This window comes from Kitasatospora sp. NPDC096204 (assembly GCF_044763205.1).
Lineage (GTDB): Bacteria > Actinomycetota > Actinomycetes > Streptomycetales > Streptomycetaceae > Kitasatospora.
Window position 1 is genome coordinate 1 of the sequence record NZ_JBIWFT010000042.1, and the last position, 83277, is coordinate 83277.

The 83277-nt window shown below is 74.1% G+C and carries 64 protein-coding genes and 2 pseudogenes; 35 read left to right on the top strand and 31 right to left on the bottom strand.

Annotated elements, in window-relative coordinates; all coding sequences use genetic code 11:
* The first annotated feature begins 1217 nt into the window (after positions 1-1217).
* On the top strand, positions 1218-3035 hold the full coding sequence (locus ACIQ87_RS33495; protein WP_402414441.1) for a glycoside hydrolase family 15 protein: 1818 nt from the start codon (positions 1218-1220) through the stop codon (positions 3033-3035).
* A 43-nt stretch (positions 3036-3078) separates the two neighbouring features.
* Here ACIQ87_RS33495 and ACIQ87_RS33500 read toward each other — a convergent pair whose 3' ends face one another.
* The gene (locus ACIQ87_RS33500) at positions 3079-3918 is read right to left on the bottom strand and encodes an SDR family oxidoreductase (RefSeq protein WP_402414285.1); all 840 of its coding nucleotides are present in this window, start codon (positions 3916-3918) and stop codon (positions 3079-3081) included.
* 432 nt (positions 3919-4350) lie between these two features.
* On the opposite strand from ACIQ87_RS33500, the gene ACIQ87_RS33505 reads away from it, so the two are divergent.
* The 3 genes from ACIQ87_RS33505 to ACIQ87_RS33515 are packed head-to-tail and all read left to right on the top strand — an operon-like array spanning position 4351 to position 7203.
* The gene (locus tag ACIQ87_RS33505; protein WP_402414288.1) at positions 4351-4578 is read left to right on the top strand and encodes a ferredoxin; all 228 of its coding nucleotides are present in this window, start codon (positions 4351-4353) and stop codon (positions 4576-4578) included.
* The gene (locus tag ACIQ87_RS33510; protein ID WP_402414291.1) at positions 4575-5966 is read left to right on the top strand and encodes an NAD(P)/FAD-dependent oxidoreductase; all 1392 of its coding nucleotides are present in this window, start codon (positions 4575-4577) and stop codon (positions 5964-5966) included. The genes ACIQ87_RS33505 and ACIQ87_RS33510 overlap by 4 nt, the downstream gene beginning before the upstream one ends.
* Before the next feature lie 13 nt (positions 5967-5979).
* Positions 5980-7203 (top strand): cytochrome P450, encoded by a 1224-nt coding sequence (locus ACIQ87_RS33515; RefSeq protein WP_402414294.1) that lies wholly within the window; start codon positions 5980-5982, stop codon positions 7201-7203.
* A gap of 10 nt (positions 7204-7213) precedes the next feature.
* On the opposite strand, the gene ACIQ87_RS33520 is transcribed toward ACIQ87_RS33515, so the two are convergent.
* Positions 7214-7879 carry a GAP family protein gene (locus ACIQ87_RS33520; RefSeq protein ID WP_402414297.1) on the bottom strand — a complete coding sequence of 222 codons (666 nt, stop codon included), beginning with the start codon at positions 7877-7879 and terminating at the stop codon, positions 7214-7216.
* 352 nt (positions 7880-8231) lie between these two features.
* Between ACIQ87_RS33520 and ACIQ87_RS33525 the strand changes: the two genes are divergently transcribed.
* The 7 genes from ACIQ87_RS33525 (at position 8232) to ACIQ87_RS33555 (ending at position 21041) form a co-directional block, all read left to right on the top strand.
* Entirely contained in the window at positions 8232-8444 is a 213-nt protein-coding gene (locus ACIQ87_RS33525; RefSeq protein WP_402414300.1) for a thiazolylpeptide-type bacteriocin, read from the top strand.
* Between the two features lie 105 nt (positions 8445-8549).
* Positions 8550-11198, top strand: coding sequence for a lantibiotic dehydratase (locus tag ACIQ87_RS33530; protein ID WP_402414302.1), 2649 nt, complete (start codon positions 8550-8552; stop codon positions 11196-11198).
* Positions 11191-12369 carry a lantibiotic dehydratase C-terminal domain-containing protein gene (locus tag ACIQ87_RS33535; RefSeq protein ID WP_402414304.1) on the top strand — a complete coding sequence of 393 codons (1179 nt, stop codon included), beginning with the start codon at positions 11191-11193 and terminating at the stop codon, positions 12367-12369. Before ACIQ87_RS33530 ends, ACIQ87_RS33535 begins: the two co-directional genes overlap by 8 nt.
* Complete coding sequence (locus tag ACIQ87_RS33540) at positions 12366-14051, top strand: hypothetical protein (protein WP_402414307.1); 1686 nt, start codon at positions 12366-12368, stop codon at positions 14049-14051. Before ACIQ87_RS33535 ends, ACIQ87_RS33540 begins: the two co-directional genes overlap by 4 nt.
* The gene (locus ACIQ87_RS33545) at positions 14048-15958 is read left to right on the top strand and encodes a TOMM precursor leader peptide-binding protein (RefSeq protein ID WP_402414309.1); all 1911 of its coding nucleotides are present in this window, start codon (positions 14048-14050) and stop codon (positions 15956-15958) included. The genes ACIQ87_RS33540 and ACIQ87_RS33545 overlap by 4 nt, the downstream gene beginning before the upstream one ends.
* A 63-nt stretch (positions 15959-16021) precedes the next feature.
* Positions 16022-17650 (top strand): thiopeptide-type bacteriocin biosynthesis protein, encoded by a 1629-nt coding sequence (locus ACIQ87_RS33550; protein ID WP_402414312.1) that lies wholly within the window; start codon positions 16022-16024, stop codon positions 17648-17650.
* A 94-nt stretch (positions 17651-17744) separates the two neighbouring features.
* The gene (locus ACIQ87_RS33555) at positions 17745-21041 is read left to right on the top strand and encodes an AfsR/SARP family transcriptional regulator (RefSeq protein ID WP_402414315.1); all 3297 of its coding nucleotides are present in this window, start codon (positions 17745-17747) and stop codon (positions 21039-21041) included.
* A 64-nt stretch (positions 21042-21105) separates the two neighbouring features.
* Here ACIQ87_RS33555 and ACIQ87_RS33560 read toward each other — a convergent pair whose 3' ends face one another.
* The 11 genes from ACIQ87_RS33560 to ACIQ87_RS33610 form a co-directional block, all read right to left on the bottom strand.
* Positions 21106-22584 (bottom strand): alpha/beta hydrolase, encoded by a 1479-nt coding sequence (locus ACIQ87_RS33560; RefSeq protein WP_402414319.1) that lies wholly within the window; start codon positions 22582-22584, stop codon positions 21106-21108.
* 385 nt (positions 22585-22969) lie between these two features.
* Complete coding sequence (locus tag ACIQ87_RS33565) at positions 22970-25321, bottom strand: Helicase associated domain protein (protein WP_402414321.1); 2352 nt, start codon at positions 25319-25321, stop codon at positions 22970-22972.
* Between the two features lie 292 nt (positions 25322-25613).
* A complete protein-coding gene (locus ACIQ87_RS33570) occupies positions 25614-26552 on the bottom strand; it encodes a sigma-70 family RNA polymerase sigma factor (protein ID WP_402414323.1) in 939 nt (312 codons plus the stop codon).
* 10 nt (positions 26553-26562) lie between these two features.
* Positions 26563-27753 carry an NAD(P)/FAD-dependent oxidoreductase gene (locus ACIQ87_RS33575; RefSeq protein WP_402414325.1) on the bottom strand — a complete coding sequence of 397 codons (1191 nt, stop codon included), beginning with the start codon at positions 27751-27753 and terminating at the stop codon, positions 26563-26565.
* A gap of 235 nt (positions 27754-27988) precedes the next feature.
* Positions 27989-28717 carry a helix-turn-helix domain containing protein gene (locus ACIQ87_RS33580; RefSeq protein ID WP_402414327.1) on the bottom strand — a complete coding sequence of 243 codons (729 nt, stop codon included), beginning with the start codon at positions 28715-28717 and terminating at the stop codon, positions 27989-27991.
* On the bottom strand, positions 28714-30888 hold the full coding sequence (locus ACIQ87_RS33585) for a hypothetical protein (RefSeq protein ID WP_402414329.1): 2175 nt from the start codon (positions 30886-30888) through the stop codon (positions 28714-28716). Before ACIQ87_RS33585 ends, ACIQ87_RS33580 begins: the two co-directional genes overlap by 4 nt.
* Before the next feature lie 7 nt (positions 30889-30895).
* Positions 30896-31231 (bottom strand): helix-turn-helix domain-containing protein, encoded by a 336-nt coding sequence (locus tag ACIQ87_RS33590; RefSeq protein ID WP_392923814.1) that lies wholly within the window; start codon positions 31229-31231, stop codon positions 30896-30898.
* A 330-nt stretch (positions 31232-31561) separates the two neighbouring features.
* Positions 31562-32440, bottom strand: coding sequence for a glycosyltransferase (locus ACIQ87_RS33595; protein ID WP_402414333.1), 879 nt, complete (start codon positions 32438-32440; stop codon positions 31562-31564).
* 7 nt (positions 32441-32447) lie between these two features.
* Entirely contained in the window at positions 32448-33209 is a 762-nt protein-coding gene (locus ACIQ87_RS33600; protein ID WP_402414336.1) for a hypothetical protein, read from the bottom strand.
* Positions 33206-33967 (bottom strand): hypothetical protein, encoded by a 762-nt coding sequence (locus ACIQ87_RS33605; protein ID WP_402414339.1) that lies wholly within the window; start codon positions 33965-33967, stop codon positions 33206-33208. The genes ACIQ87_RS33600 and ACIQ87_RS33605 overlap by 4 nt, the downstream gene beginning before the upstream one ends.
* Positions 33964-34611 (bottom strand): 2OG-Fe(II) oxygenase, encoded by a 648-nt coding sequence (locus ACIQ87_RS33610; RefSeq protein WP_402414342.1) that lies wholly within the window; start codon positions 34609-34611, stop codon positions 33964-33966. Before ACIQ87_RS33610 ends, ACIQ87_RS33605 begins: the two co-directional genes overlap by 4 nt.
* 305 nt (positions 34612-34916) lie before the next feature.
* Here ACIQ87_RS33610 and ACIQ87_RS33615 point away from each other — a divergent pair, with 305 nt between their 5' ends.
* The 3 genes from ACIQ87_RS33615 to ACIQ87_RS33625 all read left to right on the top strand — a co-directional run bounded on the left by ACIQ87_RS33615 (position 34917) and on the right by ACIQ87_RS33625 (position 37185).
* Complete coding sequence (locus ACIQ87_RS33615) at positions 34917-35681, top strand: sporulation protein (protein WP_402414345.1); 765 nt, start codon at positions 34917-34919, stop codon at positions 35679-35681.
* A gap of 179 nt (positions 35682-35860) precedes the next feature.
* A complete protein-coding gene (locus ACIQ87_RS33620) occupies positions 35861-36556 on the top strand; it encodes an alpha/beta fold hydrolase (protein WP_402414347.1) in 696 nt (231 codons plus the stop codon).
* Positions 36557-36687: 131 nt separating this feature from the next.
* Positions 36688-37185: a phosphoribosyltransferase gene (locus tag ACIQ87_RS33625; protein WP_402414349.1), complete on the top strand. Its 498-nt coding sequence runs from the start codon at positions 36688-36690 to the stop codon at positions 37183-37185.
* 202 nt (positions 37186-37387) lie between these two features.
* Here ACIQ87_RS33625 and ACIQ87_RS33630 read toward each other — a convergent pair whose 3' ends face one another.
* Complete coding sequence (locus tag ACIQ87_RS33630; protein ID WP_402414352.1) at positions 37388-37744, bottom strand: beta/gamma crystallin domain-containing protein; 357 nt, start codon at positions 37742-37744, stop codon at positions 37388-37390.
* A 518-nt stretch (positions 37745-38262) separates the two neighbouring features.
* Here ACIQ87_RS33630 and ACIQ87_RS33635 point away from each other — a divergent pair.
* Positions 38263-39786, top strand: coding sequence for a S8 family serine peptidase (locus ACIQ87_RS33635; RefSeq protein WP_402414355.1), 1524 nt, complete (start codon positions 38263-38265; stop codon positions 39784-39786).
* A gap of 214 nt (positions 39787-40000) precedes the next feature.
* The gene (locus tag ACIQ87_RS33640) at positions 40001-41479 is read left to right on the top strand and encodes a purine-cytosine permease family protein (protein ID WP_402414358.1); all 1479 of its coding nucleotides are present in this window, start codon (positions 40001-40003) and stop codon (positions 41477-41479) included.
* 117 nt (positions 41480-41596) lie between these two features.
* Here the strand turns inward: ACIQ87_RS33640 and ACIQ87_RS33645 are convergent, their stop codons facing one another.
* The 4 genes from ACIQ87_RS33645 to ACIQ87_RS33660 form a co-directional block, all read right to left on the bottom strand.
* Positions 41597-42799, bottom strand: a complete 1203-nt coding sequence (locus tag ACIQ87_RS33645) for a glycosyltransferase (RefSeq protein WP_402414360.1) — start codon at positions 42797-42799, stop codon at positions 41597-41599.
* Positions 42800-42882: 83 nt separating this feature from the next.
* Positions 42883-43548: an HAD family hydrolase gene (locus tag ACIQ87_RS33650; RefSeq protein ID WP_402414362.1), complete on the bottom strand. Its 666-nt coding sequence runs from the start codon at positions 43546-43548 to the stop codon at positions 42883-42885.
* Between the two features lie 53 nt (positions 43549-43601).
* Entirely contained in the window at positions 43602-45125 is a 1524-nt protein-coding gene (locus ACIQ87_RS33655) for an MFS transporter (protein WP_402414365.1), read from the bottom strand.
* 125 nt (positions 45126-45250) lie between these two features.
* Positions 45251-46726, bottom strand: coding sequence for an amidase (locus ACIQ87_RS33660; protein ID WP_402414368.1), 1476 nt, complete (start codon positions 46724-46726; stop codon positions 45251-45253).
* A 308-nt stretch (positions 46727-47034) separates the two neighbouring features.
* Here ACIQ87_RS33660 and ACIQ87_RS33665 point away from each other — a divergent pair, with 308 nt between their 5' ends.
* From ACIQ87_RS33665 to ACIQ87_RS33695, 7 genes are all read left to right on the top strand, one after another.
* Positions 47035-48168: a transposase gene (locus tag ACIQ87_RS33665; protein ID WP_402414370.1), complete on the top strand. Its 1134-nt coding sequence runs from the start codon at positions 47035-47037 to the stop codon at positions 48166-48168.
* 380 nt (positions 48169-48548) lie between these two features.
* Positions 48549-49586, top strand: a complete 1038-nt coding sequence (locus tag ACIQ87_RS33670; RefSeq protein ID WP_402414372.1) for a methyltransferase domain-containing protein — start codon at positions 48549-48551, stop codon at positions 49584-49586.
* A 119-nt stretch (positions 49587-49705) separates the two neighbouring features.
* Positions 49706-51127, top strand: a complete 1422-nt coding sequence (locus ACIQ87_RS33675; RefSeq protein WP_402414374.1) for an iron-containing redox enzyme family protein — start codon at positions 49706-49708, stop codon at positions 51125-51127.
* Positions 51115-51450, top strand: coding sequence for a Rieske 2Fe-2S domain-containing protein (locus ACIQ87_RS33680; protein WP_392883254.1), 336 nt, complete (start codon positions 51115-51117; stop codon positions 51448-51450). Before ACIQ87_RS33675 ends, ACIQ87_RS33680 begins: the two co-directional genes overlap by 13 nt.
* A gap of 39 nt (positions 51451-51489) precedes the next feature.
* Entirely contained in the window at positions 51490-52890 is a 1401-nt protein-coding gene (locus ACIQ87_RS33685) for an ATP-grasp domain-containing protein (RefSeq protein ID WP_402414377.1), read from the top strand.
* On the top strand, positions 52887-53558 hold the full coding sequence (locus ACIQ87_RS33690) for a LysE family translocator (protein WP_402414379.1): 672 nt from the start codon (positions 52887-52889) through the stop codon (positions 53556-53558). Before ACIQ87_RS33685 ends, ACIQ87_RS33690 begins: the two co-directional genes overlap by 4 nt.
* A 67-nt stretch (positions 53559-53625) precedes the next feature.
* Positions 53626-55176: an FAD-binding oxidoreductase gene (locus tag ACIQ87_RS33695; RefSeq protein ID WP_402414382.1), complete on the top strand. Its 1551-nt coding sequence runs from the start codon at positions 53626-53628 to the stop codon at positions 55174-55176.
* 47 nt (positions 55177-55223) lie between these two features.
* On the opposite strand, the gene ACIQ87_RS33700 is transcribed toward ACIQ87_RS33695, so the two are convergent.
* Together ACIQ87_RS33700 and ACIQ87_RS33705 are read right to left on the bottom strand one after the other, a co-directional pair.
* A complete protein-coding gene (locus ACIQ87_RS33700; RefSeq protein WP_402414385.1) occupies positions 55224-56201 on the bottom strand; it encodes an Ada metal-binding domain-containing protein in 978 nt (325 codons plus the stop codon).
* Complete coding sequence (locus tag ACIQ87_RS33705; RefSeq protein ID WP_392883261.1) at positions 56198-56767, bottom strand: RNA polymerase sigma factor; 570 nt, start codon at positions 56765-56767, stop codon at positions 56198-56200. The genes ACIQ87_RS33700 and ACIQ87_RS33705 overlap by 4 nt, the downstream gene beginning before the upstream one ends.
* 231 nt (positions 56768-56998) lie before the next feature.
* On the opposite strand from ACIQ87_RS33705, the gene ACIQ87_RS33710 reads away from it, so the two are divergent.
* Entirely contained in the window at positions 56999-57364 is a 366-nt protein-coding gene (locus ACIQ87_RS33710; RefSeq protein ID WP_402414388.1) for a hypothetical protein, read from the top strand.
* A 131-nt stretch (positions 57365-57495) separates the two neighbouring features.
* Here ACIQ87_RS33710 and ACIQ87_RS33715 read toward each other — a convergent pair whose 3' ends face one another.
* The 6 genes from ACIQ87_RS33715 to ACIQ87_RS33740 all read right to left on the bottom strand — a co-directional run bounded on the left by ACIQ87_RS33715 (position 57496) and on the right by ACIQ87_RS33740 (position 66199).
* A complete protein-coding gene (locus tag ACIQ87_RS33715; protein ID WP_402414391.1) occupies positions 57496-58068 on the bottom strand; it encodes a hypothetical protein in 573 nt (190 codons plus the stop codon).
* Positions 58069-58309: 241 nt separating this feature from the next.
* Positions 58310-58762, bottom strand: a complete 453-nt coding sequence (locus tag ACIQ87_RS33720; RefSeq protein ID WP_402414395.1) for a hypothetical protein — start codon at positions 58760-58762, stop codon at positions 58310-58312.
* A 342-nt stretch (positions 58763-59104) separates the two neighbouring features.
* Positions 59105-60220, bottom strand: a complete 1116-nt coding sequence (locus tag ACIQ87_RS33725; protein ID WP_402414398.1) for a winged helix DNA-binding domain-containing protein — start codon at positions 60218-60220, stop codon at positions 59105-59107.
* A 102-nt stretch (positions 60221-60322) separates the two neighbouring features.
* On the bottom strand, positions 60323-61723 hold the full coding sequence (locus ACIQ87_RS33730) for a DUF4157 domain-containing protein (RefSeq protein WP_402414401.1): 1401 nt from the start codon (positions 61721-61723) through the stop codon (positions 60323-60325).
* 171 nt (positions 61724-61894) lie between these two features.
* Positions 61895-62506, bottom strand: coding sequence for a hypothetical protein (locus ACIQ87_RS33735; protein ID WP_402414404.1), 612 nt, complete (start codon positions 62504-62506; stop codon positions 61895-61897).
* 189 nt (positions 62507-62695) lie between these two features.
* On the bottom strand, positions 62696-66199 hold the full coding sequence (locus ACIQ87_RS33740; protein WP_402414407.1) for a hypothetical protein: 3504 nt from the start codon (positions 66197-66199) through the stop codon (positions 62696-62698).
* A 442-nt stretch (positions 66200-66641) separates the two neighbouring features.
* On the opposite strand from ACIQ87_RS33740, the gene ACIQ87_RS33745 reads away from it, so the two are divergent.
* Complete coding sequence (locus ACIQ87_RS33745; RefSeq protein WP_402414410.1) at positions 66642-68615, top strand: FG-GAP-like repeat-containing protein; 1974 nt, start codon at positions 66642-66644, stop codon at positions 68613-68615.
* Between the two features lie 145 nt (positions 68616-68760).
* Positions 68761-70389 carry an FG-GAP-like repeat-containing protein gene (locus tag ACIQ87_RS33750; protein ID WP_402414412.1) on the top strand — a complete coding sequence of 543 codons (1629 nt, stop codon included), beginning with the start codon at positions 68761-68763 and terminating at the stop codon, positions 70387-70389.
* 74 nt (positions 70390-70463) lie between these two features.
* Here the strand turns inward: ACIQ87_RS33750 and ACIQ87_RS33755 are convergent, their stop codons facing one another.
* Positions 70464-71033, bottom strand: coding sequence for a peptidoglycan-binding protein (locus ACIQ87_RS33755; RefSeq protein ID WP_402414414.1), 570 nt, complete (start codon positions 71031-71033; stop codon positions 70464-70466).
* 201 nt (positions 71034-71234) lie between these two features.
* Positions 71235-71435 (bottom strand): annotated as a pseudogene (locus ACIQ87_RS33760) (helix-turn-helix domain-containing protein); the annotation flags it as partial.
* A gap of 245 nt (positions 71436-71680) precedes the next feature.
* Between ACIQ87_RS33760 and ACIQ87_RS33765 the strand changes: the two are divergent.
* Positions 71681-72214, top strand: coding sequence for a hypothetical protein (locus tag ACIQ87_RS33765; RefSeq protein WP_402414416.1), 534 nt, complete (start codon positions 71681-71683; stop codon positions 72212-72214).
* Positions 72215-72574: 360 nt separating this feature from the next.
* Positions 72575-73213: a hypothetical protein gene (locus tag ACIQ87_RS33770; RefSeq protein WP_402414419.1), complete on the top strand. Its 639-nt coding sequence runs from the start codon at positions 72575-72577 to the stop codon at positions 73211-73213.
* On the opposite strand, the gene ACIQ87_RS33775 is transcribed toward ACIQ87_RS33770, so the two are convergent.
* Together ACIQ87_RS33775 and ACIQ87_RS33780 are read right to left on the bottom strand one after the other, a co-directional pair.
* Positions 73117-73878, bottom strand: coding sequence for an aspartate/glutamate racemase family protein (locus ACIQ87_RS33775; protein ID WP_402414422.1), 762 nt, complete (start codon positions 73876-73878; stop codon positions 73117-73119). The two genes, ACIQ87_RS33770 and ACIQ87_RS33775, sit on opposite strands and share 97 nt — an antisense overlap.
* Before the next feature lie 181 nt (positions 73879-74059).
* Positions 74060-74872 carry a maleylpyruvate isomerase family mycothiol-dependent enzyme gene (locus ACIQ87_RS33780; RefSeq protein WP_402414425.1) on the bottom strand — a complete coding sequence of 271 codons (813 nt, stop codon included), beginning with the start codon at positions 74870-74872 and terminating at the stop codon, positions 74060-74062.
* Positions 74873-75149: 277 nt separating this feature from the next.
* Here ACIQ87_RS33780 and ACIQ87_RS33785 point away from each other — a divergent pair, with 277 nt between their 5' ends.
* From ACIQ87_RS33785 to ACIQ87_RS33810, 6 genes are all read left to right on the top strand, one after another.
* On the top strand, positions 75150-75674 hold the full coding sequence (locus ACIQ87_RS33785) for a SigE family RNA polymerase sigma factor (protein WP_402414428.1): 525 nt from the start codon (positions 75150-75152) through the stop codon (positions 75672-75674).
* Positions 75661-76515, top strand: a complete 855-nt coding sequence (locus tag ACIQ87_RS33790) for a hypothetical protein (RefSeq protein WP_402414431.1) — start codon at positions 75661-75663, stop codon at positions 76513-76515. The genes ACIQ87_RS33785 and ACIQ87_RS33790 overlap by 14 nt, the downstream gene beginning before the upstream one ends.
* Positions 76516-76759: 244 nt before the next feature.
* Complete coding sequence (locus ACIQ87_RS33795; protein ID WP_402414433.1) at positions 76760-77296, top strand: EF-hand domain-containing protein; 537 nt, start codon at positions 76760-76762, stop codon at positions 77294-77296.
* Between the two features lie 110 nt (positions 77297-77406).
* Positions 77407-78522 (top strand): isocitrate/isopropylmalate family dehydrogenase, encoded by a 1116-nt coding sequence (locus ACIQ87_RS33800; protein WP_402414443.1) that lies wholly within the window; start codon positions 77407-77409, stop codon positions 78520-78522.
* A complete protein-coding gene (locus tag ACIQ87_RS33805) occupies positions 78519-79262 on the top strand; it encodes an isochorismatase family cysteine hydrolase (protein ID WP_402414436.1) in 744 nt (247 codons plus the stop codon). The genes ACIQ87_RS33800 and ACIQ87_RS33805 overlap by 4 nt, the downstream gene beginning before the upstream one ends.
* 77 nt (positions 79263-79339) lie before the next feature.
* Positions 79340-80242, top strand: coding sequence for a class I SAM-dependent methyltransferase (locus tag ACIQ87_RS33810; protein ID WP_402414446.1), 903 nt, complete (start codon positions 79340-79342; stop codon positions 80240-80242).
* 120 nt (positions 80243-80362) lie between these two features.
* On the opposite strand, the pseudogene ACIQ87_RS33815 reads toward ACIQ87_RS33810, so the two are convergent.
* Positions 80363-82372, bottom strand: a pseudogene (locus ACIQ87_RS33815) (M4 family metallopeptidase); the annotation flags it as partial.
* Between the two features lie 335 nt (positions 82373-82707).
* On the opposite strand from ACIQ87_RS33815, the gene ACIQ87_RS33820 reads away from it, so the two are divergent.
* Positions 82708-83121: a helix-turn-helix domain-containing protein gene (locus ACIQ87_RS33820; RefSeq protein ID WP_402414438.1), complete on the top strand. Its 414-nt coding sequence runs from the start codon at positions 82708-82710 to the stop codon at positions 83119-83121.
* The last annotated feature ends 156 nt before the right edge of the window (positions 83122-83277 follow it).

Below are 83277 nucleotides of genomic sequence, written 5' to 3' on the forward strand. Positions count from 1 at the left end.
AGGGCCTGCGGAGAGGCGTCCGCGGCCGAGGCGACCGCGGGAACCACGGCGGCACCCAGGGCCGTCACACCGGCGGCACCGGCAAGAATCGCGGCGGAGGTGCGCATACGGAGCTTGAAAGCGGGCATGTAGAACCAGACCTCAATCGGGTTGGGCCGAGTCACTCCCCGTTTTCGGACCGTGGCCGGACAGGGGCCGAACGGTCGCGGGGCGTGGCTTGGCGGTAGGCCGTTCACCGGCGGGACAGGTGCCGGTGTGGCTTGATGCAGCAATTGTTGCCAGGCGGGGCCGGTCACCGACAAGACCCCCTCGCTACGACCCACCGTCGTAGCCATGGGCGGACGGCGCTGGTCCGTCGGGGCGGACGCCCGGAGCGCGCCGGCCCCCGCCGACCCCTCGCAGCCCGGGCAAACACTCTCCGACCGCTCGCCAAATATTCCCAAAATGGCGCAAAACGGACACTACTATCCGTCGTCGTACACCGCATTCCCGTGTGAGCGCACTCACCACACCGGCCCCGGCAACATCACCGACCGGCCCACCGCCACCACGCTGAGTCAACACCGGGCGGCCGCCATTGAGACCGCCACCACACCCGGCAGACACGACGGCAGCCGGACACCGGTGCGGGACGCGGGCGGTCGCACCTGCCGCACATCTCCACCGCCAACGTGGCCCGGGACATGGACCTGCTCCGCCGCGCGGTCGGCGACCGCCGGCTCAGCTACCTGGGCACCTCGTACGGCAGCGCCATCCTCGTTCCGGCCACGCGCAACGCCCCCCTGGTGTCGGCGTACGAGTCACTCACATCAGTACGCGGACACTCGGCGACAGTCCGGTCCACCTCACCCGGGCCGAGCGCCCCTGGCGTCCAGGCCCTCGAACAGCGCGGCCGCCAGGTCGGCTGGACCGAGGTCTACGACGACCTCGGCGACTGGAGCGCCCTCGTCAGCGGCCACCCGGTAGCCGACGCCGCCGACGGCGAACTGCTGCTGTCCGCCAACCCCGCCGACGCCCTCACCCTGCTGCGCCTGGCACTCGACCGGGGCCTCGGGGACCAGTGGCCCGCAGGTCACGGAGCAGGCGGTGCCGGGCGGAACTTGGTGAGGCACACCCCGCGCAGCAGCGGTCCCTGTTCGAAGGTCATGCCGCATTCCGTGGCGGCCTCGTCGAACAGGGCGGACAGTGGGATCAGGGCACAGGGAAGCGAGATGATCATGGACCGTTACCCGCCCATTGCCGACCACGGCCTCGTTGGCGACCTGCAGACCGCTGCTCTGATCTCGTCTCGGGGAGTCGTCGACTGGTTCGCGGCTCCCCGGTTCGACTCGCCCAGTGTCTTCGCCGCCCTACTCGATCACGACCGCGGTGGGTACTTCCTCTTCGCGCCGGACGACCGGAACGCCACCTGCAAGCAGCTCTACTACCCCGACACCGCAGTCCTGGTCACGCGGTTCATGTCGCCGGACGGCGTCGGCGAGGTCTTCGACTGCATGCCGCCGGATCGCACCGGCACCCCGACGGACAGGCATGTGCTGATGCGCGGTGTGCGGGCGGTGCGCGGAACGGTGCGCTTCGAACTGGAGTGCCGCCCGCGCTTCGACTACGGCCGGGCCACCCACGATCTCGACGTGCAGGACGGTACCGCCACCTTCCGGGCACCGAACGTCACGGCCTCTCTGCAGAGCACCTTCCCCCTGCAGCAGGACGGTACGGACATGCGGGGTTCGGTGACCCTGAGGCCGGGTGAGGTGGCCGCGGTGGTGTTCACCGTCGGAGGGTCCGATGGTGACAGCCCGCCGCCGGTCACCCCGGAAAGCGCGATGGAGCGGTTCTGGGACGTGGTGGACTTCTGGCAGCGCTGGGTGCGCCACTCCGGCTACCGCGGCCGGTGGCCGGGCATGGTGCACCGCTCGGCCATCACGCTCAAGATGCTCACCTATGCGCCCACCGGCGCGCCTGTCGCCGCGGCCACCATGGGTCTGCCCGAGCAGATCGGGGGTGAACGCAACTGGGACTACCGCTACACCTGGGTCCGCGACGGCTCCCTGTCCGTGCGTGCCCTGCTCGATCTGGGCTTCGCCGAGGAGGCGGCGCAGTTCGCGCACTGGCTGGGCGACCGCCTGCAGGCCCGGCAGGGCATCGAGGGCGAGCCGCTGCAGATCATGTACCGCGTCGACGGCGATCCCGAGCTGTCGGAGGAGGTTCTCCCGCACTTCGAGGGCTACCGGGGTTCGCATCCGGTGCGCGCGGGGAACGCGGCCGCCGATCAGCTGCAGCTGGACATCTACGGGGAGGCACTGTACGGCTTGTCGGAGGCACATGAGGTTGCCATGGGAGGCAGCTATCACGGCTGGAAGAACGTCGCCCGGACGCTGGACTGGCTGGCTGATTCCTGGGATCGCCCCGACGAGGGTGTCTGGGAGACCCGTGGCGGGCGCAAGGACTTCACCTTCAGCCGGGTGATGACGTGGGTTGCTTTCGACCGGGGGCTGCGCCTGGCGAGAGAGACCAGCCGGCCCGCCGACGCTTCTCGTTGGACCGCGGCTCGCGACGCGATCCTCGAACAGGTGATGCAGCGAGGCTGGAACGAGGAGGAACAGGCCCTCGTGCAGCACTACGGAAGCGAGGTCCTCGACGCTTCGCTGCTGCTCATTCCGCGTGTCGGGTTCCTGGCTCCCAAAACGGTGAGCTGGCTGTCAACGCTGGACGCGATGGAGCGCACGCTGGTTTCGGACAGCCTCGTGTATCGCTACGACCCTGCGGCCTCCCCGGACGGTCTGCGAGGCTCCGAAGGCACTTTCAGCCTCTGTACGTTCCTCTACGTGGACGCTCTTGCCCGCGCCGGGCGGATCCGTCCCGCGCGCTACGCCTTCGAGAAGATGCAGACCTACGCCAACCACGTCGGCCTGTTCGGCGAGGAGATCGGTCCCAGTGGCGAGCAGTTGGGCAACTTCCCGCAGGCTTTCACGCATCTGTCGCTGATCATGGCCGCCACCACCCTGGACGATGCCCTCGATCAGCAGCGCGACTGAGGGCCGGCCGGGGTCCCGCCTGTCGGCCGGGGTCGCCCAGCGGTCAGCCTCCGGTGGCGAAGCCGGGGAAGAGGGTCATGCCGCCGTCCACATAGAGGGTGGTGCCCACCACGTAGTCCATGAGGTCCGAGGCAAGGCCGACGACCGCGCGGGCGATGTCCTCCGGATCGCCGACACGCCCGTAAGGAATCAGCTGCAACAGGTCCTTCTCCGCGTCGGGAGTCTCCCAGGCATCGCGGTTGATGGGTGTCCTGATGGCTCCCGGAGCAATCGCGTTGACCCTGACCCTGTGGGGCGCGAGCTCCTGGGCGAGTGTCGCCATCATCATCTGCACGCCGCCCTTGGAGGCCGCGTAGTTGACGTGGCCGGCCCAGGGGATGAGCTGGTGCACCGAGCTCATGCAGATGATCTTCCCGGCGGCTCGCGACACCTCCGGGACGATCCCCCGCCGGAGGAATTCCTTGGTCGCCTCCCGAGCGCACAGGAACTGGCCTGTGAGGTTGACGTCCAACACCTTCTGCCACTGGGCCGTCGTCATCTCGGTGAACGGAGCGTCGCGCTGCAGCCCGGCGTTGGCCACGAGGATGTCGATGGTCCCGAACTCCTCGACCATCCACTCGATCATCGCGACGACCTGGTCCTCCTGGGACACATCGGCCTCGTACGCCGCCGCGCGCACTCCTAGCCTGGAGATCTCCTCGACCACCTGCTCGGCCTCCTCACGCCCGGCGACGTAGTTCACGACCACGTCGGCTCCGGCACGTCCCAGGCCGATGGCCGTCGCCTTGCCGATGCCCGAGTTCGCTCCGGTGACGAGCGCCTTCTGGTTTCGCAACAGATGTGTGGGGATGACGCCCTGCGAGGCCCCCTGGGCTACGCTCACGCTGGTTCTCCTCCAAGACCGGCCGACCCTGGGACCTCGGGTGAGTCCTGTCGGCTCCTGTCGACACCGAACCATCCGGAAGCCGGGCCCACACGCCGGCCGTGCGCGGACTGCGCCGCTCGGGCGAACACCGCCAGGCCTCGACGTGGGCTCCACGCCAGCCCGTGGGGCAATCGCCGGGTGCGGGCGATATGTGCACGGGATAGGGTACTCACAGTAGGACGGTCATGATCTCTGAGCGGTACTACCCGCCCGTCGCCTCGTAGGCGACAACCGGATTCTTTCTGCGGCGACCCGACGGGCGCGGCGCGCACCCTCGCAGTCCGCGGAGGTGGGCAACAGCCGAAGCCTTTCTCCTCAGCCTTGCCGCGCCTTGCGCCGAGATGGCGCGGGCTTCCGGGCCCGCAGCTTGCAGCCCCTGTGGAGGTCGGGATGCGAGTTGTCGTTGATCTTTCCCGATGCGAAGGGTATGCGCAGTGCGCCTTCCTCGCTCCGGACGCGTTCCGGATGCACGGCGAGGAAGCTCTGATGTACGACCCGAACCCCGACGACGCCCGACGCGACCAGGTGCTGCGCGCCGTGGCGGCCTGCCCCGTCCAGGCGATCCTGGTCGACCAGTTGGAGGGACGGGACGCACTGGCGGAGGCATCGCCGTCATGACCAGCGCCGAGAACCTGCAAGCCTTCAAGCGCGAGGGCCGCATCGTGGTCGTCGGGGCGTCCCTGGCGGGACTGCGGGCAGCGGAGGCGCTGCGCGGCGAGGGTTTCACCGGATCGCTGACCATGATCGGCGACGAGACGGGCGAGCCCTACGACCGGCCTCCCCTCTCCAAGCAGGTACTGACCGGGTGGGTGCCGGCCGAGAACACCAAGCTGCCGCGCCGCCGCGAGATCGACGCGCAGTGGCTGTTGGGCGTGCCCGCCAGTGGGCTGGACCTGGCGACCAACCACGTGTGTCTCGCCGACGGCCGTGAGGTGCCCTTCGACCGGGTGCTGATCTCCACCGGGGTCCGGGCCCGTCCGTGGTTCGTCGAGAGCGAGGCGGCTCTGGACGGTGTGTTCGTCGTGCGAACGCGCGAGCACGCGGCGGGCCTCCGGCGAGCACTCGCCGCCGGACCCTCCCGGGTGCTGGTCATCGGCGCGGGATTCACCGGCTCCGAGATCGCCTCCGTCTGCCGGGAAAGGGAGATCCCGGTGACCGTCGCCGAACTCGCGCCGGCGCCGCTGGTCGGGGCGCTCGGCGCCATGATCGGTGAGGTCGCCGCGGACATGCAGCGCGCTCACGGCGTGGACCTGCGCTGCGGTGTCAAGGTCACCGGGCTGGAGGGCGACGCGCAGGGACGGCTGCGCCGGGCTCACTTCGACGACGGCAGCACGATCGACACCGACGTGGCGGTCGTGGCACTCGGGGGCATTCGCAACACCGAGTGGTTGGAGGGCTCGGGGCTGGCGGCGGGGGTCTGGGGCATTGCCTGCGACACGGGCTGCCGCGCCCTCGACCTCAACGGCCTGGTCACCGACGACGTCTTCGCCGCCGGAGACGTGGCACGCTGCCCGAACCCGATCTACGAGTACCGGCTCATCTCGCTGGAGCACTGGGCCAACGCCGTGGAGCAGGCCGAGGTCGCGGCGCACAACATGGTCAGCGGCCAGGCGGACCGCTGGCCCCACCTGTCGATCCCGCGCTTCTGGTCGATCCAGTTCGGGGCCAACATCAAGTCCGTCGGCGTGCCGACCTTCGCCGACGAGGTGGTCATCACCCAGGGATCGGTGCCCGACCGCCGCTTCGTCGCCGCATACGGCTACCGGGGCCGTGTCACCGCGGCAGTGAGCTTCAACAACGCGAAGTGGTTGGACCACTACCAGACGCTCATCGAGACGGCCGCGCCCTTCCCGCCTCCCTGCCCCGCCCCCGACCAGCCCGCCGACATGAAACCGGTGCCCGTCGACTACCCCGGCCCCACTCTGCTCGCCCAGGGCGCCACCGTGGTCGTCACCGGCCACGACCCGAGCGAGCGCCGCGTCACGGCCGCGTACCAGCACCGCTAGGAGGGAAAGCGAGATGACCACGACCGAGACGCCCAGCACGCTGCAACGGATCCTCGACTACTCCTCCAGAGCCGACCCGTACCCGCTGTACGCCGAACTGCGCAAAACGCCCGTGGCACGGCAGGAGGACGGCAGCTACGTCATCAGCACTTACCGCGAGATCACCGACATCCTGCACAACCCGCACCTGAGCTCGGACACCCGCAACCTCTCGCACCCGACGGCCGGAGCCGAAGAGCAGACCACCCCGGCGTTCATCAACCTCGACCCACCTGCGCACGACCGCCTGCGGCGCATGGCGATGCGCCATTTCGGCCCCCCGCACACCCCGGGGCTGGTGACCGGCATGGAGGACGACCTGACCAGCATCGTCGGCAGCCTGATCGACGACCTCGCGGGCAAAGAACGGATCGACCTCGTCGACGACTTCGCCTACCCGTTCCCCGTGACCGTCATCTGTCGTCTGCTCGGCGTGCCACACGAGGACGAGCCGCGGTTCCGCCTCTGGGTGGACGACGTCATCAACGCGATCGACTACAACCCCAAGACCGACCCGAAGGAAAAACTGGAAAAGGGCATACAGGCCCGCAAAGACCTGCGCCAGTACATCGGCGGACTGGTGGACCAGCGCCACGGGCGACCCGGCGAAGACCTGCTCGCCCGGCTGGCAAACGATGACGGCCCCGACGGGCGGATGACCGACGAGGAAATCGTCGCCACCGCCAACCTGCTGCTCATCGCCGGCCATGAGACCACCGTCAACCTCATCACCAACGGCATGCTGACGCTGCTGCGCCACCCGCAGGTGCTGCAGCGACTGCGCGACGAACCCGACCTCGTCACAGCGTTGGTCGAGGAGTTGTTGCGGTACGAGCCGCCCGTGCACCTCATCCCCTGGCGGGCGGCGTACAGCGACATCACCGTCGCCGACACCGTCATCCCCAAGGGCTCGCAGATCATGCTGATGCTGGCCTCGGGCAGCCGCGATCCGAACCGCTTCCACGAGCCCGACCGCTTCGACCCTGACCGGCGTGACAACCGGCACCTGGGATTCGGCAGCGGTATCCACCTGTGCTTCGGCGGCCCACTGGCCCGCCGGGAGACCCAGATCGCGCTGACCGAGCTGGCACGCCGGCTCGACCGCCCCAGGCTCGTCGCCGACCCGCCGCCGTACCGGCGCAGCCCCGTTCTCCGCGGGCCGATCCATCTGCACATCGAGCAGGGCGACGGTTACTAGCGCGGCTGTCTCAGGTGGCGAGGATGCTGATGCCGTCGCCCAGGAGCTTGAGTCCGAGCACGAAGAACAGGGCGGCCAGGACAGCGATGTTGTGCTGCGCGGCCCAGTCTCGCCAGTTCCCCAGGATGCTTTTGGCGCGCTCGCCCATGACCAGGTAGACGACGAGTGGCGCAAGCACTCCCAGAGAAGCGATGACCACGAAGATCGCGAGCGTTCCGACTTGCTGCGGCACGGGGAGCCCGGAAGAACTGATCGAGGCGCCGGCAGCGATGGTCAGGGGCGCGTTCTTGAGATTGCCCGCCGAAAACAGCAGCGCCAGGCCAAAGACCTTGATCGGAGTGAAGCCGTCGATCGCCGCCATCCACTTCGGGAGCTGCGCCTGGGAGGCGTCTTTGGGGCGGCGCTGCCCGCCGGGCGGCCGAGGAGCCCGGGCCGGTGCCGTGAGGGCGCTGGCCGGATTCGAGCGGTGCCGTTGCGGTGGCCCGGCCCTCGGGGCGCGTGTGCTCCGGTTCCGCCCCGGGGATCTGCGGGGCACCGTGTGACGGAGGAGCCGACGGCACGCTTCCGGGACGCCGAGCTGGCCCGTTCGACAGGACCGCGACGGCGGTCCTCTCCGGCCGGGCCCACACCGACGGCGTGCGGGCCGGATCCGGTCGGACCGGACGACCGTACGCATGCGGGCGAACCGGGCGCCGCAACGTCCCGCCGGGGGTACGGCCGCGGGCGGGGCCGGGAACGGATTACCGGCCAATGTCCGGCCGTCCGGCTCGGCGGCGCCCGCCGCGACCTAGACTCGGCCCACGGGGCGGCGTGCAGGCGGGACAAGGCGGGGGGTCGCAGCGATCCGAGCCGCGCGCCCACGGGGACCGCGCACGTCCGCAGCATCCGCTCGGGCCTGCCGGTCGCGGCCTTGGCCCGGTACGCCCGCCCTGTCGGGGTTCACCCTCGTACGCTCAGTCCAACTCGCTCCAAAACGTGCCGAATTGACGACGCGTCATCATCATCATTTCGAGAACCGGGAGACCTCCATGTCCGAACAGCTGCAGGACGCCCTCGCGCTCGACGACCTCGACCTGGGCGAGCTGACCGTCACCGCACTGCGTGACAGCATCGCGCTGCCGGAGGGTGGCGCCTCCTCCCAGAGCGGCACCCTCTCCACCTCCTGCAACTCCTCCTCCAACACCAGCATCGTCCACCCGCCGGCGACCAGCGTCATCCACCCGTCGGCGCCGGCCGTCTGAGGATCGCGCGACTGAACCAGCGAACCACCCACGGGACCCGGCGCGTTCCGGTGCGGACGCGCCGGGTCCCTCCCCCGTCCGCCCGCCCATCGGAGGTCCTCCGCCGTGCCCAACCGCGCCCCGGCCCCGGCCGCATCGGCACCCGCGCCACCGGTCACCGCGGCCTACGCGCTGGTGCGCGCCACGGTGCTGACCCTGGCCGCACAGTCCGCCCCGTCCGGCCTCGTACGGGACCTGCTGGCCCGGCTCACCGCCGTGGAGGCCGCCGACGCCGCTCTCCGGCCCGCCCTCGGCGACGATCTGTACACCAGCCGGGCCGAGCACGGCGAGGAGTTCCACCGGCGGGTCGTGCTCCCGCTGCGCCGGGCCCTGCACAGCGGCCGTGCGCCGCGCCCCGCGCAGCTCGACCGGCTCGCGGACCTGCCCGTCCGGGTCCCCCGGCTCGCGGACTGGCTGGAGCTGAGGCGGCGACACGCCCTGCTGCTGGCCGAGCTCACGGCGGCGGTGCCGCCAGCGCTGGCGGCCGAACGGGCCGCGCTGGCCGAGGTGTGCCGCGAGCCCGCGTTCCGGCGCGCCGTCGCCCTGGGCAGCGCCGACCTGTTGCGCGCGGTGGTCAACGCCTCGGAGGCGAACCCGGATCGGGGCGGCAGGGCACACAAGGAGGAGGCCGCCGTCCTGCGCCACGCGCTGCGGGCGACCGGCAAGACGAGCCCGCTGTCCTGGTTCACGGCGGTCGGCTGGGCCTCGGACGAGGCGCCCGGGAACGAGACGCAGGCCGCCCCGCGCGCGGTCGTCCGGGAGAACCGGGCCCTCGTCGGAGCGCTGGTCGACGCCCTGCTCGACGAACCCCGGCGCAGCCGGAGCCTGCCGCACCGGATGACCAGCGCCGCCCGCGTCGACGCCGGGCGGGCCCACTACCGGCGCACACGGGTGGTGTTCGTCGGGGGTCGCTACCTCGTCGCCCGCGAGGACGAGGTCGAACTCGGTGCCCGGCCGGAACTGGCGGTGATGGCCTCCCTCACCGAGGCCCCCGACCCGCCGGGCCGACTCGCCGCACGACTCGCCGAGGCCCTCGGGCGCCCCGGCGAGGACCCGGCGGTACGGCGCTTCGTCGACCGGCTCCTCGACGCCGGGCTGCTGGTGCCGACCGAGCCGGTGGACCCGCAGGGCCCGGAGCCGCTGCGACGGCTCGCCGACTGGCTCCACCAGTGGCCGCAGGACGCCGAGTTGGCCCGCAGGGTGCGCGAACTCGCCGACGGCACGGCCGCGTACCCGGCCGAGCCCGCCGAGCGCCGGCCGGCCGCGCTCTCCGCCCTGGCGGCCGACTGGCGCCGGGTGCTCGCCGACGCGGGCCGGCCCGTCTCCGAGGAGCCCGCGTCGCTCAACGTCCTCAGCGAGGACGTCCACGCGCCCGCACCGCCGCAGCCGCGGCTGGGCGCCGCCGACCGCGCCGCGCTCGCCGAACTCACGGCCGTGGCCGAGCTGTTCGACCACGGCCACCTGACCCGCCGGGACGCCCGGGACCGCTTCGTGGCCCGGTACGGCGTCGGCGGCGTCTGCTCCACGCCGTGGGAGTTCGGCGACGACGCCGGCGACGTCTGGGCGGATGTCCGGGTTCCCGAGGAACTCGCTTCCCTGCGAAAGGAGTTCATCGACCTCCCCGAGGCGGACGGCGAGATCGTGCTGCCGGCCGACCGGGTGTGCGCACTGGCCGAGCGGCTGCCCGACTGGACGGCCGCCCGGCCGCTCAGCTACTCCTGGTTCGTCCAACGGGAGCCGGCCGAGGGCCTGTTGTGCGTCAACCACGTCTACTACGGCTGGGGGCGCTTCACCAGCCGCTTCCTCGACGCCACCGCCCCGCAGGCCGCGGCCGAGGTCGCCCGGCAGATCCGCGCCGGGCTCGACGAGGGCGCGCGGGCCGCCCAGATCCGCCCGCTGGGCGGCTTCAACGCCAACCTGCACCCGCTGCTGGTCGCCGACGAGATCGGGCCGGACCGTCGCTGGTCCAGCCTCGCCGAGGCCGACCTCGACCTGGTCCACGACGTGGACACCGACCAGCTCAGGGTCCGCCTGCGTTCCACCGGCGAGTACCTCGACGTCCTCTACCTGGGCTTCCTCTCCCCGATCATGCTTCCGCGGCGGCTCGCGCCCCTCCTCTGCGACCACGCGAACGGCATCGTGGGCTTCCACCCGCTGCTGCCCCGCACGCCCCTGCCCGCCCCCGGCGGCACCGTCACCCACACACCGCGGCTGCGCCACCGGCACGTCGTCCTCGCCCGCCGCCGCTGGCACCTCCCGTCCGGGGTCCTCGACGCCCTGCGGGCCGAACTCGGCGCCGATCCCGGCCCGCACGGCGTCCCCGTCGCGACCGTCGCCCGCTGGCGCGCCCGCCTCGGCCTGCCCGAGCAGCTCTTCCTCCACCCCGCGCCGGCCCCGGGCGCGGAGACCACGGCCTCCGAGGCCATCCTCATCCAGCTCCGCGCGCCCAAGCCCCAGCCCGTCGACCTCGGCAACCCGCTCCACCTCCGGCACCTGGGCCGGTGGCTCGGCCGCCACCCGGACGGCGTCCTGCTGGAGGAGGCCCTGCCCGCCATCGGCGGACGGGCGCAACCGTCCCGGACGGTCGAACTCGTCACGGAGACCTACCGTCCGGCCCGCCGCCCGGCCACCGCCCCGCCCGCACCCCCGCCCGCACCCCTGCCCGTCCCGCGCCCACTCCACCGGCGCGGAGCCGAGGAGTCACCCCATGAGTGAGCCGATGACGAACGATCCGACCGACCACCCCGCGGCCGCGACCGCTGTGGACGTGACCCTGTACCACTACCAGCCCGACAAGGCGCGCGCCCTGCGTGAGGCCGTCCTGCCGCTGGCGCGGCGCGCGGCGGCGGGCGGGCTGAACGCCCACGTCGAGCGGCACTGGCGGTTCGGGCCGCACCTGCGGTTGCGGCTGGAGGGGCCGGCCGGGCGGGTGGCCGTCGTGGCGCAGGAGTCCGCCGAGGAGCTGCGGGCGTGGTCGGCCGCGCACCCGTCCGTCGCCGACCGGACGGAGGAGCAGCTGCTCGCCGAGGCCGTCGTCGCCGGGCGGGCCGAGCTGATCGCGCCGCCGTACGGCCCGCTGGTGCCGGACAACACCGTCCGGGTCACGCCCGCCGACCCGGCCGCGACCGCCGCCGCGCACGCGCTGCTCGGAGCCGAACCGGCCGCCCTGCGCGACGAGTTGATGCGGCTCGGGCTGCCCGCGATCACTTCGGCCTGTGAGTTCCTCGGGGAGCACGGCGACACGGCTCAGGCCCGGGTGCAGCTGACGGTCACGGCACTGGCGGCGCACGCGAGCACGCACGCGGACGGGCTGGTCGGCGGGCACTACTCCTTCCTCTCCCATCTGGAGGACTTCCTCGCCCACGAGGACCCGAACGGCCGGCTGCGCTCCGCCTTCGAGCAGCGCTGGGAGCGCGGCGGTCCCGCGGCCACGGAACTGGTCGGCCGCATCGCGGCCGGGGGTGCGCGCGGCTGGGAGCGGGACTGGGCGCACTGGTCGGCCACGGCCTGGGACCGGGCGCAGCGGCTGCTGGCGGCCGGTGTGGACCTGTCCAGCCGCGGCGAGGAGTACCGGGCCCGCGCGGCAGCCCTCGGCGACCGGGCCACCGCCGAACGCTGGGACTTCGAACTGCGCACCCGTTACAGCGAGTTCCACCGGATGGTGATGCGCGGCGATCCCACCGGGACGCTGTTCAGCCGCGCCGACTACCTGGTCTACCGGACCAGTACCAACGCCCTGTACCGGCTCTTCGCGGTCTGCGGTGTCCGCCCGGTGGAACGCTATCTGGCCGCCCACCTCGTCGTGCGCAGCGTGCCCGAGCTCACCGGGCACCGGTGGCGGGACTACATCGGCCAGATGGTCGCCCGGGTCGAGGGGGCGGCGTGACGGCCGAACCGGTCACCGGGCGCACCCGGTTGCGTCCGGGCGTGGCGGTGACCCCGCTGCTGGAGGGGCTGCACCTGCGCGGGCGCGGCACCAGCCTCACCCTGGAGGGCAGCCGCTCGCTGCCGGCGCTGTGGGAAGTCCTGTCGGCGCGGCTCGGCGCCGGCCCGCAGGACGTGGCGGAGGCCGGGGACCCGAGGGTGGAGGCGGCGCTGGCGACCGTCACCGCCCACCTGCGTGCGCACGGCCTGCTGGTCGAGCACCCCGACGGCGAGCAACCGCCGCCCTGGCCGGGTTCGGTGGCCGAACGTCCGGGGGACGCGGCGGCGGCGCTCGCCGCCGCGTGCCCGGTCGTGGCCTCGGCGGACCCGGACGGCGAGCCGGCCCGCGCGGTGGCGCGTGCCCTGGCCCGGGGCGGGGCGGCGCCGGTCGTCACCGAGGCCGCGCTGCCCGCCGGACAGGTGCTGGTGGTCGCGGGTGATCCGCCCGTGGCGGTCGGTATGCAGTGCGAAGCGGACGGCGGTTTCGTCACCGCGCCCGCCGATCCGGAGCGCACCCGCGCGGACCTCGCCGCGATCGCGGACCGCCTGCGCTCCGGCCCCGGCCCGAGCGGCGACGGCAACAACGGCCCCGGCCCGAGCGGCGACGGCCCGGGAAGCGGCGGTTCCGCGCCGAGGACGCTCCCGCTGCTGCTCGCCGCCGCGACGGCCCAGCGCCTGCTCTGCGCCGTCGCCGGGCTGCCGAACCCGGGCGACCCGGACGACGACCCCCGGCTGCTCGCCGGTCGGCCCTCCGTCCTCGTCGCCCGGGCCCGCCCGCCCCGCGCCGAGCACCACCCCTGGGCGGCGGCGCCCGGGCCCGCGGCCGAGCCGCCCGCGGACCTCGAAACGGCGCTGCGCCGCGTCGCCGCGCTCGGCGACCCGCTGCTCGGCGTGCTCGACGCACCCTCCCCCGGCGAACTTCCGCAGTCGCCCGTCGCCCTGGCCGCCTGCCGCACACCGTCCGGGACCCTGGTGGCCGGGGCCGCCCGTACCGACCTCGCGCGGCTGGCGGGTGCCCTGCGGTCCGCCGAACTCCATCTCGCGGCCGCCGATCCGGGAGTCGCGGCCACGGTCGGCGCCGACCCGGGGCACGCCCTCGGCCGGGCCTTGCGGCGCGCCGCCCTCGCCGTCCCCGGCGGCGGTGCGGCGCTGCCCGCGGCGGTGTGGCGGGAGCATCCCCAGGCCGCGCACTGGGTGGCGGCGCTGGCGCGGCGCCTCGGCCGTGACGCCGGCGTCACGGTCCGCCGACTCGCCGGTCACGCCTTCCTGGCCACCGTGGAAGGAGCCCGGTCCGTCGAGGCCGGGCCCGCCGACGCGGTGTCCGTCGCCGCCCTGGGTGCCCTCTCCCGGCTGACGGTCCGTGACCTCGGACTGTCCACCGCGCACCACACCACTGCCAGTGGCGCCGTCGCCCCGCTGGCCGCCGCCGGGCAGCGGCTCCCCGCCTGGGTGGAGGAGGGCTGGACGATCCGCTGGCTCGCCGGACTCGCCGACCGGGAACCGGACTTGCGGGCCGAGCTGGCCCGCCTGACCGGCCTGCTCACCGCCCCCTGGAGGCCCGGCACCTGCGCCGCCCGCCCCCTGGCCAACGCCCTGGAGGGCTGCGGCTTCACCGTCCTCGTGCCCGCGGGAGACGGCCGATGACCGACCTCCCCGTTCTCGATCCCGACCAGGCCCTGGCGCACACGAGCGGCACCGCCGTCGTCCACCTCACCGGCTGGACCCTCGGCCTGGCCGAACGCCTCAGCCGCCACGCGCTGGCGCACCCCGTCCGCCTGGTGCCCGTGCGCGAGGACGGCGCGCTGACCGTCGTCGGGCCCGTCCTCCACCGTGGTTCGCCCGCCTGCCTCAGCTGCACCGAGTACCAGCGCCTCGCCACCGCCGGCGGCCGGGTGCCCTGGCAGAGCCCGGTCCTGGCCCTCGCGGGCACCGGCACTCCGGCCTTCTCCGAGGCGGTGCTCGCCCTCGCGGCCGAACTGGCCGAGGCCGCAGCCGGTCCGGACGCCGCCGGTCCGGGCGGCGACGGGCCACCCGAGGCCGCGAGTCACGCCACCGTCCACCTGGTCCACGGCGACCGCGCCACCTGGTCCACCCACCGGGTCCGCCCGGTCGGCGGCTGCCCCGTCTGCCACCCGCTGCCCGAGGACACGCCCGACGCCGCGCGCCTGCCCTCCGAGCCCCTCCCCCTGCCCGACCCCGCGGTACTGCGCGGCGCCAACGGCCGTACGACCGCCGAGCGGCTGCGGGCCGAACTCCACGACGAACGCTTCGGCCCGGTCCGCGGCCTCTACCGCACCGAGGACTCGGCCTTCGCCCTCACCACCGCCCTGGTCACCGACGGCCGCCTGGAGGACGACGGCGGGTACGGGCGGGCGGCGGACTTCCGCTCCAGCGAGCGCGTGGCCCTGTTCGAGAGCGTGGAGCGCCTCGCGGGGATGCGGCCGCTCGGCCGCCGCGGCGCCCTGCGGTCCTCCTACGCCGACCTGGTGGCCGAGCACGGGCCCGGAGCCGTCCTCGACCCCGTCCGGCTCGGCCTGCCCGACCCCGGCGACCACCCCGCGCGCACCACCGTCCCGTACACCCCGGACCTGGTGCTCGACTGGGTGCACGGATGGTCCCTCACCCACGACCGCCCGACCGCCGTCCCCGAGCACCTCGCCTACTGGGACCCGCCGGGCCGCGACCGCCCGCGCGTGGCGCACGAGACCTCCAACGGCTGCGGGCTGGGCAACAGCCCGCAGGAAGCCGCGCTCTACGGCCTGTTCGAGGTCGCCGAACGCGACGCCTTCCTGATGGCCTGGTACGCGCGCACCCCACTGCCCGCCGTCGCCGTCCCCACCGAGGACCGGGAGACGGCCGACCTCGCCGACCGCGCCCACCTGCTCGGCTACCGGCTCACCCTGCTCGACGCCACCGACGACCTCGGCATCCCCGCCGTGATCGCCGTCTGCCGTTACCGGGGCACCCACCCCGACGCCCCGCGCGTCCTGCTCGCCGCCGGCGCCCACCACGACCCGAGGACGGCGATCCGCTCCGCCGTCGCCGAGGTGGTCACCAACGTCCAGAACGCCCCCCGCCGCTCCACCGCCCCCGGCGGCGCACGCGACCCGCGGCGCCTGCGGGCGATGCTGGAGCGGCCGGAGCTGGTGACCGTGCTGGACGACCACGTCGGCCTCAACACCCTGCCCGAGGCTCAGCCGCGCCTGGACTTCCTGTTCGCGGGCCCGCCCCCCGTGCCCTGGCAGGAGCGCTGGCCCGCCCCCGAGCCGGTGAGCGACCTCACCGGACTGCTGGAGCGGACGGTCGACCGACTCGCCGGGGAGGGCCTGGAAGTGGTGGTGGTCCGCCAGGACGAACCGGGGGTACGCGACCGGCTCGGACTGTACTGCGTCAAGGTGATCGTGCCCGGAACGCTCCCGATGACCTTCGGCGAGGCCAACCGGCGCACCCACGGCCTGCCGCGCCTGCTGGACGTCCCGTACCGCCTCGGCCGCACCCCGCGCCCGCTGCGCCACGACGAACTGCCGCTGCACCCGCACCCGTTCCCGTAGCCCCTCGGCCCGCCCCGTTCCGCCCCGTTCCCCCCGTTCCCCCTGCCGTCCGGGAAGGACCCGATGACGACCCGACAGCCGCCGGCCGCCCACTGGCACAGCCTGCACCTCACCCTGCCGCTGCCCGAACGCGGGACCGACGCCTTCGTCACGGCGGACCTCGCGCCGCTGATGGACGAACTCGCGGGCGAGGACTGGTTCTTCATCCGCTACGGCGAGGGCGGGCCGCACCTGCGCGTCCGCTTCCGGGGGGCGCACGCGCACCCCGGCGCCCTGGCCGGCGAACTCACCCGGCTCGCGTCCCTGCACACTCCGCCCGACGGCCCGTGGACGGCCCGCCACGGGGAGGTCGCCGCCGTCCCGTACGAACCCGAGACCGAACGCTACGGCGGTCCCGCGCTGCTGCCGATCGCCGAGGAACTCTTCACCCGCTCCACCCGCACGGCCGTCCACGCCCTGCGCGCCCTCGACGCCTCCCCCGGCGCCCGGCTGCCCCTCGCCCTGGACCTGGCGCACACCACCGCCCACGCCCTGGGACTCGACGAGTTGGCCGCCGCCCGCTGGCTGCGGCGCCACTCCGCCTCCTGGCGCTGGGTGACGGACTTCCGGCCGCTGCCCGGGCTCGCGGTGCACAGCAAGGTGAACGCGGTGTTCGCCCGGCAGCGGCAGGCCCTCGCGCGCAGGGCCGGGGCCCTGCGGACGGCACTCGACGCCGGGACGGCCACGTCCTGGCTCGCCGACTGGTCGGCCGCCGTCGCCGACGCCGACGCCCGGATGCGGGCCACCGCGCCGGACGGGGCCGAGGAGCGGCTCCGCTGGGTGTGGGCCTCACAGTTGCACATGCTGTTCAACCGCCTGGGGATCGGGCCCGACGAGGAGCGGGCCGTCTGCCGGCTCGCCGGCCGAACGCTCCTGGAGACCGACCGGCCCTTCACCTTCTTCCCCGACGACCGGCGCGCCCCGGACCTCCAGTACCTGGAGGACAGCAAGTTCCAGGTCGGACGCCCCGAGGACACCGCACTGCCGGACGTGTCGCCCGCCGAGCCCCCGCGGCCGTGGCCCGGCGACCTTCCCCTGTCCGCCGACCCGCTGCCGGCCGTCACCCTCGCCGACGCGCTGCGCACGCGCCGCTCCACGCGGGGCCGGCTGACCGGCCCGCTCACCGCCGGTCAACTGGGCGGCCTGCTCTGGTCCGCGTACGCGCCGGACGGCGGTTCGGGCCACCGCCCCTACCCCAGCGCGGGCGCCATGCACGCCGTCCGGGTCCGGCTGGTCGCCCTCGCCGTCGACGGCCTGCCCTCCGGCACCTACCAGTGCGTCCCGGCGCTGCGCTCCCTGCGCCCGATCGGCCCGGCGCCCGATCCGGACCAGCTCCGAGCGCTGTCCTACTACCTCACCCTCCCCGACTCGGACCCGCAGCACATCGCCGTCGACGAGGCCCCCGCCGTCCTCGCCCTGCACCTGGACCTCGCCCACCTGCGCCGCCGCTACGGCCTGCGCGCGCTGCGCCTCGGGCTCGTCGAGACCGGGCACCTGGCCCAGAACCTCCTCCTCACCGCCGCCGCCTTCGGCCTCGGCACCACCCCTCTCGGCGGCCTCTACGACGACCTCGCCCACGAACTCCTCGGCCTCGACGACCTGGACGAGCCGATCCAGTACCTGCTGCCGCTGGGCCGCCCGGCGACGGCCTGACGCGCCCTCGGGCGCGGCACCGCCGTCGGGCGCCGCCCGGGCATCGGGATAATGATCTTGATTGATCGGTGGTGCTGAGCGAGGAGCGGGCGGGGTGCGGATCAAGGTTCTGGGGCCGCTGCAGGTCGTACGGGGTGAGGACAGGACGGCCTTCGAGATCGGCGGGGCCCGGCTCCGGCTGCTGCTGGTCCGGCTGGCGCTCGACCCCGGGCGCGTGGTCACCCGGGAGCGTCTGGTGGACGACCTCTGGGAGGACACCCCGCCGGAGGAACCGGCCGGCGCCCTGCAGTCCCTGGTCTCCCGGCTCCGCCGGGCTTTGGGCACCGACCGCCCCGTCATCAGCTCGCACCCCGCCGGGTACCTGCTCGACCTGCCCCGGGTGAGCGTGGACGCCTGGGACTTCGAGCGTCGGGCGGCGGCGGGGCGGGCGGCGCTGGCGGCGGGCGGTTTCACCGAGGCGGTCGCGCTGCTGGGCGGGGCGCTGGAACTGTGGCGCGGGGCACCCTTCGCGGACGCCGGGGGCGCCGGATTCACCGCCGCGCCGGCGGCCCGGCTGGCGCAGCTGCGGCTGTCGGCTGTCGAGGACCGGGCCGACGCCCTGCTCGCCCTCGGCGAGGCCGGCACTCTGCCGCGGCTGGTTGCCGAGCTCACCGCACTGTGCGTCACCCACCCGCTGCGCGAGCGGGCCGCCGTCCGGCTGATGCGCGCGCTCCACGCGGACGGGCAGCAGGCGGCGGCGCTGGAGGTGTTCGACCGGACCCGGCGGGCGCTGGCCGAGGAACTGGGCGCCGACCCGTGCGCCGAACTGCGGGACGTCCACCTGTGGGTGTTGTCCGGCGCGCAGTCGCCGACGCCGACCCCGGCTCCGGCCCCGGCCCCGGTTCTGGCCCCGGTTCTGGGCGGGTTCCCGGCCGGGCGGGCAGCGCTGCCCACCTGGCTCACCGCTTTGGTCGGGCGCGACGAGGCCCTGACGGAGGTTCGGGAGCGTCTGCGTCGCTCCCGTCTGGTGACGCTGACCGGGCCGGGCGGTGTCGGCAAGACCCGGCTGGCGGTCGCGGCCGCGGCAGCCGCGCCGCCCGCGACGGACGTGCGGCTCGCCGAGCTCGCGGGTGCCGACGGCCCGGACTCGGCGGCCCGGGTCGTGCTGGCCGCCGTCTGCCGCCCGGCGGAGGCCGGGGTGCTGGCGGGCGGCCTGCACGCCGGTGATCAGTCCGGGGACCCCGTCGAGCGGATCGTCCGAGCCCTGGAGGGACGTGACGTCCTGCTCGTCCTGGACAACTGCGAGCACCTGATCGAGGACGCGGCCCTGCTGGCGCACCGCCTGCTGGCCGCCGCGCCCCGACTCACCGTGCTGGCCACCAGCCGCGAACCGCTCGGTGTCCCCGGCGAGGAGCTCTGGCCTGTGGCGCCGCTCGCCGTACCCGCGCCCGGCGCCACCATACGGGAGGCGCTCGCGCACCCGGCCGTCGCCCTGTTCGCCGAGCGGGCCGCCGCAGCCCGTCCCGGATTCGCGTTGGACCACGACACCGTCGAGCCGGTCGTCCGGATCTGCCAGGAACTGGACGGCCTGCCGCTGGCCCTCGAACTGGCGGCGGCCCGGCTGCGGGCCCTGAGCCCCGGCCAGGTCGCGGCCCGGCTGCACGACCGGCTCCGGCTGCTCGACCGGGGCCCCCGCACCGGCCCCGACCGCCACCGCACGCTGCGCGCCGTCGTCGCCTGGAGCTGGGAGCTGCTCGACGAGGACGAGCGTGTGCTGCTGCGACGGCTCTCGGTGTTCGCCGGCGGGATGACCCTCTCCGACGCGCACCTGGTCTGCGCGGGCGACTGGCCGCACGGGCCGGCGCCCGACCCGATGGCCGTCGAGGACCTGCTGACCTCCCTGGTCGACAAGTCCCTGGTCGACACACCCCTGCTCGCATCCGCCGACCGGGAGTCCGGGGCGGTGCGGTACCGGCTGCTGGAGACGGTTCGCGCGTACGCCGCGGAACGGCTCGTCGAAGCCGGCGAGGAGGGCCGAACCGGTGCCGCACACCTGCGCTGTTTCGTCGGGCTCGCCGAGAACGCCGAATCCCTGCTGCGGACGGACGGCCAGATCGGCCGGCTGGCCCGGCTGGACGCGGAGCAGGGCAACCTGGACGCGGCACTGGACCGGGCGGTCGCCGTCGGCCCGCCGGAGCACGCGCTGCGACTGGCGGCCGCCCGGGCCTGGCCCTGGCTGATGCGCGGCCAGGGCCGTGAGGCCGGTGAGCGGACGGCGGCCGTTCTCGCTGCCCACGGCTTCACTCCGCCGCCCGGTCTGGAGCAGGCGCACGCCCGGTGCGTGGTCCTGGCCCAGCTCACCTCCCCGCTCCGGGAGACCGGTGACGCCGTGATCCCGCCCGAAGCGATGGGCGCGGCACTGGTCACGGCACAGCAGGCCGATCACCCGGTGGCCCTGGCCGCCGCGCTGCTGCTCGCCATGGCGGGGCCGCCGGACGCGGTGGGTGCGACGGCGCAGCAGTACGCCGAGCACCCCGATCGGTGGATGCGGGCAGCCGCCCATCTGGTGCTCGGCCGGGTCGAGTTGAGCGCGGGCCGGATCGGGCACGCCGAGCACTGCCTGCGGACCTCGGTCAACGGCTTCCGTGCCGTGGGCGACCGCTGGGGGCTGGCCCTGGCGCTGGTCACGCTCGCCGCGCTGCTGTCCGTCACCGGCGCCGCCGAGGAGGCCCTCGCGGCGCTGGCGGAGGCCGGTGAACGGGACGCCGAGATGGGGGGCTCCGGCGAGGCGCCGCTGTCGCTGCTGCTGTCGGGCCGGCTGCGGGCTCGCTGCGGCGAACCGGCCGCGGCCCGGGCCGACCTGGAGCGCGCGCTGGCCATCGCCGAACGCGCCAGGGACCTGCAGCAGCAGGCCGCCGCTCACTACGCGCTCGGCGAACTCGCGCGACGCGAGGGGGACTTGGAGGCGGCGCTGCACGGCCAGCATGAGGTGCTGCGGCGGCTGGAGCAACTGCCCGCGACCGGGCCCGGCGCCCCGGCGCGGCTGCACCTGCTGGCCCTGCTGCACACCGGCCTGGCCCGCACCCAGCAGCGGCGCGGCGCGCCTGACGTGGCCGGCCCGCTGCACCGCCGTGCCCTGCGGCTGGCCGCGGACAGCGGCGACCAGCCGGTGCGGGCGGATGTCCTGGAGGGGTTCGCCGAGTACTGCCTCGCGCGCGGGGAGGCAGCGCGCGGTGCGGCGGCGCTGGGCGCGGCATACGGCCTGCGTGGGGCCCACGACGCGGGCGATCCGGACCTGCGGGCCGTCCTGGACGGCTGCTCAGAGGCCCTCGGGGAGGCCGGCTTCCGGGCCGCTTGGGAGCGTGGCAGGGCGCTGTCGCGGCCGGAGTCGCTGGCCCTGGAGGCGGGCTGACCAGCCCTTCGGAGGGCGTCCGGCGCGCCACCCCGGGTGGGTGGCGCGCCGAGCGGATGTGCGATCAGCCGGTGAACGGCGGTTCGGTGGGCGCGCAGACCGTACCGGGGGCGGGCAGAATGCCGTCGATCAGGTATCGGGTCTCGTACCGGGCGGCGCAGTCACTGGGGTTGGCCAGCACGGTGTGGCCGTAGCCGTCGACGGTCAGCAGCTGCGCGCGGGCGAGCGAGCGGGCCATCGCGCGGGACCCTTCGTACGGCATGGCCGGGTCACCGGTGTTGGCGACCACCAGCACCGGCCGGGCGGTCGGGTGGTTCCAGGGGCCGTCGTAGCGGTCGCGGTCCCGGGCGGGCCAGTCGGCGCAGCGCTCGTCGGTCCAGGCGAAGTACGGGCCGGCCTCGCCGGAGCGGGCCCGGGCGGACGCGGCCAGGGCCGGGTAGTCGGCGCGGGCGGGTGGGTTGGCGCTGTCCGAGCAGACCACCGCGAGCGCCTGGTCCGGCGACTGGCGCAGGACGGGTGGCAGCGGGGTGCCCGGCGTGGAGGGGGCCTCGGTGGCGGCCCACAGCGCCTGGAGCCTGGTGCCGAGGTGGCTCCAGCCGGTGTCGGGAATGCCCGGGGCGGGGTTGGTGGCGTAGAGCGAGAAGATCGTCGCTTCCAGGGCCGTGCCGGCGGTGTAGGTCATGCCGTTGACCGCGACCGGCCGGGTGCGCAGGCGCTGAAGCAGCGCGCCGTACCTGGCCCGGGTGGCGGCGGCCGTCCCGGCGGAGAAGGCGCAGGTCTGGGTGCCGGCTTGGCCGCACTGGTCGAGGAAGGCGTCCAGGACGCGGGAGGCGGCCACGTCGCTGCCGTTGCGCAGCAGAGTGCCCGTGGTGGTGGCCTGGTCTCCGCGGCCGGTCGACCAGGCCACCGGGTCCGGGGCGCTGTCGAGGACCATGGCGCGCACCCGATCGGGGAACAGGTTGGCGTAGGTGGCGCCGAGGTAGCTGCCGTACGAGGTGCCCAGGTAGCTGAGCCGGCGGTCGCCGACCGCGCGGCGGAGCAGGTCCATGTCCCGGGCCACGTTGGCGGTGGAGATGTGCGGCAGCAGGTCGGGGTTGCGGGCCGCGCACTGCCGGGCGAGGCGCTGGTAGGCGTCGGCCCAGGTGGTCTGTTGCTCCGTGCCCTCGGGGTAGCCGGCGGCCGTGCCGGCCAGCAGGGCCTGCTCGTCGGCGGGGTTGTCGAAGCACTGGACGGGTGCGCCGGCGCCGGTGCCGCGCGGGTCGAAGCTGACGATGTCGAAGCGCTTGCGCACCTGTTCGGGGAACTGGCCGAGCATCAGGGGCAGGGCCACGGTGCCGGCAACGGCCGGGCCGCCGGGGTTGTAGAAGAGCGAGCCGATCCGGTGGGCCTGGTCGTCCGCCGGGTGCCGGATGACGGCGAGGTCGATGCCGGCGCCGCGCGGGTCGTGGTGGTCGAGCGGGACCCGCGCGGTCGCGCATTCGAAACCGTCCGCGCACGTTGCCCAGGCGAGTCGCGGCGCTGGAGCGGTGTCCGGCGCGGCCACGGCGGTCGCCGGACAGACGGCCGCCAGCAGCGCAGCCGCGGCGATGCCCGCGCCCAGCCTCCACGAGGCCGCCGGGCGTCGGACTACGGCGGGGGATGCCTCGGGCCGGCGTGGGTCTGCCGCGGGGCCGGAGGAAGGGGAGGTGCAAGTCACGCGAGTGCCCTTTCGTCAACGGGCCGGACGGTCGCTCGCGCTCCTCGGTCGCGGCGCACCGCCCGGCACGTCCGACAGTTCCGCACCTCACTGGCAGAGCGCTGGCATCCCGCTGGCAGCGGTTCAGGCACCGTTCGGCGGGGCTTGGGCGATGCCGCGGTGGACGGGCCGGGGTGGGTCAGTCATCGTGTGGTGGCCTCCGGGAGCGGGGCGGCGGGGTGTGCGGGGCGGGTCAGCCGGCGACGGTCTCGGTGTGCCGGTGGAGGGCGTCCAGGAGCGCGGTCTGCTGGTCGGTCAGCTTGCCCTCGGTGCGGGCCTTGTCCTGCTTGCGCAGCCAGGTGCCGGGGCGGAAGGCGGGGTCGTCGCCGAGGCCGGTGCGGTTGGCGGGGCCGGTGAGGGTTCCGCCGGCGGCGAGGTAGGTGAGCAGGCGGCGGTAGGAGCGGTTCCAGTCCGGCTCCAGGCGCCACAGCTCGTCCAGCGCGGTGAGCTTGGCGGCCTGGTCGGGGGTGAGGTTGTCGGCCTTGCGCTGGCGGCGCATCCACGCGCCGACCGCGTGGTCGTCGAGCTTCGCGGTGGCGGGGATCGCCAGGTGGCCGTGCTGGTGGTGGAAGGCCTTGGCGTAGGCGTGGCCGCGTTCCCAGGCGTTGGCGTTCTTGGACCAGATCATGCCGAGCGCGTTCAGCTCGCTGACGCGGGCGGGGTCGAGCAGGTGCCGGCCGTGGAGGTGGCGCTGGCGGGTGAGCCAGGAGATCAGCTCGGCGTGCTTCGTCTTGTCGGTGGGGTCGAGGTGGCCGTGCTGGAGGTGGAAGACCGCGGCGACGGCGTGCATCCGCTGCCACTCGACCGCGCGCGGGTTGAAGGCGCGGAGCTTGACGGTCTGGAGGATCCGGGCGGCGTGCTGCCGGGCGTCGATCTTGAGCCACTCGATCGGCGACTCGACCGGGGCCGGCTGCTGCTCGCCCTCCCCGGCCGAGGCGGCCTCGCCCTGGACCGTCTCGGCCGCGGTGGTGTGCGCGGTGCCCTGGGAGCGGTGGGCGCGCAGCTCGGTGATCCGGCCGACCACTCGGGCGTCGTGCGCGGCGAGGGCGCGCAGGACGCGCCAGATGGTGCGGAAGGAGCCGGCCTCGATCTCGGTGTCGGCCTCGGCCTTCAGGGCCTCGCCGGCGTCGTGGACCTCGGCCGGGTGCGCGGTGGCGGTGTCGTCGCCGACGTCCGGGGCCGGGAGGTGGACCGGGATGATGACCCAGGACACCTTGCCCTGGCGGTAGGACTGGCGCAGTGCGCGGCCGACGGCCTGGACGATGTCGATCACGCTCGACTTCGGGTCTGCGAAGCAGATGGCGTCCACGGCGGCGACGTCGATGCCTTCGGAGAGCAGGCGGGCGTTGGCGAGGATGCCGCACTCCTCGCCGTCCTCGCCGGTGTGGGCCTTGAAGTCGGTGAACGCGGCGCGGCGGTCCTTGAGGCGGTCGGTGCCGGCCACCGCCTTCGCCCAGATCCGCTCGGGGCGCTCCGCGTCCTCCAGCAGCTGGGAGGCGTCCGGCAGGGTGTTCGCGAACTCGCGCGCTGCGGACACCCGGGAGTGGAAGGTGATGACGCGGCGCAGGCCGAGGTCGGCGACGGCGCGCAGCACCGCGATCTGCAGGGCCAGGCGCAGGAGTTCCTCGTTGGTGCGCTGGGAGCGCAGGTCGGCGACGGCGGGGAGGTTGAGCAGCTCGCGCAGGTCTTCGTCGGTGACGACGGGGACCAGGACGCGGTAGTCGGCGAGGTAGCCGTGTTCGATGCCCTGGCCGAGGGTCCAGGTGAACACGGTTGTGCCGTAGATGGACTCGTCGTCCATGGAGCAGAGGGCGGGCAGCGCCTGGCCGTCGGCGTCGGCGAGGTCGGCCAGGCCGTCCTTCGCGCGCCGGTCGTCCGCGATCCGCGGGGTCGCGGTGAAGTACAGCCGGCGCGCGGCGGGGACCTGGGCGTCGTCGTGGACCGCGGCCCAGGCCTTGCCCTCCGAACCGGCGGTGCGGTGGGCCTCGTCGATGACGACCAGGTCCCACGCGGGCAGTCCGCACAGCTGGTGGGCCTGGACGATGCGCTCCAGGCTCGCGTAGGTGGCGTACACGGTGACCGGCCGGCCTTTCGGGGAGCCGGCGACCAGATCGGCGATCCGGGCGGCCTGCGTTGACACCTGGGCGTGGATGCGGCCGCCGGCCTCCGCGCTCTCCAGCGCCTCCTCGCGCGAGCACGCCGCCACCGCCAGGCCCCGGCGCCCGCCGCGCAGCGACCACGCCTCGGCGGTCTGTTCCAGCAGCTCGATCGTCGGTACCAGCACCAGCACCCGGCCCCGAGCGGCCAGGCGCCGGGCGCAGCCGGCGGCGATCAGGGTCTTGCCGGAGCCCGTCGCCGCGATAACGGTCGCGCGGCCGCCGTCCTTCACCTCGCGCACCGCGGCGGCCACCGCGTCCTTCTGGAACCGGTGCAGCGGCAGCGGGTTCACGGCGGTGCCGGTCGGCTGGGACGGGAGCGGTGGCTCGGCCTGGGCGCACGGAGCGGCCGGCACGTCCTGCTCGGCGGTGGCGGCGGTGGTCTCCACGGCGGTGCTTCTCCTTCGGATGCTGAGGCGGCTCGGCGGGGCGGGCGGGGCTGTGGGAGGGGCGGGGCAGGCGGCCTCTCCCCCGGGCCAGGTCATGGATGGGGAGAGGTGCGACTGAGCGCTTCACTTGGCGAGTTGAGCGTTGGCCGGGCAGGATGTCAGCGGAGATGACCAGCGAATCCGGTTTGGTTGGTCTGGCCTGGAGGGCGCGGTGTCCTGTGCGCCAGGGATTGCATAAGCGCTGGTAGAGGCGTGGTTCGCTGCTGCGCGGCGTAGGGGCAGGTGGCTCTGGTCACCATGTGTGGACAGCCGGCGCGTCGGACTCGTACTGCCGCCAGGCCTCGTCGAGGCGTGCGAGTCGATCCGTGGCGGCGATGCCGTACAGGGACGCCACCTTGCCGTCGCTGACCTCGAACACCCCGGCGCCCACGACCCGGTCGTCAATCACGGCGAGGACGGCCGGGGAGCCGTTGACCAGCGCGATATGGAACGCGGGGGAACCGCCAGCCAGCCGCCGCTTCGCCGCAGTGGGCTTGAAGCCGGCCCGCGCATAGGAAGCGACGCGTTCGCGCGTCTCGTACCGCAGCAGCCGCCTGGCCAGTCCGGCGCCGTCCGAGATCACGGTCGCATCGGCGGTGAGCAGCGCCACCAGCCGTTCGGTGCGCCCCGACGTGGCCGCAACAAGGAACTCCTCTACGATCCGGCGCGCGAACGCCGGGTCCACCTCGTCGCCGCCACGGCGCTCGGCGGCGATCCGGCGGCGGGCCCGGTGGACATGCTGCTGGCTCGCGGACTCGGTGATGCCGAGGAAGCCGGCGATCTCGGCGTGCGGGTACGAGAAGGCCTCGCGCAGGACGTATGCGGCCCGCTCGACCGGCGAGAGGCGTTCCATGAGGGTCAGTACGGCCAAGGACACCGATTCACGCTGCTCGAAGGTGTCGGCGGGGCCGAGCATCGGGTCGCCCTCGAGGAGGGGCTCGGGCAGCCAGGCGCCCACAGCGCGCTCATGGCGCGCCTGTGCCGAGCGGAGCCGGTCGAGGCAGAGATTGGTGACGACCCTGGTCAGCCACGCTTCCGGTACCTCGACCCGTTCGCGGTCTGCGGCCTGCCAGCGCAGGTACGTGTCCTGCACGGCGTCCTCGGCATCGGCGGCCGAGCCGAGCAGACGGTACGCGAGCGAGGCCAGCCGGCGCCGGCTGGCCTCGAACCGATCGATGGCTGCGCTGTCCATGCGGAGCAGCCTAGGCTGCGGCCTTCATGCCGGGCCGGCCGGGCACGGTGACCAGGTTGCGCCTGCGCGTCGGCATTCCGAAGGTCGGGTGGGCGATGCTCCACCCGGACCCCTTGAGTACACCTGACTTGAGCCGCGCGGCGGTCCGGCCGCCCAGGTACCAGGACTTCGACCGGACGTCCCCGTCCACCATCTGGAAGATCGCGTCCCGCCGCCCCAGGCTGATGTGGTTGCCGTAGTACTTCAGCCCGACCGTCGGGACCTTGCTGTCCGTCAGGCGCGCGATGATCGCGGCGGTCGCCTGCATATTGGTGAAGCCCGCCGAGGCACAGGACATCGGCATCGGCCGGCCGTTTTCCCCGATCGCGTAGGCGCAGTCACCGGCGGCGTAGACGTCCGGGTGGGAGACCGAGCGCATCGTGCGGTCGACCACGATCCGGCCGGTCTCGGTGACCTCCAAGCCACTTGCGGCCGCGATGGGGGAGACCGCGAACCCGGCCGACCAGACAGTCACATCGGCGGGGATGGACCTACCGTCGGTGGCGATCGCCCGTACCTGCTCGACTGCTTCGATGCCGGTGTGCTCGTGGACGACGACGCCGAGCCGGTCGAACGCCCGGCGCAGGTGGCGGCGGGCCTTCGGGGAGAGCCAGGAACCCAGCTCGCCGCGGGCGGCCAGCGCGACCGAGAGGTCGGGCCGGGACTCGGCGAACTCGGTCGCGGTCTCGATGCCGGTCAGTCCCTCACCGACGACCAGCACCGTGCCGCCCTCGCTCAGTCCGGCCAGGCGTTCGCGCAAACGCAGCGCCGACCGCAGGCCGGTCACATCGAAGCCGTACTCGGCCACGCCGGGGACGCCGTGGTGGGCTACGGAGCTGCCAAGCGTGTAGAGCAGCGTGTCGTACGCGAGCTCGCCGTGGCCGTCCTCGCTTGTCACGGCGACGGTCCTGGCGTCAGGGTCGACACCGGTGACGCGCGCCAGGCGCAGCCGAACCCCGGTGCCCGCGAACACGTCGGCGAGCTTGCGGAACGCGAGGTCCTGGCCGACCGCGAGCTGGTGAAGTCGCATCCGCTCGACGAAGTCGGGTACGGCGTTGACGACGGTGATCTCGGTATCGGCCGGAGAGAGCCGGCGGGCCAGATTCCCGGCGGCGAAGGCCCCGGCGTATCCGGCACCGAGTACGACGATGCGGTGCTTCATGGTGTTGCTCCTGTCTCGTTCGCGCGCCCCTTGAATTCGCGTGCCCCTTGAACGAGACAGCGCCCCGATGGCTGACAGGATTCGTGTGTGACGCGCGTCACCGAAGCCAGGGACGGGTAGCCAGGCCTCCGACAGGCGCGTGGGCTGTCGGAGGCAGTCGAAACGGGGCGATGGCCGGCGGTCGAGCGGCTTCCCACACCCGCCAACTCGATCGCTCATCCGCCAACTGAAGCGCTCAGTCACAAGAGGCCGGCCGGTCCTCCTGGCTCTCGGGGATCCAGCCGCGGACTTCGAGGTAGGCGATGTCGGCGTCCTCGACGGCGCGGCCGGTCTCCACCAGCCAGTCGCGCATGGCCTCGGTGACGTCGCCGTGGTGGTCGGCGACCCGCTGGGACCACTCGGCGGCGTCGAACCCGCCGGTGGAGGCGGAGCCGTAGGTGCGTTCCTCCGTGCCGTCCGCGCGGGGGATGAAGCCGCGGCGGATGCCTCCGGAGTCCTTCTCCGAGCCCGCGCCGTAGACGTACTGGTCGGCTTTCATCCGGACGGTGAAGGCGAGGCGGCCTCCGGCCTGGCCGGTGGCGTGGACCACGGGCGCGAGGTGGGAGGCGCCGGACTTGATGGCCTGCTTCCCGGCGCGGCCGGCCATGCTGCCGCCCGCCTCGCCCACGACGTCCTTGCCGCGTACTCGGGCCTTCTGTCCGGTCTTCGTGCGGCGCCGTTCCATGTTCTCCCGGGCGACGGCGCCGAGTGCCTCGGTGTCGCGTTCGCCGCCGCGCACCGCGCGCAGGATCTGGCGCAGCGCGTTCACGAACGCCTTGCCCTTGCCCTTGGTGAAGAACTGGGAGACGAGCGAGGCGTCGCGGCCGAGCATCCTGGCGACCTGGCGCTTGGTGTAGCCGTGGTCGATCAGCTCCTGGGTCAGCCTCGCGGCCTCGTTCGGGTTGTCCGGGTCGGCCGGGCTCACTGGTCGGCCCCCGTCCGCGCGAGTTCGGCGCGGCCGAGGCCGCGCAGCTTGAGGTACTGCTCCTGGCTGGTCGGGTGCTCGACGGGGCCGGTGAGGTGGCCCTTGAGGAGGTAGTCGCCCGGCTCGCCCCGGTAGGGCCAGGGCTGGCGCTCGGTCAGGGCGATGCCGTCGGTGCCGAAGTAGACGACCGTGCCGGGCTTGGCGTGCAGGGCGCCGGCGTGGGCGATGATGTCCTTGCCCTGGCGGTACTTCATGTCCAGCAGCGCCGCGCGGGCGCCGGACCACACGTAGGCCGCCCATTCCGGGTGCGCGTACGGGTCGCGGGAGAAGCCGGCCTGTCGCTGCCAGGTGACCACCTCGCTGTCCTGGCCGAGGATCTCGACCCCGGCCGGGAGCGCCTCGCCGATCGGGGTGGTGCCGGAGACCAGGCGCGGGCGCTGGGCGAAGCCGCCCAGGCCGAACAGCAGCACCGACCGGACGGCGCGGGAGGCGAGGTAGGCGGCCTGCCGCTGCCGCTCGTCGGCGTGCAGCTTCGAGAGGTTGGTCAGGTCCGCCCAGGCCGCCTTCAACCGCTTGCCCCACTCGTCGAGGGGCTTGCCGTCCTCGAAGAGCAGGCCGCCGAGGATCTCGATCCGCCACGGCATCAGGTGGTTGGACAGCGCGAGGTGGATCTCCGCGCCGCCCGCCCACGTCGTGAACGTCGCGCCGGGCTCGGACGGGTAGGTCCAGGCGCGGTCCCCGGTGACCGGGGCGGGGAGCAGGCCGACGTGGTTCCACCCGGCCGGGACGGTCACACGGATGTTCCAGTGCGAGCAGGACATCAGGGCCTTGGTCTGCTCGGCCTCGCTCATCGCCGCGAACGCGGCCGCGGTGATACGGCGCGGGGTGCCGACCGGGGACTTCCACAGGTGCTTGGCGTAGGCGAAGGTGCGGTCGTACTCGACCAGGGCGGGCAGCTGCTCCGGGACGCGCGGGGGCAGGATCAGCTCGGTGCGGCCCTGGCCGCCGGTGGCGTGCAGCAGGCCGCGCAGTTCCTCGGAGAGGACCGGGTATCCCCCGGCCCACTTCCCGGTGGTGGGGACGGTGCGCGACCACAGGTCCCGGCCGGTCTGCGACGGCGAGCCCATCAGGACGGCGTCGTCCCAGTGGCGGCGCAGCGCCTGCCACAGCAGCGTGAACGCCTGGCGGCAGGTGACGACGTCGGCGCCGTCGGGGTCGAACCACTCCCCCATGGAGCGGATCTCGGTGCCGGCGCTGTCCGGGGCGGCCGCGGGGGCGTAGCGGCCGACGGGCTGGCGCTGGTGGACGAAGTGGCCGGCGAGCTTGTCGCGGCCGGAGCCGACCGCGGTGGTCCACCGCTCGGACGGGGTGTTCAGCCAGGCGGCGACGGCGTCCTTGAGCGTGCTGTAGCGCTCGGCGCCGTCGTGCCAGGGGGCGCCGGCGGTGAGGTAGATCCGCTCCGTGCCGGGCGCGGTGGCGAGGACGGCGTCCAGGATCTCGCCCGGGGTGCGGGCGCCGAGGTCGAGGCGCACCACGCGGTCGCGCACCGCGAGGTCGCCGGTCGTGGCGTCCAGGAACACCGTGGAGCGGGCCTGCTGGACGAAGTTCGGGCGCTTGGAGAGCAGACCGGTCGTCACCGCTTCGAAGCGCGCGCCGGCCGGGCCCTCGGGGAGGGTGGGCAGTTCGCGCGGACCGGCCTCGACCACCGGACGCGCCGGGGCAGCGACCGGAGCGACCGAGACGGCCGACTCGACCGACGCGACCGACGCGACCGAGGCGGCAACGGGGGCAGGCTGCTCGGCGACGGCGGCGGGCCGGGCCAGCGCCGGGGCGACCGCGCTCACGGACGCGGCGACCGGCTCGGCCTTCGGCGCCTCGACGGGCGCGGGCGCGGCCTGGTCCTCGGCCTTGACGGCGCGGACGGCGGCCGGGGTCGGGTCCAGCAGCGGCGCGATCCGCACGACGTCGCCGACCGACAGCCCGGAGGCCTTCGCGATGGCCGGCGCCTGGGCCCCCTCGTACCCCGCGAGCCCGGCGACCCGGCGCGAGCGCTGGGCGGTGAGCTTGTCCAGCTCCTTCTGCGCGGCCGCGACCTGCTTCTCGGCGGCCGCGATCCCGGTGCGCAGCTCGCGCAGACCGGCGAGCTCGGCGGTGTACGTCTTGCGGTCCATCAGGGTGTCACTTCCCTTCCGTGGCGTCGGTGCTGGTGCCGGTGTCGAGGGGGCGGGCCTGTCGGGCGAGGGTGAGCCAGCCGTCCGGGCCCTGGGTGCCGTGGATGTCGGCCAGGCCCGCGAGCAGGAAGGCGTAGGCACCGCGTTTGGGGGCCCGCGGCTGAGCGGCGCCGTTCTCCCACTTGGCGAACGTCTCCCGCCGGGTCTTCAAGGCCTCGGCGACCTCGATCTGGGTCAGGCCGGCGGCCTTGCGCAGCCGTTCCCGCTCGGCCGGTTCCGGCAGGTCGCCGCCGTCCCGGGCCTTGGCCAGCAGCGCGTCCACCGCCGCGTAGATCTCGGACATCACATACCTCCTGACGGAATAGGTAGCATAGACAGCCTCTTGATGCGCATCATCTTTCGCCGCATATGAGCAACACGATGACCGCATAACTTCGGCTGGCGCGCCGGGGCCGCGGTGCCTGCGTGTCGTGTACGCCGTCGGGTTCCGCGAGCATCACGGAACGTCAGCATCCGATGACCGATCCGCCGGACAGGAGTCCGCCGGCGGCATGGAGAACATCACCGGCGAGGACGGCCGGAGCCGGAACGGGCCCCGGGTCGCCGGTCGTGGATGGCGTCCTTCGCGGTCGCGCGCCGGGCGGCCGGCGGCTGGTGGCTGGTGGGTCCGGTCTCAGGGGGCGAAGGCCCGGGGTGCCCACTGGTCGAGGTAGTCGGCGATGGGCCGCAGTTCGGTGGCGAGGAGCCGCTGCTGTGTCGCCGCCCAGGGCTCGGCGAGGACGGTGGCGATGGCGCCGGGGAAGGTGGAGAAGCGTGCGCAGGCCAGGACGGTGGCCCGCAGGTGCGGGCCGGGCAGGTGGACGAGGCCGGTGCGCAGGATGTTCTGGAGCCACGGCTGCTGCTCGGGCCGGTACGGCGGGAGGGTGCGGAAGCGGTGGGTGACGACGGCTTCGGGGACGCCGAGCGAGGGGCGTCCCGCGCGCCACCACCGCAGGGCCAGTTCGACGTCCTCCAGCCCGAATCCGCTGAAGGCCGCGAAGCCTCCCTCCGCGAGGAAGCGGTCGCGGACGACCGCCAGGCAGCCGCCCGGGAGGAGACCGACCTCGCCGGGTGCGGGCCCGGTCGCCGGGCGCCAGCGGTAGGTCAGCAGGGCGTCCACGAGTTCGGCCCCGCAGCCCACGAAGCGGCTGTCGGAGGCGTCCCGCACCGCGGGGCCGACGAGCGCGTCCGGCGTGCGGTCGAGCGCGGCCACGAGCGGTGTCAGCCACCGGTCGTCCACCGCGCAGTGGGCGTCGAGGAAGACGAGGACCGGTTGGTCGGCGGCCCGCGCGCCGCGGTTGCGGGCCGCGGCCACGCCGACGTGCTCCCCGCGCAGGGTCCGCACCCACGGCGGCCAGTCGCGCTCGCAGCCGCCGTCCGTGCTGCCGTCGTCGACGAGGACGAGCTGGCGCGGCCGCACGCTCGCGCTCGCCACCGACCGGACGGTCTCGGCGACCCGGTCACCCTCCTGGTAGGCGCAGACGACGACGGAGACGGGCACCGAGGAGCGCATGCCGGCGTCACCGCTGCGGTGGGGCGGTGGGTTGCGGACCGGCGGCGGTGAGCTCGGGCGGCAGGCTGCCGGCCACCGAGGCGGGTGTCCGGGCGCGGCTCCAGAAGCTTCGGCACTCCGGCAGCAGCCGGCCCTGCCGGGCGGTGTCCACCCAGGTGTACCGCTCCGGTTCCCGGGTCAGGGCGAAGCCGCGCAGCAGCGCGAACTCGCAGAACCCGCCGAACCCGGCGGCGTGCGCGTAGTCGCCGATCGACTGGCCGTGCGCGTCCCGGCAGTGGGCGCGGAGCCCGGCGTACACGTGCCGGGGGACGATCAGGGGCGGCGGCTCGGTCACGTCGGGCCGCACCGGTTCGCCGTAGAAGGCGGTCGGGCACCGCCGCCAGCCGTCCGACTCCGGCCGGGTGCCGCCCGAGTCGAAGGCCATCCGCGGCCGGCCGCGGTCGAACAGGCGGGCCGTCAGCTCGCAGGGCGCCGTGAACACCTGGTCCGAGTCCAGGTGCAGGATCATGTCCGCGTCCGTGTAGCGGTCCGCGTTGAGCTTGGTGATCTGCTGGCCGAGGTAGTCGTCGGCGTAGTCGCGGCAGGTGGACAGGCGGGCGCCCGTCGACTCGATCGCCGACGGCTCCATGCGTTCGAGGCTGGAGCGCGGCACGACCACGACGACCTGGCGGTGGCCCGAGACGAACAGGGCGACGGACCGCAGCGCCAGGTCCAGCCACTGCCGGTCCCGGTGGTACGAGCGGATGAAGACGTCGATGACCGGGGTCATTCGACGGGCTCGTCTCCGATGCCGATCGCGGGTCCCGGGGTGCCCGTGATGCCGCCGGGCGGCGACGTCATCAGGAGTTCGTCGAACCCGGGGAACACCTCGGCCCACCGCGTGTCGCCGGCCCAGTGCGGTGCGATGCCCGCCGCGAGTGCGAGGTGGAACCCCGTGAGGCGGGAGATCCGGGCCCGGTCGAGGTTGAGGGCCAGCGCGTCGCCGAGACGGGTGGTGTCCAGGCCGAGTTCCTTCAGCACCGCGGGCGGGCTCGCCGAGTACGCCGTGAACTCGCTCCTGTCGGTCAGGACCCGGGCCTGCCGGGGTACGAAGCCGACGTCGGTGAGCTCGCCGGAGACGACCGCCGACTGCTCGTTGACGAACAGGGACACCCATTCCACGCCCGCGCCCGTCAGGTCCTCGAGGAGGAACTTCGTCATCGCCGCTGCCAGCCCCACGTTGGTGGCGTCCCGTACGGAGAGGAACGCCGGGGTGAGCAGCGCCTGCCCGTTGTCGCCGACCACTGCCACCGCCGTGCCGCGCAGGGTCCTCGCACCGATGCCGGACGGCGGCCACGGGCGTTCTTCGAAGGCCACGGCGGTCCTGGTGCGGGCTCTCGCCGTGAGCGGGACCAGGACCTCGTCGAGCAGGTGCCCGAGGCCGAGCTGTCTGAGGAACCGGGACAGCTCCGGCCGGTACTCGCCGAGGGGGTCGGTGGTGATCCGCAGTTCCAGACGGTCGTTCAGCTCGTCGTGGAGGTTGTTCATCGTTTCTCCTCGCTGGTGCTGCTGTCGTCCAGGTGGTAGAGCCATGCCACCGCCGAGTACCGCACGCCGGTGCGCACCGGGCGCACCTCGTGCAGCACGTCGGAGCGGAAGGTGACGATGGAGCCGGCTTCGAGCCGGATGTTCTCGGGGGCCACGGTGCCGTCGGGCCGCGGGACGTGGAGGACCAGCGCTCCGCCGTCGAAGGACGGGAGGCCGTCGCGGGGTGTCGCGTCGTTCAGCAGGCAGACGATCGTCAGCCGTCGACGGCGGACGACGGCCGGGTCCAGCGGGTCGTCGGAGCTGTCCCGGTGGGCGCGGAAGAGTCCGCGCTCGGCGTAGCTGCAGAACTTCGGGCCGTCCAGGGCGACCCGTCGCCATCCCCCGTCCTGGATCGTCTTCCGTGCGACCTCCCGCATGGCGGTGACGACGGGCTTCGCCGCCTCGGGCGCGGGCAGGTGCTCCGAGCAGCTGCGCATGCTCAGGTCGACCACGTCGTTGCTGCGGCGCAGCACCGGGCCGGCGATGGCGGCGGACCGGGCCATGGCCTCGACGGCGGCGCGGCAGTCCTGTGGTGACAGTGCGTTGTGCCAGATTCTCGGCTGCGCGTCGTGGCGCTCTTCACGGCTGGGAGTTCCGGTCCGCATCCTTCTCCCGCTCTCGGTCGGTCGTGCGACGGCAACGAGAAACCCGCCGACACGTTAACCAATGGTGACGGCGATCTCGCGGAAGGTGATCGACCGGGGTCTGCCGTGTCCGCGTCGTCGGCTCACGCGTCCCTCCGGGGCCTGTCGTTGGACGGCCGGGCACGCCGGCGACGGGAGGGGCGACGCGGGTGCGGGCGGATGCCGGGGTGCGGCCGGGTGCGGCCGGATGGGGCCGGCCTGCGGTAAAGCGCAGGCAAAGTAGGATCGGTGCGCTCGGTCCCCGGTTCTGTGAGGAGTGCTCCCGGATGGTGTTCAAGCGGCTTCTCGGCGCCCTGGGCGTCGGTGGACCCACCGTCGACACGGTGCTGTCCACCCCGACCGTCCATCCCGGCGGCACCGTGCACGGCCAGGTCGACCTGGTCGGCGGCAGCCGGGACGCCGAGATCAACGGCATCACGCTCTGCCTGGCCGCCCGGGTCGAGGTCGAGCACGGGGACGGCGAGAGCCACACCGTCAAGGAGTTCGCCCGGGCGCAGGTCTGCGGCCCGCTGCGGCTGGCCGCCGGGGAGCAGCGCGCCGTCCCGTTCGCCCTGCCCGTGCCGTGGGAGACGCCGCTGACCGCGATCGGGGGCCACCACCTGACGGGCATGGCGCTCGGGGTCCGCACCGACGTGGACATCGCCGGCCAGCTGGACCGCGGGGACACCGATCCGCTGGCGGTGCAGCCGCTGCCGGTGCAGCAGCGGGTGCTGGAGGCCCTGGCGGCGCTCGGCTTCCACTTCCACCGGGCCGACCTGGAAGCCGGCCGGATCCACGGCACGGGCCAGACGCTGCCGTTCTACCAGGAGATCGAGTACAAGGCGGCGCCCCGGTTCGCCCGGCACTGCAACGAGATCGAGCTGTCCTTCGTCACCGACCCGCACCGGGTCGAGGTGGTGCTGGAGTTCGACAAGCGCGGCATGTTCCGCGGCGGCGACTCGGTGCGCACGTTCCTGCTGGACCATGCGGCCGGGCAGCACGACCTGACCGGCACTGTGGACGGCTGGATCCGCGGCGTGCTGGGCCACTGACTGGCGGGGACCCGGTGTCCGGTAGGAACCGGGCGCCGGGTCATCGGTCGTCGGTCATTGCTCGTCGGTCGTCGGTCGGCGAGGCGGCTGTGCGGCAGCCCGTCCGCCGGGACCGGCGCGGTCCCGAAGGTATCGTCGGGAGCGCTGGACGTGATCGATGGGCAACGGAGGTGCCGCACATGGGCGTTGACGCCGACCGGCCGACTTTCCTGCTGGTTCACGGGGCCTGGCACGGGGCTTGGTGCTGGGACCCGGTGCGCGAGGCGCTCGGGGGCGACGGTTGGCGGTCGCACGCCGTCGACCTGCCCAGTGCCAACTCCCCTGCCGATCGGTCGGTCGGCATGCTGGATGACGCGCGGGCCATCCGGGACGGCCTGCGGCGCATCGACGGACCGGTGGTGGTGGTCGCCCACTCCTACGGTGGGGTGCCCGCGACGGAGGCCGTAGCGGATGCCGCCGACGTGGTTCGGGTGGTGTACGTGGCGGGGTTCCAACTGGACGCGGGCGAGAGCATGTTCACCTTTCTCGGCACGCCCGCGCCGGACGACAGCAGCGGCCGGGCCCTTCCCTACCCGGACGCGCGGCGCATTCTGTTCGCCGACGTTCCCGAGGCCGAGGCGGAGCGGGCCGTGGCCCGGCTGCGGCCGCAGAGCGTCCGTTCCTTCACCGAGCCGGTGACCACGGCGGGATGGCGCACCGTGCCCTCCAGCTACGTCGTCTGTGAGCACGATCAGGCGCTCGATCCGGCCCGGCAGCACGAGCTCACCGCCCGGGCCGGATCGGTTCACCGGCTGGCGAGCGGCCACTCGCCGTTCCTCTCGATGCCCCGGCGGCTCGCCGCCCTGCTGGGCCGGATCGCGGCCTCCGGGGGGTGACCGGTGGCGGAGGGGTCCAGGCGCCGACCGGGTCCTGACCGACGGGGCGGCCGGCGTGGGGAAGGCCACACTTCCGGCCCCGGGCGTGCCGGTGCTCGCCGCCCGGGCGGCGGCCCAGGACACTGGTCGCCGTGACTGATGTGCGCGAGACCTTGGACTACCAGACCTTCGGACGGGCGGTGCGCGAACTCGCGCAGACGATCGCCGACGACGGCTACGAGCCCGACCTCGTCCTGAGCATCGCCCGGGGCGGGGTGTTCGTGGCGGGCGGTCTCGCCTACGCGCTGGACTGCAAGAACATCCACCTGGTGAACGTCGAGTTCTACACGGGCGTGGGCACGACTCTCGACATGCCCGTCATGCTGGCGCCCGTGCCCGCCGCGATCGACTTCACCGACAAGAAGGTCCTGATCACCGACGATGTCGCCGACACCGGCAAGACCCTGAGGCTGGTGCACGACTTCTGCCTCGACCATGTCGCCGAGGTCCGGTCGGCCGTCATCTACGAGAAGTCGCACTCCCTCGTGAAGTGCGAGTACGTGTGGAAGAGGACCGACGACTGGATCGAGTTCCCGTGGTCGACGCAGGGACCGGTCGTCAGGCGCGACGGCCAGGTGCTCGACGCCTGATCGGAGGAGAGCGGAGCGCGGAGCGCCGGTTCGGTGCCGCCGGCCGCGGGGAGCGCGCATGTCGATGCCGTAGGTGACGGTGCCGCACAGGACCCCGTCGCGGCGCAGCGCGCCGTAGCGGCGGGCGGGCATGCCGGTGCCGGTCACGCCCCTGCGGGGATGTGACCGGCACCGGTGTGGGGAGTGGCCGGGTGGTGTCGTGTCACCCGATCTGGATGGCGGCGACCCTCGGCGGGCGGTTCGGGAAGGTGATGTCGGTCCAGCGCTCGATCCTCACGGAGTCGCCGTTCACGTCGTAGTAGGTCAGGTCGTTGTTGCCGGTGGAGATCCGGTCGACCCACCAGCCGCCGAAGTCGGTCCTCCCGCCGTTCGCGTAGCAGTCGACGCTGTCACGGCCGTTGAGGTGCGACCAGATCTTCAGGAAGTCGTTGCGGCCGCCGTCGCACTGGACGTGGTCGATGGCGAAGGCGTCGCCGCTCGGCAGGCCGACGGTGAACGTGGCGGCCGCGGCGAGCGCCATGGCCATGGAGCGGACGGCCCTCTTGGTCTTCGAGATCACGGATTCTCCCTCGTACGAGGGCCGGGACGTGGCCCGGCGCTGTCGGTGACGTCGCGTCATGACGGGAACGGCGTTGGAACGGTGCTTCGCCGGTTCGGCTCCTCACGGCCGGTGCCCGTCGGTGAGACGGCTGTGAGGAGCCGCGACCTCAACGTAGTGACCCCGGTTCCCCCGTCCGGCCGCAACACTCCGGATGCGAACCGGCGGGCCGGGACATCACCCGATCGTGGCACTCACGGGGGATCGGTTCGGACCGGCCGGCCGGCCGGCCGCGGACCTTCGACCTGACGGAGAGTGTGAAGGTGTCCGCGTCGCCGCGGGCCCGGGGTGGCGCCGGGCGGGCGGAGGGCAAGCCGTTTCGGTGCGGCGGCGGGGGTGACTTTTCGGATAGTCGCGGCAGGCGTCGGCGGGCGAGGCTGGGGAACGTTCCGGGACGGCTTCATCCCCGTACCACCCTTCCCGTACCCGGCCGGCGCTCCGTCCTCGGCCGGGCCCACCCCGGATGATGTGGAGACCACATGGCTCGACGACGTTCCCTGCCCCGGCTCGGCCTGGCCGTACCGGTCGTGCTGTCGCTGACCGCCTCGCTCGGGTTCCTCCCCGCATCGGCCTCGGCGACGCCCCGAATACCCTCCGCCGCACCGGCCGGGGACGCGCCCGCCCTGGCGTACGTCGTCAACACCGGGACCGACCGGCACACCATCGCGCAGGTGCAGCGGGCCGTCACCGCGGCCGGTGGCAGCATCGTCGTCACGTACGACGCGATCGGCGTGATCGTCGCCCGCTCGGCGGACCCCGACTTCGGCAAGCGGCTGCGCGCGGTGCGCGGGGTGGAGTCGGCGGGTGCCACCCGGACCGCGGCGCTGAGCGTGGCGGGGACGACCGAGGAGGGCGCGGTGCGCCGGCTCTCCGAGGCCGAGGCCGCGAGGATCGGGACGGCGTCCGACGGCGGCGAGCCCCTCGAGGCCGAGCAGTGGGACCTGCGGGCGATCGGCGCGGACAGGGCCGCGAAGGTCAACCCCGGCAGCCGGGACGTCACGGTCGCCGTGATCGACACCGGCGTCGACGACACCCACCCCGACCTCGCCGCGAACTTCTCCCCCGCGCAGTCCGCGAACTGCGCCGGTGGGAAGGCCGACACCACGTACGGCTCCTGGCGGCCGGCGGACCCGGACTACTTCCACGGCACGCACGTGGCGGGCACGATCGCCGCGGCCCGCAACGGCGTCGGCGTCGCGGGCGTGGCACCCGGCGTGAAGGTCTCCGGCATCACCGTCTCCCAGCCCACCCCGCGCCAGCTGATCTACGCCGAGAGCGTCGTGTGCGCCTTCGTGTTCGCCGCCGACCACGGCGTGCAGATCACCAACAACAGCTACTACATCGACCCGTGGCAGTACAACTGCCTGGACGACCCCGACCAGAAGGCCATCGTCGACGCGGTCGACCGCGCCCAGCGGTACGCGCAGCGCAAGGGCACCCTCAACGTCGCCGGGGCCGGCAACTCCAGGCACGACCTGGCCTCCGAGGGCTTCACCGACGCCGGCAGCCCCAACGACTCCACCCCCGTGAACCGGACGGTCGACCCGCACCGGTGCTGGGACCTGCCCGCACAGCTGCCGGGCGTCGTCACGGTCAGCGCCACCGGCGCCAAGGGCGCGAAGGCGTACTACTCCAACTACGGCCTCGGCGTGATCGACGTCGCGGCGCCGGGCGGCGACCAGTACGTGGCCTCGGACACGCCGTCCGGGTCGGGCGGCGTCCTGTCGACGCTGCCGAACAACCAGTACGGCTACGAGCAGGGCACGTCCATGGCCACGCCCCACGTCGCCGGGGTGGCCGCGCTGCTGAAGTCCGCCCACCCGAACGCGACCCCGGCCCAGTTGCAGGCGCTGCTCAAGGCCCAGGCGGACAACCCGGGGTGCCCGGCCGACCCGTACGACTGGAACGGCGACGGCGTCGTGGACGCCGTCTGCGCGGGCGGCGAGCGCGTCAACGGCTTCTACGGCTTCGGCGTCGTCGACGCGCTGCGCGCGGTCGAGTAGGCGCGGGGGCTCCCCGGCCGGGGCTCCCCGGCCGGGGGGCGGGACCGCCGGCGCTCGTGGTGACGCACCGTAGCGGGTGGTGTGCTGGGGGCTTTCGGGGTCGGCGAACCGGACAACGTAGGATGGCCGAACTCCCGCGCTACGCGCGAAGAGTTCCATAAATGTTCTATTTGTCTGTTTTCACCTCCCGCTTCACACGCACGGAGCCACCCTCATGGACAACCTGTCCACCGTCGACGTCGACGGCGCGATAGAGACCCGCGGCATCGAACCCGTTCCGGACCACGAGCGCCGGGGCAGAGTGCGCGAGCTCTTCCCGACCTGGGTCGCGGCGAACATCAGCGTCCTGCTGCTCACCATGGGTGCGGCCCTGGTGGTGTTCAACCGGTTGAACTTCTGGCAGGTCCTGATCGTCGCCGCGTGCGCCGCGCTCGCCTCCTTCGGCATGGTCGGCGTGCTGTCGGTCTCCGGGAAGTGGGGCGGGGCGCCGGGCGCGACGCTCTCGCGAGCCACCTTCGGGGTGCGCGGGAACCTGTTCCCCGGCGCGATCCTGTGGATCGCCCGGTTCGGCTGGGAGACGATCAACGCCGTCACCGGCGCGTACGCGGTGCTGACCGTCCTCGACCTGCTCTTCGGCGTCAAGAGCAACACCGCGCTGATCGTGGTCACGCTCTTCGCCTTCGTCGCCTGCACCTTCCTGGTCTCCGGCATGGGCCGCAAGGCGCTGAACGTCTGCAACACCTGGTCGACGTACCTCTTCGGCGTCTTCAGCGTCCTGGTGCTGGGCTACCTGGTCGCGACCATCCACTGGAGCGAGGTCTTCGCCAAGCCCGCGGGCACCACCGCGATGATGATCGCCGGCATCGGGACCATCGCCGCCGGCGGCATCAGCTGGGTGCCCACCGGCCCGGACTTCACCCGCTACCTGCCGCACGCCGCCTCCGGCCGGAAGATCGCCGGCGTGACGGTCTCCGGCGCCGGCCTGGTGATGGTGCCGATGGTGCTGATGGGCGCCGTGATGGCGGTGGCCTCCCCCGGCCTGGCCGACGCCGCCGACCCGGTCTCCTTCCTCGGCGACCTGCTGCCGACCTGGCTGGCCGTGCCCTACCTGCTGACCGCGATCGTGGGCATGCTGCTGATCAACAGCCTGTCCATGTACTCGGCCGGCTTCACCGCGCAGACCATGGGCGTCAAGCTGCCGCGCGCCATGGCCGTCAGCATCAACGCCGTGATCTCGCTGGTCGGCGGCCTGCTGCTGATGCTGGTCGCCAAGAGCTTCCTGGGCTCCTTCATCACCTTCCTGATCCTGCTCGCCGTCTCCTTCTCGGCCTGGATCGGCGTCTACGCGGTGGACATGTTCCGTCGCCGCTCGCGTGCGGTGCGCTACGACGCCGCCGCGCTGATGGACACCACCAAGGGCGGCCGGTACTGGTACAAGGGCGGCTTCTGCTGGCAGGCGATGGTGTCCTGGGTCGTCGCGCTGCTGTTCGGCCTCGCCTTCACCAAGTGCGACTGGTTCGCCGGCCCGCTCTCCGGCACCTTCGTCGGCAAGTACGGGCTCGCCTGGGCGGCGACCATCGTGATCTCCGCCGTGATCATGACCGTGCTCCCCACGCCCCGGGAGAACGCCCCCGCCGCCGGCGGGCAGGGCGCCGACGCCCCGGCGGAGCGGACCGACCAGGTCACCGTCTGACCGCACGGCGCGACCCCGCGCTCCCCCGCACCGCCCCGCCGGCTCGATCGAGCCAGCGGGGCGGTGTCGTTTCACGGCCCGCCGGCGGCGGCCGGGTCGCGGACGGACGGCGGGCCGTCAGCGGTCGAGGCGGCCGAAGTCGGAGTCGCAGGGCCAGCTGCAGAAGCCGGCGCGTTCGACCTCCTCGTAGAAGGGGGTGCCGTCGTCGCCGCGGTGGGCGGCCCGGTCGTGGTGGAGGTGCACGATCGGGTCGCGGTGGCGGTCCATCGGGCCGTAGCGTTCGGCGCGCCACACGAAGTCCTGGTCCTCGCCGCCCCAGCCGCAGAAGCGCTCGTCCATGCCGCCGATGCGGGTGAAGAGGTCCTCGCGCAGCCAGACGCAGCCGCCCGGCGGCCGGCGCAGGTGGACCCCGCGCAGCCGGTCCGGGCCGGGGTCGGGGGCGGCGTCCAGGCAGCGGGTGCGCACCGCCCGGGCGCTGGAGGCGGGGTCGAGGAAGAGCATGTCCTCGAACGGCCAGTGGGCCTGGGTGCCGGGCCGCTGGAAGCGCTCGACGGCCCGGGCGACGAAGTCGCGGTCGACGAGGATGTCGCCGTCCAGGACGCAGACCAGCTCGGCCGGCCTGGCACCGTGGACCACGCCGACGTTGACGGTCCAGGACTTGTTGAACCGGCCGGGGTCGGGCGCGAACAGGTAGGTGTCGCAGGCGTCGGCGAACAGCTCGCGCCAGCGCGGGCGTTCGTCGCTCTCGACCACCACGACGCGGTAGCGCTCGCGCGGGTGGGACTGGTCGGCGAGCGCGTTGAGGACGGCGGCCAGGTTGCGGACCCGGCCGGTGGCGTCGTCGGGGGCGCGGAAGGGGATGACCACCGCCGCGTCGACGGGGTGGGAGGCCCGGTGCGGCTTGCGGGCGAGGGCGGCCAGCAGCTCGGCGGTGTCGGGGGCCTCGGCGGCGGCCGGCGCTCCGGGCGGGCCCGGCTGGACGATCAGCCGGGACAGCGACTCGGTGCGGGCGGCGGCGGCGCGCAGCGCGTCGAGTGCCGGGTCCGCTCCCTCGGGGCGGCGCAGCAGGTCGGTGAGGGCGGCGGTGAGGTGGGCGGCGGCGGTGGCGTCGGCGGGGTCGTCGGCGAGGCGGGCGGCGCCGGTGCGGACGCGGTCGTCGTCGATGGCGGTGAGCGCGTGCGCGGCGCCGTGGTGGGCGTCGGCGGACCAGTCCCAGTAGTCGGGGGCGACGGCGCGTGAGAGCGGGTCGTGGACGAGGATCAGGCTGCTGGTGGCCGCGGCGGCGAGGGCGTCGGGGGCGGAGGGGCGGGCGGCGGGCATGGCGGTGTCGTGTCTCCCCGGCGGTGTCGGGCTGGTGTGGTGGTGGACGTGGTCGGGGCGGCGGGCGGGGTGGCGGGGCGGGGTCAGTGGGCGTCGGCGGTGGGGGTCCAGCGCAGGGGGGTGAGGTCGGGGACGACCAGGTCGGCGTGGGCGAAGTCGCCCGCGCCGTGGGTGGTGGTGAGGGCGACGCAGCGCAGTCCGGCGCTCTTGGCGGCGCTGACGCCGGCCGGGGCGTCCTCGAAGGCGAGGCCGTCGGCGGGGTGGACGCCGAGGGCGCGGCAGGCGTCGAGGTAGCCCTGGGGGTCGGGCTTGCCGGCGTTGACGTCCTCGGCGGTGACGATGACCTGGAAGAGGTCGGCGCCGCCGACGTGGTCGAGCATCTCGGTGGCGTGGGCGCGCAGGCCGGAGGTGACGACGGCGAGGGGGACGCCGCGGGTGTGGAGGTCGGCGAGGAGTTCGGCGGCGCCGGGGACGGCGAAGGGCGGCGGGCTGTCGGGGCCCATGAGGTAGCCGCAGGCCTCGTCGAAGAGTTCGTCGACGGTGTGGCCGGGGAAGTCGTGGACGTGGTCGGCGAGGGCTTCCTTGCCGCGCCGTCCGACGAAGGTCGCGAGGACGGTGTCGTCGCAGGGCACGTGGTGGGTGGTGAACAGGCGGGTCCAGGCGGCGCGGCTGCGGTGTTCGGTGGCCACCAGGGTGCCGTCGAGGTCGAACAGGGCGGCCTTGGCGTGGAGGTGGTGGAGTTCGGTCATGGCGGGTCGTCCTCTGCGTCGGGTGTGCGCGGTGCGGTGGTGGTGCGCGGGGTTCAGCCGGCGGTGGGCGCGCCGGGGCGTTCCCCGGTGGTGAACACCGGGGCGGCCGGGTCGGTTGCGTCGGCCGGCTCCGGTGTGTCGGGTGTGTCGGGTGTGCCGGCCGGGCCGGGTGCGGTGGCGACGGCGCGCAGGGCTGCGTAGGCGCAGAACGCGGTGATGAGGGCGAGTCCGGCGCTGGCGAGGGTGTAGGCGGTGGCGGGTCCGGCCCAGGTGCTGCGGCTGAGCCAGGGGTAGAGGGCGCCGAAGAGGGCGACGCCGGTGACGCCGACGACGGTGGAGAGGGTGTTGACGGTGCCGCTGAGCGTCGCGGCGTGGCGGGGCGGGACGGCGGTGGTGAGCAGGTTGAGCACGGAGGTGTTGGTGAGGCCGAGGCCGAAGCCGCCGATGCACAGGACGGCGGTGAGCGGCCAGATGGCGGTGCCCTCGCCGGCGGGGACGACGGGGGCGAGGGCGTAGGCGGTGGTGAGCAGGGTGCAGCCGATGAAGGGCAGTCGCCGGGCGAGGCGGTGCGGGGCGCGGCCGATGACGGGGCCGGCGAGGCCGAAGGCGAGGACCCAGCCGAGCGGGACGAGTCCGGCCTGCCAGGCGGGCAGGTGCAGGTGGTCCTGGAGGTGGAGGGAGAGCAGGTAGAGCATCGAGATGTAGGTGAGGGTGCAGCCGGAGGAGGTGGTGAGTGCCCAGCGGACGGTGGGGGTGGACAGCGGGCGCAGGTCGAGCGCGGGGGTGGCGCCGCGGGCGATGACGCGCTGTTCGGTGCGGACCAGTCGGACGGCGAGCGGGAGGGCGGCGGGCAGCAGGAGCCAGATCCAGGCGGGTCGGGTGAGGCTGAGCGGGATGAGGACGGTGAGGGAGGCGGCGGCGAGCAGCAGGGTGCCGGGGATGTCGTTGTCGCCGCGGCGGGCGGTGGTGGCGGGTCGGTCGTGCGGGAGCAGGACGACGCCGAGCAGCAGGATGAGGGCGCCGATGGGCACGTTGAGCAGGAAGACGGCGCGCCAGCCGGCGCCGAGGATGTCGGCGGAGACGATGGTGCCGCCGAGGATCTGGCCGAGGGCGGCGCCGCCGGAGAGGGTGACGGCGTTCCAGCCGAGGGCGCGGGCGCGGGCGGGGCCGGTGTACCAGCGGTGGATGCCCATGAGGACCTGGGAGATCATCAGGGAGCAGGCGGCGCCCTGGAGGCAGCGTCCGGCAATGAGGACGGGGGCGCTGGTGGCGAGTCCGCAGGCGAGGGAGGCGAGGGTGAACAGGGCGAGGCCGGAGAGGTAGACGCGGCGTACGCCCAGGCGTTCGCCGAGTCGGGCGGCGGGGGCGAGGAGGACGGCGGAGCACAGCGCGTAGGCGGTGACCATCAGGGTGAGTGCGGAGCCGCTGACGTGGAGGTCGGCGCTGACGGCGGGTACCGCCAGGTTGACGATGGCCAGGTCGATGTTGGCCATCGACTGTCCGATCAGCAGGACCAGCAGCGCGGTGCCGCTGGGTCCGGTCCGCCGGCCGGCGGGTTGCCGGGTGGTGGCTTGCACGGTCTCTCCCCTTCGTCGCTCCCCCGGCGGGTGGGCCGGTTCGTCGGCCGGGGGGTGGTCCTGGTGGTGGAACACCGGCCGGGCCGGTCGGGTTGCGTCCGGTCCGGCCGGTGGCGGCTGGGGGGTCAGGCGGTGGTGGCGTCCAGGTCGAGGTCCTGGTAGGTGGCGGCCCAGGGGAGGCGGTCTTCCAGGGCGGCGGCGGCGCGGATGACGAGGGCGTCGTTGCGGCGGCGGGCGGCGAGTTGCAGGCCGACGGGGACGCCGTTGCGGGCGCGGCCGACGGGGACGGAGGCGGCGGGGCTGGCGATCAGGTTGAACGGGCTGGTGAGGGACCAGCCGACGAACGGGTCGACGCGCTGGCCGTGGACGGTGTCGGGGCCGACGGTGTCGCGGCCGGCGGAGTTGGGGATGCCGGTGACGGCGTTGACGGGGCTGACGATCAGGTCGTAGCGGTCGAAGAGGTTCTCGAAGGCGTAGAGGACGCGGGTGCGGTCGAGGTCCTCGAGGCGGAAGTCGACGGCGCTGAGGGATTCGCCGACGCGTACGGAGTCCAGGTAGGCCTGGTCGATGGAGCCGGCGTAGGTGCCGAGCAGGTCGAGGCCGTTGTCGCGGGAGATGGCGGCGGATTCGGCGTGGGCGACGGACAGGTAGCGGCGCCACATGGCGGTGAGGTCGGCGTGCGGCAGCGGCAGGGTGAAGTCGACCTCCTCGACGGTGGCGCCGGCGTCGCGCAGGGCGGGCAGGGCGGCGCGGACGAGGGCTTCGACCTCGGGTTCGACGGGGTAGCCGCCGAGGTCGGGGCTGTAGGCGACGGTGAGGCCGGTGAGGTCGCCGTGGAGGGCGTCGACGAGCTTGTCGGGGGCGGGGTAGGAGTACGGGTCGTACGGGTGCTCGCCGGACATCAGGTCGACGCCGAGGGCGGCGTCGGCGACGGTGCGGGCGAGGGTGGCGTAGCAGACCATCGGGTTGTAGCGGCGGAAGGCGTTGGGCTTGGCGGGGACGGCGACCCGGCCGAAGGTGGGCATCAGGGTGAAGACGCCGCAGAAGGCGGCGGGTACGCGCAGGGAGCCGCCGGCGTCGGAGCCCTGGGCGAGCGGGACCATGCCGGAGGCGACGGCGGCGGCGCTGCCGCCGGAGGAGCCGCCGGCGTTCATGGCGCGGTTGAAGGGTGTGGAGGCGGGGCCGAACAGGGCGCTGTCGGTGGTGGCCTTGAAGCCGAACTCGGGGGTGTTGGTCTTGCCGACGACGATCGCGCCGGCCTGTTCGAGGCGTTCGACGCAGAGGATGGTCTCCTGCGGGACGTCCTCGGCGAAGACCAGGGAGCCGCGGGCCATGCGGACGCCGGCGACGGGGTCGAGGTCCTTCACGCCGATGGGGACGCCGTGCAGCGGGCCGAGTTCGGCGCCGGAGGTGACGGCGCGTTCGGCGGCGGCGGCCTGTTCGAGGGCGCGTTCGCCGCAGACGGTCACGAAGGCGTTGACGGCGGGGTTGGTCTTCTCGATCCGCTCCAGTGCCGCCTGGACCGCCTCGACCGGGGAGATCTCCCGCCGGCGGATCGCCTCGGCGAGCCGGGTGGCGCTCAGTTCGGTGCTTTCGGTCATCTCACGCCTCGCACGGGGTTCGTCGGTTGGGCTCCAGGAGCCGGGCGTGAGGGGGAACACCGGGCCGGGCGTCCGGGTTGCACGGCGTCCTCGGCGGGGTGCGGGGCGGGGGTGCGGGGCGGGGGTGCGGGGTGCGGGGCGGGTGGGTTCGGCGGGGTCGGTTGGGGCCGGTGGGGCGTGGTGGGCCGTCGCGCGCGTGTACCCCGGTGTCGGGTACACGATCAACCACTTACCCCGCGCCCGATGCTCGGCTAGTCTCGCCACGGAATAGACAGGTCTAGACCTATCGGAGATCCGGTATGGCCGTCGTGTCCCGTTCCCCCCTCGCCCGTCCCGGTGGCCCCGCCACCCCCTACCCGTACCCGGACCTGCTGCGGCTGCTGGGCGAGCACTTCACCCGGGCCGAGCCGCGGGACCGGGCGCTGGCGTACGTCCACGCGCTGCTGGCCTCCCCCGGCCGGGGCAGCGCCGCGCAGATCGCCGCCCGGTCCGGCGCCGACAGCGCCTGGAGCACCCAGCGGCTGCTCACCCGCACGGTGTGGGACGCCGACCGGCTGCGCGACAGCATCCGCGAGCACGTGGTGCCGCTGCTCGGGGCGTCGGGCCCGTGCGCGGTGCTGAGCCGGCACGAGACGGCCCGGGCGGGCACCGGCGCGGTCGCGGTCGCCCCGGCCGGGGCGCGGGCCGCCAACCGGGACCGCAACATCCAGGCCGCGGCGCTGCTGTGCTACGTGTCGCGCAACCGGGCCGCGGTGATCGACCGCGAGCTGTACCTGCCCTCGCAGTGGACCTCCGACCCCGCGCGCTGCGCCCGGGCCGGTGTGCCGCCGGAACGGGTGCACCCGCGCAGCATGGCCGACCTCGGCCAGGAGATGCTGGAACGCGCGCTGGCGGCGGCGATGCCGATCGGCTGGGTGTTCGGCGGCCCGGACTTCGCCGACCCGCAGCTGCGCCAGTGGCTGTGCCGGCGGCGACTGCCGTTCTGCGTCGAACTTCCCCAACTCCCCTACCCACAGAGCGAGTCGGACGCCTCGGCGGTGCGCGCGGAACCGGGCAGGGAGGAGGCCTGGCAGCTGCTGGGCCGCACCCTGGGCCCGGTGTACGGCCATCCGGCACCGGGTTTCCGGCTGACCCTGCTGGCCCGCCGGCTGCCGTCCGGGCACACCTCGCGCTTCCTGCTGCACGCGCCGACCACGGCGCCGGACGTCCCCGCCGCGCGGGCGATGGCGGCGGCGGGCGCGGCGGCCGCCCGGGCGGTCCACGAGGCCGACACCCGGGCCGGGTTGAGCAGCCACCAGGTGCGCACCTGGGTGGCCTGGTACCGGCACACCACGCTGGCGATGACGGCGGCCGTCCTGCATCTGGAGGCGGGGGCGGCCACGGGCACGGGCCGCGGGGGGCGGCCCGTGGCCGGCGGGGGCGGCGGGGGCGGACCGCGGTGACGGCCCACCAGCCCGAAAGGGCCGACCGGAAGCGCAAGTACCGCTCCTTTTAGCACCTGCTTGCCGCTCCGACTCGGGTGATGTTCTAATCGTTTCGACCGGGGGGCGATGTGCGCACGCAAGAAATCGCGGGCCCGCCCTCGTTTTCCGTCAGCAGAACACATCCGATGCCGGGAGCGCAGTTCTGCTCGGACGCCGCGGAGCCCCGGTGAATTCCCCCGTGAATTCGCCGAGGAAACGGGCGTTTCCCGTCGGCCCGCACCGTCCGCTCATCCGCGTTTTCCGTTCATCCGTGTTGCCCGTTCATCCGTGTTGTCCGTTCATCCGTGCATGCACCGTGTTTCGATAAGCCATTCCTACCGGGGAGCCTGCGGAACGACATGCCCCATTTGACGAGTGTCACCAGCCAGACGGCTCAGGGAGAGGTCCGGCTGGCCCTGGCGGGCCTGCGCGCCAGGGCCCAGGAGCTGAACCGGATCGCGGAGGCCACGGCCCGGCTGCTGGCCGCCCCCGACGCCCTGTCCCCGGAGTTCCCCGAGTTCCGGGAGTTCGCCCGGGAGGCGGTGCCACGCTGGCACTTCGCCATGCTCAACGACCACGAGCGCAACGACGCGCTGGCCACCGCCCTGGAGCGGATCGTCCCGCAGGGCGGCACCGTGCTGGACATCGGCGCGGGCACCGGCCTGCTGGCCATGATGGCCGTCCGGGCCGGCGCCGCCCACGTCTACAGCTGCGAGGCGAACCCGCTGATGGCGGAGGTGGCCCGGCAGGTCCTGGCCGACGAGGGCTTCGCCGACCGGGTCACCGTGCTCGCCTGCCGCTCCGACGAACTGGCCGTCGGCCGGGAACTGCCGCGCCGGGTCGACGCGGTGATCTCCGAGATCGTGGACTGCGGCCTGATCGGCGAGGGCATCCTGCCCTCGATCCGGCACGCGCGCCGCGAACTGCTCACCCCGGACGGGGTGATGCTCCCCGAGCGGGCCCGCCTGCTGGGGGCGCTGGTGCAGAGCGAGAACGCGGTGAACCTGAACCGGGTGAACCGGGCCGGCGGCTTCGACGTCTCGCGGCTGAACGCCTTCGCCACACCGGGGCACTTCCCGATCCGGCTGCACACCTGGCCGCACCGCGTCCTGTCGGAGACGGTCGAGCTGGCCTCCTTCGACTTCGCCGCGGACCCGCTCGGCCCCGGCGGCAGCAAACTCGCCCTCCCGGTCAGCGAGTCGGGCACCGTGCACGCCCTGGTCGCCTGGTTCGAGCTGGAACTCGGCGGCGGCGTGACCCTGCGCAACTCACCCGACAACATCGGCTCGCACTGGATGCAGGCGCTGCTGCCGCTGGCCCACCCCGTCGAGGCGCAGGCCGGTTCCACGCTGGAGCTCGACCTCGCCTGGAGCGACACCCGCCTCTCCCTCGCCTGACCCGTCCACCGCGCTCCCCCGCCTGACGCACCGCCGTACCGCCGTACCCGCGCTCCCCCGCACCCGTGCACGCCCCCGCCCGGCCCGCCCCCACCCCACCCGCGGAAGGCAGACCAGACATGTCGCACACACCCGTCCCCTACGAACCGTTCGAGCTGCACGGCGACGCGCTGCGCGAGGCGGTCCTGGCCTACGCCGCCAATCCGCTCTACAAGGACAACGAGGAGTGGGAGAACTCCGACACCCCCTACCGCCGCCAGCTGCGCCCGCAGGTGCTGCCCTACCTGGACTTCGACCGGGTGGCGGGCCGCGACCGGATCCTGGAGTACAGCAGCCTCGCCGCCCAGCGCCTGCTGACCAGCATCTACGAGGCCGACCTGGTCTTCTTCCCCAAGGCCGGCCTCGGCGACCAGGCGGAGGACCTGCGCCACTACTACAGCCCCGGCAACCGGGCCCGCGGCGAGCTGATCCGCCCCGCGCTGGAGCGCTTCGCCTTCGGCTTCCTCGACCAGGAGGTGGAGGTCAGCGGCGACTGGACCACCGAGAGCCTGCTCGCCTACCTGGAGGAACTCGACGTCCACGCCCAGGGCGGGGCCTCCCCCGCCGAGAAGGCCGTCCGCGATTCCTCCGACCCGAAGCGCGCGGCCAGGATGTGGCTGATCCAGTTCGCCCCGGACTTCCTGTCCGAGGCCTCGCCGATGGCCCGGAACGTCCTCGGATATTACGGCGCCGAGCAGTCGGAATGGTTCAAGATCCTCATCGACGAATACGGCTACGGCGTTCACGACACCAAGCACAGCACCCTTTTCGAGGCCACCCTGGAATCCGTCGGACTCGGCTCCGACGTACACCGCTACTGGCAGTACTACCTGGTCTCCAGCCTCGCCCTGAACAACTACTTCCACTACCTCGGAAAGAACCACGAGCACTTCTTCCGCTACGTCGGCGCACTGTTCTACACCGAGAGCACCCTGGTGGACTTCTGCCGCCGCGCGGAGAACCTGCTCACCGACGTGTTCGAGGGCACCGCGGACGCCCGCTACTTCTCCGAGCACGTCCACATCGACCAGCACCACGGCCGGATGGCGCTGGAGAAGCTGGTCAAGCCCCTCATCGAGCGCCACGGCGAGCAGATCATCCCCGAAATCGTGCGCGGCATCGAGGAGTTCCGCCTGCTGAGCGCCATCGCCGACGACGACTTCGCCACCCAGATCGCCTGGATGGACGACGCGGACCGCTACAAGGACCTGCACGAGCCGGTCTACGCGGCCATCACCGAGGGCCGGATCACCCCGCCGGTCGCGGACATCGTCGAGCCCTTCGGCGAGCTGTCCAACACCCACAGCCACGAGGGCGACGAGCTCTGCCACATCGTCAGCGGCACGATGCGCTTCGTCAGCGGCTTCGACTCCTACCGGATCCTGGAGGCCGGCGAGGGCACCGTGATCCAGCGCAACCGCCTGCACGGCGCGATCATCGAGTCCGAGGAGTGCGTCTACCAGATCTTCTCCGTGGGGGACTACCGCGCATGCCTGTCGTGACGTTCAAGGCCGGCGGCGCGGACAACTGCGCCCGCGTCGCCGGCCTGCCCTACGTGTACATCCGCACCGAGGCGGGCGGATCGGTGCTGCCCGCCTCCTGCCCGCACCGGGGCGGCCCGCTGAACCTGGGCACCCCCGACCCCACCGGACGGCGGCTGGTGTGCCCGTGGCACGAGCGGGGCTCCTCGCTCAGCCGGCTGCGCCGCCAGGTGCCGGCCGTCCGCTCCGGCGACACCGTCACCGCGGTGCTGCCGGGACCGGCGGACGCCGCCGCCGAACTCTGCCACCTTCCGCTGTCCCCGGCCCTCGCCGCCGGAGCCTGAACCGCCCCCGGGGGCCGCCCCCGGAGACAGGACGCTCCCGTGAACGCCCCGTCCTCCCCCCAGGTCGCCGTCATCGTCGACCCGTTCTCCTCCGGCGCCCAGTACGCGCCCCGGTTCGCCGAGTTCGGCATCCCCTCGGTCGCGGTCAGCTCGCTGCCCGAGGTGCCCGCGGCCTACGCGGACTCCTGGGACGCCACCCGCTACCGGCAGCTGCTCGCCTTCGACGGCGACCTCGAACGGCTGGTGGCGCGGCTGCGCCCGCTGTCGCCGCGCTGCGTGCTGGCGGGTGCCGAGAGCGGCGTCGAGCTCACCGACCGGCTCACCGAGCGGCTGCTCCCGGAACAGGCCAACACCCCGCAGCTGTCGGCGGCGCGCCGCGACAAGGGCGCCATGGCGCAGGCGCTGCGCGCCGCCGGGGTCCCGACGATCCGCCAGATCTGCACCGACGACCCGGCGGCCGTCCAGGCCTGGATCGACCGGGAGGGCCTGGCCGGCCGCGACCTGGTGGTCAAGCCGCCCAAGAGCGGCAGCACCGACGGCGTCACCCGGGTGCCGGCCGGCGCGGACTGGCGGGTGCCGTTCGACGCCCAGCTGGGCCGGGTCAACCAGTGGCACAACCTCAACGACCGGATGATGGTGCAGGAGTACGCCCGGGGTACCGAGTTCGTGGTCGACACCTTCAGCCACCGTGGCCGGCACACCGTGGCCGACATCTGCCGCTACAGCAAGATCGACAACGGCGAGCAGATGGCCGTCTACGACAGCCTCACCTGGGTCTCCCCCGACGACCCCGCGGTACCCGCGCTGACCCGGTACGCCGAGGCCGTGCTCGACGCGGTGGGCCTGCGGCACGGCGCCGCGCACATCGAGATCATGCTGACCGACGAGGGCCCGCGCCTGATCGAGATCAACTCCCGCCCGCACGGCGGCGGCCACCCCGCGTTCAACCTGACCGCCACCGGCGACAGCCAGGTGCACCGCGCGGTGCGCTGGTTCGCCCGCGAGGAGAGCGCCCCCAAGGGCTACCGGCTGCTGCGGCACATGACCGTGGTCTTCCTGATCGCCCGCCGCTCCGGCACGGTGTCCAACACCGCCGTCCTGGACGGGATCGCGGAGCTGGCGTCGTACCACCACTCGGCGGTCAGGCTCCGGGACGGCGACCGCCTGGAGGTCACCCGCGACCTGCTGGGCACCCTCACCCTCGGCTTCGCGGTGCTCGCGCACCCGGATCCCGCGCAGGTCGAACGGGACGTGGCCGCCGTCCGGGCCATGGAGGCCGCCCTCGTGGTCACGCCGGACTCCCCCGGCTCGCCCGGCGCCCCTGGTTCCTCGGGCTCCTCGGGCTCCTCGGGCTCCTCGGGCTCCTCGGGCTCCTCGGGCTCCTCGGGCTCCGCCGGAGCCGCGCCGGTGGCGGCGGCACCGGGCCACGCCGCCCGATGACCCCGGGCGCCCTCGCCGTCGCCGCCAGCCCGGCCTTCCTGGCCAGCTGCGCGGCGGTGGTGTGCAGCCCGGGACCGGACAGCATGCTGGTGCTGCGCCTGGTCAGCCGCACCCGCCGCCGCCCGCCGGTGCTGGCCGCCGCCGCGGGCATGCTGCTCGCCGGCGCCGGGTACGCGGTGCTGGCGGTCACCGGCGCCATGGCGGTCGTGGCGCTGCGGCCCGGACTGCTCCACGCCTGGCAGGCGGCGGGCGCGCTCGTGCTGGCCGTGACGGGCGGCCGCGCGCTGTGGGAGGCCCTGCGCCCCCGCCCTACCGGGGCGCGGGCGGAGGAGGCTGAGGGGGCGGGCGTCGACCGGCTGCCGCGGCACCTGCTGCTCGGCTTCCTCTCCACCGCGGGCAACCCGAAGGTCGGCCTGTTCCTGACGGTGTTCCTCCCGCAGTTCCTGCCGGCCGACAGCCCGTCGGCCGGGGCGCTGCCGCTGCTGGCGGCGGTGTACCTGTCGATCGGGGCGCTGTGGCTCCTGCTGCTCACCGAGGTGGGCGTGCGGATCGTGACGTCGCGCGGGGCGAACGGCCGGGCCGCGTTCCCGCCGCTCGCGGAGCGGGTCGGCGGCGCGGTGGTGGGTCTGGTCCTGCTGGGTCTCGCCGTTGGGCTGCTCCTTCGATGACCTGCCGGGAGGATGGACGGGAGGGTGCACGGCTTCTGGCCATGACGGACGGTCACGACAGACGGCGGTGACGGACGGCGACGAGGACGGCGACGAGGACGGCGACGAGGACGGGCGGGCTTCCGAGGGGCGGGCTTCCGAGGGGCAGGTGGAGATGGACAGCCAGGACGGCGGCGCGGACCGGCGGCCGGTACCGGGCCCCGGGCCGCGGTGGCGGGCCCTCGGGGCAAGCCTGGACGGCGAGTTGGTGCTGCCCGGGGACGCCGGGTACGAGGCCGCGCGGCTGCCGCGCAACCTGCGGTACGCCGACCGGGCCCGCCCCGGGGCGGTCGCGTACTGCGCCGGGCCCGAGGACGTCGCCCGGTGCGTGCGGTTCGCCCGCCGGTACGGCCTGCGGCTCACGGTGCGCGGCGGCGGCCACTGCTACGGGGCCTGGTCCAGCCGGATGCCGCTGGTGGTCGACGTGTCCCGGCTGTCCGGCGTCCGGATGGAGGGCGGCGGCGGCCACGCCGAGATCGGCGCGGGCACCCCGCTGATCACCGTCTACGAGGAACTGGCCCGGCACGGCGTGACGGTGCCCGCCGGCAGCTGCCCGACCGTCGCCCTGGCCGGGCTGGCCCTCGGCGGCGGCCACGGGGTGGTCAGCCGGGCGTACGGGCTGACCTGCGACAGCCTGGTCGGCGCCGAGGTGGTGCTCCCCGACGGCCGGACGGTGCGCTGCGACGAGCGGACCGAACCCGAACTGCTGTGGGCCCTGCGCGGCGCGGGCAACGGCAACTTCGGCGTGGTCACCTCGCTGCGGATGCGCACCCACCCGGCCGCCGACCTGACCGCGTTCCGGGCCACCTGGCCGTACCGGGAGGCGGGCACCGTCCTGGAGCACTGGCAGGACCGGGCGTTCACCGCCCCCGACCGCCTCTGGTCGCACTTCCTGCTGGAGACCCGCCCGGGCGGCCCGGTCGCCGAGGTCGCCGGGTTCCTGCTCGGCGGCGGCGGGGAGGAGGAGGCCGAGCGGTGGCTGGACGGGCTGGAAGCCGCCGCCGGACCCGCCCGCGAGCGGCAGTCCGTCCGCCGGTCGTACCTGGCCGCCGTACGAGCGAACGCCGGCGGCGAGGCCGTCATCGGGCGCCCGGACGAGCAACGCGTCGCCTTCGCCGCGGCCTCGCACTTCTTCGACCGCGGGCTCGGCCCGCAGACCGTCCGGGAGACCCTCGCGGTGCTGCGGCGCGTGCCCGACGGCGTGTGCGCATCGATCTCCTTCAACGTCCTCGGCGGCGCCGTCAACCGGGTGCCCGCCGACGCCACCGCCTTCGTGCACCGCGACGCGCGCTTCCTGGCCCAGTGCTACGCCTGGTGGCCCGCCGACGGCCCCTCCCACGCCACCGAGGACGCCACCGCGGACGCCCCCGAGGACGCCGCCGACGCCGCCGTCCGCTGGGTCGGCGAGGCCCGCGAGGCGCTGCGCCCGTACGCCTCCGGCCACGCCTACCAGAACTACCGCGACCCGCGGCTGGCCGACTGGCGGCGGGCGTACTACGGCGCCAACCTGCCCCGGCTGGAACGGCTGCGGGCACGCTACGACCCGGACCGGCTGCTGGACTTCCCGCAGGCCCTGTGAACGGGCGGCACCGGCTCCCCGGGGGCCTTCGGGGAGGTGAAGGGAGGTCAGGCCGGTACGGGCCGGCAGCTGCGGCAGGCCCGGTAGCCCGCCGCCCGGGCGTCGGCGGCCGTACCGAACGGCACCCGGTGCCGGTCGGTGATGCGGCGGGCGTCGGCGCAGGTCGGGTAGCAGAAGATCCGGGTGGTGTCGCTGCCCAGGAAGTGGGTGCCGTCGGCGGCGAACCGGTGCAGGCGCTCCCCGTCGATGCCCTCGTGCGCGCGCAGCCGCTCGACCAGGTCGGCGGGCAGGCCGCAGTCGAGGGGCCGGCCGTCCTCGTCGCCGAGCCGGTGCACCGGGATCAGCACCGGAACGGGGTTGGCGCGCACCGCCGCCAGCAGGTCCGCCTCGTCCGCCTCCGGCAGCCCCGCCTCGCGGCCCAGCCAGCGCGGGGGCCGCAGTTGGCCGCGCGGGATGGCGCGCACCGCCTCCAGGACGCTGCGCTGCGCCTGCGGCAGGGGGCCGTAGTCGTAGCGCAGCATGCGGTCGCGGCCGGTGCGCAGCGCGCCGACGACGCCGGGCAGCGGTTTGCCGGCGGGCAGCGCGGTGCGGCCGGTGCGGCGCAGGTGGGCCTCCTCGAAGGCTTCCGCGCCGGGGTACCAGTCGACGGGTGCGGCTGCGACGACGGCGCCGCGTCCGTGGGCGACGAACAGGGCGGTGACCGGGCCGTCGACCACGGTGTACCGGTCGTACTCGCGGTCGGCGACGCCGGCCCGTTGCAGGATCCGGATCGCCAGGTCGGCGGGCATCGGTACGTGCAGGGCGTCGAGGCCGGGCACGGTGTGTCGGTCGCTGTCGCTGTCGGGCACGGTGTGGCCGCCGGGCGGTGGGATGTCCGTGGTCCGGGCGGTGGACGCCTTGGGCGTGGCCGTGCCGTTGACCGTGCGCCGTACCGCGTCGGGTGCCGCGCCGTGCGGGTCCTGGCCGTGCGGGTACCGGCCGTTCGGGTCCTGGCCGTCCGGGGCCGCGTGCGGGTGTCCGCTCATCCTCTCACCTCCTCTACCGCCAGCCGGGGTTGGCTGCGCAGTGCGGCCAGCCCCCGTGACACCTGGGCCTTGACGGTGCCTACCGGGCATTCCACCAGCTCCGCGATCTCCGCGTAGCTCAGCTCTCCGACGTGCCGCAGGACCACCGGCAGCCGGTGGTGTTCGGGCAGTTCGGCGAGCGCGGCCACCAATCTCCCCCGTTCGTCCGCGTGCTCCGCCCGCTGTTCGGGTCCGGGTTTGCCGTCCACCAGGGGCAGTTCCCGGACGTCCACCCCTTCCGCGGCGGCGGGCCGCCGGGTCAGGGTGCGGACGTGGTTGCGCCACACGTTCGTGCCGATCGCCAGCAGCCAGGCCTTCGGCTGCAGGGCCTGGCGCCGCGCCGGCGGGTAGTCGCGCAGCGCGGTGTACGCCCGCAGGAAGGTGTCCTGCACCAGGTCTTCCACGTCGCGCGACGCCCCGTTCAGGCGCAGCAGCACCGAGTACACGGCGCCGCCGTGGGTGCGCACGAGTTCGGCGAACCCACGGTCGAGGTCTGCCGCGAGCAGCTCGGTGAGCGGAGGAGGCATCTCGTCCATCGTCTCTGAGAACACCGCCGGCGGCGCTGCGGTTGCACCGGGGGGGCGGGCGGTCCGGCCGGGGCCTCGCCGCGCCTTGCCGGGACCGTGCAGGGAACCGGCGTGGATCTTGCCGGGTCCTGTCGGCGCGGTGCGGGGGCGGGGGTGGCTAGCGTGGCCGGGGTGGACGTGCGCGAACGTCCGTGACGTGGGGTGGGGTGTGGGGCGATGACACCACTGGGGTTGAGCGTGTCCACCTGGTGGTGGATCGTCGCGCTGGTGACGGTGCTGTTCTGGGCGCTGGCGGTGCCGCCGCAGCCGATCCGGAAGTACCGGATCATGGTGTCCCTGGCGCCGCTGTCCGGAGCGCTCTTCCTGATCGGTCACCTGAGGGGCACGGGCCTGGCCTCGGCGCTGTCCATGTACGCGCTGGCCCTGCTGTCGCTGGCGCTGGGGACGGCCGGGCACCTCGGGAAGCTGTCGCGCCGGCACCTCGCGGCGCAGAAGGCGGGCGACCCGGACGAGGTGCCGATCCCCGCGGGTCTGCTGGTGCAGCTGTTCCTGTGCCTGACGGCGGGCATGGTGGCGTACTTCGTGATCCAGCCGTAGGCGCCGGCGTGGCGGATCGGGTCTGCCGCCCGGGTCGGCCTCACAGGTCGGCCTCACGGCGGCGGGCGGCCGGCACATGGCCGGCCGCCCGTCGGCGGACCCCGCCGGGTGGGCGGGTGTCAGAGCGTGGTTCAGCCGAGGGTCAGCGACCTGGAGTGGGTGCGCCAGGCCTCGTCCACCGACACGGTCTCGCCCTTGTAGCTGGGGCTGGCGTAGCCGGTGGCCTGGGTGCCGGTGAACAGGTTGAACCAGCAGTTGGCGTACGGGCGCAGCGAGTACACGTGGTTGGTGAGCGGGGCGGGGATGTCGAACGAGTAGTCGGCGCTGTTCCCGTTGTAGCAATCGTGCGGGCCGGTGAAAGTCACCGATTCACCCTCGAAGAAGAAGTCCTGGTAGATCGTCCCCAGGACGACCAGGTTGGACAGGCCGGCCGAGCTGTTCAACTCCTCGGCGAACGCGGTGTCACGGGCGGCCGCGGCGGCGCTCAGCGGGGCGTCGGTGACGTGCCCGCCGGTGGCGTAGCCGATGGCCTCGCGGTAGGTGCCGAAGCACTTCGACTGCCCGCCGTCCGCGTTCACCACGCAGTGCCGGTTCGAGGCTCCGGACGCCGCGGGCTGGGCGACGGCCGTGGCCGCGCCGGACAGGGACAGCGCGATCGCCGCCGCCGCGAGGACGGTTCCGGTGCGCTTGAAGGAGCGTGCCATGCGTGATCAACTCCTGGCTCAGATGGGCGACTTGTCGAGCACCCGCGCTCACCGGGGGGCGCTCTTCGCCGATTCTGTGCGAGGCGTTCGGGGCGGGGTATCCGAGAAATCTAGGACATGTCCGCGTCACATCGCACGCGGCCCGACGCCCACCGGGCGGGCGCAGGGCGGCCGCAAGCCGTGAAGCCCCGACCCGGGCGGGTCGGGGCTTCACGGTGGCCGAGGGCTTCCGGCCGGCCCGCTACGGGGTGTGGTCACCGTGGCGGGAGGCGGCGGACGAACGCGCCTTCTCCAGTTCGGCCACGAGCTTTTCCACCCGCTGATTGGGCGTGTTCCCCCACCCGTAGCCCGCCAGCATCGGCAGCTGGTCGATCTTTCCCGAGGCCAGGAGCAGTTCCGGGACGTCGGAGGAGAACAGTGTTCCGGTGACGACGGCGGGCCTCACCTCCTGGATCTCGGGCCAGGTGTAGGAGCGTGACTTGAGCAGTCCGGAGTACTTCACACCGGCGTCCCCGAAGGCGACGCCGTAGATCGGGGCACGGACCGTCAGTACCAGGCCCGGAACACCGGCACCGAGGATGGGGATGAGGTCGTCGACCCTGGTCGCGTAGGCCACTCCCGAGACAGCGACCAGCAAGAGCACGAGCCCGATCAGGAAGTAGACGAGCGCCCAGGGATTGTGCCTCTTGTGCATTTTCCATTTCCACGTATCTGGTGCGCCGGGGTGCCGCCCGATTCGGACGACGCCCCGGCGGGTTGGTTCAGTGGATCGGAATCCACCGTCGGATCAATCTAGAAGCCGAACGGCTTGAAGACGAAATTCAGCACCGTCGGAACGATGGCGGCCTCCGCCTCCCCGACGAACACCGGTGCCGGTTCGATCGATGACCCCACCTTCTTCTGGAGGATCCGGCTCCGCAGGCTGAAGATGCCCGGACACCGTAGATGTGGGCGGGGGTGCCGGGTACGCGGTGCGCCGGGCCGTGGACGAGGCCTACGGGGTCGTCGTCGGCGGCGGTGCGGTCAGGCGATGCGGTCAGGCGATGCGGACCGTCAGGGGGCCCGTGCCGCTCGCGTGGGCGAGGTGGGCCGCTTCCTGCTCGAGCGCCTTGAGGGGCAGGGCGGCGCCGTCCGGGAACGGGGTGACCACCAGGTCCTGGCCGGTGGTCTCCCAGACGCCGACGATCCGGCCGTCGACCACGACGGTCGGGGAGATCCACCCGGACTGGCGGCTCACCAGGGCGCGGTGCCGGGGCGCGAGCAGCAGTTCGTCCTTGGTGCCGGGGCCCAGGACGTACTGGTCGAAGCCGCCGAGCAGGCGCACCCCCTCGGACGGGGTGGTGGCGGCGAGTTCCTCCGCGTGCTCGGTGAGGATGAACGCCTTGCGGCCCTCGAACTCGACCTCGGTAAGCCGGTCGCCCATGCCCTCGAACCACCGGCGCAGCTTGGGCTTGCTGGTGCTGTTGAGGCACAGCCAGCGGTCGAACGCCTCGGGCGTGGCGGGGCCGTGGGCGCCGAGGTAGGAGGCGATCACCACGGGCGCGGCCTCCTCGGGCGCGGGCACGCCGTTCCAGTCGGCGAACCGGCTCGCCGGCTTGACGAAGGTGACCTTGTTGCCCCGGCTGGGGCCGTGGCAGAGCACGCCGCGCCAGGCGAGCGGCTTGAGGACGGAGCCCCAGCCGGAGCGCAGCCGCTCCTCCATGCCCCTGAAGCGCCGGTCGGCGACGAGGCGGGTGACCAGTTCGTCGCGGGTGAGGGCCGCTCCCCCGTCGAGGATGCCGGAGACCTCGTCGGTCAGCGCGTCGATCTGCTCCGGGCTGACGCCGGAGGCCTTCTGCCAGGAGGGCTTGAGCCAGGTGCCCAGGTCCGCCATGAGCGACAGGTAGGCGCCCGCCTCGCCGGGGCGCAGCAGGTGGAGGGTGCCGCGTACGGCCCAGGTCTTCAGGAGGGCGCGGTCGGTGACGGCCTGGTCGACGCCGGCGGGGTCGGGGGTGGACTGCCGTAGGGCGACGGCGAGTTCGGCCGCGCTCCAGACCTGGGCCTGGACGCCGGCGAGCCTGCTGACGATCTCGCCCGCGTCGGCGCCGCTCCGCGGGTCGAGGTACTGCCGCCGCATCCGCCAGGCGGTCGCCTGCTCCCGGTCGACCTTCATGTCGCCCCCCTTTCCCAGCCAACGGGTTCCTCACCCTACACCGCGCCGGACGGGGTGCTTTCGGGGGCAAGTGGCCTGGCGGGAAAGGGGGTTCGGGGCCGGTCAGACGAGCTTGCGGCGGCCGGTCTCGCTCCTGAGGCCGCCCACGTTGACCGGCTGGAGGATGACGGTGATCGCGCCGGCCGAGAAGTGCTGCACGGGGCCGCCGGTGTTCCGTCCGTGGAAGCTGTGCGGCAGTGCCTGCCCGGTGGTCGGGTCGGTGCCGGCGGTGTACATGTCGATGATGCCCTCGTGCCCCTGGCGGGCCTTGGCGTCGTTGCCGTCCGCGGCCTGCTCCACGGTGATGTGGTCGTCGCCGTCCACGGCGACGACGGCCGCCACGTGGTAGGGCCAGCCGCTGGCGTTGGCGGGCCGCTCGTGGTCCCCGTGCCACGCGGTCTCCACGATGGCGAACGCCTGACCGGGGGTGGGCCGTTCCTCGCCGTTCGCGTTCGGGCCGCCGGGCCTGGCGTTCGCGTAGGCCGTGGCGCCCTGGGCGTTCTCCTGGTCGCCCAGGCCGAACTGGTGGCCTCCCCGGGCGAATTCGCTGGCGTCCTGCCCCAGGGCCAGCCGCTGCTGGTGCATGATCTCCTCGGCGGTGTGGGCGCAGTCCGCGAGGAAGGACGTCGAGGGTTCGTACTGGGCGTACGTGCGCCCCGCGATCTGCCCGCTCTGCCCGGTCGGCGTGCAGTACCGGGGCGCCGGGGCGCCCTCCGCGACCCAGAGGACGGTGGTGTCCGCGCCGGCTTCGACGGTCATGAGGTAGAGGCCGCTCTGCGAGACCCGTACGGGCCCCAGTTCCTCGGTGGTGACCTCGGCGAAGCGCTGGACGGCCGTCGCTCCGTCGCCGCGGGCCGCGCCGTGGGTGTCCCGGTCGCCGTGGGTGTCCCGGTCTCCCGGTTCGGGCCTGCGGCTCATCACCCGCAGCGCGTTGGCCTCGGCCTCGCGCTCGAAGCGGTCCCCGGGGTGGGAGATGCTCAGTCCCGACCCGTTGTCCGTACCGGCCACCGGGCCCCGGCGCTGCTGGATGACGTGGGTCAGCTCGTGGGCGAGGGTGTGCTTGTCGCCGCCGCCGTCGCCGATGACGACGTGGCTGCCGGAGGTGTAGGCGCGGGCGCCCACCTCGGCGGCGGAGGCGCGGGCCGCGGAGCCGGTGTGCAGGCGGACGTCGGAGAAGTCGGCGCCGAGGCGGGACTCCATCTCCCGGCGCAGCGCCCCGTCCAGCGGTTTGCCCGGCGCGCGCAGCACGTCGTGGACCGCGGACAGCTGCACCGGCTCGGCCGGGCCCTGCCGGTGGCGGTTGCGCTGGAGCATCCGGACGACGGCCGCGTTGCCGGCGGTGCGTTGCAGTTCGAGGAGTTCCCCGGGTGCCCGCCCGTCCGGGATCCGTCCCGCCCGCGTGGCCGCGGCCCTGGTGGCGGGCTGCGGCTGGCTGTCCTGCTTCGCCGGCTCGTGCGCGTGCATGGGACTCCGCTCGTAGGAGTGGCCGTTTCGCTGTGCCTTCCCTGCATACCCGGGGCGGCGCTCGCGGGTAAGGGGGTGGACGGGCACGATGCGCTGCCCGTACAGGCAGCGCGCCCGGGCCGGTCCGGGCCGCGGGCCGGTCGAGCGGGGGCCGGTCGAGCGGGGGCCGGTTCAGGCCTGCGGGCCGGCGTGGGCGATGTGCACGGCGTCGGGGACGTCCTCGACGGCGGTGCGGCGGCCGGTGGGGCGCAGGTCGGCGCTCTCGAAGGGCTCCAGGGTCTCCCGGCCCTCGGGCATCACCTGGTGGTGCCAGCGACGCAGCAGCGGGTCGGGCTCGTCGGGGAGGTAGAAGGAGTTGTGGACGACCGCCTCCGCGCCCACCAGGCCCTCCTCGCGGGCGGTCGGGCTGTCGAGGACGGTCACCACGTCGCCGTTGTCGAACGGCGGTGGTGTCGCGGCCTCCTCCTCGCCGACCTGGGCGCCGCGGACGGCGGGGTGCAGGAAGGTGTCGGTGCCGGTGTGTTCCCAGTCGGGCCAGTCGCCGTCCTCGTCGGGGCTCAGGCCCAGGGCGCGCAGGCAGTCGGCGGTGGCGGACGTGGGCACCAGCTCGACGTCGTAGCGGAGCAGTTCGGGGGTGCGCGGGTACGGGCCCCGGGAGGTGACCGTGGCGCGGCCGAACGGGGCGAGGGCGGCGGCGACTTCGCGGGTGAGCGCGGCGTCCCGCTCGGCGGGGGCCTCCAGCCAGAGGTTCATCCAGACGAGGCGGTGGGGGGCCAGGGCCATGGCGCGGTCGTCTCCAGGGTGGTGCGGTCGGCGGTGCCGGGCAATTCGGCCGGTTTTTCCGGTCAATTCACTGACGGCGGGGCATTGTTGAGGGATTTTACGGAAGAGGGGGCGGCTCCGGCCCCGATGGTCGTTTTCTCCATCGGGGCCGGGCCTGAAGGCGTTACCGCCGGGGGCGGATTACGGGAATCAGTGCGTCACGTATCCGTCCGGGGCGATGTTGGCGTGCTCGAAGTCCTTCCCCTGGTTCTTGCCGCTGGAGAAGATGGAGAACTTCGTTCCCTTCTTCACCTGGACGTCCCATTCGTCCTTGCCGTCCGTCGCCTTCTTCCAGAGGTTGCCGTAGGCGTCCTTGAAACCGCCGCCGCGTTCCGGCTTGCCCATCCAGCCCTTCGGCGGGACGAAGGGCACGGGGCCCTCGAGGTCGGTCGGCAGGTTGTGCTTGATCGCCGCGGCCCGCAGCTTGGTGTTCGTCTTGTACGCCTTCTCGGCGTCGCGGGCGAGGGAGTTGAGCGTGGCCACGCCGTCGCCGAGCTTGGTCACCGACATGTGCTTGAGGCTCTGGGCGGCCCATTCCACCCACTTCATGTCGGTGGCCCGCTTGGCGATCTTCTCGTTCTTGGCCAGCAGCTTGGCGATCTTCGCCGGCTTGCTCGCGGCGTCACCCAGGTACGGGATGAAGCCGACGGCGGACAGGCCCGCGCCGGTCCAGTCGCCGCGGAAGAGGCTGAGGACGCCCGAGGCCCCGTCGCTGATCGGGGTGGGGTCGAAGATGCCGGCGATGTCCAGCGCGAGGGTGGCGGCGTCGGCGGCGGAGATGCCGCCCTCCATGACCAGTTCCTCGTCCGGGTGCTCCGGCTCGTACCCGTCGTCCGAGCCGCCCGGGTCGCCGGGCTCGGCCGGGGCGGTGGCGTTCGCCTGGGCCTCCTGCCGGGCCATGTCCATGGCGTGGGACAGCGCCTGGCCGGCGGCGGCGAGCGCCTCGGCGGCGCTCTGGCCGGCGGCGACGGCCGAGTTGTAGGCCTGGTCGGCCGACGCGTAGGCGGCGCGGGCCGAAGCGGCGGCCGCGGTGGCGGAGTTGGCGGCGCGGTGGGCGGACTGGGTCGCCTGGGCGGCCGAGGTGCCGGCCGAGGCGGCCGCGTTCTTCGCCGTGGCGGCCGAGGCGGCGGCCTGGCGGGCCGAGGCGTCGGCGGCGGAGGCCGCGGCCGAGGCCTGGCCGGCGGCGACCGAGGCGGCGGCGGCGGAGTCACTGGCCTGCCGGGCGTAGCCCGCGGCCTCGGCGGCGGCGCCGCGCGCGGTGGCCGCGGCCTCGGCGGCCTCGGCGGCGTTGCGGGTGGCGGTAGCGGCGATCGCCTTGCCCTCGGCGACCAGGCGCTGGACGCTGGCGACGTGGACGGCGTCGGTCTGGTCGCGCTGGGCCGCCACGTACTGGGTGACGGCGACGAAGTCGCGCAGCAGCGGGGCGGGCCCGGAGAGCGCGACCTGGGCCGCGGCGCGGACCCGCGGTCCGCCCTGGACGCTGAGCCGCAGCGCCTCGACCTTGTCGTCCTCCTCGCGCGCCCGGTACTGGCCGGTGGCGACGAAGGCGAGCAGGGCCTCGGTGGTGCCGGCGTCGAGGGCGGCCGAGCCGGCCTCCTTGACGGCCTTGCCGCCCGCGTTCATCAGGGCGAGGACCTGGACCCGGTAGTCGTCCTTCAGCACGGTGTGCCGGCCGGTCTCCAGGAACGCCGCCCGCTGGTCCGCGGGGGTGTCGAGGGCGGCGAGGGCGGCCGCCTTGAGGGCGGGGGTGCCGGTGGTGGCGAGGTTGGCGATCTTCGTGTAGTCGTCCTGGGCCGCCGCCTCCTGGCGTCCGGTGGCGAGCCACTGCCGGACGTCGGCGTCGGTGCCGGACAGGGCGGCCTGGGCGGTGCGCTCCGTCCACGGCGAGCCGGTCGCCATCAGGTGGACGGCGGCCTTGCGGGCCTTGGCGAGGGCGGTCGCGGGCTCGGTGCCGGGCGCGGCGGCCTCGGCCAGGAGCTGCTTGGTCTCCTCGTCCTGGCGCTGTGCCTCGGCGCGTTCGGTCGCCTGGGCGGCCTGCTGCTCGGCGTACTGCTGCTTGAGCTCCTCGGCGGCCACGATGGCGAGGTCGCGGTTGCTCTCCAGGGCGGCCTTCTCGGCCTCCCGGGCGGTCTTCTCCACCTGGTCGGCCTGGTTGGCGGCGCTGGTGGCCCGCTCCGCGGCCTTGACGGCGGCGTTGGCGTGCTCGGTGGCGAGGTTGGCCCAGTTGCCGGCCTGGCCGGCGTGGTTGGCCGCGTCCTCGGCCGCCTGGGCGGCGGCGGTGGCGTGTCCGGCGGACTCGGTGGCGGCGGTGCGTGCCTGCTGGGCCGCCGTCAGGGCCTGCGTCGCCATCGTCTTGGCGGTGCCGGCGGCGGCGCTTGCGGTGGCGGACAGGCGGCGGGCCTTGGCGGCGGCCGCGTTCGCCCGCTGGGCCTCGGCCTGGGCCACCGCGCTGTTGCCGCCCGCGTCGGCGGCGGCCTGGGCGGCGGCGGCGGCGTGGAGGCCGGCGTCGACGGCCTGGCCGACCGAGGTGAGGGCCTCGCTCAGGGCGCCGACGGCCCGGAACACGGACTCGGCGGCCGTGGTGGCGCCCTGTGCGGCGTCCCGGGCGGCCTTCGCGGCGTCCCGGGCGGCGGCGGCCTGCGACTCGTCCTTCGCGGCGGCGGAGGCGGCCTCGTAGGCGCGGGCCGCCGCCCGCCCCGCGGCGGCCGCGGCGGACGCGGCGGCGGACGCGGCGGCGGAGGCGGTGCGGGCCGCGCTGCTGGCCGCGTTGGCGGCGTTGATCGCGGTGCGGGCGGCGTTGGCCGCGCTCTCGGCGGCGTCGGCGGCGCGGTGGGCGGCGGCGGTCGCCTTCTGGGCGGAGCCCTGGGCGGCGGCGGTCTCGGCGGCGGCCTTCTGGGCCGCCTCCTTGGCCAGGCGCGCGGCGTCGACGGCGCGGCCCGAGGCCTCCTTCGCGGCGGCGGTCTCCTTGGCGGCCTCCTGGCCGGCCTGGCGGGCGGTCTCGACGAGCTGACCGACCGTCATGGCCTCCTGGTCCTGGGCGCGGGCCGCGTACTGGCCCTCCCGCAGGAACTCCCGTACGGCGCCGGCGCCGGCGCTCAGGGCGGCGCTGCCCGCGCTCTTCACCTGCGGGCCGCCGAAGTTCATCAGCCGCAGGGCCTGGACCCGGTCGTCCTCCTCCTGGGCCTTCTGCAGGTCGACGGAGAGGAACTGGGCGACGGCCTCGGGTGAGCCGTCGTTGAGGGCCTTCTGCCCGGCCTCCTGCACCGCGGTGCCGCCGGTGTTCATCGCGCGCAGCACGCTGACCTTGCGGTCGTCGGCCAGCGGCGCGTTCCAGCCGGTCGCCAGGAAGGCGTGCACGTCCTGCGGCGTTCCGGCGAGCGCGGTCTGCGCGGCCTCGCGCACGCCGGGCCCGCTGACGTTCACCAGCTGGAGGACGGCGAGCCGCTCGTCCTGCTCGGTGGCGATCCTGCGCCCGGTCTCCAGGAAGGCGGCGATGTCGCCGTCGGTGCCGGCCAGGGCGGCCTCGGCGGCGGCCTTCACGGAGTCGCCGCCGGTCCTCCACTCGGCGACGGCCTGGGCCCGCGGGCTCGCGCCGGGTGTCCCGTCCGTCGCGGCGGCGGTGCCGGAGAGCGACCCGGTAGTGAGAACGATCACGGTGGCGGCCGCCAGGAGACGGAGTGCCCGTCCGTTGCGTGGCCGTAGGGGGGATGCGGCCTTCCAGCGCCCCCCAGGTATCTGCTGTGTCATATCCCCTCGAAAACACGTCAGTTCGGTAGCAGGGACCGATCCGGTCGGCCCGTCCGACCGCACATGATGGCACGTCGGGTGGAAAGTTTGGATACCGCTCCTTGGCTGACGGGAGATCAAGGCATTACTTTGGGGTCATGGTTCGCGATCCATTACATCGTGGACATCTCGGGGCTCGGCGGCCACCCCCGGTGGTGATATCAATGTCCCCGTCAGTTCGGTGGGGGGATGGCAGGTCCTGGAATGCGCGTGCCCGTGCACGGCGTCCGTCCGGGGTCCCGTGGGTCTTCGCACCGGCGGGACATTTCATGACGGAAAAGACCACATCCATGGGGGGTGAGGAGCCCGAATGAGGGCCTCTTCTCGAATCCTGGCCGCCGCCGCGACGGCCGGTCTCACGCTTCTCGCCGGAACCGCCGGCGTCCCGGTCGCCCACGCGTCGACCACCGGTACCGCACCGTTCACCGTCGAGGACTACTCCTACCCGGGCGCGGACCGCGTCCTGGCCGAGCAGGGCATCCGCCTGAAGTCCGGCAACGGCAACATCACGCTCACCACCTGCTCGGCCGGTGGCGGCGGCCTCCTGCGGATCATGGCCCGCACCCGGGACGACATCTGCTTCCGGATGACCGGCACCGTCGGCCGCCTCAGCCTCGAGGTGCCGCGGGTGCACGGCATCCAGAGCGACGGCGTGCGCGACGTGTCCGTGTCGATGTCCGTCGACGGCACCACCACCTCGTTCAAGGTGGACAAGAGCCTGTGGACGGCGGTCGGCGAGGCCGCCGACCCCCAGAGCCGCCCCCACACCCTGCTGGACATCACCGCCACCGGGCCGGTCTCGTCCAACTCCGGCCTGTCGGACCGCCCCTACGTGGCCAAGCTCGACATCGGCGGCCGCGGCTGCACCGGCACGCTGGTCGACCCGCGCTGGGTGCTCACCGCCGCGAGCTGCTTCGCCGACGACCCCGCCCAGTCCCTCGCCGTCCCGGCGGGCGCCCCGAAGAAGCCGACCACCGTGACGGTCGGGCGCGGGGACCTCAACGGCACCGGCGGCCACACCACCGACGTCGTCGAGCTGGTGCCGCGCGCCGACCGCGACCTGGTGATGGCCCGTCTGGACCTGCCCGCCTACGGCATCACCCCGGTCGCCGTGGCCGCCACCGCCCCGGTCCAGGGCGAGGAGCTGAAGGTCACCGGCTACGGCCGCACCCGTACGGAGTGGGTCCCCGCCGCTCCCCACACGGCGGCGTTCGGCGTCGGCACCGTCGAGGCCACCGGCATCGACGTGGCGGCCAAGGCCCCCGCCGACGCCACCGTCTGCCTCGGTGACGCCGGCGGTCCCGCCGTCCGCGAGACGGCCGGCAAGACCGAGGTCGTCGCCGTCACCAGCCGCTCCTGGCAGGGCGGTTGCCTCACCTCCACCGAGACCCGCACCGGCGCCTACGAGACCCGGGTGGACGACCTCGGACCGTGGATCACGGCCCTGCGGGACCGGCGTTCCGCGGCCGTGAACGAGGCCGGCACCGGCCGGCTGCGCTTCACGGACTTCGACGGCGACGGCAAGCCCGACTACCTGACGGTCGAGGACAACGGCGTTGTCAAGGTCTGGCTGAACCGCGGCGGCGACCCGGCCGGCGCGGGCGGCTGGCAGGGCATCGGCCAGGTCGCCACCGGCGTCACCGCCGACCGCTCCCGGGTGCGGCTCGCCGACTTCGACGGCGACGGCAAGGCCGACTACATCGTCGTCAACCCCGACGGCTCCGTGAACGTCTGGCTCAACCACGGCGGCGACCAGGTCCGTGCCTGGGAGCCCGTCGGGCGCGTCGCGGTCGGCGTCACCAACCGCCAGGACCAGGTCCGCTTCGCCGACTTCGACGGCGACGGCCGCGCCGACTACCTGGTCATCGAGGACAGCGGCGCCGTCAAGGTCTGGCTGAACCGCGGCGGCGACATCGCCGGTCCCAACGGCTGGCAGGGCATCGGCCAGGTCGCCACCGGCGTCACCGCCGACCGCTCCCGGGTGCGGCTCGCCGACTTCAACGGCGACGGCAAGGCCGACTACATCGTCGTGAGCGCCGACGGCTCCGTGAACGTCTGGCTCAACCGCGGCGGCGACCAGGTCTCCCCCTGGGAGCCCGTCGGCCGCGTCGCCGCCGGTCTGACGACGGACAACAACGCCGTCTTCCTGACGGACTTCACCGGTGACGGCCGCGCCGACTACCTCTGGAACGCCGGCGACGGCAGCACCAGCGCGTACGCCAACAAGGGCGGCGACGGGCACGGCGGCTGGGACTTCCTCGGCCGGATCGCCTCCGGCGCCTGAGCCCTGGCCCGGGGCCGAGCCCTGGCCCGGACCGTTCTGCCACCGGATCCACCATCCGCGTGGACGGGCCCGAGCGACCGCCCTGCGTGGCGGCCGCTCGGGCCCGTCCCGTGTTCCCCTCGCCTCCTCAAGACTGGACACCCACGTGAAACGCGTCTCCCTGATCGCCCTGGCCGCCCTCACCGCCGCCCTGACCCCGACCGCGGCCTCCGCCTCTGCCTCGGCCTCTGCCTCTGCCGGGACCCCGGCCGCGCCTGCTGCCGTGGCCTCCGCCACCGCTGCGACCCCGGCGCCGGCTCCGACCCCGATCAAGGTCATGCCGCTCGGTGACTCGATCACCGACGGGGCGGGCAGCACCACCGGTGCGGGCTACCGCGCCCCCCTGTGGGACCTGACCGCCCAACAGTCCCCGTACACCGTCGACCTGGTCGGCACCTCCTCCTCCGGCTCCGTCGCGGACCCCGACCACGAGGGGCACAGCGGCTACCGGATCGCCCAGGTCCGCGCGGACATCGACCGCTGGCTGTCCGCCGCCGACCCCGACGTCGTCCTCCTGCACCTCGGCATCAACGACCTGAAGTGGGACGCGAACGCCGACCCGGTGCAGGCCGCCCAGCGGCTGTCCGACCTGGTCGACCGCATCTACGCCGACAAGCCGGGCGTGACCGTCGTCGTGCAGGGCCTGCTGACCGCCACCCCCGGCCTGGAGCAGAAGACCGCCGTGTTCAACCGCGAGTTCGCCGCGCTCCAGGACCGGGGCCAGAGCCCGGCCGGCGGGGCCGCGGGCCGGCACTTCCGGTACGTGGACCCGGCGAACCTCGACCCCGCGACCGACCTCCCGGACCGGCTGCACCCCAACGACGGCGGCTACCGCAAGATGGCCGAGGTCTTCCACCGGGCGCTGGACCAGGCCGTCGCCGACGGCTGGGCGTCCCGCCCCGCGGCCCCCCGGGCCGGCAACGAGGTGGGCGGCAGCGGGCGCGTGCGGTGGGCGGACTTCGACGGCGACGGCAGGCCCGACTACGTGACGGTCGAGGACAGCGGCGCCGTCCGGGTCTGGCTGAACCACGGCGGCGACCCGGCCGGCGCGGGCGGCTGGCAGGGCATCGGCCAGGTCGCCACCGGCGTCACCACCGACCGCACCCGGGTGCGGCTCGCCGACTTCGACGGCGACGGCAAGGCCGACTACATCGTCGTCAACCCCGACGGCTCCGTGAACGTCTGGCTCAACCACGGTGGCGACCAGGTCGCCCCCTGGGAGCCCCTCGGCCGCGTCGCCGTCGGCGTCACCAACCGCCAGGACCAGGTCCGCTTCGCCGACTTCGACGGCGACGGCCGCACCGACTACCTGGTCATCGAGGACAGCGGCGCCGTCAAGGCCTGGCTGAACCGCGGCGGCGACACCGCCGGCGCGGGCGGCTGGTACGGCATCGGCCAGGTCGCCACCGGCGTCACCACCGACCGCACCCGGGTGCGGCTCGCCGACCTCGACGGCGACGGCAAGGCCGACTACCTCCTGATCAACCCCGACGGCTCCGTCGGCGCCTGGCTCAACCACGGCGGCGACCGCCACGGCGGCTGGCTGCCCACCGGCCGGATCGCCACCGGCGTCACCGACCGCCAGGAGCAGGTCGCCCTCGTCGACTTCGACGGCGACACCCACGCCGACTACCTCCTGACGGACGCCGGCGGCGCCGTCAGCGCCTACGCCTACCGCGGGGGCGACGGCGCCGGCGGCTGGGCCGACCTCGGCCGCATCGCCGGCGGCGCGTAGCGGCGCTCCGCCACGCCGTTCGCCGCCCGGGGCCCGGGCGGCGAACGTGACGGATACCGGTGTCCGGTGCGCTGTCAGCCGACGAGTCGGCGCCAGGTGTCGGGGCCGATGATGCCGTCTGGCTTGAGCCCGGCGGCGGTCTGGAAGTCCTTGACGGCCGCAGTCATGTCGCGGTCGAAGATGCCGTCGGTGGGGGTCCGGTGGCCGTGCAGTCGCAGCAGGATCTGCGCCGCCGACACCATGCCGCTCTGGCTGCCGTCCCGGATGACCGAGCCGGTCAGGGCCTGCCAGGTCCTGACGCCGATGACCCCGTCGGGTTCCAGGCCCCTGGCCTTCTGGAAGTCCTTCACCGCGTCGGACATCCGGGGGCCGAAGACGCCGTCGTCGGTTCCCACCTGACGGCCGAGGGCCTTGAGGAGGTACTGGGCGGCCTGGACGCGGGGGCCGCTGTCCCCTTCCCGCATGGACCGTACGGCTGCTGTGGACGGGCCGGGTACCACGCCGCGGGCCTGTGGGAGGGCGCTCGTCACGCCGGGGGAAGGCGCCGGCCCGGCGTCCGCCGTGGCGCCGCCCCGCTCCGCCCGTCCGAGCGCGAGGCCCAAAGCACCGAGGGCCGTGGTGGTGACGGCGGCGAGGAGGAGCACCCAGGTACGGGGACGCCGCCGGGCGGGCGGTGACGGGTGGGCTCCTGGTGGTCCGCTCGGCCGCTGGACGGGTTCGCTCCGGGCGGGTGCGGTCGTGGCGGGCCCGGCCTGGGCGGGTGCGTCGAGGTGGGCCCTCGCCCTCTCCCAGGCGGCCGTGATGCTCCGCCGGCGCTGGTCCGCGAACTTCCGGGCGCACAGGAGGTCGAGGGCCTGTCGGGGCGGGAGCGTCTGACCGGTGAGGATGCGGGACCAGGTGCTCTTGCTGCTGCCCAGCGCCGAGGCCAGGGCCCGCGCGTCGAGGCCCAGTTCGTCGCGGGCGTCCGCGATCTCCGCGAGCCAGTCCTGAAGCTCCGCCGAGGCGGAGTCAGCCGGCGGGATGGCGCACCCCTTGTCCTTCCCGATGTCCGATCATCCCCCTTCGGTGCGTCACGTGCTGTCCCACGGCGCGAAGAGATCGCAGGTCAGGAAGGTGTGGGACAGGTTTCTCGGTCATGGGACAGAAAGCGCCGGCAGAACCCACCGACGACGGCCGGCACGGTGGCACCGTTGAGTCGTCCGGCAGTCGCCGACAGTCACCACACTCTCCTCCCGCAGCCGGGCCGCTTCACCCTGCCCTGCCCTGGAGAACACCCGAAGGAGTGATCCCCATGAGGATGTCCCCCCGTCGTCTCCTGCTGGCGGCGGCCGCCGGCGCGCTGGCCCTGACCGGGACCGTCGCCACGACCCCGGCCGGCGCCGCCGAGAACGCCGCCACCCTCACCCACGCCCAGGCCGTCGCCCGGCTGAAGGCCGCCGACGTCTCCGTGTCGTCGTCCAAGCACTGCAGCGACCGGAACGACAGGGGCTGCACCAGCCTCGACGGCGTCCGCACGGCCACGATCGACGGCGTCATCGGCCTCAGGCGGGCCAGCGGATGCGACATCACCATCACCGGCGGCACCGAGGTGGGGCACAGCGAGAACGGCGACTACCGCCACGACAACGGCTACAAGGTCGACGTGAGCCTCACCGAGTGCGTCACGAAGCACATCGAGCGGCACGCCGCCAAGGGCGAGACCCGGGGCGACGGGGCGCCCCAGTGGACGGCCCCCGGCGTCGTGTACGCGAAGGAGACGGCCAAGCACCACTGGGACATCACGTACACCGGCGGCACGGGCAGGAGCGGGGCGCCCACCGCCTGACCGCTGGCGGCGAGGTGAGGGCCCGCCGCCTGGCGGGCCCTCACCGGCCTTCCGGCCACGCGCCACACCGCCACACCGCCGCACCGCCGCACCGCCGCACCGGACGCCGGACGCCGGACGCCGGACGGCTGTCCGCCGAGTGGATCATGGCGTATGTTGAACGCGTTCAAATAGCATCGGACGGGCCCGACGGCCCGTCCGGCGAGGCGTCTTGGGGGAAACGCGATGAAGGTGCTCAGGGGTGTGGCGACGGCGGCCCTGCTGCTCGGGCTCTGCGGCTGCCAGGCGGCCACGGGGGCGGGATCCGCCGGGCCGGGATCCTCCGGGTCGGGCTCCGCGGGATCGGACTCCGCGGAATCGATGGCGGAAGCCGTCTCGATCGGTCCCCTCGACGGCAGCCGCCTGCTGGAGGCCGCGACCGAGAACGCGATGGCGGCCGGATCGGTCACGGCCGAGCTCCGGGCCTCGGTGATGGGCCAACCGGCCACGGGGAGGGTCTCCGTGGACGGCTCCCGCCACTGCGTCGGATCCCTCGAACTGTCCAAGCTCGGCCCGGTGGACTTCCTCTCCGACGGGACCCACGCCTGGCTGAAGGCCGACGAACGCCTCTGGGGCGCCGAACGCGGCGCGGTGATCGGCGACAGGTACGTCACCGGTCCGGAGTCCGACGGCGTGTTCCGGTCCCTGACCGTCTTCTGCTCCGTCGCCGACCGGGCCCTCAGCGGCGACCTCGGCCTCGGCGAGGTGACCGGGCAGAGCCGTCGGCGGACGGGCGGAACCACCACGGTCACCCTGGTCGACCGCGACGGCTCCCAGGCCGAGGTCAGCGAGACCGGGACGCCGTACGTCACCCGGCTCCGCTCGGGCCGGAACGCGGAGCCGTTCGACTTCACCTACCGCGACTACGGGAAGGCGCTCGCCTTCACCCCTCCCCCGGCCGACGCGGTCGTCGACGTCGCGACCGCGCTGCCGGCCACCGCCGAGCGGACCACCGGCTGACCCGACTGCCGGCGTGACACGGCGGCAGCGGCGGCGCGCAGGCCCGGGGCCGGGCTCGACAGGACCGGTGTGGCCGTCGTGGTCCGCTGCGCGGCCGCCGCCATGGACGCCTGGGCGAGGACGATGACGTCCGCCCCGTCCACGGCGTCGACGGCGGCGGCGATCGCGGACAGGTAGCCGGCGTGGTCACCGCTCTCGAACCGGTCCCAGGCGCCCTCGACCACCGTGGCCGTCACCGTGACCGGCCGGCCGGACCGGGCGGCCTCCTCCTCGACGAGGGCCACCGTCGGGCCGACGGTGCCGGCCAGGGCGGCGATCACCACGACGCGCGTCGTGGTCCTGCCCCCGCCGGGCGCGGCGGCGACGGCGGCCGCCGCCATCGGACGGTCGACGCGCAGCACCGGCACCCCCAGCGCCTCGGCCCGGGCCTCCGCGACCCCGCCGATCGTCGAGCAGGTGCACAACACCGCCGCCGCCCCCTCGGCGACCGCCGAGGCGAGCACCCGGTCGATGTCCCCCGCGACGGACTCGGGCCCGCCGGCCCGGGCCCCGGCCAGCAACTCCTCGGACACGACGTGCCGCAGGGGCAGCCCGGGGTGGTCGCGGTCGCGCAGCGCGTCGAAGACCGGGACGTGGACGGACGAGGTGTGGAGCAGCGCCAGCATGCGCGCGATGTTAGCGACCACGGTCGAAAGCCCGACCGGCCGGGTGAGGTGGTGTGCGGGTGCGGGCCGCGCACCCGCGGCACGGCCCTCGCCCCGCCGCTCCCCCGCTTCCGGCCGGCCCCGCTGGAGCATCTGCGGGCGGCGCCGCGAGGGCGGCCCCGGGGTGTGCGGCGAGGGTGGGTCAGGGGGCGGTGAAGAGGCTGGGGAAGGAGGGGGCCAGCCAGGGACGGCGGCCCCAGGCGAGGACCTTGCCGCGGGCGATGGCGCCGGTGGTGGAGCAGCGGCCGAGTGCGAGCAGGAAGAACGCCACCGGTTCGATGAGGATCGTGCAGTCCGGGCGGCGTGGCGGTTCCTGGCCCACCACGACGGTGCCGTCCGTGAAGGTCACCGCGAATCCGCCCTGGCCGCGCAGCCGCAGTCGGTAGCAGGCGCTGTGGCCGGCGGCGGTGCGGGCGTCCGTCACCAGGGGCATGGCCGTGCGTAGGAACGGCATCGTCAGTGCGACGCGCGGCCGGTCGATCGGGTGTGGCCGGCCGAGGGCGACGGCGATGTCGTAGAGGTGGGCCAGCATGTGGGTCAGCAGGTAGGCGCCGAGGGTGTCGAGGTCCATCGGGCCGAGCGGGGTCAGCATCGGTTCGGTGCCCGTGCGCGGGCCGGCCGCGGCCGCGAACTCCCCTGCCTGCCGGGCGATCTGCTCCGCGAGTACGGCCGGGTCGCGTTCGGTCCGCTCGGCCAGTGAGGCGGCGTTCGCCGCGGCCAGCGCGCCCGGGGTGCCGTCGCCGTACGGCCGTTCCTCGCCGGCGGCCAGGGCGGCCATCAGTTCGTTGGCCATCGCCAGGTGGGCGGCCGCCTCGGCGACCGTCCATTCGGCGCCGGGGATCCGGGTGTCGCCGCGGCAGCCGGCGAGCAGGGGGACGGCCTCGTCGCCGACCGCGGTGACCGCCTCGAACAGCGAGGTGCGCACGGCACCGGGAGAGTGCTGGGGGAACGTCATGGTGGTGAAGACTGGTCGAGTTGCGCACCGGTGTCCAGTGAAGTTGACAGGGCCGGGAGAACATGCGTTCCAGCGGCTCCTCCCGGGCGGGGAGCGGACCGGTTCCCGGGCGGGGGCCGGTCCGGTTCCGGGCCGGTTCACGAGTCCGCGCCGGCAGGCAACCCGAACGGCCTCCCATCGCGTCGAGCTGCCGTGAGAGGAAGAACGACACTGCGGCCCGACCGGCCGCCACAGCAGACGGGAACGGCACGGGCACCATGGCGGGGACGACGGCAGGATGACGAACGCGGTACCTCCGGACTTCGAGGAGTTCGTCGCCGCCTGTGGGCCGAAGCTCCTGCGGATGGCCTGGTTGCTGACCGGCGACCCGCACCAGGCCGAGGACCTGCTGCAGACGGCGCTCGCCAAGGTCTGGCCCAAGTGGGCGCGCATCGCGCCCGACCGGCCCGAGGCGTACCTGCGGAAGGTCCTGGTGAACTGTCACGTCTCGTGGTGGCGGCGCCGCTGGACCGGGGAGCTGCCGCACGGGGAGCTGCCCGAGCCGCAGCCGGAGGAGGACCCGTTCGAGGGGGTGGTGCTCGGCCAGGTGGTGGCCGAGGCGGTACGGTCGCTGCCGCCGCGCCAGCGGGCCGTGGTGGTGCTCCGTTTCTTCGAGGACCTGAGCGTCGAGGAGACCGCCGAGGTGCTGCGCTGCAGCACGGGTACCGTCAAGAGCCAGACGCACCGGGCGCTCGCCGCCCTGCGCGGACGGCTGCCGGCCCGGGAACTCCTGCTGGACGGGGGACCTCGTGACCGGAACTGACCTGTTCGACCCGTTCGACCCGTTCGGGCCGGGCGACGGCGGGCACGACGAGGAGGAGCTGCGGGTCCTGCTCCACCGGGCCGTCCCGGCCCTGGCCGCTCCGGAGGACCGGGTGGAGCGCGTCCTCGCCCGGGTGGAGCGGTCCAGGCGCCGCCGGCGGGCGGCCGGGCTCGCGGCCGGGCTCACCGTCGGCCTGGCCACCGCCGTCCTGGCCGCCGCGCCCGCGCTCGCACCGGCCCCGGAGCGGGGGGTGGGGCTGGGGCCCGCGGGCTCCGTGTCCGCCCCGGCGCCCTCGGTGCCGCCCGCCCAGGCGCCGACGGGAACTCCGTCCGCCCTGGCCGGGCCGACGGTCTACTTCCCGCAGTTGCCGGATATGGTCGTCGCCCTGCCGGTGAACTGGCACGTCCTGGCCCTGCCGGCCGCCGCGCCGCAGGACAAGTTCGGCTACCTCGGCACCCAGCCGCTGGCGCAGTCGTGCACCTCGGGCGCCGCCTACTGTCCGCCCTCCGGGCTGCTGCCCGTGGGCGGCGCCGTCGTCGGGTTCCGGCTGGTGGACGACGGCAGCCGGGGGCTGGCCGAGCAGCTCGGCCCGAGCCCCTCCGGGCTCAACGAGTCGGGCTACCTCGAGCAGGAGTGCGCCATGCTCGGCGGCAACCGCGAGCTGGGCGGCCGACGCGCCGTCGACCGCGCCGGCTCCCGGGTCGTGGTCGAGGTGACGGCCTGTCTGCGGCAGCCGTCCGAGTCGACGCTGCGGCAGGTGCGGCAGGTGTTCGACACCATCCGGTCCGCCCCGGCCGGCCCGCCCCCGACCAGCACCGTGAGCCCGGCGGCGGGACCGTAGGGGGACGGACCCCAAGGGAAGACGGCCCGGCCCCTCGCGAACCGAACGCGGGGCGCCGGGCCAGCCTGACTACCTGTCCAGTCGGCCGGTGCGTCATGCGCGTGACGGCGCATTGCCCTCGATCGGGTGGTCCGGCGGTGCTTCGCGTGCCGGTGTCCGGGGCGGCGCCCGATAGTTGAGCGGTCGCCGAGGCACGGGCCCGGCGTCCGTCGTCGATCCTCCGGAAAGACCGAGGTGTACCGCCATGCCCACTGCCGCAGCCGCCGACCGTGTCGGCCTCGTGTTCTCGCTGTTCGACGCCGACGGGAACGGCGTCATCGAACCGGCCGACTTCGACCTGATGGGCAGCCGGGTCGCCGCGGCGCTCCCGCAGGCCGACGAGGGTGCCAAGGACCGGCTCCTCGACGCCCTGCAGCAGTACTGGCGGACGCTGGTGACCGAGCTGGACACCGACGGCGACGGGCGGATCAGCCCCGAGGAGTTCACCGCCGTCGTGCTGGACCCGCAGCGCTTCGACGCCACCATCGACGAGTTCGCCCGGGCGCTGTCCGCGCTGGGCGACGTGGACGGCGACGGCCTGGTCACCCGCCCGGACTTCCTCGCCCTGATGACCGCGATCGGGTTCGAGGAGCGGAACATCACGGCGCTGTTCGACGCGTTCGGCCCGGTGGACGGCGACCGCGTCCCGGCCGCCGTCTGGGCGGAGGGCATCCGCGACTACTACCGTCCCGAGAAGACCGGTATCCCCGGCGACCGTCTGGTCCCCGGGACAGCCCGGTGACCGCGGTCGTCCGCCAGGGCGCCGGCTCGCAGCCGGCGCCCGCCGCCGGACAACCCGCCACCGCACAACCCGCCACCGCACAGCCCGCCACCGCGCGGCCGGCCGCCCAACTGCCCGCCGCCGAACAGCCCGTGGTCGGGCTGGCGGTGGGCCGGGGCACGGGCCCCGAGCTCGCCGCCGTCTTCGAGCGCGTCCTGCGGGTGCTCACCGCCGCCCACCCCCTGGGGGTGCGGATCGTCCGTTCCCCGCGCCGCTACCACTCCTACGTCTCGCTGCGCGGGCAGGACGGCCCGGCCGGGATCCAGGAGTTGACCGGGCGGGACGCCGAGCACTACGAGCGGTTCTGCCGTGACCTGGCCGCCGCCGGCACCACGGCCGTCTTCCGCACCGCGATCAACGCCCAGTCGCTGTACCTGGTGCGCCGTCGTCTGCGCGCCGTCAAGGTCGACCTGTTACGGGATGGAGAAACGTCTCTGCTGCTCGTCCGCGACCAGGCCCAGGGGTTCTACACCGGGGAGAACCGGCACACCCCGGGAGAGATCACCCGCACCATGGCGTTCAGCCGGGAGACCACCGAGGCCGTCGTGCGCCATGCCCTGGAGCGGGCCCGGCGCGAATGGCCCGACGGGCGGATCGACCGCATCGTCATGGCCTACAAGTTCCACCTCCTGGACGGCGCGTTCGACGCCTGGGTCGCCGGGATCGCCGAGCGGCTGGGCGTACGGATCGAGGTGTTCCAGCCCGACACCGTCAACCGCAACCTCATCGCCCACGGCCTGCCGGAGCGCACGCTGCTGATCGCCGGGAACGAGTGGGCGGACATCATGCACGTGGTCCTGCTGGATCGTTTCGGCGCCGAGCGGCAGGAGAGCCGCTGCACGGAGAACGTGTGCCTGGACCCCGGCGCGGCCGGGCTGGTCGAGTACCAGACCGTGCACGGCTCCGCCGACGACCTGGCCGGGCGCGACCTGGTCAACCCGGTGGCCACCGTCCGCGCCGCCGCCCTCGTCGCCGAGCGGCACGCCGGCGTGCCCGGCGCCGTCGCGGCGGTCGAGGCCGCCCTCGCGGCCCTGGACGACAAGGGCGTGTGCACCCCGGACCTCGGCGGCCGGCACTCCACCACCGCGGTGGTCGACGCGCTGCTCGGCGTCCTGGACCCGGCCGCCCTCGGCGCACCCGGCACCGACGCCGCCACCGGTGCCGCGGCCCTGGTGGGCGAGCCGTGAGCGGGCGCACGGGAACCGGCCGGACCGGAGCCGACCGGACGGGAACGGCCCTGGTGGTGGTGGACCTGCAGAACGACTTCTGCACCGGGCAGGTGGCCAGGGCCCGGTTCGGCGGCGACGGCGCCGTCCTGGAGGCCGTGGTCGCCAACAGCGTCCTGGCCGTGGAGCGGGCCCGGCGCGCGGGCGTCGAGGTGGTGTTCGTCCGCTTCCTCGGCGACACCGTCCACCAAGGCGCGGCCTGGCGCGCCCGGGACCGGCGGCTGGGCAAGCGGCCGAAGTGCCTGGAGGGCACCTGGGGGGCGGAGTTCCACGGGGTGGCCCCGGAGCCGGGTGAGCGGGTCTTCACCAAACGGGCCTGTTTCGACGCCTTCCTCGGCGAAGGCGAAGGCGAAGGCGTCGGTGGAGGCGTCGGTGGAGGCGAAGGCAACGGTGGGGGCGAAGGCGAGGGCGACGGCAACCGCAACGGCGGGGGCCTGGAGGAACACCTGCGCGCGAGCGGCACCGGGCACCTGGTCCTCGCCGGGCTCTACGCCGACGTCTGCGTGGACTCCACCGCCCGCACCGCCTTCCAGAAGGGCTTCCACCTCACCGTCCTGACGGACTGCACCACCTCCCTGCACCTGCCCCACGACGACGTCCTGCGGTTCATGCGGGTGCTGTACGGCGCCCGCACCACCACCGGTGACGACCCTGCGGCGTGGACGGTGCCCGTGGACGGGGAGGAGCCGTGCACGCCCTAGCGGAACCGGGCGACGGCACCACCCCGCCCACGAACACGGACACGAACACGGCCGCGGCCCACGGCGTCGCCTCCGGGGTGGGCCGCACCGCCCTGCTGGTGGCGGCCGCCCGCGCCATCGAGACCCACCGCCCCGACGCCCTGGCCCGCGACCCGCTCGCCGAGCACTTCGTCCGCGCCTCCCCCGCCTCGGCGCACTGGCCGCTGCGCCCCGACCTGGTCCCCGGCGGGGAGGCCGACCCGCTGTGGGGGCGCCTCGGGCGCTACTTCGGGCTGCGCACCCGGGTCCTGGACGACCACCTGCTGGCCGCGGCGCGGGCCGGCACCCGTCAGGTCGTCATCCTGGGCGCGGGCCTGGACTCCCGGGCGTACCGGCTCGACTGGCCGCCCGGCTGCGTCGTCCACGAGATCGACACCGACCGGGTGCTGGCCTTCAAGCGGGCGGTCCTGGAGGCGGCCGGCGCGGAGCCGGCCACCGAGCGCCGCCCGCTGGCCGCCGACCTGCGCGGCGACTGGGCCGGGGCGCTGCTGGCGGGCGGTCTCGATCCGGCGGCGCCGACCGCGTGGCTCGCCGAGGGGCTGCTGCTCTACCTCCCCGCCGAGGCCGAGCGGCGGCTGATGGCCGCGGTGCACCGGCTCAGCGCGCCCGGCAGCACCCTGGCGTACGAGCTCAAGGACGTGGCCGCCGAGCCGCCGGCGGTGCGGGTGGCGCCCGTGTACGTCGCGGCCCGGGAGCGGCTCGGCATCGACCTGCGTACCCTGTTCGACGCCGGCCCGCGCCCCGACTCGGCCGCCGAACTCGCCCGCCGGGGCTGGACGGTGAGCGTGCGCAGCCCGTACGACTTCACCGCGCTGCACGGCCGTGGTCCGGGGCCGGAGCCGGACGACGCGCTGGCGGCGAACCGCTGGGTGTTCGCCGCCCTCCGGGGGGCGTCGGGGGCCGGTTCGGGCGGGCGGGTGCCCGTCCCGGGGCCCCGGTGAGAGCGAACACGGCTGCGCCGCGGCCCGTCCCCCTCGACGGGCCGCAGCGCAGCGGCTTCACCGGGTGTCAGCGCGTGCCGGTCACACGGCCTGCCACAGGGCCGGGACGTTCGGCGGCTCCCAGCCGACCTGGGCGGTGTGGCCCTGGAGGCAGCGGTAGCTGACGCCGTTGTAGGTCACGACGTCGCCGGCCTGGTAGGTGGTGCCGGCGGCCCAGGTGCCGCCGGGGTCGGGGTTGCCCCCGCCGCCGACGGTGAGGCTGTACTGGGCGGTGTGGGTGGTGGTGCCGGCGGTGCCGGTGACGGTGATCTGGTAGGTCCCGCTCGCCGCGGTGGCGGAGGCGGAGAGGGTCAGCGTCGAGGACGAACCGGCCTGCACGGTCGAGGGGTTGAAGCTCGCGGTGACGCCGGCGGGCAGGCCGGAGGCGGTCAGGGTGACGTTCTGGGCGGTGCCGGAGGTGACGGCGGTGCCGACGGTCGAGGTGGTGGTGGCGCCGGGCTGGACGGAGCCGGAGGCCGGGCCGAGGGTGAGCGAGAAGTCGTTGCCGCCGTTGCTGCTGCAGGTCGGGTCGCCGGCCTGGGCGGGGACGCTGACGGCGTCCCAGGCAGCCTTGGTCCGGTTGAAGAAGGTGCAGGTGGGGTCGAGGTTCTTGGCGGCGGTCAGGGTGGTGGTGCGGTAGCGCTTGTAGGTCATGCCGCTGGTCTTGAGCAGCATGCCGCCGTAGAAGACCTGGCCGGCCTGCTTGACGCCGATGCCGGTGACGGTGGAGTTGTTGCAGGTGGGGCTGGTGGGCTTGCCGCCGCCGGGGTTGGAGCCGTTGGACAGCAGGTAGAACCAGTGGTTCAGCGGGCCGGCCGCGGCGTGCACCTCGGTGCCCGGGATGGCGGAGGAGTAGCAGTTCGGGTCGTTGTTGACCAGGGACGGCTGGTAGAGGTTGCGGATCGGGCCCTGGCCGACCAGGTTGATCATGCGGCCGACCTGGTAGTCCGGGTAGTCGTAGGGCGCGGGCTCGTTGTTGTACTCCTTGGTGAGCGCGCCGAAGATGTCGCCGGTTCCCTCGCCGAGGCCGTTCTCGTTGTTGGCGCCGCCGGGGGTGTACTGGTCGATGCCGTGGCCGAACTCGTGGCCGACGACGTCCTGGGCGGCGATCCACTCGCCGCTCTGGCTGTGGCCGATGGAGACGGAGCTGCCGTCCCAGTAGGCGTTGACGTCGTTGAGGCCGACCTTGATCGGCCAGCTGCCGCCGTTGCCGTCGTGGCCGTTGCGGCCGAGCCAGTCGCGGAGCATGTCCCATTCCTTCTGGGCCGCCCACATGGCGTCGCCGCAGCCGGTCTCCTTGGTGGAGGGGCTGCCGTTGCCCCAGGAGTCGCTGGATTTGGAGAAGACCTGGCCGGTGCTGTAGTCGGAGCAGCTCAGGCCGGGGCGGTTGGGGTCGCGCAGCGAGTAGGAGCCGCCGGAGTTGGTGGTGCTGATGGTCAGCGGGCCGGGGCCGTTCCACTTGCTGTTGACGGTGCCGGCGCGGGCGTCGTCGTAGCTGTCGACGACCTCGCCGGTGGTGGCGTCGACGAAGACGTGCAGGGTGCTGGGCGCGGTGTCGGTGCGGCCCTTGAGGACGGTCTCCCAGGCGAGGCGGCTGCTGCCGTCCTTGACCCGGACGACCAGGCGGCGGGCGTCGACGGTGTCCACGGCGGCGAGCTTGGTGCGGGCGGTCTTCTCGGCGTGTTCGGCGCTGACCTGCGGGGTGGTCGGGGCGCCGACGGGGCCGGTGGTGGCGGACTGCTGGGCGCGGACCCTGCCCTGGGCGTCGGCGAGGACGACCGCGTCGCCGCCGACCACGGGCAGGCCGTGGTAGGTGCGTTCGTAGGAGACGGAGTAGAGGCCGCCGAGCCAGGGGGTGACGGCCTTGCGCTGGTAGGTCTCGTCGGGGCCCTTGGCCAGGGCGTCGAGGCCGGCGCTCGCGGCCGCGTCGGCGGCGTTGACGGCGTTGACGGCGGCGGCCGGAGCGCTCGGTGCCGGGGTGGGGGCGGGCGCGGCGGTGGCCGGCCCCGCAGTGGCGGCGATCATGCCGGCCAGCACGGTCAGGGTGGTCGCGGCGGTCAGCAACCGGCCTGCGGTGACTCTGTGTTGCATCGAGGCTCCTCGCGTGTGGGGGTCCTCGACCGCGGACGGCACAGGGGTTGGTGGCATGCCGCGGGGCCGTGTGTGGGGACGGCCGTGCGGGCCGTCCGCGCTCGGGTGCCCGAACACTCACACGACGTCATGCCCGGGTCAATGCCTGGTGCGGGTGGGGCACGGGGCTGGCGAATTCCGTCAAACCGGCGGGTCCGGTTTTGCGCCAAGCTGCGCTTTTCCTCCAGTGGTTGAGACCACATCAGGTGTCGGGCGGGCGGCGCGGCGGGGCGGGATTCACCCAGGGCAGAACGCCGTGCTCTTCCCCCGGGGCCCGAGGTGCCTAGGCTGAAGGGGTGAGCACTCATGCGTCGAACGAAGCCCGCGTCATCCCCCTGCGTCCGCAGGCCTCGCCGCCCGCGTCCGGCGAGCGGCCCCGCGTCCGGCGGGAGCCGCTGTGGCGCGACGTCGTCGGCGACGTGCTGCGGCGTGAGCGGCTCGCCCAGGAGCGCACGCTGAAGGACGTCTCCGAGGCGGCCCGGATCTCGATGCCGTACCTGTCGGAGCTGGAGCGCGGGCGCAAGGAGGCCTCCTCCGAGGTGCTCGCGGCCGCCGCCCGGGCGCTGGGGCTGGGCCTCGGGGACCTGCTCTCGCTCGCCCAGGAGGAGCTGACCCGGTACGCCCCGAGCCCCGCGGGCCGGATGGGCCGGGCAGGCCGGGGCCGCACCTCGCCCACCGGGCGCTACGACGGCCTCGCCCTGGCCGCCTAATGGGAGCTACCGGGTTGTAGAAGACTCGGTGCCGTAGCCGCCAGCAGGTGAGCACTCACGCCGCCGGAGCCGTTCGAGCTCTGAGGTCAGACCGTGCCCCTACTGGTCGGCCGGGAGGCCAGACCGCTGATGGGGTGGCGTGCCCGCCCCCGAGGG

Coding starts and splice junctions, on each gene's coding strand:
- ACIQ87_RS33495 (WP_402414441.1), top strand. CDS start 1,218: ATGGACCGTTACCCGCCCATTGCCGACCACGGCCTCGTTGGCGACCTG.
- ACIQ87_RS33505 (WP_402414288.1), top strand. CDS start 4,351: ATGCGAGTTGTCGTTGATCTTTCCCGATGCGAAGGGTATGCGCAGTGC.
- ACIQ87_RS33510 (WP_402414291.1), top strand. CDS start 4,575: ATGACCAGCGCCGAGAACCTGCAAGCCTTCAAGCGCGAGGGCCGCATC.
- ACIQ87_RS33515 (WP_402414294.1), top strand. CDS start 5,980: ATGACCACGACCGAGACGCCCAGCACGCTGCAACGGATCCTCGACTAC.
- ACIQ87_RS33520 (WP_402414297.1), bottom strand. CDS start 7,879: ATGCGTACGGTCGTCCGGTCCGACCGGATCCGGCCCGCACGCCGTCGG.
- ACIQ87_RS33525 (WP_402414300.1), top strand. CDS start 8,232: ATGTCCGAACAGCTGCAGGACGCCCTCGCGCTCGACGACCTCGACCTG.
- ACIQ87_RS33535 (WP_402414304.1), top strand. CDS start 11,191: ATGAGTGAGCCGATGACGAACGATCCGACCGACCACCCCGCGGCCGCG.
- ACIQ87_RS33545 (WP_402414309.1), top strand. CDS start 14,048: ATGACCGACCTCCCCGTTCTCGATCCCGACCAGGCCCTGGCGCACACG.
- ACIQ87_RS33550 (WP_402414312.1), top strand. CDS start 16,022: ATGACGACCCGACAGCCGCCGGCCGCCCACTGGCACAGCCTGCACCTC.
- ACIQ87_RS33570 (WP_402414323.1), bottom strand. CDS start 26,552: ATGGACAGCGCAGCCATCGATCGGTTCGAGGCCAGCCGGCGCCGGCTG.
- ACIQ87_RS33575 (WP_402414325.1), bottom strand. CDS start 27,753: ATGAAGCACCGCATCGTCGTACTCGGTGCCGGATACGCCGGGGCCTTC.
- ACIQ87_RS33585 (WP_402414329.1), bottom strand. CDS start 30,888: ATGGACCGCAAGACGTACACCGCCGAGCTCGCCGGTCTGCGCGAGCTG.
- ACIQ87_RS33590 (WP_392923814.1), bottom strand. CDS start 31,231: ATGTCCGAGATCTACGCGGCGGTGGACGCGCTGCTGGCCAAGGCCCGG.
- ACIQ87_RS33595 (WP_402414333.1), bottom strand. CDS start 32,440: ATGCGCTCCTCGGTGCCCGTCTCCGTCGTCGTCTGCGCCTACCAGGAG.
- ACIQ87_RS33600 (WP_402414336.1), bottom strand. CDS start 33,209: ATGACCCCGGTCATCGACGTCTTCATCCGCTCGTACCACCGGGACCGG.
- ACIQ87_RS33605 (WP_402414339.1), bottom strand. CDS start 33,967: ATGAACAACCTCCACGACGAGCTGAACGACCGTCTGGAACTGCGGATC.
- ACIQ87_RS33610 (WP_402414342.1), bottom strand. CDS start 34,611: ATGCGGACCGGAACTCCCAGCCGTGAAGAGCGCCACGACGCGCAGCCG.
- ACIQ87_RS33615 (WP_402414345.1), top strand. CDS start 34,917: ATGGTGTTCAAGCGGCTTCTCGGCGCCCTGGGCGTCGGTGGACCCACC.
- ACIQ87_RS33620 (WP_402414347.1), top strand. CDS start 35,861: ATGGGCGTTGACGCCGACCGGCCGACTTTCCTGCTGGTTCACGGGGCC.
- ACIQ87_RS33635 (WP_402414355.1), top strand. CDS start 38,263: ATGGCTCGACGACGTTCCCTGCCCCGGCTCGGCCTGGCCGTACCGGTC.
- ACIQ87_RS33640 (WP_402414358.1), top strand. CDS start 40,001: ATGGACAACCTGTCCACCGTCGACGTCGACGGCGCGATAGAGACCCGC.
- ACIQ87_RS33645 (WP_402414360.1), bottom strand. CDS start 42,799: ATGCCCGCCGCCCGCCCCTCCGCCCCCGACGCCCTCGCCGCCGCGGCC.
- ACIQ87_RS33650 (WP_402414362.1), bottom strand. CDS start 43,548: ATGACCGAACTCCACCACCTCCACGCCAAGGCCGCCCTGTTCGACCTC.
- ACIQ87_RS33660 (WP_402414368.1), bottom strand. CDS start 46,726: ATGACCGAAAGCACCGAACTGAGCGCCACCCGGCTCGCCGAGGCGATC.
- ACIQ87_RS33670 (WP_402414372.1), top strand. CDS start 48,549: ATGCCCCATTTGACGAGTGTCACCAGCCAGACGGCTCAGGGAGAGGTC.
- ACIQ87_RS33675 (WP_402414374.1), top strand. CDS start 49,706: ATGTCGCACACACCCGTCCCCTACGAACCGTTCGAGCTGCACGGCGAC.
- ACIQ87_RS33680 (WP_392883254.1), top strand. CDS start 51,115: ATGCCTGTCGTGACGTTCAAGGCCGGCGGCGCGGACAACTGCGCCCGC.
- ACIQ87_RS33690 (WP_402414379.1), top strand. CDS start 52,887: ATGACCCCGGGCGCCCTCGCCGTCGCCGCCAGCCCGGCCTTCCTGGCC.
- ACIQ87_RS33700 (WP_402414385.1), bottom strand. CDS start 56,201: ATGAGCGGACACCCGCACGCGGCCCCGGACGGCCAGGACCCGAACGGC.
- ACIQ87_RS33705 (WP_392883261.1), bottom strand. CDS start 56,767: ATGCCTCCTCCGCTCACCGAGCTGCTCGCGGCAGACCTCGACCGTGGG.
- ACIQ87_RS33715 (WP_402414391.1), bottom strand. CDS start 58,068: ATGGCACGCTCCTTCAAGCGCACCGGAACCGTCCTCGCGGCGGCGGCG.
- ACIQ87_RS33720 (WP_402414395.1), bottom strand. CDS start 58,762: ATGCACAAGAGGCACAATCCCTGGGCGCTCGTCTACTTCCTGATCGGG.
- ACIQ87_RS33725 (WP_402414398.1), bottom strand. CDS start 60,220: ATGAAGGTCGACCGGGAGCAGGCGACCGCCTGGCGGATGCGGCGGCAG.
- ACIQ87_RS33730 (WP_402414401.1), bottom strand. CDS start 61,723: ATGCACGCGCACGAGCCGGCGAAGCAGGACAGCCAGCCGCAGCCCGCC.
- ACIQ87_RS33735 (WP_402414404.1), bottom strand. CDS start 62,506: ATGGCCCTGGCCCCCCACCGCCTCGTCTGGATGAACCTCTGGCTGGAG.
- ACIQ87_RS33745 (WP_402414410.1), top strand. CDS start 66,642: ATGAGGGCCTCTTCTCGAATCCTGGCCGCCGCCGCGACGGCCGGTCTC.
- ACIQ87_RS33765 (WP_402414416.1), top strand. CDS start 71,681: ATGAGGATGTCCCCCCGTCGTCTCCTGCTGGCGGCGGCCGCCGGCGCG.
- ACIQ87_RS33770 (WP_402414419.1), top strand. CDS start 72,575: ATGGCGGAAGCCGTCTCGATCGGTCCCCTCGACGGCAGCCGCCTGCTG.
- ACIQ87_RS33775 (WP_402414422.1), bottom strand. CDS start 73,878: ATGCTGGCGCTGCTCCACACCTCGTCCGTCCACGTCCCGGTCTTCGAC.
- ACIQ87_RS33780 (WP_402414425.1), bottom strand. CDS start 74,872: ATGACGTTCCCCCAGCACTCTCCCGGTGCCGTGCGCACCTCGCTGTTC.
- ACIQ87_RS33785 (WP_402414428.1), top strand. CDS start 75,150: ATGACGAACGCGGTACCTCCGGACTTCGAGGAGTTCGTCGCCGCCTGT.
- ACIQ87_RS33795 (WP_402414433.1), top strand. CDS start 76,760: ATGCCCACTGCCGCAGCCGCCGACCGTGTCGGCCTCGTGTTCTCGCTG.